80 protein-coding genes and 1 pseudogene (2 of these 81 running past the window's edge) are annotated in these 115,343 nt (G+C 39.0%); 64 read left to right on the forward strand and 17 right to left on the reverse strand.

The window, feature by feature from the left end:
• The 4 genes from NF867_RS15320 to NF867_RS15335 all read left to right on the forward strand — a co-directional run.
• Window positions 1–1,102, forward strand: partial view of a FecR family protein gene (locus tag NF867_RS15320; RefSeq protein ID WP_252589258.1) — the 3' portion only. The gene continues 50 nt to the left of window position 1, outside the view; only the last 1,102 of its 1,152 coding nucleotides appear in the window; its start codon lies off the left edge, out of view; it ends in the stop codon at window positions 1,100–1,102.
• Between the two features lie 273 nt (window positions 1,103–1,375).
• Window positions 1,376–4,876 (forward strand): SusC/RagA family TonB-linked outer membrane protein, encoded by a 3,501-nt coding sequence (locus NF867_RS15325; RefSeq protein WP_252589259.1) that lies wholly within the window; start codon window positions 1,376–1,378, stop codon window positions 4,874–4,876.
• A gap of 44 nt (window positions 4,877–4,920) precedes the next feature.
• On the forward strand, window positions 4,921–6,333 hold the full coding sequence (locus NF867_RS15330) for a RagB/SusD family nutrient uptake outer membrane protein (RefSeq protein WP_252589260.1): 1,413 nt from the start codon (window positions 4,921–4,923) through the stop codon (window positions 6,331–6,333).
• Window positions 6,334–6,352: 19 nt separating this feature from the next.
• Complete coding sequence (locus NF867_RS15335) at window positions 6,353–7,516, forward strand: TlpA disulfide reductase family protein (protein WP_252589261.1); 1,164 nt, start codon at window positions 6,353–6,355, stop codon at window positions 7,514–7,516.
• Window positions 7,517–8,142: 626 nt separating this feature from the next.
• Here NF867_RS15335 and NF867_RS15340 read toward each other — a convergent pair.
• Window positions 8,143–8,595, reverse strand: a complete 453-nt coding sequence (locus NF867_RS15340; protein WP_252589262.1) for an Lrp/AsnC family transcriptional regulator — start codon at window positions 8,593–8,595, stop codon at window positions 8,143–8,145.
• Window positions 8,596–8,732: 137 nt separating this feature from the next.
• Between NF867_RS15340 and rocD the strand changes: the two genes are divergently transcribed.
• Together rocD and NF867_RS15350 are read left to right on the forward strand one after the other, a co-directional pair.
• The gene (rocD, locus tag NF867_RS15345) at window positions 8,733–10,025 is read left to right on the forward strand and encodes an ornithine--oxo-acid transaminase (RefSeq protein WP_279640079.1); all 1,293 of its coding nucleotides are present in this window, start codon (window positions 8,733–8,735) and stop codon (window positions 10,023–10,025) included.
• Complete coding sequence (locus NF867_RS15350; protein WP_252589263.1) at window positions 9,994–10,959, forward strand: arginase; 966 nt, start codon at window positions 9,994–9,996, stop codon at window positions 10,957–10,959. Before rocD ends, NF867_RS15350 begins: the two co-directional genes overlap by 32 nt.
• A 236-nt stretch (window positions 10,960–11,195) precedes the next feature.
• Here NF867_RS15350 and NF867_RS15355 read toward each other — a convergent pair whose 3' ends face one another.
• Complete coding sequence (locus tag NF867_RS15355) at window positions 11,196–12,155, reverse strand: YheT family hydrolase (RefSeq protein WP_252589264.1); 960 nt, start codon at window positions 12,153–12,155, stop codon at window positions 11,196–11,198.
• 416 nt (window positions 12,156–12,571) lie between these two features.
• On the opposite strand from NF867_RS15355, the gene NF867_RS15360 reads away from it, so the two are divergent.
• The 17 genes and pseudogenes from NF867_RS15360 to NF867_RS18515 all read left to right on the forward strand — a co-directional run.
• A complete protein-coding gene (locus NF867_RS15360; RefSeq protein WP_252589265.1) occupies window positions 12,572–13,225 on the forward strand; it encodes a 1-acyl-sn-glycerol-3-phosphate acyltransferase in 654 nt (217 codons plus the stop codon).
• 231 nt (window positions 13,226–13,456) lie between these two features.
• A complete protein-coding gene (locus NF867_RS15365; protein WP_341870054.1) occupies window positions 13,457–13,639 on the forward strand; it encodes an ORF6N domain-containing protein in 183 nt (60 codons plus the stop codon).
• A gap of 361 nt (window positions 13,640–14,000) precedes the next feature.
• The gene (locus tag NF867_RS15370; protein ID WP_252589267.1) at window positions 14,001–16,811 is read left to right on the forward strand and encodes a sugar-binding domain-containing protein; all 2,811 of its coding nucleotides are present in this window, start codon (window positions 14,001–14,003) and stop codon (window positions 16,809–16,811) included.
• 134 nt (window positions 16,812–16,945) lie between these two features.
• On the forward strand, window positions 16,946–17,332 hold the full coding sequence (locus NF867_RS15375; protein WP_252589268.1) for a hypothetical protein: 387 nt from the start codon (window positions 16,946–16,948) through the stop codon (window positions 17,330–17,332).
• 153 nt (window positions 17,333–17,485) lie between these two features.
• The gene (locus tag NF867_RS15380) at window positions 17,486–20,377 is read left to right on the forward strand and encodes a triple tyrosine motif-containing protein (protein ID WP_252589269.1); all 2,892 of its coding nucleotides are present in this window, start codon (window positions 17,486–17,488) and stop codon (window positions 20,375–20,377) included.
• A 483-nt stretch (window positions 20,378–20,860) separates the two neighbouring features.
• Entirely contained in the window at window positions 20,861–23,902 is a 3,042-nt protein-coding gene (locus tag NF867_RS15385; protein WP_252589270.1) for a SusC/RagA family TonB-linked outer membrane protein, read from the forward strand.
• Between the two features lie 17 nt (window positions 23,903–23,919).
• Window positions 23,920–25,407: a RagB/SusD family nutrient uptake outer membrane protein gene (locus NF867_RS15390; protein ID WP_252589271.1), complete on the forward strand. Its 1,488-nt coding sequence runs from the start codon at window positions 23,920–23,922 to the stop codon at window positions 25,405–25,407.
• 18 nt (window positions 25,408–25,425) lie between these two features.
• The gene (locus tag NF867_RS15395; protein ID WP_252589272.1) at window positions 25,426–26,334 is read left to right on the forward strand and encodes a LamG domain-containing protein; all 909 of its coding nucleotides are present in this window, start codon (window positions 25,426–25,428) and stop codon (window positions 26,332–26,334) included.
• 15 nt (window positions 26,335–26,349) lie between these two features.
• Entirely contained in the window at window positions 26,350–28,020 is a 1,671-nt protein-coding gene (locus tag NF867_RS15400; RefSeq protein ID WP_252589273.1) for a glucoamylase family protein, read from the forward strand.
• A gap of 7 nt (window positions 28,021–28,027) precedes the next feature.
• Window positions 28,028–29,350, forward strand: a complete 1,323-nt coding sequence (locus NF867_RS15405) for a glucoamylase family protein (protein ID WP_252589274.1) — start codon at window positions 28,028–28,030, stop codon at window positions 29,348–29,350.
• 11 nt (window positions 29,351–29,361) lie between these two features.
• Window positions 29,362–31,119 carry a family 43 glycosylhydrolase gene (locus NF867_RS15410; RefSeq protein WP_252589275.1) on the forward strand — a complete coding sequence of 586 codons (1,758 nt, stop codon included), beginning with the start codon at window positions 29,362–29,364 and terminating at the stop codon, window positions 31,117–31,119.
• Between the two features lie 160 nt (window positions 31,120–31,279).
• Window positions 31,280–33,574, forward strand: coding sequence for a beta-glucosidase BglX (gene bglX / locus NF867_RS15415; RefSeq protein ID WP_252589276.1), 2,295 nt, complete (start codon window positions 31,280–31,282; stop codon window positions 33,572–33,574).
• Between the two features lie 256 nt (window positions 33,575–33,830).
• Window positions 33,831–34,289 (forward strand): SRPBCC family protein, encoded by a 459-nt coding sequence (locus tag NF867_RS15420; RefSeq protein ID WP_252589277.1) that lies wholly within the window; start codon window positions 33,831–33,833, stop codon window positions 34,287–34,289.
• Between the two features lie 8 nt (window positions 34,290–34,297).
• Window positions 34,298–34,744, forward strand: a complete 447-nt coding sequence (locus tag NF867_RS15425) for a GNAT family N-acetyltransferase (RefSeq protein WP_252589278.1) — start codon at window positions 34,298–34,300, stop codon at window positions 34,742–34,744.
• Between the two features lie 128 nt (window positions 34,745–34,872).
• Window positions 34,873–36,330 (forward strand): serine hydrolase domain-containing protein, encoded by a 1,458-nt coding sequence (locus tag NF867_RS15430; RefSeq protein WP_252589279.1) that lies wholly within the window; start codon window positions 34,873–34,875, stop codon window positions 36,328–36,330.
• A gap of 240 nt (window positions 36,331–36,570) precedes the next feature.
• Window positions 36,571–36,753 (forward strand): hypothetical protein, encoded by a 183-nt coding sequence (locus NF867_RS15435; protein WP_252589280.1) that lies wholly within the window; start codon window positions 36,571–36,573, stop codon window positions 36,751–36,753.
• 136 nt (window positions 36,754–36,889) lie between these two features.
• A pseudogene (locus tag NF867_RS18515) lies at window positions 36,890–37,051 on the forward strand (type II toxin-antitoxin system RelE/ParE family toxin); the annotation flags it as partial.
• 23 nt (window positions 37,052–37,074) lie between these two features.
• Here NF867_RS18515 and NF867_RS15440 read toward each other — a convergent pair.
• Complete coding sequence (locus NF867_RS15440; protein ID WP_252589281.1) at window positions 37,075–41,250, reverse strand: hybrid sensor histidine kinase/response regulator transcription factor; 4,176 nt, start codon at window positions 41,248–41,250, stop codon at window positions 37,075–37,077.
• Window positions 41,251–41,470: 220 nt separating this feature from the next.
• Here NF867_RS15440 and NF867_RS15445 point away from each other — a divergent pair, with 220 nt between their 5' ends.
• From NF867_RS15445 to NF867_RS15485, 9 genes are all read left to right on the forward strand, one after another.
• Complete coding sequence (locus NF867_RS15445; RefSeq protein WP_252589282.1) at window positions 41,471–44,452, forward strand: SusC/RagA family TonB-linked outer membrane protein; 2,982 nt, start codon at window positions 41,471–41,473, stop codon at window positions 44,450–44,452.
• An 11-nt stretch (window positions 44,453–44,463) separates the two neighbouring features.
• Window positions 44,464–46,059: a RagB/SusD family nutrient uptake outer membrane protein gene (locus tag NF867_RS15450; protein ID WP_252589283.1), complete on the forward strand. Its 1,596-nt coding sequence runs from the start codon at window positions 44,464–44,466 to the stop codon at window positions 46,057–46,059.
• 111 nt (window positions 46,060–46,170) lie between these two features.
• Window positions 46,171–47,223: a SusE domain-containing protein gene (locus tag NF867_RS15455; protein ID WP_252589284.1), complete on the forward strand. Its 1,053-nt coding sequence runs from the start codon at window positions 46,171–46,173 to the stop codon at window positions 47,221–47,223.
• Window positions 47,224–47,229: 6 nt separating this feature from the next.
• A complete protein-coding gene (locus tag NF867_RS15460; protein WP_252589285.1) occupies window positions 47,230–48,264 on the forward strand; it encodes a glycoside hydrolase family 53 protein in 1,035 nt (344 codons plus the stop codon).
• A 51-nt stretch (window positions 48,265–48,315) separates the two neighbouring features.
• Complete coding sequence (gene galA / locus NF867_RS15465; RefSeq protein WP_252589286.1) at window positions 48,316–50,766, forward strand: beta-galactosidase GalA; 2,451 nt, start codon at window positions 48,316–48,318, stop codon at window positions 50,764–50,766.
• Between the two features lie 271 nt (window positions 50,767–51,037).
• Entirely contained in the window at window positions 51,038–51,304 is a 267-nt protein-coding gene (locus NF867_RS15470) for a YciI family protein (RefSeq protein WP_252589287.1), read from the forward strand.
• Window positions 51,305–51,323: 19 nt separating this feature from the next.
• Window positions 51,324–51,890: a Crp/Fnr family transcriptional regulator gene (locus NF867_RS15475; protein WP_252589288.1), complete on the forward strand. Its 567-nt coding sequence runs from the start codon at window positions 51,324–51,326 to the stop codon at window positions 51,888–51,890.
• Between the two features lie 88 nt (window positions 51,891–51,978).
• Window positions 51,979–52,602, forward strand: a complete 624-nt coding sequence (locus NF867_RS15480) for an NAD(P)H-dependent oxidoreductase (protein ID WP_252589289.1) — start codon at window positions 51,979–51,981, stop codon at window positions 52,600–52,602.
• Window positions 52,602–53,357, forward strand: coding sequence for a type 1 glutamine amidotransferase domain-containing protein (locus tag NF867_RS15485; protein WP_252589290.1), 756 nt, complete (start codon window positions 52,602–52,604; stop codon window positions 53,355–53,357). The genes NF867_RS15480 and NF867_RS15485 overlap by 1 nt, the downstream gene beginning before the upstream one ends.
• Window positions 53,358–53,588: 231 nt before the next feature.
• On the opposite strand, the gene NF867_RS15490 is transcribed toward NF867_RS15485, so the two are convergent.
• The 4 genes from NF867_RS15490 to NF867_RS15505 form a co-directional block, all read right to left on the reverse strand.
• Entirely contained in the window at window positions 53,589–54,788 is a 1,200-nt protein-coding gene (locus NF867_RS15490) for an OmpA family protein (RefSeq protein ID WP_252589291.1), read from the reverse strand.
• A gap of 355 nt (window positions 54,789–55,143) precedes the next feature.
• Window positions 55,144–55,488 (reverse strand): hypothetical protein, encoded by a 345-nt coding sequence (locus NF867_RS15495; RefSeq protein WP_252589292.1) that lies wholly within the window; start codon window positions 55,486–55,488, stop codon window positions 55,144–55,146.
• A gap of 125 nt (window positions 55,489–55,613) precedes the next feature.
• Window positions 55,614–56,699 carry an alkaline phosphatase family protein gene (locus NF867_RS15500; RefSeq protein ID WP_252589293.1) on the reverse strand — a complete coding sequence of 362 codons (1,086 nt, stop codon included), beginning with the start codon at window positions 56,697–56,699 and terminating at the stop codon, window positions 55,614–55,616.
• 198 nt (window positions 56,700–56,897) lie between these two features.
• Entirely contained in the window at window positions 56,898–58,742 is a 1,845-nt protein-coding gene (locus NF867_RS15505; RefSeq protein WP_252589294.1) for an arylsulfatase, read from the reverse strand.
• 250 nt (window positions 58,743–58,992) lie between these two features.
• On the opposite strand from NF867_RS15505, the gene NF867_RS15510 reads away from it, so the two are divergent.
• The 10 genes from NF867_RS15510 (at window position 58,993) to NF867_RS15555 (ending at window position 77,560) form a co-directional block, all read left to right on the forward strand.
• Complete coding sequence (locus NF867_RS15510; protein WP_252589295.1) at window positions 58,993–60,264, forward strand: hypothetical protein; 1,272 nt, start codon at window positions 58,993–58,995, stop codon at window positions 60,262–60,264.
• 298 nt (window positions 60,265–60,562) lie between these two features.
• On the forward strand, window positions 60,563–61,861 hold the full coding sequence (locus tag NF867_RS15515) for an aminotransferase class V-fold PLP-dependent enzyme (protein WP_252589296.1): 1,299 nt from the start codon (window positions 60,563–60,565) through the stop codon (window positions 61,859–61,861).
• Window positions 61,862–62,281: 420 nt separating this feature from the next.
• A complete protein-coding gene (locus tag NF867_RS15520; protein ID WP_252589297.1) occupies window positions 62,282–65,314 on the forward strand; it encodes a SusC/RagA family TonB-linked outer membrane protein in 3,033 nt (1,010 codons plus the stop codon).
• A gap of 11 nt (window positions 65,315–65,325) precedes the next feature.
• On the forward strand, window positions 65,326–66,795 hold the full coding sequence (locus tag NF867_RS15525) for a SusD/RagB family nutrient-binding outer membrane lipoprotein (RefSeq protein ID WP_252589298.1): 1,470 nt from the start codon (window positions 65,326–65,328) through the stop codon (window positions 66,793–66,795).
• Window positions 66,796–66,813: 18 nt separating this feature from the next.
• Window positions 66,814–67,254 (forward strand): hypothetical protein, encoded by a 441-nt coding sequence (locus NF867_RS15530; protein ID WP_252589299.1) that lies wholly within the window; start codon window positions 66,814–66,816, stop codon window positions 67,252–67,254.
• A 245-nt stretch (window positions 67,255–67,499) separates the two neighbouring features.
• Window positions 67,500–69,356, forward strand: a complete 1,857-nt coding sequence (locus NF867_RS15535; RefSeq protein ID WP_252589300.1) for an outer membrane protein assembly factor BamB family protein — start codon at window positions 67,500–67,502, stop codon at window positions 69,354–69,356.
• A gap of 10 nt (window positions 69,357–69,366) precedes the next feature.
• Window positions 69,367–72,300: a serine hydrolase domain-containing protein gene (locus NF867_RS15540; protein WP_252589301.1), complete on the forward strand. Its 2,934-nt coding sequence runs from the start codon at window positions 69,367–69,369 to the stop codon at window positions 72,298–72,300.
• A 43-nt stretch (window positions 72,301–72,343) separates the two neighbouring features.
• A complete protein-coding gene (gene murQ, locus NF867_RS15545; RefSeq protein ID WP_252589302.1) occupies window positions 72,344–73,159 on the forward strand; it encodes an N-acetylmuramic acid 6-phosphate etherase in 816 nt (271 codons plus the stop codon).
• 30 nt (window positions 73,160–73,189) lie between these two features.
• The gene (locus NF867_RS15550) at window positions 73,190–74,701 is read left to right on the forward strand and encodes a sodium:solute symporter (RefSeq protein WP_252589303.1); all 1,512 of its coding nucleotides are present in this window, start codon (window positions 73,190–73,192) and stop codon (window positions 74,699–74,701) included.
• 30 nt (window positions 74,702–74,731) lie between these two features.
• Window positions 74,732–77,560 (forward strand): FAD-binding and (Fe-S)-binding domain-containing protein, encoded by a 2,829-nt coding sequence (locus NF867_RS15555; protein WP_252589304.1) that lies wholly within the window; start codon window positions 74,732–74,734, stop codon window positions 77,558–77,560.
• 102 nt (window positions 77,561–77,662) lie between these two features.
• Here the strand turns inward: NF867_RS15555 and NF867_RS15560 are convergent, their stop codons facing one another.
• Window positions 77,663–78,406 (reverse strand): DeoR/GlpR family DNA-binding transcription regulator, encoded by a 744-nt coding sequence (locus NF867_RS15560; RefSeq protein WP_252589305.1) that lies wholly within the window; start codon window positions 78,404–78,406, stop codon window positions 77,663–77,665.
• A 330-nt stretch (window positions 78,407–78,736) separates the two neighbouring features.
• Here NF867_RS15560 and NF867_RS15565 point away from each other — a divergent pair, with 330 nt between their 5' ends.
• From NF867_RS15565 to kdpA, 8 genes are all read left to right on the forward strand, one after another.
• Entirely contained in the window at window positions 78,737–80,254 is a 1,518-nt protein-coding gene (locus NF867_RS15565) for an L-lactate permease (protein ID WP_256471430.1), read from the forward strand.
• Window positions 80,255–80,273: 19 nt separating this feature from the next.
• Window positions 80,274–82,412, forward strand: coding sequence for an FAD-binding and (Fe-S)-binding domain-containing protein (locus NF867_RS15570; RefSeq protein WP_252589307.1), 2,139 nt, complete (start codon window positions 80,274–80,276; stop codon window positions 82,410–82,412).
• Window positions 82,413–82,483: 71 nt separating this feature from the next.
• On the forward strand, window positions 82,484–83,200 hold the full coding sequence (locus NF867_RS15575) for a heterodisulfide reductase-related iron-sulfur binding cluster (protein WP_252589308.1): 717 nt from the start codon (window positions 82,484–82,486) through the stop codon (window positions 83,198–83,200).
• Between the two features lie 239 nt (window positions 83,201–83,439).
• Window positions 83,440–83,994, forward strand: a complete 555-nt coding sequence (locus tag NF867_RS15580) for a fasciclin domain-containing protein (protein ID WP_252589309.1) — start codon at window positions 83,440–83,442, stop codon at window positions 83,992–83,994.
• A 253-nt stretch (window positions 83,995–84,247) separates the two neighbouring features.
• Window positions 84,248–85,585, forward strand: coding sequence for a sigma-54-dependent transcriptional regulator (locus NF867_RS15585; RefSeq protein ID WP_252589310.1), 1,338 nt, complete (start codon window positions 84,248–84,250; stop codon window positions 85,583–85,585).
• 74 nt (window positions 85,586–85,659) lie between these two features.
• Window positions 85,660–86,178: a hypothetical protein gene (locus NF867_RS15590; protein WP_252589311.1), complete on the forward strand. Its 519-nt coding sequence runs from the start codon at window positions 85,660–85,662 to the stop codon at window positions 86,176–86,178.
• A 271-nt stretch (window positions 86,179–86,449) separates the two neighbouring features.
• A complete protein-coding gene (locus NF867_RS18520; protein WP_380725625.1) occupies window positions 86,450–86,527 on the forward strand; it encodes a potassium-transporting ATPase subunit F in 78 nt (25 codons plus the stop codon).
• A gap of 181 nt (window positions 86,528–86,708) precedes the next feature.
• Window positions 86,709–88,424, forward strand: a complete 1,716-nt coding sequence (gene kdpA / locus NF867_RS15595) for a potassium-transporting ATPase subunit KdpA (protein WP_252589312.1) — start codon at window positions 86,709–86,711, stop codon at window positions 88,422–88,424.
• A 26-nt stretch (window positions 88,425–88,450) separates the two neighbouring features.
• Here kdpA and NF867_RS15600 read toward each other — a convergent pair whose 3' ends face one another.
• Window positions 88,451–88,813: a four helix bundle protein gene (locus tag NF867_RS15600; RefSeq protein WP_252589313.1), complete on the reverse strand. Its 363-nt coding sequence runs from the start codon at window positions 88,811–88,813 to the stop codon at window positions 88,451–88,453.
• Window positions 88,814–88,893: 80 nt separating this feature from the next.
• Between NF867_RS15600 and kdpB the strand changes: the two genes are divergently transcribed.
• The 6 genes from kdpB (at window position 88,894) to NF867_RS15630 (ending at window position 96,372) form a co-directional block, all read left to right on the forward strand.
• Window positions 88,894–90,933 (forward strand): potassium-transporting ATPase subunit KdpB, encoded by a 2,040-nt coding sequence (kdpB, locus tag NF867_RS15605; RefSeq protein ID WP_252589314.1) that lies wholly within the window; start codon window positions 88,894–88,896, stop codon window positions 90,931–90,933.
• A gap of 113 nt (window positions 90,934–91,046) precedes the next feature.
• A complete protein-coding gene (locus NF867_RS15610; RefSeq protein WP_252589315.1) occupies window positions 91,047–91,610 on the forward strand; it encodes a K(+)-transporting ATPase subunit C in 564 nt (187 codons plus the stop codon).
• A gap of 8 nt (window positions 91,611–91,618) precedes the next feature.
• The gene (locus NF867_RS15615; RefSeq protein ID WP_252589316.1) at window positions 91,619–92,689 is read left to right on the forward strand and encodes a porin; all 1,071 of its coding nucleotides are present in this window, start codon (window positions 91,619–91,621) and stop codon (window positions 92,687–92,689) included.
• 152 nt (window positions 92,690–92,841) lie between these two features.
• The gene (locus NF867_RS15620; protein WP_252589317.1) at window positions 92,842–93,966 is read left to right on the forward strand and encodes a sensor protein KdpD; all 1,125 of its coding nucleotides are present in this window, start codon (window positions 92,842–92,844) and stop codon (window positions 93,964–93,966) included.
• A gap of 2 nt (window positions 93,967–93,968) precedes the next feature.
• A complete protein-coding gene (locus NF867_RS15625; protein WP_252589318.1) occupies window positions 93,969–95,714 on the forward strand; it encodes an ATP-binding protein in 1,746 nt (581 codons plus the stop codon).
• Window positions 95,715–95,859: 145 nt separating this feature from the next.
• Window positions 95,860–96,372 (forward strand): DinB family protein, encoded by a 513-nt coding sequence (locus NF867_RS15630; RefSeq protein WP_252589319.1) that lies wholly within the window; start codon window positions 95,860–95,862, stop codon window positions 96,370–96,372.
• Window positions 96,373–96,834: 462 nt separating this feature from the next.
• Here NF867_RS15630 and NF867_RS15635 read toward each other — a convergent pair whose 3' ends face one another.
• Entirely contained in the window at window positions 96,835–97,050 is a 216-nt protein-coding gene (locus tag NF867_RS15635) for a hypothetical protein (protein WP_252589320.1), read from the reverse strand.
• A 133-nt stretch (window positions 97,051–97,183) separates the two neighbouring features.
• Between NF867_RS15635 and NF867_RS15640 the strand changes: the two genes are divergently transcribed.
• Genes NF867_RS15640 through NF867_RS15660 form a run of 5 tightly spaced genes read left to right on the forward strand, consistent with a single transcriptional unit; the run spans window position 97,184 to window position 105,732 of the window.
• On the forward strand, window positions 97,184–98,242 hold the full coding sequence (locus NF867_RS15640; protein WP_252589321.1) for a FecR family protein: 1,059 nt from the start codon (window positions 97,184–97,186) through the stop codon (window positions 98,240–98,242).
• Window positions 98,243–98,264: 22 nt separating this feature from the next.
• The gene (locus NF867_RS15645) at window positions 98,265–101,744 is read left to right on the forward strand and encodes a SusC/RagA family TonB-linked outer membrane protein (protein WP_252589322.1); all 3,480 of its coding nucleotides are present in this window, start codon (window positions 98,265–98,267) and stop codon (window positions 101,742–101,744) included.
• 29 nt (window positions 101,745–101,773) lie between these two features.
• Window positions 101,774–103,357: a SusD/RagB family nutrient-binding outer membrane lipoprotein gene (locus tag NF867_RS15650; RefSeq protein WP_252589323.1), complete on the forward strand. Its 1,584-nt coding sequence runs from the start codon at window positions 101,774–101,776 to the stop codon at window positions 103,355–103,357.
• 10 nt (window positions 103,358–103,367) lie between these two features.
• The gene (locus NF867_RS15655; protein WP_252589324.1) at window positions 103,368–104,378 is read left to right on the forward strand and encodes a glycosyl hydrolase family 18 protein; all 1,011 of its coding nucleotides are present in this window, start codon (window positions 103,368–103,370) and stop codon (window positions 104,376–104,378) included.
• 22 nt (window positions 104,379–104,400) lie between these two features.
• Complete coding sequence (locus NF867_RS15660) at window positions 104,401–105,732, forward strand: glycosyl hydrolase family 18 protein (protein WP_252589325.1); 1,332 nt, start codon at window positions 104,401–104,403, stop codon at window positions 105,730–105,732.
• 356 nt (window positions 105,733–106,088) lie between these two features.
• On the opposite strand, the gene NF867_RS15665 is transcribed toward NF867_RS15660, so the two are convergent.
• The 6 genes from NF867_RS15665 to NF867_RS15690 form a co-directional block, all read right to left on the reverse strand.
• The gene (locus NF867_RS15665) at window positions 106,089–106,229 is read right to left on the reverse strand and encodes a hypothetical protein (RefSeq protein ID WP_252589326.1); all 141 of its coding nucleotides are present in this window, start codon (window positions 106,227–106,229) and stop codon (window positions 106,089–106,091) included.
• Window positions 106,230–106,331: 102 nt separating this feature from the next.
• The gene (locus NF867_RS15670; RefSeq protein ID WP_252589327.1) at window positions 106,332–106,931 is read right to left on the reverse strand and encodes an RNA polymerase sigma factor; all 600 of its coding nucleotides are present in this window, start codon (window positions 106,929–106,931) and stop codon (window positions 106,332–106,334) included.
• Between the two features lie 151 nt (window positions 106,932–107,082).
• Window positions 107,083–107,412, reverse strand: a complete 330-nt coding sequence (locus tag NF867_RS15675) for a type II toxin-antitoxin system PemK/MazF family toxin (protein WP_252589328.1) — start codon at window positions 107,410–107,412, stop codon at window positions 107,083–107,085.
• Complete coding sequence (locus NF867_RS15680) at window positions 107,397–107,615, reverse strand: hypothetical protein (RefSeq protein ID WP_252589329.1); 219 nt, start codon at window positions 107,613–107,615, stop codon at window positions 107,397–107,399. Before NF867_RS15680 ends, NF867_RS15675 begins: the two co-directional genes overlap by 16 nt.
• Window positions 107,616–107,680: 65 nt before the next feature.
• Window positions 107,681–107,983, reverse strand: coding sequence for a hypothetical protein (locus NF867_RS15685; RefSeq protein WP_252589330.1), 303 nt, complete (start codon window positions 107,981–107,983; stop codon window positions 107,681–107,683).
• Between the two features lie 10 nt (window positions 107,984–107,993).
• The gene (locus NF867_RS15690; protein WP_252589331.1) at window positions 107,994–108,257 is read right to left on the reverse strand and encodes a helix-turn-helix domain-containing protein; all 264 of its coding nucleotides are present in this window, start codon (window positions 108,255–108,257) and stop codon (window positions 107,994–107,996) included.
• Window positions 108,258–108,341: 84 nt separating this feature from the next.
• On the opposite strand from NF867_RS15690, the gene dinB reads away from it, so the two are divergent.
• Complete coding sequence (dinB, locus tag NF867_RS15695; RefSeq protein ID WP_252589332.1) at window positions 108,342–109,487, forward strand: DNA polymerase IV; 1,146 nt, start codon at window positions 108,342–108,344, stop codon at window positions 109,485–109,487.
• 3 nt (window positions 109,488–109,490) lie between these two features.
• Window positions 109,491–112,430: a DNA polymerase III subunit alpha gene (locus NF867_RS15700; protein ID WP_252589333.1), complete on the forward strand. Its 2,940-nt coding sequence runs from the start codon at window positions 109,491–109,493 to the stop codon at window positions 112,428–112,430.
• 126 nt (window positions 112,431–112,556) lie between these two features.
• On the opposite strand, the gene NF867_RS15705 is transcribed toward NF867_RS15700, so the two are convergent.
• Window positions 112,557–113,612 carry a LacI family DNA-binding transcriptional regulator gene (locus NF867_RS15705; protein WP_252589334.1) on the reverse strand — a complete coding sequence of 352 codons (1,056 nt, stop codon included), beginning with the start codon at window positions 113,610–113,612 and terminating at the stop codon, window positions 112,557–112,559.
• A gap of 683 nt (window positions 113,613–114,295) precedes the next feature.
• Here NF867_RS15705 and NF867_RS15710 point away from each other — a divergent pair.
• A protein-coding gene (locus NF867_RS15710) for a M16 family metallopeptidase (RefSeq protein WP_252589335.1) crosses the window boundary here: on the forward strand, window positions 114,296–115,343 show its start. It continues 1,889 nt past the right edge of the window; the window shows 1,048 of its 2,937 coding nt (coding positions 1–1,048); it begins with the start codon at window positions 114,296–114,298; the stop codon falls past the right edge of the window.

The following is a 115,343-nucleotide window of genomic DNA, read 5'->3' on the forward strand; positions in this document are numbered from 1 at the left end:
TGCTTCAGCAGAAGAACAGATGCTGTTGGAACAATGGTACCATCATGAACAAGCCAATCAACGTCTTACGGAAGAAGAAGCATCATTTATTCTGTTGAAAGATGAAATATGGGAAGGCACCCTGGCAAAGGCAGGCTTGGAACCTGCGAATATAGAACATGCTTCAGGCACTAAAACTATCAGCCTTAAGAAATGGTTGGCAGCAGCGTGTATTGTTCTTCCTTTAATGATTGCCGGTGGCTATTTTCTGACCAGAAAATCAATTATTACTAAAAGCGATTTAGCGGCCAATAAAGAAAATACAATTGTTCCCGGTGGAAATAAAGCCATTCTAACCTTGGCTGATGGTTCATCTATTGTTTTGAACGACCGCAAGAACGGAGTAATAGCCAACCAGCAAAATGCTGTAATTACCAAAGACAGCGAGGGGAAAATCAGCTATGGTTCCAATGATGCACAAAGTGTTGCTGTGATCAATACCCTATCAACACCTAAAGGAGGAACCTATCAGGTGCGTTTACCTGACGGTACCCAGGTTTGGTTAAACGCTGCTACTAAATTAAGCTACCCATCTTCTTTTGCAGGAGCTAATCACCGTACAGTTGAACTTACAGGTGAGGCCTATTTTGAAGTAGCAAAAGATAAAACCCATCCCTTTATTGTAAAATCAGGAACTCAGGAAGTAGAGGTACTGGGCACGCACTTTAATGTTAATAGCTATACTGATGAAAGCGCTGTAAAAACCACGCTTCTGGAAGGTTCGGTAAAGGTAAGTGCCAATGGAAATGCACATCTGCTTAAACCTGGTCAGCAATCAGTTTTAACTGCTACTAATGCAGAAGTAATCACCGCTAACATTAAAGAAACAATGGCCTGGAAAAATGGCTATTTCCGCTTTAATGAAGAACGCATAGATGAAATAATGCTGAAGCTTAGCAGGTGGTATGATGTTGAAGTTAGTTACGCAGGGAAAATATCGGATGAACGTTTTAGCGGTAATATTTCGAGATACAAAAATATAAATGAGGTATTAGACATGTTAAGTTATTCTAATGCCGTGAAATTTAAAGTTGAAGGAAGGAGGGTTACGGTAATGGAATAATACTACGAATGAGTATAACTTTTTGTGAGTAATAAGTTAACCGTACCATACCTGAATCAATCTTTGAAACTGATGATATTAAAAAACCAGCCCGACGGCAATCGGACTGGTTATGTAAGGATGGTAATGGTTAATATAAGTATCAACTAACCATTTAATGCCGCGAATCTGGAAAATACAAGGCATATGGTATCAACCCTAACTGAACAAATGTACAAAATTTGCACCCAACTGCTGTGCGGTATCCGTTCACAGCACAAAACATGGAGAGTTATGAAGCTAACATTTTTGCTTTTACTCGCAGCGATAATGCAAGTCAGTGCAAGCACTTATGCACAGAAAATTACGTTATCTGCAAAAAATGCTGAGCTAGTTACTGTTTTTGATAAGATAAGCGATCAAACCGGTTATGATTTTGTCGTCACCAACTCAATTTTAAAAAGTGCCGGCAAAGTAACCCTCGACGTTAAAAACGTAGAGCTAAAAGAGGTATTGGAGCAGATCTTCAAAAACCAACCTTTTGAATTCAGCATTAGCAACAATACAGTACTTGTAAAAAAGAAACCCGCCCCACATGCGGTAACAATTGTAAGCCCGGTAGCTACCATTGATATAACCGGAAAAGTTACCGACGAAATTGGGCTTCCGCTTCCGGGGGCAGTTATCAGGGTAAAGGGAACCTCACTGCAAACCTCAGCCAACGCAAACGGTGAGTTTAACCTGCGCAATGTAGACGAAAATGCGATTTTAATTATCTCATTTTTAGGCTATAGGGCCAGAGAGTTAAAGGCCGCAAAAGACCTGGGTACTATTTCCCTGGCTATTGATCAAAATGTATTAAAGGAAGTATCGGTTTCTACAGGTTATCAAACCATTCCTAAAGAGCGTGTAACCGGGGCTTTTTCAAGTGTTCCGGCAAAAGAGCTGGAGCATCAGCGATTAAGCAATATAAACTCATTGCTTGAAGGCCGTGTTCCTGGCTATAATAATGGCGTGATCAGGGGAACTACCTCTATGAATGGCGTTACCACCCCTCTCTATGTGGTTGATGGCTTTCCGGTTGAGAATACCCGATATAGCGCATCAGGAAGCATTGAAGAAAACGTTCCGGGGTTAAACCTCGAGGATATAGAAACGATTACTGTCCTTAAAGATGCCGCTGCCGCATCAATTTATGGTGCCCGTGCAGCAAACGGAGTCGTGGTAATTGTTACCAAAAAAGGTAAAAAAGGAAAACCACAGGTTTCTTTCTCCAGCACCTTTACCATGTCGCCGTATAAGCTGTATACCAATAATATTACCAGCTCGGCTGATATTGTTGCACTGGAAAAAGAATGGGCTGCAAATAACCCAAATCTACAAGGTTCTGGAGCCGCTGATTACGCAAACTCCTTATTAGAAAATGCTGTTTATCCAAGTCAGGGTATAAACTCTTTACTCCGTTATTATTCAGGTAGTTTATCATCAACCGATCTGGATACAAAGCTCAATCAGTTAGCTGCAGGAGGTTATCAATACTATGATGATGTTAAAAACTACAGCAAACGTGATCCTTTTTATCAGCAGTATAACCTGAATATTCAGAACGCTACTGATAAAAATTCGCTTTACTCTTCAGTTACTTACCGCAACAACAAATTCGAAGATAAATACTCGGACAATGAATCATTGGGACTTAATCTTAAGAACACCACTTTCTTCAACAAATGGTTTACCCTTGAGTTAAGCAATTATTTCGATTATGGTAAAACTAACAGACAGTCTTATTCAACACTTTCACCGGGATATTCGTTTCAGGCTTATGACCGCCTGGTAAATGCTGATGGGAGTCATTTTACTTCTACGGCCGAATCGCGCTTAAGCGCTAACACCCTATCATTGATCAATGACTATAATTTGTATAGCATGGACATCAATGCCTTGGATGAGCAGCAGATGAACGTAAGTGGTACCAAAAGTTATAGCAATCGTTCATTCATTAAGCTAAAAGCAGACATTACAGAATGGTTGTCATTTAGTCCTACGTTCCAATACGAATTTGGTAACGATCGTTTGAGTCAGTTGTATGATAAAAACTCTTACTACGTAAGAAACAAAGTAAATGGTTTTGCCAGCTATTCTACTGATAAAGGTTTTAATTATAATATGCCCTATGGAAATATATTTGAGGATCAAAATCAATATACCTCATCTTATAACTTCCGTCAGCAATTTAACGTAGATAAAACCTTTGGTCAAAAGCATAATCTTACGGCTATTGTAGGTTCCGAAATAAGAAATGCCAAATTGGAGTATAAATCTGGAAATCTTTATAATTATGATCCTACGGTTTTGTCATTTGACTTGATTGACGCCAAACAACTGGCAAATGTTGATGGAGCAATATTGGGTGGCGAGTACTTTTCGTCGTCAGATATTGCTGTTCAGCGTGAAACCGTTAACCGCTTCGTGTCCTTGTATTCAAATGCAGGTTACTCTTATGACGACCGCTATTTAGCAACTGCAAGTATTCGTTGGGATCGCTCCAACCTTTGGGGTACCAATTCTAAATATCAAAATAAACCGCTTTGGTCTGTTGGAGCCGGATGGAACATCAATAGGGAAGCATTTTTTAATGCGAAATGGGTTGACCTGTTAAAACTGCGCGCTTCATATGGTATAAGCGGTAATATTGCCAAAGATGCAGCTCCATACATGACGGCATATTACTATGCGAATAATAACGTTGGAGGGTTGCAAGGATCAATTTCAGCCCGTCCAAATCCATTGCTTTCATGGGAAAAAACAGGTACTACCAATATTGGTCTTGATTATGGCTTTTTCGAAAATCGCCTTTCAGGCTCAATTGACCTGTATTATAAGAAAGGTGAAAACCTGTTAGCAAATACCATGGGAGTGCCTACAGAGGGTTTTGGTTATTCAACCTATTCAATTAACAATGGAGAAATGCAAAATAAAGGAGTTGAAGTTTCTTTATCAGCTGATATTATTCGGAAAAGTAACCTTCGTTGGAACACTACCCTGCAGTATGCACACAATAAAAACGAGGTTACCTATGTGAATGTTGAAGCGCCTGTATATTTTCTTCAACTGGATTACCCTGAGGCATATCCACGTATCGGAAATCCATATCAGGCAATTTACAGCTACCGTTGGGCCGGATTAAGCGAAGATGGACTTCCACAGGTGTATAATGAAAATGGAGAGAAAATGCTGTATTCTCCGGGTTCATTAGAGTCGATCGTTTATAGCGGTTCAACCGTTCCTACTTATTCGGGTTCATTTAACAACTTGCTGGAGTATAAGAATTTCACTTTTTCGTTTTTGCTGACATTTGAAGGCGGACATAAGATGAGAAACTCATTTCTGCCAATGTTAGGTAACGATTATAACAGCGCAATGTTTAGCTATGTTTCTCAAATAGGCCCGGTTAATAAAGACATCGTAAACAGATGGAAAAATCCGGGAGATGAAACCAAAACTAATGTGCCTAGAGCTGTTTTTGCTGAGGATCCGAATTATAGCAGTGACAGTTATGAGATCTATCGTAATGCCGATATCAATGTATTAGATGCTTCTAATATCCGTTTGCGTAACATTTCTTTGGCTTATACACTCCCTCAAAAGCTCACTAAAAAAGCCGCCCTATCTAATGTTCGCTTGCAGTTTAATGCCGAAAACCTCTTTACTATAGCCAAAAGTGAAACGGCTAAATACCTGTTAGATGGTTTCCGTTCTCCTAATTATGTATGGGGAGTTTACATGAACTTTTAAAGGCTATTAAAGGTTAGTTGAGAATCATTAAAATGAATCAAAAGATGAAAAAGAAACTATCAGTCACTATAAAAATTATGGCGGTGCTTATGGCAGCCTGCCTGAGCAGTTGTAATGATTTTTTGGATATTGTTCCTAAAGGTTCCAAAATACCCACTACGTTAGCTGATTTCGACGCCCTGTTGCGAGATGAGTACGGTAACCAGCGCACAGATATTACGCAAGCTGTACTCTTAATGAATGATAAGTTCGAATCGGCTTCAAACTTAAATTATTACCAGTTATACAACGCAAATTATAACTGGCAGGAAGATGCCGATCGTATTGCTTTTAATAATAGCGATGAAGGAACCTATTATAACAGTTATATGGCTATTTCAACCAGTAATCTGATTATTGAGCATGCCCCAGAAGCAACCGAAGCAACTGAAGATGATAAAAAGCAGTTGATTGCTCAGGCTAAATTTTTAAGAGCCACCAACTATTTCGTGCTCGCCAATTACTATGCTGATACGTACGAAGAGGGTAATGCTGAAAGTAAACTATCAATTCCCCTTATTACCAGTGCCGATATTGGAGCGCCGTATACACAGGTGAGTATTAAAGAAATTTACGCTTTTATACTTAAGGACATTGAAGAAGCTATTCCAGATTTAAGGGCTGCAGGAGCTACCATTTTACACGCAAATTTAGGAGCGGCATATGCGCTTTCGGCTCGTGTTCATTTGCAAATGGGGCAGTATGATCAGGCGCTGGCGGCAGCTAATCAAGCCTTAGCGCAAAATGATAAACTGTTCGACTGGACAGCTTTTTATAATCAATATAAAACACAAATAGAGCAGCCAAACGTTTACACCAATGCTCCCTCGCCAATGGGTTATGACTATGTTGAAAATTACAATTTCCGTCATGGTGTACGCAATTCGGCAGGAAACGAAACCAATATCAGAACCGATAGAGCTACCCATTTTGAACAAGGGGATGCTAAGTTCGCTTCTCGTTGGAAATTAAGAACCGTTGGGGCTGATACCTACTTCAAAAGCATTATCCGTGGTTATTTCAATTATGGAGGGATGACTACAACCGAGGTTTACTTAATCAAGGCCGAATGTCTGGCTCGTAAAGGAGATATTACCGATGCTATGAGCACCTTAAATACCGTGCGTAAAAAGCGTATTCTTTCTTCCTATTATGCTGATCTGACAGCCACAACCACACAAGAGGCGGTAAAACTAATTCAACGTACAAAAGGGAATGAACTTATTTTGGGCATTACGCCATTTGCTGATATGCGTCGATTGAATAAAGATCCTGATTATGCAAAAACCTTGAGTAAAACCGAGAATGGAAGCAACCTTTCGCTTTCTCCAACATCGCATATGTGGACCATGCCATTCCCACAAGGGGCTATTAAAAACCCTGGAAATGGAACCATCAAACAAAATGTAAACAAGTAAAATTTTAAAGCGATTGATTATGAAATTCAATATAAAAAGTGTTTGCCTGGCATTGATCATCTGCCTGTGCATTACAAATGTATTTGGACAACAAAAACCGTATACCATTACTGCCAGCATAAATGGATTACCGGATGGTACAAAAATGGAACTGATCCCCGGAGCCACACACAAAGATGAGAAGCCGGTGGCTGAAGCTGTAGTAGCACAAGGGAAGTTTGTTTTAAAAGGTACATTGGCAGAACCGCGCTTGTTTTATATAAAAACTGCAAACGCATATGGTGCTTATTCTATAATGGTGCAGGAGGGTAATATTACACTTAGCGGCAATGCTAAAATTTCTGGAAACGGAGAGAATCAATACTTTTCTTTTGAGAATATGGTGGTGAATGGCAGTGCTGCTCATACTCAGTTTCTGCAAAAAAGAGCACCGCGCGAGCGACTGGATTCTATTTATAATGCGAACGATAAGGCCAATAAAGACATTCAGGATAAATTAGAAGCTGCTCATAAGAGTAAAGATTCCGTTTTGGTGAAATCCTTGAAACAATCGGATGCCTATAAGCAATTGGAAGCCCGGGAAAGTGCTTTTTTTGATTTGGCAGGGAAGACCATCTCTAAAATAATCAGTGATAATAAAGAAACCTGGTGGGGACCCTTTTTCGCACTTGATCTTTACAGTTATTTCCGTCCGGATGATAAACCGATGTATTCAATGTTTTCCCAACAGGCAAAGGATAGTTATTACGGAAAAATACTGAAAGAGGAGCTTGATCCGGAAGGTTTTAAAGGAAAATCAGCTCCATTGCTGGATATAAAAGGGGAGGGAAATACGGATTTAGCTTCCTTGTTAAAAGGTCATAAATATGTGCTGGTCGATTTCTGGGCTTCATGGTGCAACCCGTGCCGAAAATCTATTCCGCATCTGAAAAAGGCTTATGCCGAATTAAACGATAAAGGTTTGCAAATTGTGAGTATTTCAATTGATAAAAAAGAGGCTGATTGGGTAAAAGCCCAAGGCGAAGAGCAATTGCCGTGGCCTAGCTTTTTAGATAAAGGAACCACCGCCAACGCCTGGAAAGTTAGGGCAATTCCAACTATGTTTTTGCTTGATTCAAAAGGTACAGTAGTTGGCGAAGGTTTGTCATTAGATGAACTATTGGCCAAAGTAAAAGCCGACTAAAAACTGTTTATTTTACTAAAAAACGAAAGACCATTTCATAACCTAAATCAATAACCAATGAGGGGGCCGCAATGCCTCCTTTTTTTGTTTTGAATGTGATTGTTTCTAAGGTGAAAGATTATTAAGGAAGTTTTATTAAAAACTGATTCGAGATAATTAATGCTATCCCTTTGTAATTGTTCAGTTATGGACGTTTTGCCCTCCTATGTAGGGCAGGTTGAACCGGGACTCAATTCCCCTTCATAACTCACCGCAAGGGCCTGAATTGGCCAAGGTTCCTTACGTGTATATTGAATTGTTTTGCTCATTTATTAAAAGATGAGCGGGATGCCATCCCGACTGAAAAAGTTCAATCATTTGAATGGTTGAGTTTTTTTGCTTTTCAATAGTATTGCATTTCCAAGTATCGCCTGATCCGATGGATCGAGATACACCATGCTTTTTTGTTGTGGGAAAATAAAAGTATGATAAAAGGTTGTCTCCTAAAGAAGGGACAGTCTCTTGTTTATTCAGGTGTCTTATGGAGGAAAAAATTTAGGTAAGCGATCTCTACGCATTCATTTTACTTTTGGAGACAGTCTACTTTATTTTATGCTGAAATGTTTATCGAACAACTGTGATTCTTTTTATAAAACAATGTTTCTTTTAAAAGCGCAGCCAAGCTCAATAATCGAATCCGTTTTGGCTACACCCCGAATGTTGTCAATTTTTTCATATAGTACTTGTCTCATATGTTCATGATTTCGCGCAACGATTTTCAGGTATAATGTATAAGTTCCTGTAATGTAGTAGCATTCCGTGACCTCTGGGATCTTTTTTAACTCTTCAATGATCCGATTTGAATCGTGATCTTTCTCTAGAGTTAAGCCTGTGAAAGCGCCCCAGTCATAGCCAATTTTCTTTTCATTTAATACAGGTTTAATACCGGTAAGGATACCCTGTTCAGTTAACCGCGATATTCTCTGATGAACCATTGTATTAGAGATTCCCAAAGCTGTTGCAATAGCTGAAAAAGCCATTCGACCGTCTACTTCGAGTTGTTTTAAAATCTTAATGTCGAATTCATCAATATTTTCCATTGTGAGTAGCAATTGTTTTTTTTGAAAGCAAAATAAGTTAAATTATCTTTTTTATTTACATTTTGAGTCAAATTATATTTTATTGAGTTGAATTAAAATAAAATAAAATTACCTTTGTTGTACCAAAGTCAAATAATATGATGGGAAATTTAACAAAAAAAAGCAATACGTTTATTACGAAAGAGGACAGATATGGAGCGCATAACTATCATCCTTTGCCGGTAGTTTTGGAAAAAGGGGAAGGTGTTTATGTTTGGGATGTAGAAGGAAAAAGATATTTTGATTTCCTTTCGGCTTACTCGGCCGTAAATCAAGGGCATTGTCATCCACGGATTATCAACGCACTAAAACAACAAGCAGATAAATTAACGCTTACTTCTCGTGCTTTTTATAGTGATAAGCTGGGCGATTTTGAAGAATTTATTTGTGAATTATTTGGTTATGACAAAGCTTTGATCATGAATTCCGGGGTTGAAGCTGTAGAAACAGCAATGAAACTTTGCAGAAAATGGGCTTATCAGGTAAAAGGAATTGCTTCTAGTCAGGCAAAAATTGTTTTTGCTAATGGCAACTTTCACGGCAGAACGATATCTGTGATTTCGGCTTCTAACGACGAAAGTGCAAGAAATGATTTTGGACCTTTTCTGCCTGGGATAGCTCATGTACCATATAACGATGTGGCCGCTTTTGAGAGTTTATTGAAAGCAGATAAGAATATTGCTGGTTTTATTGTAGAACCTATACAGGGAGAGGCGGGTGTTGTTGTACCAGACGACGATTATATTCCTCGTATAAAAGCTTTATGCAAAGAATATAATGTACTGCTTATTGCCGACGAAATTCAAACGGGTATTGCACGTACCGGGAGCATGCTTGCATCGTATGATATTAATTCTAAAGATAGAGCCAATCAGCCTGATATTTTGATATTGGGGAAAGCTATTTCAGGAGGTGTGTTGCCGGTGTCGGCAGTTTTAGCTAGTGACCAAATTATGCTGACTATTAAACCTGGCGAGCATGGGTCGACCTATGGAGGAAATCCTTTGGCCTGTGCTGTAGCAAAGGAAGGGTTGCAGGTTGTAATTGACGAAAAACTGGCTGAAAATGCTTTTAGATTGGGCGAATTATTTAGAGCTGGATTGAAAAATATTGCTCAAAGAACAAATATTATTCGTTTGGTGAGAGGAAAGGGGTTGTTGAATGCAATAGTAATAAACAGTGATGAAAATTCTGATCTGGCATGGGAAATCTGTATGAAATTTAAGGAGTATGGTTTATTAGCTAAACCTACTCATGGCAATAAGATTCGTTTGGCTCCTCCGTTAATCATTACAGAAGAGCAGATTATGGAAAGTTTAGCCATTATAGAAAAAACATTATTAGATCTTACTGTTGAGTATGAAACGATCAATCAGACTGATAAAAAATAGATCCGACATTGGTGCAGGAACACGTGGGGCTGATATGGGTATTGATGCTATTGAAGTTGCAGCTATTAATAAGGGGAGTGAATATTTTAACAATTTTCCTTTTACAGATGTAGAAACCCATAACGAAACGATTTATAACAAAGACAGAAACTCTTTTGCCAAAAGAATAGAGCATGTGTTTCAGCAGTGTAGGCGAGTTGCAACAACAGTTGAAAACACGCTATTGGATCAGTGTTTTCCTTTGGTGCTTTCTGGAGACCATTCTTCAGCATTAGGGACTATAAGTGGAATTAAAGCTGCATATCCGCAAAAAACACTAGGAATTATTTGGATTGATGCCCATGCCGATTTGCATTCACCTTATACTTCTCCTTCAGGAAACATCCACGGAATGCCATTGGCCGCCGCACTGTCCAATGATAACTTAGCATGTCAGATAAATAAAATTAAGAAGGAAACCTTGCTTTGCTGGAATAATCTGAAAACAATCGGTACGGAATTACCGAAACTCAAACCTGAACATTTAATCTATTTTGGTGTACGTGATACTGAAGAAGCCGAAGATATTTTGATTGAAAGTTTAGGTATAAAAAATTATAAGGTTGAAGAAATACGTTTTCGAGGTCTGGAAATCTGTGTAAACGAAGCATTGGAAAAGTTATCAGATTGTGAATTAATCTATATCTCCTTTGATGTTGATAGCATGGATTGTGATTTAATTTCATTTGGAACCGGCACACCTGTTGCCAAAGGATTCGATCAAAAGGAAATTGCTGCAATCATAGAAATAATTGTTAAATCCAAAAAAGTGGTATCGCTGGAGGTGGTTGAAGTTAATCCTTTACTAGACAATAAGGGAAATAAAATGGCTGAAACAGCCTTCGAAATCTTGGAACAAATTACTCCAATTATCGTTGAATCTGATAAAATGTAGTCTGATAAGTTTTACACAAACATAAGGTTCCTATACTGATCTTCATATTAATGTATGATGAGATAAGGGAACTTCCGCTTCTTCTTTCGGCAATTATGCCCCAGCTCGCGCGCGTTTGCAACGCGTGCGAAACATACGCTGGTGTTTGTAACACAAATAGCAACCCAAACAATAAAGCTCGAACCTAGGCTCGAGCTTTATTGCTTTTTTGTGTGCCTATTATGTGAGTAGATACATCAATAAGAATCATCTACAACTTCTTTAAGAAATTTCTCTAGCCTATTTGGCATCCAAGATTCGGTAGTAGAAATCGGAAATGCAGAATGACCTCCTCTTTTAGGCATATCAAGAAATATATTATCAGATGTTCTTGCCACATCGATAGGATAACAGCTGTCAGACAAAAATGGATCATTTTGGGCATTCACCACTAAAGTCGGTATACGGATCTTTTTTAGAGAATTTAAGCAACTACCCGCTGAATAGAAATCATTTAGCGATTTAAAGCCAGAAAATGGGGCGGTAAAATGTGCAGAGAATGCTTGTATAGACTTCATTTCATCCAGTGCATTTACATCGAATATACCGGGGTGGTAAACTTCCAGTTTGCGCACTTTATTTTTTAGTTTATGCAAAAATTTTCGAGCGTAGACGCGGTTAATTAATCGGTCTATTTTCTGCTCAGATTTATGTAAGTCGCAGGGGACAGAAAAGGCAACAATGGCTCGTAAGTTTGCGGGTATGCTGTGTCTCCCTGCAAAATTTAGTACCATGTTGCCGCCTAATGAAAATCCCACAAGTATAATTGAGTTGTAGTTCTTAGCGTATTTCATCACTACAGCCTCTACGTCCTTAGTAGATCCGCCATGATAAAGTACCGGTAAACGGTTCATTTCTCGTCCACAACTTCGTGCATGCATTGCCAGAATGTCCCATCCAAGTGCATTAAAATGTACCGCCATTTGTTGCACATAATGACTTCTGGAATTACCTTCTAGCCCATGGCAGAGAATCATTAGTCTATCATTACCACCACGAATCCAATCGAGCTCTAAGAAATCCCCATCTGGCAATTCTAGTTTTTCAGTTTGATAAAGTGTATTGTCTCGTTTTACTCCAAAAACCGGGGCTATAGTTTGCAGGTGCCCACTGAAAAGGTAAGCTGGAGGACGATAATAGGATTGTATGATTGGCATTCTTGCGTATATAATTTATAGTAGTTTTAGTTGAGATCAGTTCGTATATCAAATACGCATAAAGGAGCTTTACTATGTCGATGTAAAGTCAGAAGCATGCACCTAATCAGAATACTTTTATAAGGAATGGATTTGAATAGTTGTACATATTCATTAGTTGATATAGGAATAATGGCAAAGTTACAAACTCATCCGGTCTGAGCAAATGAGAGGCAAATCTTACTCTTTAAAAATTGTAATCGATGAAACCTTGAATTCCCTATTATATTCAGAAAACACAATGTGTGGTTTTTGACTTCGATTGCTGCTGATTTTTCCAGATGGCTTAAAAAAACTAATTTTACCAACATGGATATAGGCCATAAATTAGTGAAGAATTAACTGAAAGATTTGCCGATACGAGAGATTTAATACGGATGATTAAAGATACACCCAATAAAATTATAAAATGGTTTTCCACTAAAATCGCAGAGCCATGGGTTTTGCGTCATTTTGCTTCTATAAAGTTTATTGGTGAACTGAATGTAGAACAGGATCGTTCTTGCTTAATGTTAATGAATCATTATAGCTTTAATGATGGGGCAATTCTGCATCGTATTTGCCGTACGATTTTAAAAAAGGAATTAAAAGCGATGGTGATCGAGGCGCAGCTAAAAGCGTTTCCTATATTGAAATACGTAGGTTGTTTTTCAATAAACAAAAAGTCACGAAAAATGATTGAATCGTTAAATTATTCTGCTGAGTTGCTTCAAGATCCAACAATAATGTTAGGTATTTATCCCCAGGCAGGGTTATTTTCTATGCATTTAAACACAGTACATTTTGAAAGTGGACTAGATTATATTTTAAAACGCACTCATGCAATACCTTTCCAAATTTTTTTCGGCGTAACATTGCTTGACTACTTGGAGAACTTTAAACCGGTAGCTCGGGTATACTTAAAAGAATATAAGGGCGAACGTCAGGTAGATCAAATGGAAGAAGCCTACAACCAATTTTACTTCGAATGCAAACAGAAGCAACAACGGTTATTTAATCCACCTGAAAGAGTTATTGATAAGATAGGATAATTATATTGATCTTGCTATAAAGCAAGATAACCCAGCTCGCGCACGTTTGCAATGCGTGCGAAATACTGGTTAGTGGTTACAAAATAGCAACCTAAACAATAAAGCTCGAGCTGAAAAGACAGAACTCGGGACATATCATCCTTTATACTTCTTATTTACCTCGTATATATCTCGAGTATACGTCTACTTGAATTCGACTTTAGTAAGTAAATCCACTCGAGCTAGTTTGCTATGCGTGCGAAATACTGGTTAGTGTTTGTAATAAGAAATAGCAACCCAAATAATGAAAATTTTATGTTCCAACTTACCGAAAAAGAGGTGGAAGATATGGTATCGCAAAATGCGATACCATTAAAGCAAGTTTTGGGTGGAGCTTTACCTTATGCTTTCACAGAACATGAGCAGCAGCAATAGAGTTGGTCAAGGATAAAATGCGTCGAGTATGCGTCAAGTATACGTCTAGTATACGTCGAGTATGCGTCTAGTATACGTCGAGTATGATCCGACCTAGGGTAGATAGTTTGGTTACTTAGCGCGAAAAGCATATAGTTTCGCACAATGCTTTAACATTCAGTTTCCGGGTTAGCGGCCAATTTATTTTTTAGGGTATGTGTTGCTTAAACACCTCAGGCTAGGGCGAATAATTGTTGAGTTGCAAAAAAAAGCCCATTAAAGGTTAAAATATCATAAGGTAATATTCAGGCGGTGTATTAATTTGGACCTTTTGTAGTTTAAGCTAGCTGCAGCTTTCAATCTTTATAACAACATTTTGCTGATGAGATTCACTTTCGTATTACTTGCTCTTGTATTTTCCATTCACACCTCTTTTTCTCAGAATAAAAAAACAAACGATTCCCAAAGCTATCGTGAACGGATTGATTTAAGTGGCGAATGGCAATTTGCATTAGATACCGCCAATGCAGGCGTTAAGCAAAAGTGGTTTTCGAAAAACCTTCCTGAATCGATCAAGCTCCCACAAACTACTGATGAAGCTAAAAAAGGCTTTCTGAATAAAGACACCACCACCATGCATCTTAACCGGGTGTATTGTTATGAAGGCGCGTCTTGGTATCGGAAAAAAGTAACCATTCCTAAATCATTTGGAAGCAGGTATGTAGAACTGTTGTTGGAGCGAACCAAATCTTCGATGATCTGGGTGGATGATCAGCTAGTCGGAAATTCAACACTTCTTCAAACGGCACAACGGTTTGATGTGAGCAAATACCTCACACCCGGTGAGCATTTTATTACCATCCGCATTGATAACTCATTAAAACTGACTCCCTACGGAAACGTACATATTTACTCCGATGATACTCAAACCAACTGGAACGGTATTATTGGTAAGATATATTTAGAAGCTTCTTCCAAAACTCATATAACCAATCTTCAGGTTTTCCCTGATATTGAAAACAAAAGCTTTGCTATTAAGCTGGAAATAGATAATCCATCAGGTTTAAAAAATGCTACGGTTGATCTGTTAGTAGAGAAGCAAAAAGATGGAAAGGTTCAACACTTAAAAACAGTTAAGCAAACTAAAAAGCTTGATAAAACTATTGAGTTAAGCTATGATGTAAGTCAAAACTTTGATTTGTGGGATGAATATCAGCAACCGATCTATAAGCTAACAGCGATTGTTTCTACCGGAAAATCTAAAGATGCTCAATCGGTTAGTTTTGGTATGCGCAAGTTTGCTGTAAAAGGCACTCAGTTTGCCATAAATGACAGAACCACCTTTTTAAGAGGCAAACACGAAGCTTGTGTATTTCCATTAACCGGGCACCCGCCAATGGATGTGGAAGGCTGGTTAAGTGTTCTAAAAATAGCTAAGTCATACGGCATCAATCACTATCGTTTTCATTCCTATTGTCCGCCGGAAGCGGCTTTTACAGCAGCCGACCAGGTTGGTATTTATTTGCAGCCGGAACTTCCATTTTGGGGTGAGCTGAACACCGACTCGGTAGCCAATATGCTTCTTCAAGAAGGTAAAGCCATGCTGAAAAGTTACGCCAATCACCCTTCGTTTGTCATGTTTTCGCATGGAAATGAGTTAGGCGGTAACCTTGATAAAGTTCAAAAGAATATAGAAACCTTAAAAGCTTATGATGGTCGACCTTTATATACCGAAGGTTCAAATATTTACATTGGTTATCATGAGCCAGCGGCTATGTCTGATTTTTACTTAGGAGCAAGAACTCCTTCAAGCGGAGACACTGCCTTAACCCATATTCGTCTAACCCATGCTTTTGTTGATTCGCGTGATGGCGGAATTTTGAATACTCAACTTCCTTCAACAAAAGTGAATTTTGATTATGCGGTTTCTAAAATTAAGATTCCGATAGTAAGTCATGAAATAGGTCAGTATCAGATTTATCCTGATTTTAATGAAATCAAGAAATACACCGGTGTATTAGAAGCCCGAAATTTGATGGTTTTCAGAGATCGTTTGAAAAATGCCGGAATGCTGGATCAGGATATTGTTTTTCAAAAAGCATCAGGAGCATGGTCGGCATTGTGTTATAAAGCGGAAATGGAAGCTGCAATCAGAACCAAGGGAATGGGCGGTTTTCAATTGCTCGATCTGCAAGATTTCCCGGGACAGGGGACAGCCCTTGTGGGTATTCTGGATGCATTTATGGATAGTAAAAATGTAATCAGTAAACAAGACTGGCTTAGCTCATGCAATGATGCTGTATTATTGCTGGAGTTTCCGAAGTATTGTTATACCAATAAGGAAACGTTTAATGCTGATATAGTAGTTGCCAATTACTCAAATAAGTTAGTAAATGGCTTATGCTGGGAAGTTAAAAATAGCAGTGGTGTGGTGTTGAAAGAGGGGGCGCTGAATGATTTGAAAATTGATGTTGGTGGCTTAACTAATGCAGCGAATGTGAGTTTTCAGCTTTCGGAGATAACCAAGGCGGAAAAACTAACTATTAACTTGTCGGCAAATGATGGGCTTTATATTAATTCGTACCCTATTTGGGTTTACCCGGAATTAAAGACGACTCCTGTTTCTGAAAACGTGACCGTTGTTAATAGTTTAACTAATGAAACAATAACTAAGCTGAAAGCAGGGGGTAAAGTGTTATTGTTTCCGCAAACAGCTGATGTAAAGAAAAATAGTATTGCAGGCTTATTTCCGCCTGAATTTTGGAACTGGGGCATGTTTAAAGGAATAAGCGAATGGGCCAAGAAACCGGTTTCGCCAGGTACTTTGGGTATTTTAACCGATCCGCAGCATCCGATTTTTAATTCATTTCCAACAGATTCACATACCAACTGGCAATGGTTTTCGATTATAAAAGCCAGTAATGCGCTTATATTGGATGATTTAAGCAATAATTACAGTCCTATTGTTCAGGTGATTGATAACCTTGAGCGGAACCATAAATTAGGTTTGGTGTTCGAGTTTAAGGTTGGAGATGGAAAATTGTTGGTATGCATGTCGCAATTGCTTGAAATCAAGCAGCATCCGGAAGCTTTACAATTCTATCAATCGTTGATCAATTATATGAATTCAACTGATTTTAATCCTAAGTATCAAATTGAGCCTATAGAATTGAGTAAGTTGTTAAGAATTTAAAGAACAAAAACACTCATAAATTACAGCATACTTTGGGTTAAACAGTTTGGGTAGTCTTTAAAAATCAGTATCTTTTATCAACTATTTACAAATGGTAAAAATTAAATCTCTGTACTTTTAAACATTAAACAATTATGAAAAAAATTGCGCTCTTATTGATTATTGCACTTGCTAGTATTCAGGTTGCCAGTGCCCAAAAGAAATGGGACGACCTTTCAAAAGAAGAGAAAATCTCCAAAGCAAAGGCCTTTAGGGCTGATAATCAAAATTACTTGAAGACTACCTTGGGCATGACTGCAACCCAACTGACAGATATTGATAATGTAAATGCATGTTACCTGTCAACCCTTGATCGAATAGATCGTTACGGGAAAACCGATGAGGATAAAGAAAAATTAGCCGAATTTGCCACTGCTGCGCGTAGTGCTCAGCTCGACGCAATTATGGGAACGGAAAAACGCGATAAGTTTGTTGCCTATGTTCAGGAGAAATTAAAAAAAGCGGGTGTTAATTTGGAATAATTCCTTGTTTAATATGAAACTTGGGAAGCCCCTGCAAACCATTTGATTGCAGGGGTTTTGTGATTTTAAGTGCCATTGTCTTGTTGTTTACCGATTCAATTTCTTATTTTTCGGTATACCAATTTATCATCATATCTAACTGCTTTTAGAATTATGCTGCGAACCCTTCGTTGTACAAGTCTTTTCTTATTATCCCTCCTCATAAATCTTCATTCGGCTTATTCAACAACTATTAATGGCATTGGTGTTCCTTTTGTTGAGAACTACTCAAAAACAGTTTATCAGGCGGGAAATCAGAATTGGTCAGTTGCTAAAAGTAAAAGTGGTGTAATGTTTTATGGTAATTCCGAAGGGTTACTTAGTTATGACGGTCGTTATTGGCAGCTTTATAAAATGCCTAATAACGTGATTGTACGTAGTGTTGCCACAGACGGGAACAAGGTTTATGCAGGGGCTTTTGGTGAATTTGGTTATTGGGATTATAACGTACATGGAAAATTCAGCTATACTTCATTAATTTCACTTATTCCTAAAAGTCATCCGTTAAATGGAGAGGTTTGGAAAATTTATGTGGATGCAAGCAGAGTGATTTTTCAAACATTCGACTGTATCTACATTTATTCAAAAGGAAAGATAAGTGTGGTTGATGTAAAAGAACCTTATCTGTTTTTGCTGAAGGCGGGCAGCCGTTATTTTGCTCAAAAGCAAGCGAATGGCTTGTATGAGTTAAAAGGAAATGTCTTGGAGCTCATTAAGGGAACCGAGTCTATTGGCCATTCAGGGGTATTATCGGTACTGCCATTTAAAAATCAAATTTTAATTGGTACAGCTAAAAACGGTCTTTTTGTATACGATGGAACTGAAGTTAAACCCTGGATCACACAGGCTGATAATTTTCTCAAAACCTATCAGCTGAACAATGGTGTTGTGCTTTTTGATAAATATGTGGCCTATGGAACCATTCTAAACGGCATTGTGATCATTGATGAACGAGGAAATGTAATCCAACGAATCAATAAATCAAGCGGATTGCAAAATAATACGGTTTTGAGTCTGTTTACTGATGAAGCTCAGAATTTGTGGGCGGGATTGGATAACGGGATCGATCGTATTGAGCTAAACTCTTCACTATATTTTTATTTCGATAAGGCAGGACAATTTGGGACGGTTTATTCAAGTATCATCCATCAGAATAAAATTTACATAGGTACCAATCAAGGACTTTTTTACAGTAACTGGCCGGTGCAGGCCAATGTTTTCCATGCGTTCGATTTTAAATTCATCCCTAATTCGCAAGGTCAGGTTTGGGACTTGGCGCTTATTGATGGCAATTTATTTAGTGGGAGTAATGAAGGAACATTCTTGGTGAATAATGGCGCAATCCGTAGAATTTCATCAGTTAACGGCGGATGGGTAATTAAAAAGCTGAATGCTAATCCGAACGTTCTAATCCAGGGAAATTACACTGGATTAGCATTTTACCGGAAAGACGCGAACGGCAACTGGCAGTTTTCAAACCAACTAAAAGGATTCGGTGAACCTTCGAGGTTTATTGAACAAGATGCGCGTGGGCAATTATGGGTGAGCCATGCATACAAAGGCATTTATAAGGTTACCCTTTCGGCCGATTTGCAAACGGCTACTTCTGTAACGTATTATGATGGGAAAAAGGGGTTGCCAGGCAGCTATAATATAAACGTGTTTAACCTTGAAGGAAAAATTCTGTTCTCATCAGATAAAGGGTTTTTTATCTACGATGATATTTCGGATAAGTTTAAGCCTTATACTGAGTTAAATGAATTGTTAGGTTCGTTCGCATCATCTAACAGAGTTATTCCAGCAGAAGGAAAACGGTATTGGTTGGTCAATCATGGCAAGGTGGCTTTGGCCAACTTTGCCACACCTGGTAAAGTACTAATTGATTCGGTTAGGTTTAATATGCTTAGCGGACATATGGTGCAGTATTATGAGAATATCAACCGTATTAATGCATCACTTTATTTGATTAGTGTTGATGATGGCTTTGTGCTTTATAATGAGAGTAATGACAATGGTAAAGCCTCAAATCTGCCCAGCGTATTAATCCGTAAAATTGAAAACGCTACCGGTAAAAGCACAGTAATTGCTGAAACGGATAAGCATTCTTCGACCATTACTTTGCCCAATAATCAAAATAACATTCGCATCTCTTATGCCCTTCCATATTATCAGAAAGGAAACGTGCAATATCAGTATTTTCTAGAGGGGTATTCGGGTGAATGGTCTGAGTGGAGCGGACAATCCCAGAAAGAATTTACCAACCTACCACATGGAACCTACCATTTTAGGGTTAGGGCCCAGGTTATGGGAAGTTTTTTAACTCCAATTACTGAGCTAACCTTTGAGATTTCTCCACCTTGGTATGCAAGTATGTGGGCATGGTTGGTCTACCTGTTATTGTTTATAATAGCAGTGATCCGTTTCAGGAAACTCTACTATAAAAAGCTGGCTAAACATCAGCTCGAAATAGAAGAACAATTGCTGAAAGAACAAGAGGAGTTCCGCAAGCAGGAAGCCCTGGCCAACGAACGCAAAATTGCCCAGTTGCAGAAGGAACAGCTCGAAGCTGATTTGGCTGGAAAGAAACGTGAAATGGCCAATACCACCATGAATATCGTTTATAAGAACGAACTACTTGAAAAAATAAGGGATGAGATCCATAATCTGACCGACGCCACTGGTAATTTGCTATCCTATGATCAACTAAAGAAAATACAGAAAGTAATTGATGAAGGGATGAATGATGAACGTGATTGGAATGTTTTCGAGAATAGTTTCAATGAAGCCCAAGGAAACTTTTTCAAAAAACTAAAAGGCGCTCACCCTGATCTGGTGCCAAACGACCTTAAACTTTGTGCTTACCTGCGTATGAATATGAGTAGTAAGGAAATGGCCTCATTGCTCAATATTACTGTTCGTGGAGTTGAAATCAGACGCTACAGGCTGCGGAAAAAGCTGAATTTACCACATGATAAGAACCTTGCAGAGTATCTTATGGAGCAATAATTAATGCTAAAGGAACCAGAAACCAATCATGAAGCTTTATAGGTGAAAGCAGTGATTTCACCTGTTTTACCTCTCCGGGTTATAAAACTAAAGAAGAGACTATACTTAGCTTAATTGCTCAATATAAAGTTCCTGATTTAATGATTTGATACTATAGACTACGGAAAAAGCTGAATTTGCACATTGTAAGAACTTTGCGCAGTATCTCAAGGAGCAATAAACACTACATCATTACCTCTCATAATCTAATTGTAACTGCTACACTAACCTTATGTTTTTATTCTGACTGGATCGGCATAAAAAGCAACTCTACCGACTTGAAACAGCTAAAAATGGCTTCATTGATACTATAGAGGCTGTTTTTGTTTTTTGATGACGTATTAATGTAGAAGTACTTTATTATGTTTCATGCGAATCTTCTCTCAAATTAGTATAGCAATCAATCTATCAACTGATTTTAATTAACAACTGATTTAATCTATTATGAAAAGATTATTTACCCACTGCCTCTATGGGGTATTCCTATGTATTCTTTTCGCAGCAAGTGCATTTGCCCAAAATGCCTTTACGTTGCGTGGTAAAGTAACTGATGCAAAAGGTATTGGATTGCCCGCTGTTAGTGTTGCTGTTAAAGGAACAACAAAAGGAACCCAAACTGATCCTGAGGGAAACTTCTCTCTTCAGGTTAATACCGGAAATACACTTGTTTTTACCTACCTGGGATTCGAATCAAAAGAAATTGTGGTAAGCACTGCCACCACCTTAAACGTACAGCTTGTGGAAACAAGTACTGCGCTGGAACAAGTGGTAGTGGTTGGTTACGGTGTTCAAAAGAAACTGGATGTTACCGGTTCAGTAGCACAGGTAAAAGGGGCTGAGATTTCCAAACAATCGGTACCTAATGCGGTGAGCGCCTTGCAAGGTAAGGTTGCTGGTGTGCAAATAACCAATTCAGGCGTTGCCGGAACTTCACCACAGATTCGTATTCGTGGTTTGGGAACAGCTTACGGAGATGCTAACCCATTATACGTTGTGGATGGTGCCTGGTACAATGATATCGGCTTTTTAAATCCCAACGATATAGAATCTATGAACATCTTGAAAGATGCCTCTAGTGAAGCGATTTATGGTATCCGTGCTGCCAATGGGGTGGTACTTATTACCACTAAAAAAGGTAAAGGTGATACCCGCATATTTTACAACGGATATGTGGGTTTGCAAACGATTAATAACACCATTAAAATGGCCAATGCATCTCAGTATGCAACATTAATTAATGAGTTAAACAATGCGACAACTTTTCCAAATGTCAATGCTTATGGCAATGGTACCGATTGGATGGAGCAAGTTACCCGAACTTCATTTACTACCAACCAATATTTAACGTTTAGCGGAGGTTCTGAGAAAACCACTTATAACTATTCAGTTGGCTATTTTAGTCAGGGGGGGAATGTTGAAAAGAATCAGTACAGCCGTATTACAGGTCGTTTGCAGAATGACTTATTAGCAACCAAATGGCTAAAAGTAGGTTACAATGCCATCCTCGAAAGTCATAAATCTACAGATGTTCCAAATGATATCATCTACAAGGCAGTAACCGCAGCACCAGTAGTTCCAGTTTACTATGCCGATGGAACCTGGGGCGACCCTGCTGACTATCCGGTAGGAAATGTTCCTAATAATCCTGCTCTTCAGTTGGATGTATTTACGCAACAATCAAAGGGCAGAAGAATAACAGGAAGTGCATATGCAGAGATTTATCTAACAAAGGGCCTTACTTTCAAAAGCAATTTTGGTGGAGAGTATAGTGATGTTGATCGCAGAACTTATAATCCGGTTTATAATTTTAATGCGGAAACCAACACTCCTATACATACCCAGTATAATCAAATCAGCTTGTTGACCATTAATCAGGATGAGAATCAAAACTGGGTTTGGGAGAATACCCTAACATATGAAAAAACACTCGATCAGCATCGATTTACGGTTTTGGGGGGTATTTCTGCACAACGTTATAAGAACTATAATGTCGAAGGATCAGCTCGAAACGTGCCCAACAACACTTCCGGTGATTTATACTTGGCTTTAGGCGATAATGATACCCGAACGATCAAAGACGGGGGAGCTCTAGCTACGGCTCAATCTTATTTCGGACGTATTAACTATGCTTATAAAGATACTTATCTGCTAAATGCATCCCTCAGGGCCGATGGATCTTCAAAGTATCCTAGTGATAATCGTTGGGGATATTTTCCTTCGATTGGAGTTGGATGGGTAATTAGCCATGAGGACTTTATGAAAGATGTTACATGGGTTAACGATTTAAAATTTCGTGGAAGTTGGGGTGTTGTAGGTAATTCTTCAATACAGTCTGATATTTCAACCTTAACAGTTGATCAAAAGCCAGAGTTCACAGCTGTTTTTGGTGGCTTGCCTTATACCGGAGCAAATGTTACCTCCATCGTTCCTCCTACACTTCTATGGGAGCGTGGCGAAGGAACCGATATTGCTTTGGAAGGAGCCTTTCTCGACAATCGATTAACGGCTGAAATTGACTGGTACAACAGAACTACCACAAGGGCCATTTTTCCTATTCCTGTATTAACCTCCTTAGGAACCACCTCTTCTCAGGTAATTGGTAACCAAGCCGATATTCGAAACAGGGGTATGGAATTTAGTTTAGGATGGAAGGATGGAAACTCAACAGGTTTTACTTATTCGGTGAACGGAAACTTAAGCGTTAATAATAATAAGGTCACAAAAGTTGAATCTGGTAATAATCCTATTTATGCGGGCGGCGATGCCGCTACCGGTGGTCAATTGAGTAACCGATCAATGGTGGGTCAGCCTTTGGCTCAGTTCTATGGGCTAATAGTAGATGGGGTCTTCCAAACCGACACAGAGGTAGCAAGCTCGGCCCAGCCAGATGCCAGTCCAGGTGATTTTAGATACAGAGATGTTGATGGCAATGGGATAATTGATGCGCGTGATCGCCAGGTGCTCGGTAATCCTAATCCTAAATACATGTATGGTATAAATACCAGTTTCGCATATAAGGCATTTGATTTGGCTCTGGATTTTCAAGGGGTAGCAGGTGTTGAAATCTACAATGCCAACAAAGGTGTACGCTTTGGTTCTGAAAACTATAGTAAAGACTTCTACGATCACCGTTGGCATGGGGAGGGAACCTCTAATTCATATCCTTCTGCTAATGTGGGCGGAGGTCAAAATTATCTTCCAAACTCTTGGTATGTAGAAAGTGGTAGCTACTTCCGAATCAGGAATATTCAATTGGGCTACACGTTTCCAACCGAATTAACCTCAAAGTGGAAAATGCAAAAAGTGAGGTTGTATATCAATGCTCAAAACCCGATTACATTTTTTAGTTATACAGGTTTTAATCCCGAAGTGGGAACAGCCAAAGATGATGTGGGAGGTACCCCTAAAAACTTAAATACAGGTATTGATCGCGGGGCATATCCATTGTATGCCACCTACAATTTTGGCTTAAACGTTACATTTTAACATTAAAAACTAAGATCATGTACTTCGCAAATAATTCGATCATAACTACCAAAAACGTATTAGCCTTCATTTTGTCGGCAGGTATGGTTTTACAAAGTTGCAGTTCCAATTTTTTAGACGTTCCTCCACAGGCAAAAGAGCCTGCAGTAACCTTTTTTGTTTCAGAAGATGATGCCACCAAGGCTGTTAATTCTATTTATGCAAACCTGCGAGTTTGGAACCAGGTAGCTTTTGCAGCAATTGCGATAGAGAGTGTTCCTTCAGATGAGGCTGAAAAAGGCAGTAGCCCGGGTGATGCCACCTTTTTTAATAACTTTGATAATTTTACTTATACTGCAAGTGAAGGACAAATCCAGGATTTTTGGACCGGCCAGTATCAAAGTATTAACTTATGTAACCAGGTAATCGAAAATATTCCTCCCATTACGATGGATGAAAATTTAAAGACCCGTTACATTGCCGAGGCCAAATTTGTTCGCGCATACAACTATTTCAGGCTGGTACGCGCTTTTGGAGATGTGCCTTTACGATTAACATTGCCAAAAAGTTCTACAGAATTCAATATACCTCGTACCCCAAAAGAACAGGTTTGGGCAGCAATTGAACAAGATCTGACAGATGCGGCTGCGGTATTGCCAACAAGTTATCCATCTACTGATGTAGGCCGTGCAACAAAAGGAGCGGCTCTGGCATTACATGCAAAAGTGGCCATGTACCAAAAGAAATGGAATGATGTGCTGAACTATACCAATCAGGTAATGGCATTAGGGTATTCACTTTTCCCCAATTTCGAGCAATTGTTCAGAATAGCTAATGAAAATAATCCGGAATCGGTATTCGAAATCCAATGCCAAAGTTTACCAAATATTCAGGGCGCGTCGAACAGCCAGTACTCGCAAGTTCAAGGAGTGCGTGCTCAAAGCGGCGGAGGGTGGGGATTTAACGTTCCTACCGAAGCATTGGTAAATGCGTTTGAAGCTAACGATCCTCGCAGAGATGCCACGATAATTTTCAGGGGAGAAACCACTCCTGAAGGTGATGCTGTTGCGCCAACCGGCGATAATCCTCGATACAATCAAAAGTCTTACGTTCCGTTTACAGTACCTTTTAAACAAAACGAAGGCGAAGATCAGAATATCAGGGTTATTCGATTTGCAGAGGTTTTATTGATGAATGCAGAGGCTGCCAATGAGTTAGGGAATACAGCACAGGCATTACAATCATTGAATAGAGTTAGGTTGCGTGCACGGGGCGGAAATCCTAATATTCTGCCTGATGTGACAACTACGAATCAGGATCAGTTACGAACGGCAATCTATCATGAACGCCAGGTAGAATTAGCCATGGAATTCGATCGTTTCTTTGATGTGGTTCGGCAGGGACGAGGAGTTGCTGTATTAGGCTCAAAAGGTTTTAAAGCTGGAAAAAATGAGGTGATGCCAATTCCGCAGAATGAGATCGATAAAAGTGCAGGTACTTTAACCCAAAACGTTGGTTATAATTAATCATTCAAATCGAATTTTATGAAAAGACATATAGTAAAACAGGCCTTATACTTGATTGCAGGGGTTTTCATTTTAAGTGCATGTAATGACGATAGTACCGATTATAAACCTGAAAAGCCAATTGGAGGCTATAACAGTGTGCGCGAAATAGCTCCTGAGAGTTTGGTAGGTTATTGGGCCTTTGAAAATAGTTTAACTGACAGTGCCGGAAGTCTGCAAGCAGCTCCTACAAATGTTACCTATACCTCAGGTAAAAAAGGACAAGGATTCCAAGGTGCAGCAAATGGTTACGCAGTAATTAACAATGCTGGATCAGTACTTCCGGCTTTAACAAGTTATACTATCTCATTTTGGGCCTATACAGCGCAGGCCTCAAAAGCAACAGGGATTTTTACTTTAAACAATAGCAAAGATTTTTGGGGTAACCTTGATATTTACCTCGAACCCTATGCACCCAAAGGTGTGCCTAATGTGGATAGCCTTTTCTTTAAGATTCACATGAATAATGATAATGTGGTATGGAAGGGCCAGTTCACCGATACTAAATTTGGTGCAGCGGTAAATAAATGGGTGCATATTGCAGCTACATACGATGGAGATAAGTCTATTTACAATGTGTACATTAACGGGAAACAGATAGGCGTAAATACTGCCGGTAATCCACAGGGGACCAAAGGGCCTAAATTACATGGTGATGATCCTGCCACTCATGATATTCCGTACGGACTACTCAAATTTGTCAATGCTTCTAAAATTGCTTTTGGTGCCTTCCAATTCCAAACCAGCCCGAGTTTGAATGAAGGTGGCTCGCCTCAGGATTGGGCCACCAACTATTCGGGGGCGCTTGATGAATTCAGGATTTACAATAAGGCCCTGGCTGAATCGGATATCAACTCCATTTATAAACTGGAGTCATTAGGGCGTTAAGATCAGCCGAAGTAAATGATGAAGCAAAAGCTCATTTTGTTGTTTCTAATTGTGTTGATTGTGGGTTACTCTTGTGGCAATGGCGACGAGAGTAATCCTCCTCAACCACCTCCTTCATCATTCAATTTTACCGGACTAACAGTTAACGGCGTTAATAACGGGTTTAGTTATATGGGTGTAAATACCAGACCAATAGTAAAACTTTCGTTTTCAAAGCCGATTGCTCAGAATACGGCCACACAAGGAATTTTATTTAAAGATGCAGCAGGTAATGATGTGCCGTACACTATTGCTTTTGAAAATTCGAACAGCATACTTTCCATTCAGCCAAGCATGAACTTAAGTTATCTGACAAAATATGCTGTTGCAGCAACTAAAAACCTTACTGCCGAAGATCAGGGTAAACTTTTAACCCCGGTAGTGGTTGAGTTGTTAACAGCATACGATAGCAATGATAAGTTTCCTGCAATTACAGATGATGAGCTATTAACCCTTGTTCAAAAGCAAACGTTCAAGTATTTCTGGGACTTTGCCCATCCTACAAGCGGTTTGGCCCGCGAACGTAACACATCCGGTGATTTAGTAACTATTGGAGGTTCTGGTTTCGGTGCGATGTCTATTGTAGTAGGTGTTCAGCGAAATTTTATATCAAGGCAGGAAGCGTTAACCCGATTAACCAAAATGGTTGATTTTTTAACGACGAGTGGGCAAAAGTTTCATGGGGCATTCCCACATTGGATGAATGGTAATACCGGTTCTGTAATCCCTTTTAGTAATAAAGATGATGGTGCCGATTTGGTGGAAACCTCTTTGTTAATGCAGGGTTTGCTGGTAGCTCGGCAATATTTTGACGGCAATAGTGTTGAGGAGACGGCTTTGCGCAATAAGATAAATGTGCTTTGGAACGGTGTCGAATGGAGCTGGTTCAGAAAGAACAATGAGAATGTATTGTATTGGCACTGGAGCCCCAATTATGGTTGGGATATGAATATGAAGATAAAAGGCTGGAATGAATGTTTGATCACCTACGTTTTAGCGGCTTCGTCTCCAACTTATTCAGTTCCAAAGGTAGCTTATGATGAAGGGTGGGCCAGTAATGGTTCCATGAAAAATGGCACTTCATATTATCAAATTCCTTTGCCTCTTGGTCCAGCCTATGGAGGCCCCCTCTTTTTTGCACACTATTCGTTTTTGGGTTTAGATCCGAATGGATTAAAAGATGCTTACGCTGATTATCAAACCCAGGTGGTGAACCATACTAAAATCAATTATCAGTATTGTGTGACGAACCCGCTGAATAATTATGGTTATGGCTCATCGTGCTGGGGACTAACGGCAAGTGATATTCCTAATGGGTATACTGCAAGTTCACCAACGAATGATGTTGGTGTAATTGCTCCAACGGCTGCAGTTTCTTCTTTACCCTATACGCCAACCGAGTCAATGGCTGCCTTACACTTTTTTTATTATAAACTCGGAGATAAGCTATGGGGTAACTATGGGTTTTACGATTCGTTCAGTTTAAAGCAGGCATGGTTTTCAAATTCTTATTTGGCTATTGATCAAGGGCCAATGATCGTAATGATCGAAAACTATCGAAGTAAGCTGATCTGGAATCTGTTAATGAGTTGTCCGGAAGTGAAAACCGGTTTAGTTAACCTCGGCTTTCAAAGCCCTAAACTGTAAATGTCCTTTGAAAAAGCTACTCATATTATTGATCCTGTTCTCTTTTTCAACAGCCTACGCTCAAAAGAGCCAATCGAAAAGCACACAGCTAACCGACGATCAGCTGTTGGATAAAGTACAGCAACAAACCTTTAAATATTTTTGGGATTTTGCCCATCCGGTAAGCGGCATGGCTCGCGAGCGGAGTAATACTTCGTTTGATTACGGAGCCGAAGTGGTAACTACGGGAGGGACCGGTTTTGGTGTAATGGCTCTCATTGTAGCTACTGAAAGAGGATGGATTACTCGCGATACCGCTGCACAACATATGCTGAAAATGGTGAAGTTTTTAGCAAAGGCTAATTCATTTCATGGTGTTTTTCCGCATTGGATGAATGGCGAAACGGGCAAGGTTATTCCTTTCGGCCGTAAAGACGACGGAGCAGATTTAGTGGAGTCTTCTTTTCTATTCCAGGGCTTACTTTGTGTTCGTCAATATTTTAATGGTAATAACCCAATTGAGTCGGAGCTAAGAAACCGAATTAACTGGCTTTGGAGTGAAATAGAGTGGGATTGGTTTACCCGTGGAGGCGAAGAAGTGCTCTATTGGCACTGGAGCCCTAACAATGATTGGGCGATGAACTTTCCGCTGCGTGGATACAACGAAACACTCATTACCTATGTTTTGGCAGCTTCGGCCGATCGCTATCCGGTTTCGGCGGCGGTTTATCATCGGGGCTTTGCTCAAAGTAATTTTTTTAAGAACGGTAAAACCTTCTATAATATTAAGCTTCCTTTAGGTTTCGACTATGGTGGTCCCTTATTTTTTGCACACTACTCGTTTCTTGGCCTCGATCCTCGTGGTTTAAAAGATCAATACGCTGATTACTGGGAGCAGAATAAGAATCATACACTAATTAATCGGGCTTACTGTATTGCCAATCCGAAGAAATTTAAAGGCTATGGTGAAAACTGTTGGGGCTTAACCGCCAGCGATAATCATTTAGGATATGGTGCTCAATCGCCAACCGAAGATCTGGGCGTAATTACACCTACAGGGGCTTTGTCATCGTTTCCTTATACTCCCGAATATTCTATGAAAGCACTAAAGCATTTTTATTATGATTTAGGAGATAAAATTTGGGGTGACTACGGCTTTGTCGATTCGTTTAATGAAACCGAAAACTGGTATGCCAAGTCCTATCTGGCAATAGATGAGGGCCCAATAGTAGTGATGATTGAGAATTACCGTACCGGTTTGCTTTGGAAACTGTTTATGAGCTGTCCCGAAGTGCAACGAGGCCTTAAAAAACTGGGCTTCGAAAGTCCTGCATTAAAAACAACCAACTGAAAGCTAGAACTATGAACCGTATAAAAACATGCTTTTTACTGTTTTTGTTGTTACAAACAACGGGTGTTTCTCTGGCTCAGCAAAAGCAAAAAACCTATTGTAATCCATTGAACATTGATTACGGCTATACACCTATACCTAACTTTTCAGAAGCCGGCCGGCATAGGGCAACCGCTGATCCGGTAATAGTACGGTACAAAGGCGATTATTATTTGTTTTCAACCAATCAGTGGGGCTATTGGTGGAGCAACGATATGCTTCATTGGAATTTTATTTCTAAATCATTCCTTCGTCCCGAGCATAAAGTATATGATGATTTATGCGCACCTGCTGTTTGGGTACAGGGAGATACGTTGCTGGTTTTCGGATCAACTTACTCCTCAAATTTTCCAATATGGATGAGTACAAATCCCAAGGCAAATGAATGGAAGGAAGCGGTGCATAATTTCGAGATTGGAGGATGGGACCCCGATTTCTTTGTTGATGATGATCAAAAGCTGTACATGTACAATGGAAGCAGTAATCGTTACCCTATGTATGGTATAGAACTCAATCGTAAAACATTTCAACCTATTGGAACGCGTAAAGAAACGTATTTGCTCGAACCCTGGCGTTATGGTTGGCAGCGTTTCGGAGAATATTTGGATGATACTTTTTTAGATCCATTCATTGAAGGTTCATGGATGACCAAATATAATGGCAAATACTACCTGCAGTACGGTGCTCCGGGTACCGAGTTTAGCGGTTATGCTGATGGTGTAGTGGTGGGAACTGGTCCGCTAGGCCCTTTTACGCCTCAATCAATGCCGTTTAGCTATAAGCCCGGTGGTTTTGCCAGAGGAGCTGGTCATGGAGCAACTTTTCAGGATGCCTGGGATAATTACTGGCATGTTTCAACTATAGTGCTTTCTGTTAAAAATAATTTCGAGCGGCGCATAGGCATTTGGCCCGCAGGTTTTGATAAGGATGATATGATGTACATGGATGTCGCTTTCGGCGATTATCCAACTTATTTGCCAACAGGAAAAGCGGATCACCTTAAAAGCAGCTTTACAGGCTGGATGTTGCTGAATTGCAATAAGCCGGTAACAGTTTCTTCAACATTGGGTAGTTATTCGGCCAATTATGCGGTTGATGAAAATTTGAAGACTTATTGGAGCGCCAAAACTGCCAATAAAGGAGAATGGATTCAAACAGATTTGGGCGAGGTCTCAACTGTCAAAGCTATTCAAATAAACTATGGTGATCAGGATGTTGATTCTTCATTCCTAGGCAAAAAGCAGGGCTCTTATCATCAATATAAAATCTATCAATCGAAAGATGGAAAAAGCTGGAGTGTTTTGGTAGATAAGAGCACCAACAAAACGGATGTTCCTCATGATTATGTAGAACTGGAAAAGCCGGTTCAAACCAGGTTTCTCAAACTAGAAAATATACATATGCCAACGGGCAAGTTTGCTATCAGTGGTTTGCGCGTATTTGGCAATGGAAATGGTGCTAAGCCAAATCCGGTCAAAGGTTTTATTGTCCTGCGAACCGAAAAAGATAAACGTAGCGCCTGGCTGAAATGGCAACTGGTTGATAATGCGTATGCCTACAATGTTTACGTTGGAACTGCCCCTGACAAATTATACAACTGCATTATGGTGCACAATGCTAATGAGTATTATTTCAAGGGGATGGATAAAGAAATACCCTATTATTTCTGTATTGAAGCGATCAATGAAAATGGCGTTTCATCGCGAACGGCAGTAATGGAGGTTAAATAGGAGTTATGTGTTGGCGATTGATCTTCATAATTGTCACGGGGAGCGGAGTCGAAGCGGTTTTAGCAAGCATTCGACTTCGCTCAGGCGGACTTTTATTGATAACTAGTACAAATCGTACAATAGGTTAATGATTGATTTATTTATTAACGACTATCGATATATGAAAAAAACGATTGGTTTATTGATTGGGCTGAGCTTAGGCTGTTTATTAGCCAATGCTCAGCAAAAACAATCAGCTGATAAATCCAAAAGCATGGATGCTTTTATAACTAGTCTTATGTCGAAAATGACATTGGAAGAAAAAATAGGTCAGCTAAACCTTGTGACACCGGGTGGTGGAATTTTAACCGGAGCAGTGGTGAGCCAGGGTGTGGAAGAAAACATTGTTAAGGGCAATGTGGGAGGTATGTTTGGCATTATTGGTACCGAGAAGATTCGTAAAGCACAGGAACTGGCGGTGAATAAATCGCGGTTAAAAATTCCGATGCTGTTTGGCTCAGATGTTATCCACGGATATAAAACCACTTTCCCTATTCCTTTAGGTTTGTCGGCTTCCTGGAACCTTGATCTTATTGAAAAGAGTGCACAATTGGCTGGAAATGAAGCATCTGCAGATGGTTTGAACTGGGTGTTTTCTCCTATGGTTGATATTGCCCGCGATCCACGCTGGGGACGTATTGCTGAAAGTTCAGGAGAAGATCCATATTTGGGTGCATTAATTGCCAAAGCGATGGTTCGAGGGTATCAGGGAGACAATACTTATGCAGGTAATGATAAGTTAATGGCTTGTGTGAAGCATTTTGCTTTATATGGAGCTGCCGAAGCAGGCCGCGATTATAATGCGGTTGATATGAGTCATCAGAAGATGTATGAGTTCTATTTTCCTCCTTATAAAGCTGCGGTTGAAGCAGGAGTAGGATCAGTAATGTCATCGTTTAATGAGGTAGATGGTGTGCCTGCAACTGGTAACAAATGGCTTTTGACAGATGTGCTGCGCAAGCAATGGGGCTTTAAGGGCATGGTAACTTCTGATTATACTTCGGTTAACGAAATGATCCCGCATGGCATGGGTAATTTACAGGAAGTATCGGCGTTGGCGGTAAAAGCTGGAATGGATATGGATATGGTGGGAGAGGGCTTTCTTACCACTTTGAAAAAATCGGTTACTGAAGGTAAGGTTTCTGTTGCTGATATTGACCTTTCGTGCCGGCGTATTTTGGAGGCTAAATATAAATTGGGCCTCTTTACAAATCCTTTTAAGTTTATTGACGAACAACGGTCAGCAAAAGAAGTGTTAAATCCGGCTTTAAGAAACTTTGCCCGTGAAGCTGCCACTAAATCATTTGTACTATTAAAAAATAAGGATCAGGTGCTACCTCTTAAAAAGTCAGGAGCTATTGCGCTGATTGGTCCTTTGGCTGATAGTAAACGAAATATGCTGGGTACATGGGCTGTTTCTGGCGACTGGCAAACTTCTGTTTCTGTACTGGAAGGTTTAAAGAATGCAACAGGTAATAAGGCCAAGGTGTTGTATGCCAAAGGTGCTAATATTAGTAACGATACTGGGTTTGCTCATCGGGTAAATACTTTCGGGGTTGAAATTGAGATCGATAAACGCTCGCCTCAACAAATGCTCGACGAGGCATTGTCGATTGCTAAACAGGCCGATGTAATTGTGGCAGCCGTTGGTGAAGCCGCGGATATGAGCGGTGAAGCCGCCAGCAGAACTGCCATTGATATACCTGAAAGTCAGCGGGATCTATTAGCCGCATTGGTGAAAACAGGCAAACCTGTAGTGCTGGTTTTATTCAATGGCCGGCCGTTAACATTAGGTTGGGAAAACGAAAACGTAAATGCCATTTTGGATGTTTGGTTTGGGGGGCATGAGGCGGGTAATGCCATTGCCGATGTATTGTTTGGCGATTATAACCCTTCGGGTAGGCTCACAGCAACATTCCCTCGCAATGTGGGCCAAATTCCTATTTATTACAATCATAAGATCACCGGCCGTCCATATGACAATAACAATCGATTCACCTCTAAATATTTAGATCTACCTGATAATTCACCGCTTTATCCTTTTGGTTATGGATTGAGTTATACCACGTTCAGTTATGGCGATGTGAAAATTGATAAAGCAAGCATCAAAAAAGGGGAGTCGATAAAAGTGAAGGTGGATGTAAAGAATACTGGCAATTATGATGGGGTAGAAACCGTTCAGCTTTACGTCCAGGATTTGGTAGCATCCATTGCTCCGGTTTCAAAGAAATTAAAAGGATTTCAACAAATAAGTTTGAAAAAAGGGGAGAGTAAAACCGTTGAGTTTACTATCACTGAACAAGATTTACGGTTTTATAATGCCAACCTGCAATATGTTTCAGAGCCGGGAGAGTTTAAAGTTTTTGTTGGTGCTAACTCAAGAAATGTAAAAGAAGCACAGTTTAGTTTAAAATAATTGCTAAACGAAAGAACCTCAATTGCTCTCCCAGAGTAATTGGTTGATTAAATTGGTTGTAGGGGCTGCTCGAAAGGGTAGTCCCTTTTTTGTTAGAAAAGGCGACTTGATAATTCTATATGAAGCTGGAGTGAAATAATTAATTTAGTCGAGTATGAATATTTGTCTACATTGAAAATAAATGAACTCTTTTTACAATTATGAACAAAGTTCGATCCCGATACCTATCGGGATAATTTAAACAACTATTAATATTATGAAAAAGTTACAATTCAAAGTAAGCATCAATGCACCTGTAAGCAAGATCTATGATTTTATGCTTGGCATAAACAGTAAATCAACTTATGAGCAATGGACTTCTTTATTTAACCCGACATCGACTTATGAAGGAAGCTGGGACAAGGGAAGTAAAATTCTATTTATTGGAGTAGATGAGAATGGAGAAAAGGGAGGTATGGTTTCCAAGATAACTGAAAACATTCCCAACCGTTTTGTTTCGATTCAACATTATGGTCTTTTTAAAGCTGACAAGGAAATTACAGAAGGACCAGAAGTGGAAAAATGGGCAAACGGATTTGAAAACTATACCTTCGAAGAAATCAATGGAGCTACAACCGTTACTGTTGACCTAGATACCGCTGAAGATTTTTTGGATTATATGAACCAGACCTATCCGAAAGCACTCGATAAGTTGAAAGAAGTTTGTGAAAAATAACCTGATCCATGACCGAATTAACTATCTATAACAACGGATTTACTATTTCTACAGATAAACAAAAATTAGACATCGATTCCATTCATGAATTTTTATCTACCAAAGCCTATTGGTGTCTGAACATTCCCAAAGACAGGGTGCAACTTGCTATTGAAAATTCGTTGTGTTTTGGTGTTTATGAGGGTAATAAACAAATTGGGTTAGCGAGGGTTATTTCTGATTTTTCAACTATCGCATACTTGGGCGATGTATACATTTTAGAAGAATACCGGGGAAAACGATTGTCGAAATGGTTAATGGAAACCATAATGAATCATCCAAATTTGCAAGGTTTAAGAAGATGGATATTGCTTACAGGCGATGCACATGGACTTTATCGTCAATTCGGCTGGACTGATATTGCTGATCCAAGCAAATGGATGGAGTTGTACAATAAAAATGTTTATTCGAAATAGAAATGGCAAAGGTTGGTCCAAAACGGGCGACTTTGCAACACACGAAATATTGGTTAGCGTCTGTTAATTAAAATTCTCCTAACAATTGAGAATATTTGTAGTTTCGTAAAACAACCCTAACGATCTACATGAAACGATTTTTTATTCTGCTCTTTTTACACCTCATTTCCGCATCGAGTTACGCTCAAAATCTTACATCAGCAACACCTGAATCGCTGGGTATTTCATCGAAAGCCATTTTGAATTTTGTTGAAGCTGCAGAGAAACAGCGGCCAAACGAGCTGCATAGCTTTATGTTGGTTCGTCATGGTAAAGTGGCTGCGCAAGGCTGGTGGAATCCGTACAATCCGGAAAGTCCCCACATGCTATTTTCATTAAGTAAAAGTTTTACTTCTACAGCTATAGGCATGGCACAAGCCGAAGGATTATTAAGTATAAATGATCCCGTTATTTCATTTTTTCCTAATGAAACACCAAAAGATCCTTCAAAAAATTTAAAGGAAATGCGCATACGCGATTTGTTGAAGATGAGTACAGGCCATAAAGAAGACGCAACAGGTAGTATGCAAAAAGATACACTGAGCTGGGTTCGTGGATTTTTATCACAACCGGTAGAATTTAAACCGGGAACTCACTTTGTTTATAACAGTGCAGGTACGTTCATGCTATCAGCCATTATTCAAAAAGTTTCTGGAAAAAGCTTGCTTGAATATTTAACCCCGCGTCTTTTTGAGCCGCTTGGGATTGAGCATCCAACCTGGGAAAAATCACCGGAAGGAGTTGATATTGGTGGTTGGGGTTTAAAAGTACGCACCCAAGACATTGCCAATTTTGGGCAGCTCTATTTACAAAAAGGAATGTGGAATGGTAAACAACTTATTTCTGCAGCATGGGTTGTCGAAGCTACTTCATTCCAAGCTTCTAACGGCAGTAACCCTAATAGTGATTGGGATCAAGGCTACGGTTATCAGTTTTGGCGTTGTCGTCATAATTTGTACCGTGGTGATGGTGCTTTTGGTCAGTATTGTATTGTTTTCCCAGAGCAAGATGCTGTGCTTGCTATAACTTCGGGTACTAAAGATATGGGTGCCATTATGAATCTTGTTTGGGATCATTTATTACCCGCTTTGAAAGAATCGAGTTTGCCGGAGGACAAAGAGGCTCAAAATGCATTGCAGGCAAAATTGTGTAGACTATCCCTCTCAGTAGCAAAAGGCGAAGCCAGTTCACCAATCAGCAAATCTGTTTCTGAGAAGACATATACTATGGCTCCAAATCGAGAGCTCATTACAAGTATCAGGTTTAACCTAAAATCAAAAACACCATCTCTTACTATTTTCAAAGGTGACAAATCCTCTACCCTTTCATTGGGGTATAAGACTTTCGCAAAAGGAGACAACCTCCCAATGGAGTCATCTTATGCATGGACAGCACCAGATACCTTGGAAATTAAAACCTATGCTTATGAAACTCCTTTTAATTATACTTATACAATTGCCTTTAAAAAGGAGAAAGTTTTTATAACACAAATTACCAATGTGGGTAATGGTTCAGATTCCCCTTTGAAATTAGAAGGAGAAAAATAATACTCAATTCCGTCGTTCTTTGCGGTTTTACGATGTGAGATATGGAATACCCATGCAAACAGGAAAGACCCAATACCTTTCCATCAGGCAATGCTCGCTGCTGCGAGTACGCCAATCGAAATGGCATAAAATAGTGTAGAATATTTACCCAAACTCTTAGTGGAGTGTGATAGGGGCATAGGGATAGCTATTCATATTCGTTGTAAGTGCAAATTGTTATATTTGAGTAATTCATAGACTATGCTAACAAAAGATCAATTATTACAGACCATTAAGGACTTACCGGAAACGTTCTCATTTGACGATTTGTTGGACAGAATCCTACTGCTTCAAAAAATTGAAGTTGGCATGGAACAGTCTAATTCTCAACAAACTTTAACCACCGATCAGGCCAAAGAAAAACTTAAAAAATGGTTAAAGTAAACTGGACACTCCAGTCAATTCAAAATATTGAACATATTGCTGATTTTATTGCGCTAGATTCTCAGCGATATGCAGAGGTCCAGGTTCAGCGATTTTTTGATGCAGTTAAAATTCTTGAGATCCAGCCAAAGTCGGTCGAATTGTTCCTGAATTGAATGATCAAGCAATCAGAGAAATTATTCAAGGTAATTACCGAATTATTTATCGAATTGTTTCTGAAGATTTGATAGACATTATAACAGTAGACCATAGCAGACGACTTTTGTCAAATAATCCATCTTTCGTTTCGAAAGAGTAAAATGGGTTTGATATTATAAAAGTTTAGGCGGGTTTATGTGCCGTAATGTCTTGCAAAAACTGACTGGGCGTTTTTCCAAACTCTTTTTTAAAGGCTTTAGTGAAATACGATTGCGTTTGAATTCCAACACGATACATCACTTCAGCCATGCTCACTTCTTCATTGATCATTATTTCGGCAGCTCTCTTAAGCCTTATGGTCCGTATAAATTCAACGATTGATTGCCCGGTTATTCGTTTTAATAATTCGTAAAGTTTGGTCCGGCTCATGTTCAGTTCTTTGCATAAAAAATCAACATCAAGCTCCGTGTTAATCAATTGTGTTTCAATTACCTCAATAAGTTGGTCCAGGAATTCTTTATCATTCGAGTTTATTGATAATTCCTTTAATTCGGATTGATGACTACGAATGTGTCGTTGTTTCAGTTTTTCGGTTTGAGCAACAATATTGCGTAAAGTGAGCGATAACAGGTTAATGCTAACCGGCTTTGAGAAATAGAAGTCGGCACCCGATTCAGTTCCTTCAATGCGTGCATCCAACCCGGTTTTTGCCGTAAGTAAGATCAATGGAATGTGCTGTGTGCGCTCATTGTCTTTAACATGTTTACAAAACAAAATGCCATTCATTTCGGGCATCATCACATCACTAATGATCAGGTCGGGAAGTTGTTGTTCGAGATATGCTAATGCATCCAAGCCGTTTATAGCCGTTGTGATTTCATATTCATCTTTAAGGCTTTCCGAAAGGAACGTACGCAGTTCAGGATTATCATCAACGATCAACAGCTTTTTGTTTAAAGCAGTCGGTTTCTTTTCGGCATGGATGGAGGATGGCAGTGGCTCTTCCGATGCATAATCAGAATATATATACTCGTTGTCGAGGCTTTCGATATTTATATGATCGGGGTTTCCAAGCCAGAGCTCCTCTTGCTGAAAGTTTTCGGACCCCAATGGTAAGGCAATAATGATCTCTGTTCCTTTCTGGCGCTCGCTGTAAACGAATAATTCACCCTTGTGCATAAGTGTGAGTGTTTTGACAAAGGCCAGGCCAATGCCTGAACCAAGGTGAGAAGACGTAATTCGGAAATAGCGCTGAAACAAATGAGTAAGTGACTCTTCAGAGATACCAATACCGGTATCGGAAACCATTATATAAAAGTAGTTCTCAGCCTTAAAATCATTCTTTATGCTTAATTCGTTTTTAAACTTTGGAGAAATTTCTTCATGTGAGAAAAAGAGCTGCACTGTGACTTCGCCTCCTTCTGGAGTGTACTTAAATGCGTTGTTGATCAGATTGAGCAGTATTTTCTCCAAAATTTGCCTGTCGAAATAAATGTCATCAGCATAAGGAGTATTGATCAATTTAAAGGTTAATTGCTTTTGCTGTGCCCAGCTTTCAAATTCAGAAGTGATCTCTTCGAGCAAGATATTCATATTGCCAGGCATTACTTTTAGGCTGAGAGCGCCTGTTTCTGCTTTTCTAAAATCCATCAGCTCATTAATAAGATTCATTAATCGCTTGGCATTACGATAAATGGTTTGATGGGCATGAGCTGTAAAGGAGTCAGACTCCGCGTTCATCAGTTTTTCGAGTGGCCCTAAGATCAGCGTCAACGGAGTTCTGAATTCGTGCGAAATATTGGTGAAAAACTGCAGCTGCATTTGATGAATTTCTTCTTTCTTTTTCTGCTCCAGCTTTTTGTGGTTCTGAATCCTTTTTTGACGGTTATAGGCATAGACAGCAGCAATTATTCCGCAGGCAATAATAAGCTTGAACCACCAAGTGAGCCAAAATGGAGGGTTAATAACAATAGTAATTGCCCGTTCAGATGGGTTCCATAAACCATCATTATTAGCTGCTTTTACTCTGAAAGTATATGTTCCGGGGCTTAAATTGGTATAAGTAGCCTTACGATCCGCGCTTACATAATGCCAGTTTTTTTCAAAGCCATCCAATACATAAGCATACTGATTGTTGTCGGTGGCCACATAGTTAAGCGCTGCAAAGCCAAACGAAAGGCTTGATTGTTTATAGTTTAAAACAATTCGATCGGTTTGGGCAATGTCTTTCTTCAAAACCGATTGTTCATCATTTACCGTAATTGGTTGGTTAAATATTTGAAAATCAGTTATGTAAACAGGTGGTTTAAAGTGATTGCTTTGAATAGTTTTGGGATTGAAAACATTGAAACCGTTCACTCCTCCAAAGAAAAGGTCTCCGTTTTTTGCTTTTAATGCCGCATTGACTTCAAATTCGAGGTCCTGAAGACCATCGCTCGTATTGAATTTTTTGAGATCGAGATTGCTGGGGTTGAATTTTAAGAGTCCGTTATTGGTCGATATCCATAAATACCCTTCATTGTCTTGTCTTATTGCTTTAATAAACTCATGGTCAAGGCCCCCCTTAGTGGTATAAATCGCAAACCGATCGTTTTTTTTGTCATATTTAAATAGCCCTGCCTGACCAACCCATAGGTTGTTGTCGCGGTCGTTGAACAATACGCGTATATCAGGTTTCTTTGTGGCAGTATTAAAATAGTGTTTAATGGTGTTCGAGGTTGCATCAATGCGATTCAAACCGCCATCATCGGTTCCTACCCATAAATTTCCATCATTGTCTTCGTTTATGGCAACAACGTTATTGCCGCTTAATCTGGTAGTAGGAGCTGTTTGAAAGCCAAAACGGGTGAATTGCTGGGTTTCGGGATTGAATTTATTTAGACCGCCAAAATAGGTGGCCACCCATAATTGGCCATTACGGTCTTCGTAGATCTTTTGTACATAATCCGAACTTATCGAATTGGCATTTGCAGATGAGTGCTTGAATCGCTTAAAGCTGTTGGATTGAGTATTCATCAGGCTTAGTCCGCCTCCCCAGGTACCTATCCACAGCCGGTTTTTGCTGTCTTCTGTAATGTCTAGTACGGCATCGGCACCTAATGAATTCTCTGAAAAAGGATTGTATCTGAAATGCTGAAAACGGTTAGTTGATCGATCAAATCGGTTAAGTCCGCCACCATCAGTTCCTATCCAAATGTTGCCCTGATGGTCTTCACAAAAAGCTTTTACATTGTTGTAGCTCAGGCTAAAAGGGTTGGTTTCTTGTCGATAAAGGTTGAATTTTTGAGCTTGCGGACAATAAACATTTAGTCCACCGCGATGAGTACCGATCCAAAGATTGCCTTGTTTATCTTCAAAAAGCGCTGATACAGTTCGTTGCGAAAGGCTATTGCTGTTGCCAGTTTCATTGGTGAAGTTTTTGAAACCCTTGTTTTTACCAATCAACAAATTAAGTCCACCGTTGATAGTGCCTACCCATAAGGTTCCATTCTTAGTGGCCAGCAAGCTTTTAATCATGTTACTGCCCAAGCTATTCTTTAAACGATCGTTGTGCTCAAATTGTTGAATAGCCAGTGTTTTAGGGTTGAAAAGGAACAGACCCTTATCTTCAGTACCTAACCAAAGTTGCTTTTCTGGTGCATTTTGAATAAACTTTATATGAACAACGTTATTGGTTAAAACCTGGGTAAAGCTGTTGGTTGATTGATGGTATAGGTTTAATCCGGCATCGGTAGCCACCCACATATTGCCTGATTCGTCTTTGCAAATAGCGTTGATGGAATTACTGTTCAGACTACCTTTTTTATTTTTCTGATTATTGAGATGATGAAAATTGTTGGTGTTAGACCGGTAAATACTGATTCCACCATCATTGGTGCCGATCCAAAGCGATCCGTTTTTATCTTCCTGCATGCAGGTTATATAACTCCCCCCGATGCTTGAAGGATCTTTGGGATCGTGTTGAAATACAGTAAAGGTATTTGTTAAACTATTGTATTGATTCAGACCGTTGGTTGTGCCAACCCAGAGGGTTTTATTTTTATCAACGTATAAACATTTGATATAATTATCGCTTAAAGATCCAGACTTGTTAGACTCGTATCGGTAGGTTTTTATACTATAGCCATCGTATCGATTTAAACCATCACGGGTACCTATCCAAATAAATCCATCTCCGTCTTGTACAATCGCCTCAACGGTACTGTTCGTTAATCCTTGCTCATGGTTAATATGGTTGAATTTTAAGTCGGCCTGAGCTTTTAGTTGATTTGAACTTATCAGCAGCACACACAAAACAAAAAGATTGTTCAAACGATGGAACAACGAATTATTTGTTTTCTTTCTTAACCTTTTAATCATGCAAATAAATTATGCTAAATGAAATCAAATATGTGATGATAGGCTCAAATAAACGATTTAATTAGCTATAAATGACAATCAGTACCAAATAAAAGTTGATTTGAACAACACGGTCGAATCGTTATTCCTTAATGTTGCAATGTGGATTTAAGTGCTTTCGCTCATTCAACTGACAAGCCATTCTGCAGAAACAACCAATTTATTTATAAAACTGAATTACATGAAAAAACTTTACAAGATGAAGTATCTGTTGCTTCTGGTTTGTATGTTTTCTGTTTTGATCGCAAGTGCTCAAAACAAAAGTAACATCACCGGTAAGTTAACTGATGAAAGTGGGCAACCTTTGCCAGGTGCCTATATCGGTATTATGGGGAGTAGTGCCGGAACAAATTCAGATGTTGACGGTAACTATAAACTAACAGGAGTTCCAAACGGTACCATCACTCTGCAAGTTAAATTTATTGGCTTTAAGGAGTTGCAAAGAACCATTAAGCTTACGGGAGATTTTGTTGCCAATTTCACCTTGCAATCGGAGGCAACAGCCTTAACAGAAGTTGTGGTTATTGGTTACGGATCACAACAGAAAAAAGATCATACGGGAGCCATAACTACAGTAAATGCAAAGGATTTTCAAAAGGGAAGCATTACTACTCCTGAGCAGCTTATCGCTGGTAAAATTGCCGGTGTAAATGTGGTTTCCAATGGTGGGTCACCAGGTTCGGGCAGTGTAATTCGTGTCAGGGGAGGCGCGTCATTATCGGCTAGTAATGATCCTTTAATTGTAATTGATGGTGTTGCATTAAGCAATGATGTAATTGCCGGGGCGGCTAATCCATTGAACCTTATCAACCCAAATGATATTGCAACATTCACTGTTTTAAAGGATGCCGCAGCAACTGCGATCTACGGATCGAGAGCATCAAATGGGGTTATCTTAATTACCACTAAAAAGGGGGAAGACGGAAAACCTAAATTCAATTTTAGTACTCAAATTTCTGCATATACTGTTGGTAAAACATTGGATGTGCTAAGTTCGAAAGAGCTAGCAGACTATGTTAATGCCAATGGTAACGATGCACAAAAGGCCTTGTTGGGTGCTTCATCCACCAATTGGCAAGATCAGGTGTATCAAACCGCATTAGGTTCTGATAATAATTTAAGTGTTTCAGGAACCTGGAAAACGATGCCTTATCGTGTTTCTGGAGGATATTTAACTCAAAAGGGTGTGTTGGTAACCGATAAGTTAAACCGCTCAACTCTTTCATTAAACCTTAACCCAACGTTTTTTGATAAACACCTGAAAGTTGATTTGAACTTAAAAGGAGCGGTAAGTAATACCCGATTTGCCAACCAAGCGGCTATCGGTGCAGCAGCTTCGTTCGATCCTACACAATCGGTTACTGCTACAAACCAATATGGTAATTATTTTGAGTGGACAACCACAGCCAATAGTGTAACAGTCTTAAATCCGAACGCATCACGTAATCCTGTTAGTTTGGTTCAGATGAAAAATGATAATAGTAATGTGCAGCGGAGCTATGGCAACCTGCAGTTGGATTATCAGGTTCATTTTGTGCCGGGTTTAAGAGCTAACTTAAATTTGGGATATGACATTTCAAAAGGGGAGGGTACAGTGTATGTTCCGGCAGAAGCTGCCCAAAGTTATGCAGTGGGCGGTTTGGATAATCAGTACCAGCAGAAAGTGAATAATAAAGTTGGTGAGTTCTACCTGAATTATGCTAAAGATCTGAAGTCAATTAAAAGTACGATCAATGCAACGGCTGGTTATGGTTATTATGATTTCTTAACCACCAAGTATTTCTATGCAAGCCACAAGGCGAATGGTGATATTGTTAGTGGTTCTCAGCCGGCATTTCCGTTTGATAAACCTCAAGCTCGTTTAATATCATATTACGGCCGCTTTATCTATTCGTATGATTCGAAATATACCTTGGCTGGATCATTACGTACTGATGGTTCGAGTAAATACGCGCCTGAAAACAGATGGGGTCTTTTCCCTTCACTAGCGTTTACATGGCGCATTAACGAGGAAAACTTCCTTAAATCATCCAGATCAATCTCTGATTTGAAATTGCGCCTAAGCTACGGTAGTACCGGACAACAGGATGGAATTCCTTACTATTCTTATTTGCCTGTTTATTCATATAGCGTTGCGGCAGCAGCCTATCAGTTTGGTAACACTTTTTATCAAATGTCATCGCCTAACGCCTATGATTCGAGTATTAAGTGGGAGCAAACCGATACCTATAATGCCGGTTTTGATTACGGCTTTGCAGACAATCGCATTACCGGTGCTGTTGATGTTTATTTCAAGAAAACCAAAGACTTATTGAACAATATTCCAATTGCACCTGGATCGAACTTTACCAACGAAATAGTGACGAATGTGGGTAACGTGGAGAATAAAGGTATTGAGTTTAGTATTAACGCTGCGGCAATAAGAACTAAAACTACTAATTGGGATTTAGGCTTTAACATTACTTACAACAATAATAAGATCACCAACCTTACCGCCATAGACAACCCTGTTTATGCGGGGGCACCAACCGGAGCTATTACCGGCGGTACTGGGAATAAGATTCAGATTAACAGCGTTGGCTATCCAACTAATGCATTTTATGTGTACAAGCAGGTTTATGATCAGAACGGTAAACCGGTTGAAGGCTTGTATGAAGATTTGAACGGTGACGGGGTAGTTAACCAAGACGATCTGTATCGTTATAAATCATCAAATCCGAAAGTGTTACTTGGGTTTAACACACAGTTTACCTATAAAAAATGGGCAATAAGCACTACTCTTAGATCGAATATTGGCAATTACATGTATAACAACCTGGCAGCAGGTATTGGGGTGAAAAACAATATTTTAAATCCGGCAGGTTATTTAGGAAACAGTACCAGCGAGATCTTTAAATCAGGCTTTGTAAATAATCAGTACCAATCAGACTATTACCTGCAAAATGCATCCTTCTTACGTATGGATAATTTGGGCTTGAGCTATAATGCGGGTCATGTTTTTGGAAGCGATAAAAACACAAGCCTTCGAATTAATGCTAACTGCCAAAATGTATTTGTAGTTACCAAATACACAGGTCAGGATCCTGAAATATTCAGTGGAATTGATAATAATTTTTATCCACGTCCGAGAACATTTGTATTAGGTGTAAACCTTGATTTTTAATCAGCTAAACCATGAAGAGTACATATAAAAAAATAACGGGCTTACTATGCATCGGCTTAATTGGCCTTAGCTCGTGTTCAAACGATTTAAATTTAACGCCTACCAATGCAAATACCGCCAGCAGTGCCTATGCAACCCCACAAGGGTATAAACAGGTTTTGGCTAAGGTATATGGTAGCTATGCAGTAACTGGTAGTGAGGGCCCTGATGCAACTTCGGGAGACGTAAAAGGTATTGATCAGGGAACTTCTGATTTTACCCGCATGTTTTGGAATGCACAGGAGTTGAGTACAGAAGAGGCTGCCATTGTATGGAATGATCCGGGAGTGCAGGATTTTCATGTGATGAACTGGACCTCTGGTAACGTAATGTTGCTGGGCTTGTACAGTCGCAGTTTATACCAGATCACCGTTTGTAATGAGTTTATCAGGGAATCAACAGATGAAAAACTGGCCAGCAGAAACATTAGAGGTGCCGATGCTGATGAAATACGTCATTACCGCGCTGAAGCACGCTTTCTGAGAGCTTTCCAATATTGGGTATTGATGGATCTGTTTGGTAATCCTTCGTTTGTAACGGAGAATGACCCGATCGGTAAATTCACACCTCCGCAAATTAAAAGAGCCGACTTGTTCGCATATATCGAATCAGAGTTAAAGGAAATTGAGCCATTATTAAAGGCGCCAAAACAAAATGAATATGGCAGGGCCGATCAGTCAGCAGCATGGGCTTTACTGGCGCGCATGTATTTAAATGCTGAAGTGTATTTAGGTTCGGGTAAAGGTCGTTTTAACGATGCAGTAACCTATGCACAAAAAGTGATCGGTTCTTCTTATTCATTGAACTCAGCTTATAAAAACCTGTTTTTGGGTGATAATGACAAAAACAACCCGGAAACAATATTGGCTATTGCTTACGATGGGGTAAACTCTCAAAACTGGGGTGGTACCACTTATCTGATCAACGCCGCTGTTAGCGGAGCAATGAATCCTCCGTCTTTCGGTATTCCGAGCGGAGGCTGGTCGGGTATAAGAAGCACCAAGAATTTACCGTTGCTATTCCCTGATTATTCAGGTGCTACAGATAAGCGGGCAATGTTCTTTGGAAATAACATTGAAATGAATGATCTATTGACCTACACCGATGGTTTGGCAGTTGGCAAGTTCAGTAATATTACTTCAAGCAATCAAACACCTCCGTCGCCTAATGGACAATATACTTCCACTGATTTTCCGCTGTTCCGATTGGCCGAAATGTATTTGATCTATGCTGAGGCTGTTAAACGGGGTGCTTCAGAAGGCTCTGAGGCTACAGCTTTAAATTATTTAAACCAGCTGCGCACAAGGGCATTTGGTAATACGAGTGGAAATATTAGTTCATATAACCTGGATTTTGTCCTCGACGAGCGTGGACGTGAGTTATACTGGGAAGGCTTCCGCCGTTCGGATCTGATTCGCTATAACAAATTTACTTCTGATGCTTATGTATGGCCATGGAAAGGCGGTGCTAAGGACGGCAAAGGAGTGGAGGCATTCCGTGTATTGTATCCAATCCCCGCATCGGTGTTGGTTTCAAATCCGGCAATGGTTCAAAATACAGGTTATTAAGACATTTTTAAACTAAACTATAAAACCTCCGATTTGCGCTTAATCATATTAAGGTTGCTGATATAAGTAATAGGAGGAGGTTTTATAAGTTTTCAACTTAAAATTTTGAAAATGAAAGCATTATCAAAAATAACGTTGACGTTTATTGTATCCATGATGATGGTGGTAAGCGCCTGCGAAAAAGATGAAACAATCACTCAAACAACTTCCGGAACTGCTTCAACAATCAGTTCTTCGGCTAATACGGTTGTACTTGCTGTAGAAAACGCAGATAACGAAGCATTGAGCATAACCTGGAGTAACGCTGATTATGGCTTTAAAGCTGCTGTTAAGTATGTTGTGCAAATGGATAAAAAGGGAAATAACTTTGCTTCGCCAAAAGAATACAGTATTGATCCGGGTGTGTTGAAACATTCGTTTAAGGTGGCCGATCTGAATAATTCTCTTAATTTGATGGGCTTAACTCCTGGTGTGGCTGCAGTTCTTGAGGTAAGGGTAAAATCGACGGTGGCTTCAACTATTGCGCCTGTGTATTCAAATGTGACGGAGCTAACATTGACTCCGTATCCAATTATCATTGTTTATCCATCGGTAAATGTGCCAGGCGCCCAAAACGGTTGGAATGTGAAAACGGATAAGGTAGCCTCTGTTTACGACAATAAAATTTACGAGGGATATGTTAACTTCCCTGATCCATCGGCATTAACATTTAAGTATAATATTGGCGATGTTTGGTATGGCTGGGCAAGTAGCACCAATACCGATTCGTATGCCGGAGGAACTTTCAATACCACAGGTGGTAATTTATTTGTACCATCAGCAGGTTATTACCTGATGAAAGCCGACTTTAATGCCAATACATGGAGTGCTGAAAAAGTAACATTTGGAATTGTTGGCGATGCTGTGGCGGGCTGGGAAGCTGATACGGAAATGACCTATGACGCTACAGAAAAAGTGTGGAAGGTGACTGCCAATTTCAATGCTGGTCCGATGAAATTTAGAGCCAACCATAAATGGGATCTTAATTACGGGGATAATAAACCTGCTAATGGATTTTTAAAGGTAAATGGCGAAAATATTCAAGTACCTGTTGCCGGAAATTATACAGTTGTTTTAGATTTGAGTAACCCTGGAAATTATAGATTCTCCTTAACCAAAAACTAATAGTAGATGAAAGTGCTGAAAGTATTAAGCTGCATGCTGTTGATTTGTTCAACAGCATGCAGTAAAAGTGATCCGGATACACCTAAAAAGGAAGACCCGAAACTGCATTCCAATTTTGTAAAGGGAGCTGATGTGAGTTGGGTGACTGAAATGGAAGCTGCAGGGCTTAAGTTTTATAACAATGCAGGCACGCAACAAGATTTGTTTCAGGTTCTGAAAGACAAAGGCATGAATACTATTCGTTTGCGGGTGTGGGTTAATCCAACCGATGGCTGGTGCAATACCGATGATTTGGTGGCTAAAGCGATCAGGGCAAAGAACATGGGTTTCGGCATTTTGCTCGATTTTCATTACAGTGATTGGTGGGCCGACCCAGGGAAACAAACTAAACCGGCAGCTTGGGCCAGCCAGGATATTGCAGCGTTAAAAACATCGGTTTATGGTCATACGGTGGCGGTTATGACTGCACTTAAGAATAAAGGGATCACCCCGCAATGGGTACAAGTAGGTAACGAAACTAATGATGGTATGTTGTGGGAAGAAGGCCGTGCGTCAAAAAACATGAAAAACTTTGCCGATTTGATCCAATCGGGTTATACTGCCGTAAAAGCAGTAAGTAGTTCTTCAAAAGTAGTTGTGCACATTTCCAACGGTTACGATAATAGCCTGTTCAGATGGATATTTGATGGACTGAAAAATAATGGTGCGCAATGGGATGTAATAGGTATGTCTTTATATCCAACCGCCACCAACTGGTCCACTTTAAACAGCCAATGTCTTATCAATATGAACGACATGGTGGCTCGCTATGGTAAAGAGGTAATGGTGTGTGAAGTAGGAATGGAAGCCACTGATCCGGCGACTTGTAAAGCTTTTTTAGATGATATTATTCTGAAAACCAATTCTGTTAGTAATGGAAAGGGTCTTGGGGTACTCTACTGGGAGCCTGAATGTTATAACAGCTGGAAAGGATATAAACTGGGCGCTTTTGATACAAGCGGTAAGCCAACCGTTGCCATGGATGCATTTCTGGTTAAATAACTATTAGATCGACTTTTTTAAACTCATTGATTAATGCATCATATAAAAATTATGATAAAGTCATTTTTATGCCCTTTTTTATTCTCAGTGTTACTTTTTGCTGCCGGTTCGCAAGGTTTTGCCCAGGGAGTACGCGAGAAAATAAATTTCAATGAGGGCTGGAAATTCCATTTTGGAAACGCTAACGACCCAACTAAGGATTTCAATTATGGTATTGCCAACCTATTTGCCAAAAGTGGCAAGGCCGAGCGTACGGCCATAGAAAATAAGTTTGATGATGCAAACTGGCGTTCCTTGCAGTTACCCCATGATTGGGCTGTTGAATTGCCTTTTGTCAATACGGATAATATCGATGTGAAGGATCATGGATATAAACCTGTTGGGGGATTATTTCCGGAGACCAGCATTGGTTGGTATCGTAAGCATTTTAGTGTTAATGCAGCTGATTCTGGTAAACGTTTCGCAGTGCAATTCGACGGTATTTTCAGAGATGCCAAAGTTTGGATAAACGGGTATTATCTAGGAACCAATGAAAGTGGTTACGTTGGATTTACGAGGGATATTACTGATTACATCGACTTCCATCACGAAAACGTAATGGTGGTTCGTGTTGATGCAACTCAATATGAAGGATGGTTTTACGAGGGCGCGGGTATTTATCGCAACACATGGCTGCTGAAGTATAACAATGTACATTTTGCCGAAGATGGCGTTTTTGTACATAGCAAAGTGGAAGGCACGCAAGCCAACGTTTATGTAGAAAGCACGGTAAAGAATGAGGGTTTTTCTGAAAAAGAGTTTGCCGTTTTGGCGAATATTTTGGATAGAAACGGCAATACCATCGGTCAAACCTCTGAAAGTCACGTGGTGCTGCAAGCCGGTGAAAGCCGCACCGTTAAACAGGTTGTGGTGGTTTCATCGCCTAAATTATGGTCGATTGAACAACCTTATTTGTATAGGGTAGTTCCGGTAATAAAATCAGGAGACGAAATTATTGATAAACAAACCATTCTGTTTGGGATAAGAACCGTTGAGATTAAAGCAAATGGTGTTTTTCTAAATGGGAAGCACATTAAAATCAAAGGAACCAATAACCATCAGGATCATGCAGGCATTGGCTCTGCTTTACCTGATTACATGCAGTATTATCGTATTGGTTTATTAAAAGAGATGGGCTCCAATGCTTATAGGGCCAGTCATCATGCTCCTACACCCGAGTTGCTTGATGCTTGCGATAGCTTAGGAATGCTAGTGTTGGATGAGCAACGTTTATTGAATAGCAGTCCTGAATACATGGATCAGTTCGATCGTTTGATCAAAAAAGACAGAAATCATCCAAGTGTATTTTTGTGGTCGATAGGAAATGAAGAAGGGTATGCGCAAACCAATAGTTTTGGTAAACGGATCGCTCAAACATTACTTGCCCGCCAAAAAGAACTAGACCCAACCCGTACCAGTACCTATGCTGCTGATTTGGCCAATGTATTTACCGGAATTAATGAAGTGATACCGGTAAGGGGGTTTAACTACCGTCAATTTGCGGTAGCAGATTATCATAAGGCTCACCCTGATCAACCGCTTCTGGGAACTGAAATGGGTAGTACGGTAACCACCAGAGGTATTTACGAGAAAGATACTATTAACGCTTACGTTCCTGATCAGGATTTAACGGCTCCTTGGTGGGCTAGTCGGGCCGAAGAATGGTGGCCTTTGGCTGCAGAAAACGATTTTTGGCTGGGCGGTTTTATCTGGACAGGCTTTGATTATCGTGGAGAACCAACTCCTTATATCTGGCCAAATATCAGCTCTCACTTTGGTGTAATGGACGCATGCGGCTTCCCTAAAAATATTTATTACTACTATCAATCGTGGTGGCGTGATAAAGATGTGATCCATATTTCTCCGCATTGGAACTGGACCGGAAAAGAGAACCAGTTAATTAAAGTGTGGGTAAACAGCAACGCCAAACAGGTAGAACTGTTCTTAAACGGCAAATCGCTGGGCAAAAAAGAAATGCCGGCCAATAAACATTTAGAGTGGATGGTTACTTATAAACCGGGTACTCTAAAAGCCGTGGGTTATACCGCAGAGGGCAGAAAGATTGAAGCTATTAGAGAAACTACCGGCACTCCAACAGCATTGGTACTTACCCCATCAAAAACGGTTTTACTAGCCAACGGACAGGATGCTGTAGTAGTGAATGTTTCAGCCGTGGATAGTAAGGGAAGAGAAGTTGCCATAGCAAATAATCAAGTTCAGTTTAAACTGGATGGAGATGCCAAACTCATTGGTGTGGGTAATGGCGACCCGAGTAGCCACGAACCTGATACTTTTTTAAGTGGAAACTGGCAGCGCAAATTATTCAATGGCAAATGCCAGGTGATCATTCAAACGGGTAAAAGTGTGGGAACTGTTAAGTTAACCACCACTTCAGATGGCCTAAAAACAAATACGGTTACTTTTTCGGTTGCCGATGTAACTGAAAAAGGAATAAATCCATAAGAGCTTATAATAGAAGTAAATTGGAAATATCGGTTGTATAAAGGGAGACTGTCTTAAGGCGGTTTCCCTTTTTGCATTTAGTTAGACTTCCCACTTTAAAAAACTTATTTGTTATCCGAGGGGAAACAAATACCTCCTTTTAATACTTTGTATTGGTAATCTAACTCAAAGTCTGGATATTCGGTGGATTGCTGCAGTAATTCGTGCGGTTTCGAAGAAAAAGCAGTTCTAACTGTGGCAAGAATAGTCTTCTATTTAAAACTATACTAAAATGAAAGCAGTTGTAATTTATGAATTAGGTAATGTGGGCATGGAAAAGGTTATGGAGGTTTTTCCGCGGCATAAAGCCTTAATCGACGTGTTTGCAAATGACAAATTGGTTATTGCTATTGGTCCTTTTGCTAATCCGGCCGAAGGTGCAATGGGGGTATTTGTTGATAAAGCAAGTGCAGAAGAATTTATCAAGCAAGATCCGTTCATAGCAGAAGGGATAGTTCATAAAGTGACCATTAAAGAATGGAACGAAATATTATTATAAGGCGGAAGCAAACAATACAATGAGTGAAAAACTAAGACAGCATATTGAAAAGATCACACCGCTAACAGACATTGAGTTTGAGTATATTCTTTCGCATTTTGTGCCTAAAAAGTTGAAAAAGCACCAGTTTTTGGTTCAGGAAGGAGCTCCTGTTCAGTATGATTATTTTGTATTAAGTGGCCTTTTGAAAGCTTCCTACACCAACCCCGAAGATGGTAAAGAATATATTCTTCAGTTTGCCTGGGAAGATTGGTGGACTACCGACTATCAGGCATATTTTAATCAATCTAACGCGATTCTCTCATTAGACTGTATTGAAGAGACCGAAGTGCTGGCTCTCTCGCTCACCAACCGGGAAAAGATCTGCGCCGAGATGCATAAGATCGAGCACTTTTTCAGGCGAAAATCAAACAGTGGATATATTGCGCTGCAACGACGAATATTGTCATTACTCACCACCTCAGCGCAAGAACGCTACGAACAATTGCTGGCCTGTTACCCGGATCTAATCCAAAGAGTGCCCAAAACAATTATTGCTTCCTATTTGGGCGTTTCAAGAGAAACCCTGAGCCGATTTACCTATTAGTGTGACCTACATCACATAAAATCTGTGACCTACTTCCTTTACGACTTATGCCGGCTGGGGTACCTTTGTCTTAGTAATAAATGGATTTATGAAGAAAATATTTGTAATCAACGGCGGACAGGTGTTTGCACATTCAGGTGGTTTTTTAAACAAGCAAATAACAACTTGGGATGAAGAGTATTTTACGCCCGAAAATGGTTTTGAGCTAAGAATTACCGATATCAATCAGCCATATGATGCCCAACAAGAGGTTGATAATTTCGTATGGGCAGATATCATCGTTTATCATTTTCCGGTATGGTGGTTTTCATTGCCATCAGGTTTGAAAAAATACCTGGATGAAGTGTTGACTGCAGGGCATAGAAAAGGTTTGTATTACAGTGATGGCCGTAAAATGGATAACCCCGAAATAAATTATGGAACAGGGGGTTCACTACATGGCAAGCAATATATGGTTACCACCTCCTGGAACGCACCAGCAACAGCGTTTACTTTAGAAGGGGAGTTCTTTGGACAAAAATCGGTGGATGAGGGCGTTTTGTTTGGCTTTCATCGGATGAACGCTTTTTTGGCATTAACGCCTTTGAAGAGTATCCATTTTCATGATGTAGAAAAAAATATGAATGCTGAACGCTTGGATCAGTTTAAGCAAACTTATCTACAACATCTTACTGCTACTATTGCGCAAGAACTTTTAATAGTTGATCTATAATGAAAAATAAATCAATAATGGTGCTACTGGTTGCTGTTTCAATGGTAACCTTTAGCTATGGTCAAAACACAAAGACAAAAGCAATGAAAAAAATACTTTTTGTGGTAACGAGCCACGACAAAAAAGGAAATACAGGAGAATCGACAGGTTTTTACCTTTCAGAAGTTTCGCATCCTTGGGATGTGTTGGTTTCCGCCGGATATGAAATAGATTTTGTTAGTCCTAAAGGAGGTAAGGCGCCTGTTGATGGATTTAATTTGGAAGACCCTACCAATAAGAAATTTTGGGAGAACACGGCTTATCGAAATAAGATCGAAAATACAATGAAACCCTCTGAAGTGGACACCACGAAATACGAAGCAATCTTTTATGCAGGTGGACATGGTACTATGTGGGATTTGCCTGAAAACACAGAGATTGCTGAAATTGCTCGTAAAATATACGAGTCGAATGGATTGGTAAGCGCCGTTTGTCATGGGCCATCAGGTTTATTAAATATTAAATTGAGCAACGGCAAATATTTAGTAGATGGCAAGAAAATCAATGCCTTTACCAATGAAGAAGAAAATGCCGTGAAGTTGGAAAATGTAGTGCCTTTCTTATTAGAAACTAAACTAATAGAGCGTGGAGCAAAATTTGAAAAGTCGGGACTTTGGCAGGAACATGTAACCGTAGATCAGAGGGTAATAACCGGCCAAAACCCGCAATCAGCACATGCCGTGGGCGTAGCAATGCTTAACATATTACAACATTAATTCAGGTTGTTTTTTCTGTTACATCAGTAATTGAAAATGAAATAGAATCATAGCGTTAATAGAAAAGGAAACTGTCGTAAGATAGTTTCCTTTTGCTTTTTAAAGGTGATATAAGCAAGTTATTAAACTTCTTTCAACTCCTAAAATCAAGGCTGTCTATCAAGTTTTAATAAAAAAAGCCGCAGTTTATATACTGCGACTTACTTATAATTTAAAAAAAACAACCCTAAACTATTTCGGCAATTTGAGGAATTCAATTTGAAGATTGTCTCCTGTTAAGGTAACGGTGTCATTGGATGTTATCGGCCCTCTGCCTTCAGTTTGCAACCGGCTTTCACTAATCTTAAATTCAGTTATAAGGCTGTTTCTTATAGCTTCGGCCTTTCTTTTAGATAAATCTGCATCAGTGTTGTTAACATTGGCCGGGCCTATAATTTTAACTTTCACAGAAGGGTTTTCTTTCAGTTGTTGAGCAATTTCTTTCAAGGTCGAATATGATTCAGGTCTGATAAGATCTGTATCTGCATCAAATAAAACTCCGGAGGTTGTAAATTTTTCACCTAATATTAGTTTTTTGTGCACATCAGGTGTTCCTGCAGATAGTTTTATATTAGAAACATAAGCGAATTTGCTGTTGGCATTTGCCGATACCTTGAAATTAATGCAATTGATAAGTGATTTTGCATCCAGCAATTTAAACTCATCAATAACCTTTGTTTCATTTATATAAATTCGCAGTCGCTCTTTTTGTCTCCATATGGAAACCCTTATTTTCTCTCCTTGCGAGTTAAAATGAGTTTCAGATGAATTGGAAACACTGAGCAATTTTTTGCAGTCGTCGGCATAACACCAATTTTCGATGGATATAAAGCCTTCTCCACCACCCACCATTCTAAACTCGGCTCCATAGTTGGTTGGTTCAGTGTCTGTTGTTTTAGCGGCATTACCTAATTGTACATAAAACCCGCCTGTGTTTTTGCCGGCATTTAGGGCCAAATCAAATTCAAATGTGAAATTTTCGGGTAGGTCATTCACAATAAACTCGGGGCGATAAGTAGCATTCTGACCCATAGAAAGCCATTTGCCAGGTAGGTTATTGAGTGTTGTAATTTCACCCAGTCCATTGGTGTTCCATGTTTTAGGAAAGCTGCCAATTTCTGTCTGGCTAAAATCTTCATAAGCGATCAATTGTTCTCCTGTAATAAAATCGAACTTGGAATACGACTGAAATATAGAAACCGGAGGTGTATCGTTTGTATGGGGGGCTATATTTTGTGAGAGTATTGAATTCGGCCTTTTGTTAAGCTCCGTGATCTGTTGGTTGGTCTTGTCGTTTAACTTTTGAAGCGAATTGCCTGGATATTCATCGGTTTGTGCATAAGCACCAAAAGCTAACGCCAACAGTGCCCCTGTGAATAATGGTTTTTTCATGGTTTAATCGTAGTTGAGTCTGTTTAATTGTATAAATCGGTTTATAAGTTGAATGCTGATAATTATCATTTATCAGCCAACCAAATTGAATATCCTAACTGAAGGTTGAATTTCAAATAGCGGAGTTAAAAAAATGACTTTAAAGTAATTATTTGGGATTTTTTGACTCTAAATTCTCTTGTTTTCGTAAGTCTTTTCTCATTGTTGTAATGAGTTCGGCAGATGTTGTTGAAAGTATTAAATGAAGCGTCGTGTCTGGAAAGCTTTTTGATTGGTCAATCATATTCAAACAAAAGCCCCTGAAAAATGATTCGTCATTCTTCAGGGGCTTCCTTATTGAAAAGCTAAATTACAGCTACTTTAGTTCATAGTCGGCTTTAACTTCTGTTTTTCCATCTCCATCAGTATCATTGTCAATTTTTTCTGATACTAAAACACCATCTACGTAAATCTGACCTGTTAATCTACCTCCTGTTGATTTTGCATTCAGACTTAAGGGAGAACTTTCACTTACCATTACAGTAGTATCTTTAGTACCGGTAAAAGGTACTTTGAAAGCCTGAACAGTGCTTTTGAAATTAAATTTAACATCGGTAACTGAAGTGCCGGTTACTAAAAATCTAACTTTTTTTGCTGAATCATCTTTCTTACAGCTGGTAATTAATAAAAGGGCTGAAAATAATAGTACTACTGGCTTCATTGTTTTGATTTAGTTTAGGAAAATTATTAATAAAAAACTCTATTAATTATTGGTTAATAAATTTTCTGTAAACATCAATAATGAAGATGAAAAGAAAATGAAAAAGGGATTTATTTTATAAGTTCTTATTTTGTTAAAGAAGTGATTGGATTTCCGGTTGACTGGGTGCTCTTAAACTCAATGCCAAGCAAATGTGCCAAGGTTGCGGCCACCTGGTTTTGGAACAACTGACCATCCGATTTTATTTCACCTGTCGATAAAACATCAGGGCCAATCGCAGCAAGCCAAATCTGGTTGGCTCCTTCGATCTTTTTACTATGATGACGCCAATTTCCATCCTTTGCCTCGCCACGTCCGTGGTCGGCTGTAATAATCAAGGTGGTTTGATCTTTATAAAATGAGTCATGCTGAATAAAATTCCATAGGTCAGCCAGATACTGATCAATGTAATTTGCCGAACGGAGGTAGAAATCATAATGCCCTTCATGCGCCCATTCATCCGTTTCGCCATGCCCAATAAATAACACGCGCGGATGATGTTGAATCATGTATTCTTTAGCCAGGTAATGCGTGAAAACATCCAAACGTTCAGCACCAAAAGGATCGGGAACCTGCGTTTGCATTACATTTAACAGCTCGGTGCTTGCACTCAAATTACTGCCTTCAACTTTTTCATAACCTGCATTAACAGGAATTTTTGAGCGATCTCTGTTAATGATATAGGGGAAAACCTCCCATGAGCCAAAAGCCGCTACTTTTCCTTTAAATTCAGGCTTGTTATTTAAAAACTCAAGAACGGTTACATTAGGATTATTCTTTTTGTTGTTGGAATTTACAGCAGTGTCGGCATAACCGCAAAGTAGCTCGCTATACCCCGGATAAGAGAACCAATATGGATTGGTTACATCCACCTTGTTGTTCAAGTCACGGTTTCCATAAATCTGGCCTTGTTTAGCGATCGTACCCCATATAAAAGGCATCAGCATTTGACGACGTTCTTGCGCAGTTTCGGCCCAAAACTCCTTGGTTATACCTTTGGCATCCTGGGTGAACTCTTTGTTATTGATCAGCGATGAATCAGCTCCTCTGAACAATTCCTGCCAGCGATAGCCATCCAACGTAATAAGAATTACATTTTTAGTTTTAGGCTTTGTTTGAGCGAATGAGCAAAAAGTAAAAAGACATACAATGAGTAAGGGTAGTTTTTTCATATAAGATTTAGTTGGTGCTCTAAATTTATGGACGAATCTTTAATATCAAATAAAAACATTCATTAATAAGATGGTTGATAAAATAAAAAGGGCCCCTGAATATTCAGAGGCCCTATGAATCATTGTTTGTTATGCTGAGCGTAGAGGATGCGTTATGCGATGGTTTTTCAAAATGTCACGCTGAGTGAAACCGAAGCGTTATTTTTTAGGCGCAGTTTCAGTTTGCTGTTGCGATTGACTGTAAGCTTTAATTATTCTTTTTGTTACATCATCCCAGTTTACTAATGGGTAGATGTTGTATTGTACTGCTTGCTGATCAAACAAAGCTTTAAGCTCTTCCAATTTTTGAGGATACTTTTTAGCCAGATCAATACGTTCGTTAAAGTCCTCGTTCAGGTTATAAAGCTGCCAGGTATTATTGGTTTTATCAGCCACGCTAAAGTCATTCAATAAACCGTTGGTAATAGATGGTTTAAAGGCATAAGCTGCTTTCCAGCCATCTTTATACATACCTATAGAACCAAAAATGTAGTAGTATTGTGTAGTATGCTTCGAAATTGCTTTAGCATTGTCAAATGATTCATACAGTGATGAGCCGGTAATTGGATCTTGTTTGATTCCTTTGATTTCAGAAGGTGCTTTAATGCCGGTAATATCAAGTGTGGTCGGCAAAATATCGCTTACATGTGAATATTGATTGCGAATTCCTCCTTTTTCTTTGATTCCATTTGGATAAAACACAATTAAAGGATTATGTGTACCGCCTTCGCTGTGCGCATCTTGTTTCCAATACTTGAATGGTGTGTTCGCAGCCTGTGCCCATCCAAGTGGATAATTGGCCTCTGTTCCAGCAGGTAAACCTATATCATCAATTTTAGCGAGGTTATATTGGATGTTTTCAGCTTCTGTATATGGCTTGGCAAACAACTGACGGTCAATATCTCCATTAAGAGTGCCCTCTTTACTGGCACCGTTATCACCTAAAATTAAAACAATTACCGTGTTATCTAATTGTTTCGAAGCTTTAAGGTAATCTACTAAACGTTTGATCTCATGATCAGTATAAGTGAAATAACCTGCGTAAACCTCCATGAAACGGGTATAAAGTTTCTTTTCCTCGGCCGAAAGCGTGTTCCAAGCCTTAATATTAGGATTGCGTTCGGGTAATATGGCATTTTGCGGAATTACACCCAATTTTTTCTGATTGGCAAATACTCGTTCTCTGTAAACATCCCAACCTTCATCAAATTTGCCTTTGTATAAATCGCTCCATTCTTTTGACACTTGGTGAGGGGCGTGTGTAGCTCCTGGTGCGTAATACAAGAAGAACGGCTTGTCGGGAGCTGCAGCTTGTTGCCGTTGAAGATAAAACAAAGCTTTATCGGTTATGAGTTCGCTTAAATGTCTTCCATCTGGAGTGATTTTAGCGTTATCTTCTGCTAAGTCGGGTTTGTACTGGTCGGTTTGCGATCCTAGGAAACCATAAAAATGCTCAAAACCTTTTTCAGTTGGCCAATGGTCAAACGGGCCGGCACTATTGTTTTCTTCATCAGGTGTTAAACCATATTTACCAACTGCAAAAGTGTTATAGCCATTATCTTTTAGCACCTCTGCAATCGTTCCCGCAGTCGAGGGGATTCGACCATCCCATCCCGGGAAACCGGCAGAAAGTATCTGGTGGGCAAATCCTCCCATGTGTACCGCATGCTGGTTGCGGCCGGTTAACAGCGAGGCTCGGGTAGGGGCGCAGATGGCAGTTGTGTGGAAGTTAGTGAATCTTAATCCGTTATTAGCAAGACTGTCAATTGTTGGTGTATTAACCAATCCGCCAAAAGACGAGCTGGCGCCATAACCAACATCATCGAGTAAGATCCAAATAACATTTGGAGCCCCATTAGGTGCTTTGGGGGCTTGTGGCCAGCTTTCGGTTGATTCAGATACGGTTTTGCCGATCTTTCCCTTAAATTCCGGATTTGTTTGAGCCTGCGATTGCCAGGCTAGCAATAGGCTCAATGTTGTTAAGTAAATGTTTTTCTTTCTCATGGTGAGTTTGAATATGTTTTGCGTTAGTTACTGTACTAACAAACATAAGAAAATATTTCACATAAACTATAAAGTCTATAGAATTTATAGTTTATGTGAATTATGGAAACTAAAATCAATAACTAGGAAATTTAAAAACCATGAATATCTTTACCTGAAGATTCTGAAAAGGTATTTGGGAGATATATGGGGCATAGACAATCGCATGAATTTTTAGCAGTAATTATAAACAGATACGACACTATCAATAATGAAAAAATACTTAATGCATTTACCACTATCATATAATTTGAGATTTATTTTAATTATTCTATCAGTCTTCGTCTCAAGTTATTGTTGTATGTCCCAAAAACTTACAAATGAAGTAAGATTGAGCAAATGGTCTAGTGAGGCCTGTGATAATACATTTGATCCTTACCGTTTAAAAACCAGAGTAACGAATATTGAATATACCGATACAACTACCATTTTTACTGTTAACTTTTCCGACAACTGCTGTGCTACCTTTAAACCAGCTATTCGTTTTTATAATAATAAATTAGTGTTTCTCCCTTATGAGGAATATACTGGCGACTATTGCACCTGTAATTGTTGCTTTACAATCAGATATGAAGTTTTTGGGTTGAAAGAAAAGAAATATAGCTTGTACTTTAACGATAAGAAGATTGTGCTTTCAGATGATTTCTATGATACGGTAAAACCATCATTTCAGTATTATAACGGAAAAAAAATTAATAGCATTAATAAATACGGCTTTAAAGAAGGTTTATGGGTAACATTTTACAAAAATGGTCATGAAAAGGAAGTGAGTCTATATCCAGAACAATCAATGTATTTTGAACCAAAAACGATCTGGTCAAAAGGGTATCATCCTAATGGAAATCTATCTTTTTACGATAGAAATGATACGTCTGAGGCCTGGTTTGAAGATAAGGAGTTAAAGTATCAATTTATTGAATTTAAAGTCGATGATACTCTCTACACAAAGCTTTTAAAAAAGTTTGATAATAAGGTGGTTGAAACCGAATTCTTGCTAAAGGGTTATCAAACATTAAAGAATGGGTTGCAATCTGATTATGCAGAAGGTTGGCAAACTGAAACGATTTATAAAAGAAAATATTTCAAAAGTGGAAAACCACAGTCTATTTTAGGTGTGGATACTAGCTATACTTGGTTTGAAACAGGACAAGTTGAGTCAAAAAGATATAAGTCAGGTATGGTGAAATTTGACACTAAAGGACAAATAGTAGAGCAAGGATTTAACTGGGTGGAAAGAGTTCCTGAATTTTATATTGATTTGCAAAACAGTCTAGATGTTCTGTTCGATTCAAATAATACAATCAGGGAAATATCTTTAAACAGAGATGAAACCACACTTGGAGGGGTTACCGGTGGTAATCGTTATTACTGGAAGTGGGATGCAAAAAAGAATCTGATTGAATCACCTAAAAATTGGAATGAGGCATTGCCTTGGGAAAGATTCAATGAAATGCAAGTGTATTTCAAAAAGGATCGCGGCTAATTAAGATAGGGTATATTAATGTAGGCATTCTTTTCATGTAATGTCTGTACGGATTTTATCAGTATATAAAGATCAATTGTTTTCCCACTGGCAATCGTGCGTCTGAGCGTAGTCGAAGGCTTTGTACTAAAAACGCTTCGACTACGCTCTGTGTGATGACGTGGAAGTAGATTGAATAATGATTATTGAGTACTCTCTGGTCTCTGATTTTAATAGAATAAGTGCTAATGTTTGCGTTTAATTGCCTAAATTTCAAATACTTATTTTTTTCTGTTCAACCAATCAATCTACATTTATCATGCAACGACGAAGTTTTTTACAACTCACAGGACTGGCTCTTGGAGCAAGTGCTATTAATCCTGTCTTTGCCTTTGATACAATTAAAATCAATAGACCTGGTTTCAGTACCTGGGCCGATATCCGAAAACAGTTTTTATTAGAACCGGGTAAAGTGCATATGTCTCAAATGTTATTGGCGACTAATCCAACCGAAGTTCGAGAAGCTATTGATCAGCATCGGAAAATGCTGAATGAAAACCCGGTTGATTACTGGGAAAATAACTGGATCCAATTCGAAGAGAAAATGAGGCAAGCTGCAGCCAACTATATTGGTGCAGAAATAGGAGAGGTGGCATTAATGGGAAGCACTACAATGGGTTTGGGTACATTATACAGTGGTTTGAAGCTTAAGGAAGGTGACGAAATACTGACCACTGTTCACGATCATTTTTCTACGGAAAAGTCGATAGAATATGGTGTGATGAAGAATAAAGCTTCAGTACGAAAAATTACCCTGTACGAAAATCCGGCAACTGCAAATGCCGATGATATGGCAACTATTTTAGCAAAATCAATTCAACCTGCAACTCGTGTTGTTGCTGTTACCTGGGTGCATTCATGCACGGGAATGAAATTGCCGATCCGTAAACTTGCCGACGTTGTTAAAAAAGCAAACGAACAACGCTCAGCTTCAAACAGGATTTACTTCTGCGTTGACGGCGTGCATGGTTTTGGTGTAGAGAATGTAAGTATGAAGGATTTAGGCTGCGACTTTTTTGCTGCCAGTTGCCATAAATGGATTTTCGGTCCAAGAGGAACAGGGCTGCTGTTTGCTAAAAAAGATGCATGGGACATGTTGGTGCCAACAATTCCGTCGTTTGATAAGGCTTATCTAGAATGGTTGGGTTTAATGCCTAAAGAGGAACTGACTTTCGGTGATGTGTTTAATGTAGGAGGTTTCCATTCATTTGAAAACCGATGGGCTTTGGATAAGGCTTTTGATTTTCATAATACAATTGGCAAGGCAAAAGTAGAAGAGCGAACCCATCAATTAAATACAATGCTTAAAGAAGGGTTAAAGGAAATTAAGCATATTAAGCTGCATACCCCTGTTTCCGCGCAACTTTCATGCGGAATTAATTGCTTTGAGGTTGATGGACTAAAGCCAGATGAAGTGGTGAAGCGTTTGCACCAGAAGAATATAATTGCCACGTCATCGCCCTATCGGATCAGTTATGCCCGTTTAACGCCAAGTATTATTAATAGCGAGGATGATGTTAAGCGATGTTTAGCTGAACTTGAACGAATAAAAACCTAAGTAAAAAGAAACTTTTTTTCATTTAAGAGGGACAATCTGACTAATAGTGATCGTCCTTTTCTTTTGATTATACCCGCTGTATAAAACTGTTGATATTAATTTTTTTTAAAGACTATGATTGGCTTGCGATTGAATTTTAATATGCTGTTTTGTATTCGTTTTGTTGCGTTATTGCAATATTAGGCAGTATTTAAATAATGTTTCTGTATTAAAACTGCATAAAACTGCTTAAAATGCATTATTTTTAATCGTAACGAGTATGTTACATGCGTGTTTGTGCGTTTTTGTGAAATAATATTTTATGTTTGAATTGTCGGGGGATATATAATTTTTCCTCTGATAAGGTCGGGGAGAATGGTGCCAATAATTATGAAGTTAAATGTTGAACCAAAAATTACTTATCAATTCAAACAGTTTATTATGAAACAAAGACTACTCAATTTCTTACTCGTGGGATTGGTCTTTATGTCGCTGCAGGTTTTTGCACAGCAAAAGGAAGTAACAGGGACTGTTATTTCAGCAGAGGATAATCAGCCAATTCCGGGAGTTTCAGTGCTCATCAAAGGAACCGCTAAAGGGACTCAAACTGACGTTAATGGTTTTTACAAAATTAGTGTTGAACAAGGTCAAACACTTGTTTTTAATTTTGTAGGAACAAAAGAGGCTAGCGTTACTGTTGGCAGCTCATCTAAAATCAATGTTACATTACAATCTGATGCAAAAGCATTGGGTGAAGTAGTGGTAACAGCTTTAGGTCAGAAACAAAACAAACGATCACTGGCATATGCTGTGCAAGAGATTAAAGGTTCTGATCTGAACGATGGAAATCAAACCAATGCTCTTAACGCTTTAAAAGCTAAAGCTGCAGGTGTTCAGATTACAAGTTCAGGCGGTGCAGCAGGAGCAGGATCGCGCATCCAGATTCGTGGTGTAAACTCATTAAATCCAAGCGCAAACAACCAGCCTTTGTTTATCATTGATGGTGTTCCGGTTTCAAACGAAACGGATAACTTCGGTGGATCTTCAGGAGATAGCTTTCAGAACACTAACCGTTTTTCGGATATCAACCCTGATGATATTGAAAGCATGACCATTCTTAAAGGCCCTTCAGCATCTGTATTATATGGTTTACGTGCTGCAAACGGTGCAGTTGTAGTTACTACAAAATCAGGTAAAGCAGGTAAGGCAAGTATGAATTATAAAGTATCATACAGCTTTGATGATGTGACCAAAACTCCTCCAATTCAAACTCGGTATGGTAATGGTAATAATGGCATGTATACACCAAGTGTAAATACATGGGGCCCGCTTGTAAATGGCGCTCCAACATACAATCCGTATGATATGTATTTCCAAACTGGTCATCAATTACAAAATTCGTTCACAATGAGCGGAGGGTCAGAAAAAGCGACTTATTTTACCTCGATTTCGAATTCTTCACAAACAGGTGTTGCTCAAAACTCTGATTATGGCAAAACATCCATTCGTTTAGCAGGAACTTTACGTGCTTCTGATCAGGTTAAGTTTGACGCATCTGCGAATTATATTCGTTCGGGAGGTACTAATCCAAGAGTGGGGGTAAGCTCAGGAGCTATTTTCTACTTAATGAAGCATACCAATACTGTTGATCCAAGTGATTATCTAAATGCAGATGGAACTGAAAAAGTTTATAATGCTGCAATTAATAACCCGTTTTATTTTTCTGAAAACGCATTCTTAAATGATAATGTAAACCGGGTTATTGGAAATCTGGGAGTTGACTATTCTCCGTTAAAATGGTTATCGTTGAATTATAAAATTGGTTTGGATAACTATTCGGATTTCCGTCGAAACTATAATGAAACAGGTTTGTTAATTAGCTCTCTTGGTTCAATGGGCGAACAGCGTATAGGATATTCAGAGGTTAACTCTAATTTTATTGCTAAAGCCAACCAAAGATTAAGCGAAAACTGGAATGCAAACTTTTTGATTGGTCAGTCTTATACTAATATCAAAAGATCAAGCTTATCAACAAGTGGTAGCCAGGCAATTGTTCCAGGTTTAGAAAGTATTAACAACTATGTAGTTTATCAGTCTTCAAATTATCCAAGCGAAAAAAATATGATTGGTGTTTTTGGAGACGTGAAAGTTGACTACAAGAATCAGTTGTTCCTTAGCTTAACAGGAAGAAATGACTGGTCATCTACTTTGCCTAAGCAGAACAGATCATTCTTCTATCCTTCTGCAAGTGTAGCTTATGTATTTACTGAGCTTCCTTTCTTGAAAAATAATTCAATCTTAAGCTTCGGTAAATTCAGAGCATCGTACGCTGAGGTGGGTAAAGATGCTGACCCTTACCAAATTGGTGTATATTATTCAACCTTACAAGCATATAGTGGTGTAAGCGGTATTTACAGAAATACATCTTTAGGTTTCGAAAACCTAAAACCAGAAAGAACTAAAGGTATTGAGTTTGGTGGTGAGTTTAGATTCTTAAATGATCGAATTACTTTAGACGCCAACTACGCAATTGCAAATAGTATTGACCAAATCGTGCCAGTTCCGGTTAGTTACTCATCAGGTTATGATGTGTATGTAACCAATGCGGGTCAAATTAGAAATAAAACCCTTGAATTCGTTTTAAATGCAACGTTATTGAATAAAAGTGATTTCAAATGGGATTTGAACGCTAACTGGGCACAAACTAAAGGTCGTGTAATTTCAATGCCTCCGGGAGTGAATGAAATTATCTTTAACCCAGCAACACCTTGGAATAAGCAAATTATTAAAACAGGTGGTCGTCCTGGTGATTGGTATGGTTGGCCGTTAACTCGTGCTCAAAATGGCCAGTTATTAATTGGTGCTGATGGGTATCCAATTGTTCCTTCAAACTTAGATCAAAACACCTTAATTGGTAATGCTTACCCTGATTGGACTGGTGGTTTAGGTAGCTCATTGTCATACAAGGGCTTATCGTTCTCATTCTTGTTTAACTTCCGTAAAGGTGGTTTTGTGAATGATATTGTTAAATGGCAACGCTATACAACAGGTATTGGTGCTGAAACAGAGATGAGAAATACCATGGTTGTGTTTAAAGGGGTTGTGAATAAAGGAACAACTGAAAATCCAGTTTATGAGCAGAATACTAAACAGGTAATGATTGATCAGAACTTTTATAATGCAGCATTCCGCTACCGTTTATCGTCTGAAAACAATGGTTTCCAGGATGCCTCATGGATCAGATTGCAAAATGTTTCTTTAGGTTATAATTTACCTACAACTTGGTTGAACAAGACCTTTGTTAAATCTGCTTCTGTATCGGTTACAGCAAATAATTTATGGGTAACTACTCCGTTTGTTGGGTTTGATCCTGAGTCAAGTACTTATGGTGCAGGTTCTAACGCGGTAGGTTATGTTGGTACAGGTGTGCCTTCTACCAGAAATGTTTATGTTGCCTTTAATGTTAATTTCTAGTTAAGACTTATATGAAATCAAAATATATCAAACATTCATTGGTGGCACTTGGTTTGGGCATGGTTACGGCTTCATGTGGGAATCTTTTAGATATCAATGATGATCCGGCCAGACTAACCAGTAATCAAGTAACAATTTCAGGATTGCTGCCAACTGCAATTCAATACACCGCAAACTCATACTGGAATGTTGGACAGTATGGTAATTATTATCCTCAATACTTAGCTGGACATTCGGGTCAGGAAAAAAATATCGACTCGTATACTCCTTATGGTTTTGATAATATTTGGGAAACCTCTTACCTAAGAGCTATGCCTAATTTAAAAGAGCTTATTGATAGAGCTGAAGCTCAGGGAGCTCCACAGTATGCTGGTGTGGCCAAGGTTTTAATGGCACTTAATTTAATGCAATGCACTGATTTATGGGGAGATCTTCCTTATAGCGAAGCATTTAAAGGAAGCGCGGTGTTAATGCCAAAGTATGACAAGCAACAGGATATTTATGGTGTACATCTTAAAAATCTTTTGGATGAGGCTATTGCTGATTTAGATCAGGCACCTCCAGCTTCGGCAACTTTAAAGGTAGGGGCGAGCGATTTGATTTATGGTGGAACTATTGCAAAATGGAAAATGGCTGCTTACGCTGTTAGATCAAGATACTATTTGCATTTAGGTAAAAAGGATCCTGCTAATTATGCTAAAGCTGCTGCAGATGCTCAAAATGCATTTAATGATAGAACCGGAGCTGCTGACTTAGAATTAAAGTATCCTGCCGATCGAGTAATTACCTGGTCATGGTACAGCTATATTTTTAAAACAGCTGCGGCCAGCCGTTCTGCTCGTCCTTCTAAATATTTTGTTGATTTAATGAATGGGTCTGCAACAGGTGTTTATCCTGGTTTGGTTGATCCTCGTATCTCAAAATTAGTTGATAACGGTGGTGCTGCCACTTATGTTGGTCGTCCGGTGGGTGTTTTAGGTACTGATGCTGGTGCAGCTGCGGCTAATACTGATCTTACCGATAAAACTTTTTACGGTAAACAGTTTACTGTTACTCCTCTTATTTCATATGCTGAAGTTCAGTTTATCAAAGCCGAATCATTGTTTTCTACTGATAAAGCTGCATCATATGCTGCATTTTTAGAAGGCATCAAAAGCAGCATGTTAAAATTTGGAGTTGATAATGCATCGATTGATGCTTATGTGAACAACTCGTTAATTTCAAAAGGAGCAGCTAATTTGACAATTTCTGATATCATGCTTCAAAAGTACATTGCTTTATTCTTGCAAATGGAGACATGGACAGACATGAGAAGACATCAGTATGACCCAACTGTTTACGTTGGTTTAACTCAACCAGGGTTAAATCAGTTAGGAACTAGCTGGGTTCAAAGAGCTAAATATCCTGATAATGAGCCTGGAAGAAATGTGAATGTGCCTAAAGTGGGTAACCAGGCTGAGAAAATTTGGTTGTTTCAATAATTCATAAAGATTAAAGTGATGAAAAAGAACTTAAATAGACTATATCTTTTCTTAATTGCTGTTTCCTCAATTGCACTTGTTTCTTGTGAAAAAGATGCTGATCAATGGTTGCAGGATAATGTAACCGTGATAGGAAAGTATGCCAACATTGCAAAATTTAGCGCTCCAAGTGCTACCGCGGCTGCTGGTAGCAAAATAAAACTTGATTTAAGATACTGGTCTGAAGATCCGATAGATAAAATTAATTTAAAAGACTCTATTGGTACTGCAGCTAAGAAACAAGTCTTTACTACGGCTTATTCACCCGCTTATTCAGCTATTACGAAAACTGATTCGTTGATTATTGAATATACTGTACCTGCCGGTTTGGCACCAAAAACAGTTATTCTATTAGAAGCGGAAGTTGTTAATAAAAATACCCTAAAAAACACGTCAACCTTTAAGGTTACTGTTCAATAGAAATAACATTGTAACAAATGTTTCATATGCAAATGGAAATAAGGGGCCAGAAGGGCCCCTTTTGCTTACCCTTTCGTTAGGTCAAGTAAAAAAAACAATGTGCGTTTTTGTGCGTTTTTTAAATTAAAAAGTGCAAATATTTTGATTTTGTATTAGGTGTTTTGCAATTATTTTAAGATATTGCATACGGTTTAATAAAGATTTGCGGTTGTGTGCGGATTTGTAAAGATCATAGATTCTCAAAAATGAAAATTCGATTTACAGTTTTATTCCTCTTATTGCTTACTACTTTTGCGGGTAAAGCTCAAAATGTTATCAAGTTTGCCTTTGTTACCGATACGCATGTTGGTAATTCAACCGGAGCTGATGATTTGAGAAGAACGGTTCAGGATATCAATAATGATCCTTCCTTAGCTTTCGTAGTGCTTACCGGTGATATAACTGAATTTGGCGCCGATCAAGAACTTAAACTGGCCAAGCAAATACTCGACAGTTTAAATAAAAAATATTATGTGATTCCTGGTAATCACGATGCCAATTGGTCTGAGAGCGGTGCAAATACCTTCAGAACTGTTTTTGGCAATGAAACGTTCTCCTTTACCTATGGCAACTATTTCTTTGTTGCCACCAGTTCTGGTCCAAATATGCGAATGGGGCCTGGGCAAATTCCTAGAGAAAATATTGTATGGCTTGATTCAACATTGAAAGCAATGCCAGATCGTAATATGCCGGTAGTTTATTTGAACCATTATCCACAAAATAATGATCAAAATAACTGGTACGAAGCACTCGATCTATTAAAAAAGAGAAATGTGCAGGTAATACTGCATGGCCATGGTCATGCAAACAAAGAGTATACTTATGAGAATATTCCGGCAATTATGGGCCGTTCTAATTTAAGAGCTAAAGATTCAATTGGTGGATATAATATTGTCACTATTCAGAATAATAGAGCCGTTTTCGAGGTGAAAACACCTTTGACGACAGCAATTAAGAAATGGGCGGAAGTTTCATTGTTCAATCATCATTACGAAACAGATACCACACACTTTACTCGTCCGTCTTATGCCGTTAATAAACAGTATGCTAAGCTGAAAAAGACATGGGAATACCAGGATAACAGTGATGTAGGAGCCGGAAGTGCATTAATCGATGACTTGCTACTGAATGTTAATACGCAAGGTTTGATCTATGCCTTAAATAAAAAGAGTGGTAAAGTGGTTTGGAAAACAGGCACTAAAGGTAAGATCTATTCAACGCCAGCAGTGCAGGGAACTTATGCTGTGGTTGGTTCATCTAATCATCATATCTATTGCTTGAATACGCTAACTGGTAAAATTGTTTGGGATTTTCAGGCTGATAAAGCGGTATTAGGTTCTCCGGTAATAAAAGGAGATAACGTATTTATTGGAGCCTCGGATGGACACTTTAGAGCCTTGAATTTAAAAACAGGCAAATTGGTTTGGGATTTCGACCAGGTGAAAGGTTTTGTGGTAACTAAACCGCTTATCTATAATAATAAAATTTATTTCGGATGCTGGGCTAACGACTTTTATGCCTTGGATATTGAAACAGGGAAACTGGTTTGGAAATGGAATAATGGCACTACAAACAGAATGTTTTCACCTGCAGCCTGCTATCCTGCGGCAACAGCAAACCGCGTGTTTATAGTTGCTCCCGATCGCTATATGACTGCTTTTGATGCTAACTCAGGTGCAGTTATCTGGAGAAAGCAAATGAAAGATATCCGCGTTCGCGAATCGATGGGCTTGTCGGCTGATAGTTCGATGGTATACGCTAAAACAATGGAAGGTCAGTTGGTGGGCATTTCAACAAAAGCTGATTCTATGCAAGTTATATGGAAATCGAAACTTCAATTGCCTTATGAATTAGCACCTTCGGCAATTGTTGAACGAAACAATAAGGTTTATGTGCCATCTCATTCGGGTTTGGTAAGTACTATCGACAGAAACTCAGGAGAGGTAATTTGGCAATATAAAGTATCAAACTCATTGGTTAACACAGTTTTACCAATTGATAATAACAAAGTGATAGTGAGTACAATGGACGGTAAAATTGTTTGCCTTGAATACCGCAATTAATATTTTTGGTATGTATAAGAAATTGATATTAAGTTGGTTGGGCCAAAGCATGTTGGTCGGGCTTTTTGCAACTGCTGCTCAAGCGCAGCAGTTCTTACAGCCTTCCCCTGCAGCTGATCATTGGGCCGACAGTGTGATGAAAACCCTTAATAAAAAGCAAAAAATCGCTCAGTTATTGGTTTTACGTGCCTCAGAACGTAAAGGCAGCGAAGTGGTTTTCTATGAAGAAGAAATCTCAAAATACATAAAGAAATATAAAATTGGTTCGGTGTGCTTGTTTCAGGGAACCTCGCTGCAGCAGGCCGGATTTTTAAACAGACTTCAGGTTCTTTCAAAAGTACCTTTACTAGTATGTGTTGATGGGGAAACAGGTTTGGGTATGCGTTTTTCAGATGTGATGCCTTTCCCAGATATGTTAACTGTTGGTGCAACGCAAGATGCGGCCATTAGCTATAAAATTGGAAAAGCGATTGGTGAGCAATGTAAAAGAGCAGGGATTCAGGTAAACTACGCTCCGGTTGTTGATATCAATAATAACCCGCTTAACCCGGTGATCAATTTCCGTTCATTTGGCGAAGACAAGTACAAGGTTGCGCTTAACGGGGTAGAGCTAATGAAGGGTATGCAAGATCAGGGTGTAATGGCTTGTGCTAAACATTTTCCTGGTCATGGTGATGTGGCGGTTGATTCTCATTTGGATCTTCCGGTTATCAATAAGTCATTTGAGCAGTTAGATTCATTGGAATTATATCCATTTAAGCAAATGATCAGTGCAGGAGTAGGTAGTATGATGGTGGCGCATTTATCAATTCCTGCAATTGACAATACGCCCAATCAGCCAACTTCCTTATCTCCAAAAAACGTAACTGAACTACTTAGAAATAAGCTGGGTTTTAACGGACTTACTTTTACAGATGCGCTAGAAATGAAAGGTGTGGCTAAGTTTTATCCGCAAGGAAAAGCAGCTGTTCAATCATTATTGGCGGGCAATGATATGCTTTGTTTACCTGGCGACATCAAAAACGGTATTAAACTGATCCGTAAAGAAATCCGCAGAAAAAACCTTTCTAAGGATGCCGTAAATGAAAAAGTACGCAGGGTATTATTGGCGAAGTATAACCTTGGTTTAAATACCTTCACACAAATAGATACCACTTCTTTAAAAGCCGATTTAAATGTCAATGTAAATCCTTTGAAAAAGGAAGTGTATGAGAATGCAATTACCTTACTTAAGCAAACGGAAACATCTGCTATTCCTTTAGCTAAAGGGAAAAAGGTTGCTTTTGTGGGTATTGGCATAACTGAGGCTAATATTTTTGCCACCCAACTTAAAAACGAATACCAGGCTGATTGTTTCTATTTTGATTACAAAGCAGGAAAAGCTGATGTGGAAACAATTCTTCAAAAAGTACAATCTGGTTACGATGCAATTGTGATCGGGGTACACAAATACAAAAAATATCCTGCTAATAACTTCGGAATTAGTGATGCTGCCATCTCGTTGATCAATAAGCTTGATCAGGACCCCAAATCGGTGACCATTGCCTTTGGAAATCCATATGCAATCAAATTGTTTGAAAATGCTGCCAATCTTGTTGCAGCGTATGATGACGATAATTTAATGCAACAGGCAGCTATTGATTTTCTTACCGGAAAAATCTTGTCAAAAGGAAAATTGCCGGTTTCTATTTCTGCTCAATATCAATATGGAAGCGGGATAACAGGAGTGAAAAATAGTAAGGTTATCAGTGCTGATTCAGCTGCTTTAGATTCGAAGAAACTTTTAAAGATCGATTCAATCGCTAATAATGCAATTAAAAATGGAGCTACTCCGGGTTGTGTGGTATTGGTGGCTCGTAAAGGAAAAGTAGGTTTCTTAAAGGCTTATGGTTACACTAATTACGATAGTACACAAAAGGTTATTCCCGAAACAGTTTATGATTTGGCTTCGGTTACAAAAATTTCGGCCACTACTGTTTCAATAATGAAATTATACGAAGAGGGAAAATTGAATCTCGATGAAAAAATCGGTACCTACTTGCCTTGGGTAAGAGGTACCGACAAAGAGATCCTCACCGTTAGAAATATTTTACTACACCAAGCCGGTCTTGTAGCTTTTATTCCTTTTTATAAAGAAACACTTGACGCTTCGGGTAAACCAAAATCTGGTTTTTATGCTTCAGCTTCAGATGAACATCACAGTGTAAAAGTTGCTGATCATATGTACATGGATAAAAATTATATCGATACCATGTACAGTAAAATTCTGAAAAGCAAATTGGGAGAGCAGGGTAAATACATTTACAGTGATAACGATTTTATTTTCTTAGGGAAAATAGTTGAGCAAATCACTGGTAAAACCCTTGATGTCTATGCTCATGAAACCTTTTATGAGCCATTGCACATGGCCAGCACCACCTTCAAGCCTTTAGAACATATGTCGGTGGAAATGATCGCTCCAACCGAAAAAGAGAAAACCTTTAGGTTGCAACAAATCAGGGGCGATGTTCATGATCCGGGAGCAGCGATGTTTGGTGGAGTTGCCGGACATGCAGGCCTTTTTAGTAACGCATACGATTTATCACAATTATACCAACTATTACTAAATGGTGGAGAGCTGAACGGTCTCCGTTTATTAAAGCAATCCACCATTAGTTATTTCACTGCTTATAATAGTACCATTAGCAGAAGAGGTTTAGGCTTTGATAAACCTGAAAAGGATAATGCAACACGCCAAAGTCCATATCCGTGTAAGTATGCATCAGCAGAAACTTTTGGCCATACAGGTTTTACCGGCACTTGTGTATGGGTAGATCCTAAGTATGATCTGGTTTATATTTTCCTTTCGAACAGGGTTTGTCCTGATGGAGAAAACAATAAGTTATTAAAGATGAATGTGCGTTCTGATATTCAGGATGCTATCTATCAGTCGCTTATCAAATAGAGTTTTAAAAATTGATTATTAGAGTTTAAAAATAAAGTGCTCAATGGAAATTACGACAGAGAAAGATTCGAACTATAATCATTTGGAAACCATGTCTTTAAACGAGATTTTGGTAAACATTAACAATGAAGACAGAACGGTTCCGGATGCAGTGCAAAAGGCAATTCCACAAATTGAGAAGTTGGCAGCTATTATTGTACAGAAGATGAAAGCCGGAGGCCGATTGTTTTATATTGGCGCAGGCACCAGCGGACGTTTAGGTGTGTTAGACGCTTCTGAATGTCCACCAACATTTGGTGTGCCCGACAGTTGGGTAATTGGCATTATTGCCGGTGGCGATGTAGCCATTCGCAAAGCAGTTGAATTTGCCGAAGATAATGTTGATCAGGCCTGGCTCGATTTAAATAAGTACAACATAAACTCAAAGGACATTGTGGTTGGCATTGCTGCCTCTGGTACAACTCCTTATGTGATCGGCGGCTTACATGCTGCTAATCAAGTTGGCATTGCTACTGGTTGCATTGTGTGTAATTCAGGAAGCAAAGTGGCTGCTGAGGCTCAGTATCCTGTTGAAGTAGTGGTAGGGCCTGAATTTGTTACCGGTTCAACCCGTATGAAATCAGGAACAGCTCAAAAACTTGTACTGAATATGATTACCACTTCGGTAATGATTCAATTGGGCAGGGTAAAGGGAAATAAAATGGTCGACATGCAATTTACCAACCAGAAGCTGTACAAACGAGGTGTGAAGATTATTATGAAAGAAACCGGTATTGATGCCGAAACCGCTTCGCAACTTTTAGAGCAACATGGAAGTGTTAGAAAAGCCATTGAAAGTGCACAGGTAGCAGGTAAATAAGTTGTTTTTTAGATTGTCAATTAAACCAAAATGTCCCCAATAGTCCTTTTCTCGTTCTTAATAGGCTATTTTGTCCTGTTAATTGTAGTTTCTTTTGTTACCTCTAAAGGTTCATCTGATAATTCAAACTTCTTTATTGCCAACCGTAATTCTAAATGGTATTTCGTAGCCTTTGGAATGATTGGTACGGCTCTTTCAGGTGTGACATTCATATCGGTTCCGGGAGCTGTTCATAATAGTGGCTTCGGATATTTTCAGTTTGTACTGGGTAATGCGGTGGGCTTTGTGTTGATTTCTACAGTGCTGTTGCCTTTATATTACCGTATTAACCTTATTTCTATTTATACCTACCTCGAACAACGTTTTGGTTTTTGGAGTTATAAATCAGGGGCGATGATCTTTCTGGTTTCGCGTACTATTGGCTCTGCATTTCGTTTATACCTCGTGGTTATCGTTTTGCAACGTTTTATCTTTGATGCATGGCACGTACCATTCGGTGTTACCATCGCTATTTGTTTGCTGCTCATTTGGTCATATACCTTCAAGGGCGGCTTAAAAACCATCATTATTACTGATACGCTTCAAACGGTATTCTTACTTTCATCGGTACTGTTATCAATCTACTTTATAGCCAAAAGCCTTAATCTGGATGCTTTACAAACCTTTGAAGCAGTAAAACATAGCTCTTACTCTAAAATTTTCTTCTGGGAAGATTTTATGAGCAGTAAGAATCATTTCATTAAACAGTTTTTAGGTGGAATTTTTGTGACCATTGCAATGGTGGGTCTCGATCAGGATTTGATGCAAAAAAACCTTAGCTGCAAGAATATTGGTGAAGCGAAGAAGAACATGCTAACATTTACCGGGGTTTTTGTGGTGATGAATATCTTCTTTTTAAGTGTGGGAGCTTTGTTGTATCAGTTTGCAGCTTCTAATAACATCGATGTAGCTGCATTGGGTACTGCCGATCACCTATTCCCTGAAATAGCTTTAAACCATTTGAATGTTATACCTGCCATTATTTTTATGCTCGGCTTAACGGCTGCTACCTTTGCAACTACCGATTCGGCTTTAACGGCGCTCACTACTTCTTTTTGCGTTGATTTTCTGGGTTTTGCAAAGAACAAAGATCAGAATAATGCAAAATTGGTGATGGCAAGACATGCAGTACACATAGGTTTTTCAGTATTAATGCTGCTGGTGGTATTGGTTTTCAAAATAATTAATGACGAGTCAGTGGTAAATGCTATCTTCAAAGCCGCCGGTTACACCTACGGACCGCTTTTGGGATTGTTCTCCTTTGGAATGATCACAAAGCGTTTAGTAAATGATAAACTGGTTCCATTTATTTGTATCCTTTCTCCAGCATTGTCGTTTCTAGTTGATAAAAATGCAGTTGCTTGGTTTGGTTACACTATTGGTTTTGAACTGATCGTTATTAATGCACTGATAACTTATGTGCTTTTATTCGTTACAAGTAAAAGCGCTTCGGGACAATTATTTGAAGCACCCAAAGAAGTTGCTGAAAGAGTAATTGCTTAAATCTGCCATCGCCTGTACAGACATTTATCTATGGAAATCGGTCAACGATTAACTTCAATTTTACCTGCAAACAGAATTAAAACCCGTCTGATTGATTTGGTAGCTTATGCTGCCGATGCAGGATTTTACCATCTTCAGCCTAAAGCAGTAGTATTGCCGGTTTCGGAAAAGGAAATACAGGATCTGTTTGTGTTTTCACACGAGAATGCAATTCCTTTAACCTTTAGGACTGCAGGGACAAGCCTTTCGGGGCAATCAGTTACGGATGGTATTTTGGTTGATCTTAGCCAATTTTGGAATAAGATTATCGTAGAAGAGAATGGAGACAAAGTTCGTGTACAGCCCGGTATTACTGGGGCTTTGGTAAACGCTCATTTAAAAAAATACAAGAAGAAAATAGGGCCCGATCCATCGAGCATTAACTCAGCGATGATGGGTGGGATTCTTTCAAATAATTCAAGCGGAATGTGTTGCGGAGTGGTGAATAATTCATACCATACCACCAAATACATTCGCTTTATTTTGCCTAACGGTAAGGTGTTTTCTACGGAAAACCCTGAAGATTACAAACGGTTTCAACTTGAATGTGCTGCAGTTTATTATAAAATTGCCTCTTTACGAGAGCGGATTTTAAATAATGAAGAGCTACAGCAGCTGATCAGACGTAAATACAAAACAAAAAATACAGTGGGGTATTCAGTCAATTCGTTTATTGATTATGATGAACCGCTGGATATATTGGCCCATCTTTTAATTGGAGCCGAAGGAACTTTAGGGTTTATTTCGGAGGCAGTATTAAATACCATTGCTGATTATCCGATGAAAGCCACGGCGCTGATCTATTTTCCATCGATATATGATGCCTGCAGTGCCATTGTTCCATTAACAATTTCAGGAGCGGAAGCAGTAGAGCTGATGGATCGTGCTTCGTTGCGTTCTATTGAACACATTATGGGCGTTCCTGATCTCTTAAAGTCATTGCCGGAACAGGCGGCGGCTTTACTGGTCGAGTATCAAGGGAATACCGAAGAGGAGCTGCAGGCAAAAGTTCAGCAGTTTTTAAACCTTTCGTCAAACCTTAGTCTGGTTAATCAGCCACATTTCACGCGTGATGCTGCTGAGCAGGATTTCTTATGGAAACTTCGCAAAGGGATGTTCCCGGCGGTCGGAGCTGTACGGGCAAGTGGAACAACGGTAATATTAGAAGATGTTGCTTTTCCGGTTGAAAAACTGGGGGATGCCATCCTCGATCTTCAACAACTCTTTGCCAAATACAATTATCATAATGCCATCATTTTCGGACATGCTAAAGATGGTAACATACACTTCGTTGTTACCCAGGCATTTGATTCTGCCACGGAAATTGCCCGTTACGACAGTTTTTTGAATGAGGTTGTTGAGCTGGTGGTTAAAAAGTATGATGGAACTCTAAAGGCGGAGCACGGAACGGGCAGGAATATGGCTCCATTTGTAGAAACAGAATGGGGGATCGAGCTCTATACAATTATGAGAGAGCTGAAACTCATTATTGATCCACGTCAGTTATTAAACCCAGGAGTGATCATCAACGATGATAAAAAGGCTCATATTAAAAACCTGAAAGATCTTCCGCAGGTAGAAGAAGAGGTAGATAAATGTATTGAATGCGGATATTGTGAGCATAAATGCCCAAGCCGTAATCTAACATTAACTCCTCGTCAGCGTATTGTGGTTCGCCGTGAGTTGGCGGCTTTACAAAATAAAGGAGATAAAAAAGCGCATCAACAACTGCTTAGCCAGTATCAGTACGATGGAATGGATACTTGTGCGGTTGATGGGATGTGTGCAACTGCTTGTCCTGTTGATATTAATACCGGCATGTTAATTAAGCGCCTGCGCCGCGAAAATCATGGCGAATTTTCAAATAATGTCGCATTATGGGTGGCTAAAAAAATTGGCTTTGTAGCCCAAATTGTAGCACTTGGCCTGCGTGCCGGTGTTAGGTTGAACAAGGTATTCGGTGAAAATACAACAAGAAATATTACGGAATCGTTGAGGAAATTGGTTCCAGCCGTTCCTTTATGGTCAAACCAAATAGTGCCTGCTCCTGCATTTTCGCAGTTTATAACGCCTGATTTAAGAGAAAAGGAGCAATCGGTAAACGTAGTTTATTTCCCCACCTGCATTTCACGTGTAATGGGTGGTTCTGCTGATGGTAAGAAAAGTACAATTGAAACGATTATCAGTGTTTCCCAAAAAGCAGGTATAAATTTATTGATTCCAGATGGAGTTCAAAACTCTTGTTGTGGTCAGATATATTCATCAAAAGGTTTTTCCAAAGCTTACGAATACAATTCAAACCAAACCATTGAATTACTTTGGAAATGGACACTTGGCGGCAAATTGCCGGTGGTATTAGATATTACATCTTGTACACACACCTTGCATGACTGTCGCCCTGTGTTAACCGATGAGAATAAAAAACGATTCGACTCGATCAATATTCTGGATAGCATCGATTATATCGCTGATTACGTTCTTCCAAAAGTAGAAGTAAGGAATAAAAAGAACAATGTGGTGCTTCACCCGGTTTGTTCTACTTATAAAATGGGTATTGAAGGTAAATTCAGAAAAATTGCCGAGAAGTTATCCAATCAGGTGACAGTTCCTATGCATGTCGGATGTTGTGGTATGGCTGGGGATAGGGGATTTCTATTTCCGGAGTTAACCCATTCGGCAACAGCGCAAGAAGCAGGAGATGTAAAGGATGTTAAGTTCGAAGGTTATTTCTCATCGGCTAAAACCTGTGAGATGGCCATGTCAGATGCTGTTGGGAAAAATTATGAGTCGATTGTTTATTTAATAGATGAGTGTGTTTAAGAAAGAAATGAGAGAACGATAAATGGTTAAATTGTTTTATTGTTAGAACGAGTCCTTTCAATTTAACAATAAAACAATTTAGCAATTACTCTCTATTAACATCTAAATCACTTCAATATATTTATGATAGCCTAAAAGCGACTGGCTATTAGTGACTAAATCAGTGATCAGGTAATGAATTGCGTTTAATCCACAAACTTTCAGATTTTGAGTCGTTTCCAACTTTTCTCCAATGGTAACAATAGCAGTTTTGCGTGAAGCCTTTAACATGGCCTTTTTAACCTGTACTGCTTCCCAATCCGAATCAGTAATTCCGTTTTCCACTGAAAGACCATTCGTTCCCAAAAAGCACAGATCGACATTAATTTCAGATAACTGGTTAATTACCTGTGAACCAATACTGATGTGTGCGCTCGGTGAAAGCTGTCCTCCAATGAGGATTACATCACTATTGGTGTTTTCAACGAGCTCTAAAGCCACTAATGGACTAATGGTAAAAAAGGTACATTTCAGGTGCTTTGGAATTGCTCTGGCTATCTCAATCATTGTGGTGCCACCACCGGCTAAAACAACCATGCCGTCTTCAATTAAGCCTACAGCCTTTTTGGCAATGATTTTCTTGGCATCTTTTGCATAGGTTTCGCCATCTGCAAATGGGAAGTGAAACGATTTGGAAAGCGCTCCGCCATGAACCTTAATAATCTGGCCTAATTCAGAAAGTTCATTTAAGTCTCTTCTGATGGTATCTTCAGATACATTCAATAAACGGCTTAGGTCAGCCGACAGTACCTTATTGTGGAGGTTGATCTGCTTGATTATAAAATTTTGACGTTCTTCTTTGAGCATGAACTGTGTATATAGAAAGATGGCTTAAATATAAATTAAATTTGCTTTAATGCAGTTTTCTGCGGCTTTTAATTGCAGAATCCACTGATCTTTCAAAATAAAATCCTTTATAAAGCAAAAAGCCGCTGACTGATCAATCACCCGATTTTCTGGCTTAACGCTAGCTGTTGGAAGGAAAGCTAATGTTAACAGGTGTTGCGTGTAAATTATTGGTTATCAAAAAGATGTGTTTTATTAATTAACTGGAACGAAAAACAAGCAGTTCTAATTATCATTAATAAACGTTAAATTAACTATAGCAACGACCACGACAAACTCAACATACCACTTATGGATTATCTCACTATTTTTCTAGCCTTAATCCCGGTTTTAATGTTAATCGTTATGCTTGGATTTTTAAAAGTTCCTGGTGACAAAAGTGCTCTGATTGCTTTAATTACAACCGCAGCCCTTTCTCTTTTGGGATTTAAATTCTCTTTAGGGTCGATTGGCCTTTCCATTGTTTTTGGCGCATTAAAAGCACTATTTCCCATTATCTTAATCATTATTATGGCTATTTATAGTTATAATGTGTTGCTTTTTACAAAAAAAATGGATGTGCTAAAACATCAGTTTTCAAACATATCCTCAGATAAATGCATTCAGGTTTTATTGCTTACCTGGGGTTTTGGTGGATTATTGGAAGGGATGGCGGGTTTTGGCACTGCCGTTGCCATTCCTGCGGCCATTCTAATAGGATTGGGTTATAAACCGCTGTTTTCAGCACTGGTAAGTCTCCTTTCCAATAGTGTTCCCACTGCATTTGGAGCTGTTGGAGTTCCGGTTAAAGCTATTGCTGTTGAAATTGGGCATGCAAATCTTCAACAGTTGGGAAGCGAAGTGGTATTCCAGTTGATTCCTTTAATGTTGCTAATTCCTTTTATAATCGTATTCTTAACTGATTCGAGCTTAAAAGCATTGCCTAAAAACATATTCTTAAGTATAGTGGTAGGTGGAGTATCCATTGTGGTGCAATATTATTCCGTTATTTATATTGGTGTAGAAACTCCGGCTGTATTAGGTAGTATTGCCTCTATAATTGTGATTGTTATTTGGGGCAAATTAACAGCTCCCAAAAAAGATTCAGGCAATGATGCCGAAAGCATCAGCACACAGAAAATTATAAATGCATGGGCGGTTTATGGCTTAATTTTAATTTTAATTATAGGCACAAGTCCATTGTTTGGTCAGTTTAGAGCTTTTCTTCAGTCAATTAGTGCAACCCCTATCAACCTGACAATTAACAACTCCGTTAAAACAGTTAAAATATATTGGCTTACTGACGGTGGTTTTTTACTCTTTTTAGGCTCAGTAATTGGCGGACTACTCCAAGGAGCCTCCTTTGGTGATTTAATGAAAGAGCTTGGGAGAACCATCCTTAGTTTGAAGAAAACCTATATTACGGTTATATCTCTTATTGCATTATCTACCATTATGGATCTATCCGGAATGGTTGCCGTACTAGGATTGGCATTAGCCACTGCAACAGGTGCGTTTTACCCATTGTTTGCTCCTGCAATAGGTTGCTTAGGTGCATTTCTAACGGGCAGTGATACTTCATCTAATATTTTATTCGGAAAACTTCAAGCCAGCGTGGCACAGCAAATCGGTGAAAAACCCAGTTGGCTTGCTGCCGCAAATACAGTAGGAGCAACCGGTGGAAAAATTATATCACCGCAAAGTATCATCATTGCAACTTCTGCATGTCATCAACAAGGGAAAGAAGGGGATATTATGAAAAAAGCCCTACCTTACGCTATTTTTTACATTATAGTTGCCGGTTTAATGGTATACTTCTTCGGAAAATAATTTATAAAACATAAGCATTATGCTAGCTCCTGCATATCAGAAATTTAAAGAGGCAATATCCAATTTTATTGACTCCAAACGAATCCTGACCAGTTCTTTGCAAACGCTGGCTTACGGAACGGACGCCAGCTTTTACAGGCTCATTCCAAAAATTGTGGTTCTCGTGCGTAATGAGTCTGAAGTTATTGGGATTATTAAGGAAGCTAAGAAATTGGACATTGCGTTGACCTTCCGCGCAGCCGGAACCAGTTTATCCGGACAGGCTATTTCCGATTCAGTATTGGTTGTGGCTACTCATGGCTGGAAACGCTACGAGATTTTTTCTAATAATGAAAAGATCAAACTAGAGCCTGGGATTGTTGGGGCCTCAGCTAATAATATTCTGGCTCCACTAGGGTTAAAAATTGGCCCCGATCCGGCATCAATAGGCGCGGCAATGATTGGTGGGATCGTTGCCAATAATGCCAGTGGAATGTGTTGCGGCATTGCTCAAAACAGCTACCAAACAATCGCTGATATCAGAATCGTAATGAATGACGGAACAGTTTTGGATACCGCAGACGCCCAAAGTGTTCAGGCTTTTAAGAATTCAAATGCTGCGTTGATCAAAGAGATTGAAGCGATGAGAGATGAGATCAAAGGCAATGAAGCACTTTTCTATCGTATCAAAAATAAATTTAAAATAAAAAACACCACTGGCTACAGCATTAATGCATTGGTTGATTATGAAGACCCTATTGAAATCATTAAGCATTTAATGGTAGGCTCAGAGGGGACTTTGGCATTTATCTCAAACGTTACTCTAAATACTGTAACCGACGAAAAATACAAAGCATGTTCCCTGGTTATTTTTAACAGTATTTATGATGCCTGTAATGCTACCGCTTTATTAAAATCAAGTCCAGTTTCAGCCGTTGAATTATTGGATCGAAAATCTATTCGCTCGGTTGAACAGGATCCTCTTGCGCCAGCGTATTTCAAAACTTTGCCTGAATTAGCATGTGCTTTATTGATTGAGTGCCGTGATAATGATCAGGCTAATCTCAATCAAAAACAACGGCAAATTCGTTCCGCAATTGAGTCAATTCCTACTTTTTCGGAATATGAATTTACTAGTGACCCTGTACAATATAATTTTAACTGGGCTGCTCGCAAAGGCTTATTGCCTACTGTGGGTGCACTTAGGAAAAATGGAACAACAGTAATTATTGAAGACATTGCGTTTCCTCTTCCTAAGCTCGCAGACGCATGTATAGCCTTACAAGATCTATTTGCAAAATACCAATATGATGATGCCGTTTTGTTTGGACATGCACTGGAAGGTAATCTGCATTTTGTTTTCTCTCAGGATTTTTCAACGCAAACCGAAATTGACCGCTATGAAAACCTAATGATGGAATTGGCTGTTTTGGTGGTCGACCAATTTGATGGATCTTTAAAAGCAGAACACGGTACAGGGCGAAATATGGCGCCGTTTGTTGAAAAAGAGTGGGGGAATGAAGCCTATAGAATTATGAAACGCATTAAAATGATTTTCGACCCTAAGAGTAAAATCAATCCGGGCGTTTTAATTAATGGTGACCCCAAAGTGCATCTTAAAAACCTTAAACCGTTACCTGAAGCCGATTCCATCATCGATAAGTGCATGGAATGTGGGTTTTGTGAACCTCATTGCGTTTCTGAAGGGTTGACTCTATCGCCTCGTCAACGTATAGTAATAGCCCGTGAAATCAGCCGATTGGAAAGTACGAATGAAGATGCGCAAAGATTAGCCGAAATTAAAAAAGATGCAGTTTACCAAGTGGATCAAACTTGCGCTACTGATGGTCTTTGTGCATTGGCTTGTCCTGTGAAAATTGATACAGGCAAATATGTAAAACGGTGGCGGGCCGAAAGACTTGAAAACAGCGATAAAAAGACGGCTGCTTATATTGCCTCTCATATGGCTGAAACTACGGCTGTTCTGCGTGTCGGTTTAAAAATTGTAAAAGTATTTCATTCTATCCTTGGAACCTCTATCATGACAGCAATGTCGAAATTCGTTCATGTTATCACTTTTGGTAAAGTGCCTAAATGGATACCTGAAATGCCTAAAGGTGCTGTTAAAATAAATATAAAACCCGCAAAAATTAAACCCACTAACGGACATGAAGATTAATTAAGCATCCCGATAGTTATCGGGATTGATGGCCGATTAAAAACAAAACACTTTCAGAAAAAAGAACTAAGATGAATACAACAGCCGATTTAAAAGTAGTTTACTTTCCTTCTTGCATAAACAGAAGTATGGGGAAAAACAAGTTTCAGGATGCTGATGATCTGCAGCTAACGGAACTAACCCATAGGTTGCTTGTTCGAGCAGGGTTTTCTATAATTTATCCCGAATCTTTGGATGCTCATTGCTGTGGCATGCCTTTTTCCAGTAAGGGATTTGCAGAAGCTAATCATACTCAATCAAAGGCACTCGAAGCCGACCTGTTGAAAGTTTCAGAGAATGGAAAATATCCCATTTTATATGATATGAGTCCATGTTTTTATCATTCGAAAGAGGAATTCACGGCTCCTTTGAAAATCGTGGATCCTATCCAATTTATGCTGGACTTCGTTTTGCCGAATTTAACCATCAAGAAAAAGAAAAGTACTGTAACTGTATTCCCGGTTTGTTCGGTTAAAAAAATTGGAAAAATGGAACAGCTTGTTTTATTGTCAAAATGGTGTGCTGAAAAGGTTACCGTTATCGAAAGTAATTGTTGTGGTTTTGCAGGAGACAGGGGTTTTCTCGTTCCTGAGCTAAATGATTATGGATTACGAAACTTAAAAGATCAAATCCCGGCAAACTGTAACGAAGGCTATTCAACCAGCAGAACTTGTGAAATCGGTTTGGAAAAATCGAGCGGAATTAATTTCAGATCTATTTTTTACCTGATTGATGAAGTAACCCGTTAATAGTTGAGGAGACAACGATTTGCACCTTGTTCGTGCCTTATGATAAAGGTGTAATAGCGACTATACATCTTCCTTGTATCGTTATTTATATTTTTTCCTTTGTTTAGCAATTGTTGATTCGGCTTTTTGTATATGCCCGTTCTTTTCCCCAAAATTCTCGTAGTCAAATATCAAAACATGATGTAAATCATAAGCTGTTAGTAACTATTAAGATAGTTTTGGGGAAAACTAATTTTACAATGAAAAAAACTTTCTTATTAATTGCTATTTCTGCGGGCATGATCGCCTGCGATGCTCCCCAAAAACAAGCTGGAAACAATATGGAAAGCACTGCTCCAACCGAATCGGTTGGGCAATCGGGGGTAATTGATAATACCTCGAATCCTAATATTGTGCAAACGGCAGTAAAAAGCAAAGATCACACTACGCTGGTTGCGGCTGTTAAGGCTGCCGGATTGGTGGATGCATTGAGCAATGCCGGGCCATTTACCGTTTTTGCTCCTACAAATGCTGCTTTTGATGAGTTGCCTAAAGGTACAGTTGACGAATTGTTGAAGCCTGAAAAGAAAAATGATTTAAGCAATATTCTTGAGTATCATACTTATGTTGGTTCTTTAAGTACTACAATACTGCAGGACGGACAACAGTTTGAAGAGGTAAATGGACAAAAAATAAAAATCAGCAAAAAAGGAGATAAGATCATGGTAAATGATGCCGAAATATTGGCTACTATCCCCACTTCAAATGGTATCATTCACGTAATCAACAAAGTATTGCTGCCACCAGCCAAATAATAAATTGGATTAATCACCCATTCTGTAGTTAAAATAAACTTTTCATCATCAGGCCTTTCCGGATTTCGGAATGGCTTTTTTTAATATGGACAAGCGTCGGCCTGTCGTTTTTATAACCTATTCGAGAGAATTTAAGGTGTTTTACGAACGCTTTTGCCTTCAACCGTCAACCATACCGTACTGTTTTTTAACTAATCAAAAAATTAGAACAAAAACAGTTTATTTTTGATTTTACTGTTTATACTAAATACTGATGTCTGACAAAACCATTTTAATTATTGATGATGAAGATAAACTCAGAGGATTATTATCCCGTATACTTCAATTGGAAGGCTATAAAATCTTAGAAGCATCAACAGGAAAGTCAGCATTGAAAGTTTTGGAAAACGAAAAGGTTCAAGTGATCTTAAGTGATGTTAAACTACCGGATGCAAATGGGGTGGAGCTGACATCACAAATTAAGACTAGTTACCCCTCAACAGAAATCATCGTGCTTACTGCATATGGTACTATTCAGGATGGTGTAAAAGCTATTAAGTATGGGGCCTTTGATTATATAACAAAAGGCGATGATAACGACAAGATCATTCCGTTAGTGAGCAAAGCCATGGATAAGGCCATATTACAGCAAAGGGTTGAGTATTTGGAGAGGAAAGTAAATGCTAGATTCGGATTTGATTTTATCATTGGTCGATCAAAAGCCATACTTAATGTGGTGGAGTTGGCAAAAAAGGTAGCAAAAACAGATACTACCGTTTTGCTATTGGGAGAAACAGGGACCGGTAAGGAAGTGTTTGCGCAGGCTATCCATTATGAAAGTCATCGGAGACAAAAACCTTTCGTAGCTATCAATTGCAGTGCTTTTTCTAAAGAAATATTAGAAAGCGAACTGTTTGGGCATAAAGCAGGTGCATTTACCGGTGCCATAAAGGATAAAAAAGGCTTGTTTGAAGAGGCTGACGGAGGTACCATCTTTCTGGATGAAATTGGAGAAATGAACCCGGATCTTCAGGCAAAACTGCTAAGGGTTCTTGAATCGGGTACTTTTATTAAAGTTGGTGATACGCAAACTAAGCAAGTAAACGTCAGAATAATTGCAGCTACTAATCGCGATTTGAAAAAGGAAACGGATGAAGGGAATTTTCGACTTGATCTTTTTTACCGCCTTTCTGTTTTTCAAATTGTTCTGCCTCCTTTAAGGGAAAGAATGGAAGATATCGTTTTACTTTCCAGGTATTACCTTGAGGAATTCTCAGCCAAGGTCAATCGTCGTATTCAGTCCTTTGATAAGGCGTTTCTCAAAAAACTAGAATCTCATCCTTGGAAAGGCAATATTCGTGAACTAAAAAATGTATTGGAAAGAGCTGTGATATTATGCGATACTGATACGTTAACAGTCGATCTGCTTCCTTTTGAAATGCAGTTTGAAGAAGATGATCAAATGACTTCGACATTTGACCTTCAGACCGTTGAGAAGAATCACATCCGTAAAGTTTTGCTTTATACCAAAGGAAACAAAACTGAAACCGCTCACTTACTAAATATTGGTTTAACTACCCTTTACCGGAAAATGGAGGAGTATAAAATTTAACGGACTCTGTTTTTATTAAAAAGTTTTATTTGGCCTGATTGGTGCAATTATTAATTGAACCAATACAGAATAAAATGAAAATCAAGTCAAAACTAATGCTGGGGTTATGGGTCCTATTTCTGTTAATCCTGTTAATGGGCCTATCGGCTAACATGTATATTTATAAAATGGGTAAGGACTCGAAGTCAATACTCAAGGATAACTACATTTCTATTAAATATGCTAAAGAAATGCTGCAGCAGCTTGACCAAATGAGTAACGCTGAAAAAGCCCAGCAAGCAGCTTCTGTTTTTGAAAAAACGTTAAAACAGGAAGAAAGTAATATCACTGAACCAGGTGAAAAGGAAACCGTAGCACTACTGCGCACTGATTTTGAGCGTTATCGACAAAATCCGGCTTCACCGCAATTAGTAAATGCAATACGTGCAAAGATTTACAAGATTACCGAAGTGAATATGAATGCTTTGGAACGAAGAAATTTGGCAGTTCAAAATAATGTTGAAAGAGCTGTTGTATATGTTTCATTGTTATTGGCAGTATGCATTTTAACCAGTTTTAGCATTATATTCAATATTCCTGAAAACATGAAATAGCAGAAGGATATATTATCATTTTGAAAAAGACCTTTCCATTTTGGAAGGGTCTTTTTTTGTGGCCAGCTTCCTGAAAAAAAATAATCTCCTCAATATCAATATTAAACAGCCTTTCTTTTTTTAAGAATGAAAATGGAATGTCTTTGGTCTTTCAGTTGGCAAATAAATTTTAAAACAATGTTAAATATAATTCTTCCTGGAGCCGGCCTCATTTGCTTTTGGCTCTTTTTCAAGACCATTGATTATTTCGAAAACATTTAAAACTGTAAAAATGATCCCATTATTCATCTTATCCATCGCTGTATTTATTTACATGATTTATGTATTGCTAAAACCGGAGAAATTCTAGTAAATGGCGATAAGTAAATTATAGTAAATGGTGATAAGTAAATTGTAAATAGATAATCTCAACTTCACTATTCACAATTCGGGTGATAGGTAAATAGCAAATAGTTTATCTCAGTTCCATTATTCACCATTCACCATTTACTGTTTTCGCCATTCACCGATAACTATTCACAATTAAAACAATGAAAACAGAAATTATAGGCATAATCAGTACTTACGCACTCACAGTGATCCTTGCCATTCCTTTAGCCAAGTACATAGCGAAAGTTTTTAAAGGAGAAAATACCTGGTCAGATTTTATGCGTCCAATAGAACGCTTGTTCTTCAAACTTTCGGGTATAAATCCAAACCAGGAAATGAACTGGAAACAATTTCTCAAAGCCATGCTGACGATTAACATGGTATGGTTTGTTTTAGGTTTTTTGCTCCTACTTTTTCAAGGAGGTTTACCATTAAACCCTGATGGTAACCCAAATCAAAGTCCTGACCTTGCTTTTAATACCATCATCAGTTTTATGGTAAACTGCGACTTGCAGCATTACTCCGGTGAAACTGGAGTGACTTATTTGACGCAGTTGTTTGTGATTTGCAATCTTATGTTTTTGAGTGCAGCAACGGGTATTTCCGCTTTAGTTGCATTAATGAATGCCTTGAAAGCTAAAACAACTAATAACTTGGGCAACTTTTGGGATATTTTTGTTAAAGCAAATACCCGTATTTTATTGCCACTATGCGTTGTGGTTGCCACAATTTTGATTTTCAATGGCACCCCTGCAAGTTACACAGGTAAAGATTCAATTGTAACTCTGCAAGGTGATAGCGTGCATGTGTCACGAGGGCCTGCGGCAGGAATGATCGCTATAAAACATATTGGCACTAATGGTGGTGGTTGGTTTGGAGCTAACTCGGCTCATCCTCTTGAAAACCCAAATTACCTTACTAATGTAGTTCAGCTTATTGCACAGGTATTAATTCCGATAGCAATGATTTTTGCTTTTGGTTACTACATTAATCGCAAAAAACTATCCTATGTGATTTATGGAATAATGACCATTGGAATGTTATGCCTGGTTATTCCAACCATTATTTCCGAAATCAATGGAAGCCCTGCCATTGAAAAACTAGGAGTTGCACAGCCTACTGGAGCCATGGAAGGTAAAGAAGTACGCTTCGGTCCGGCCATGTCGGGTTATTGGAGTACGGTTACTACCATAATTTCAACAGGATCAGTTAACTCCATGCATGATAGCGCTATGCCAATGTCGGGCATGATGCAGATGCTGGGGATGATGATCAATTCTTTTTATGGAGGATGTGGTGTTGGTATCTTGAATTACTTTATCTATATCATTATTGCTGTATTCATTTCGGGATTGATGGTAGGGCGAACTCCTGAATTTATGGGGCATAAGGTAGAAGCCCGTGAGGTGAAAATTGCCGCTTTAATTACCTTACTAAGCCCGTTGTTGATTCTTGCCGGAACGGCATTAGCATCTTATACACTGGTAAATTATCCGGAAGCAACATGGGCAATAAAACCTGCTAGCTGGCTCAATAACCCTGGTTATCATGGTTTCTCTGAAATGCTGTACGAGTATACTTCTTCTAATGCAAACAACGGCTCCGGCTTTGAAGGTTTGGGTGACAATAATATTTTTTGGAACATAAGTACAGGGTTTGTTCTGATTCTTGGCCGTTTCTTGCCAATCATCGGTCCTGTTGCCATTGCAGGTTTGCTAGCTAATAAAAAGCACATTCCTGAATCAGCAGGCACATTAAAATATGATTCATTGACTTTCGGTGTAATGACGATGGCTGTGATTATCATCATTAACGCCTTGTCATACTTCCCTGCCCTGGCATTAGGTCCAATTGCAGAATATTTGAGTCTTAAGTAAATAGTTAACAGTGAATGGTGAATAGTCTAAATATTTTGTTTCACACTATTAATCAGGCCCATGAGCATTTTGGTAATAGATTCTAGTTCAGCATACACTCTAGTGAATTGTTCTTTGTCTTTAATGAATTCTAATTCATCAGATAATAAAATCAAAGTATCCAATTCGCTTAACGAACCCGAAGCGATGTACAGAAACTGGACAAACTCCTTTTTGGTTTGCCGTGCAGCTCCTTCTGATATGTTTACTGGAACTGAAACTGCTGCTCGTCTTATTTGTGAAATGATTCCAAATTTTTCTTCGGATGGGAAAGATGATGTTAAACGATATAAATCAACTACAAGACGAAAACTGCGTCTCCATACTTCTAACTTTTGATGTGGTTTCATAGATAATGTAAAGGTTGATACTAATTGAATATAAGGAAAAACTATTCACCATTCACTAAAACACCATTCACCAAATTAACATGAAAAGACAACGTAAAGCCCAATTGTTTGAAAGCAGCTCGGTAAAGGAAGCTTTGAAACAGTCATTTATAAAATTGAATCCACGTATCATGGTCAAAAATCCGGTAATGTTTACCGTCGAACTTGGTACAGTGGTTATGCTGATCGTAACGATTTTTGCAGCATTTTCTGCAGACAAAACACAAGGATCGGTTGTTTACAACTTTATCGTATTTCTGATCCTGTTTGTCACGGTACTGTTTGCCAATTTTGCTGAAGCCATTGCTGAAGCACGAGGTAAAGCTCAAGCCGAATCATTGCGAAAAACCCGTGAAGAAACACCTGCGAAACGTATGATTTCTGAAAATGGAAGAGTTGAAACGGTGAGTTCATCTTTCCTTCGTAAAGGCGATATATTTATTTGTGAGCCAGGAGATATAATTCCTACTGACGGTGAAATTATTGAAGGTTTAGCAACAATCGATGAATCAGCAATAACCGGAGAATCGGCTCCTGTAATTCGTGAAGCTGGTGGTGATAAATCATCGGTTACTGGAGGAACAAAGGTGCTTTCAGATAGAATTAAAGTAGAAGTTACCACACAACCAGGTGAATCATTTTTGGATAAAATGATTGCTTTGGTTGAAGGTGCTTCACGTCAGAAAACCCCTAATGAAATTGCCCTGACTATTTTATTGGCGAGCTTTACTTTGGTGTTCATCATCGTTTGTGTAACCTTAAAGCTGTTTGCTGATTATGCGAACACTCCAATTACCATTGCCGCATTCATATCATTGTTTGTTTGCTTGATCCCAACTACGATTGGTGGGTTACTATCGGCAATCGGTATTGCAGGTATGGATCGGGCATTACGTGCTAACGTTATTGCCAAATCAGGTAAAGCGGTTGAAACTGCAGGTGATATCGACGTTTTACTGCTCGACAAAACAGGAACAATCACTATCGGTAATCGTAAAGCAACAGCCTTTTGGCCTGCCAAGGGTGAAGATGAAAAAGCAATGATTGAATGCAGTGTGCTTAGTTCATTAGCCGATGAAACCCCGGAAGGTAAATCAATTGTTGAATTGGCTGGACTCAATGGTGCTGTTTCAAAGCATGTGGAAAACGCTGAATACATCAAGTTTACTGCCGAAACCCGTAGTAGCGGGGTGAATCTGGCTGATGGTCGCAGAATCCGCAAAGGTGCTTTTGATTCGATCAGAAACATTGTAACTGCTGCCGGAAACGACGTTCCTTTTGAAGTTGAGGACCGGGTTAAAACAATCGCCTCAAATGGTGGCACACCCTTAGTTGTTTGCAAAAACGAGCAAGTGATGGGCGTAATCGAATTACAGGATATTATTAAACCAGGTATCTCTGAACGCTTTGACCGCCTACGTAAAATGGGAATCAAAACTGTAATGGTTACAGGAGACAATCCGCTTACCGCAAAATACATTGCCGAAAAAGCTGGTGTTGATGATTTTATTGCCGAAGCTAAACCGGAAGATAAGATGCTTTATATTAAAAAAGAGCAGGCGGAAGGTAAACTGGTAGCCATGATGGGTGATGGTACCAACGATGCCCCTGCACTAGCACAGGCCGATGTGGGTGTGGCTATGAATAGCGGCACCCAAGCAGCAAAAGAAGCCGGCAACATGGTGGATTTGGATAATGATCCAACGAAACTGATTGAAGTTGTTGAAATTGGGAAACAATTGCTAATGACTCGTGGTACCTTAACCACATTCTCCATTGCTAATGATGTAGCAAAGTATTTTGCCATCGTACCAGCTTTGTTTATGGCTTCTATACCTGCCTTACAAAGTTTGAACATTATGAAACTGACAAGCCCTGAATCGGCAATTCTTTCAGCAATCATCTTTAACGCTATTATTATTCCAATGCTGATTCCTTTGGCATTGAAAGGAGTGGCTTATAAACCCATCGGAGCAAGTGCTTTGTTACGCAGAAATCTATTGATTTATGGCTTAGGCGGAATCGTGGTGCCATTTATCGGCATTAAGCTGATTGATGTAGTAATAACAATGTTTTTATAAAATAAGTGAATAGTGAATAGTAAATAGTAAATAGTGAGAAGCAAATAGATAGCTGACTGAACTAATAACTATTAAACATTCACCGTTCACTATTCACCATTAACTAAATTAAAATGAAAAAATATCTTCTTCCATCTATAAAATTGACCATTGTTCTTACAGTGGTATTAGCCGGATTATATCCACTTGCATTAGCAGGATTGGCCAAATTTGCTCCAGGTAATGGCGATGGAGTTAAAGTAACCCTGAACGGTAAAGTGGTAGGTTATGCAAACGTAGGTCAAAAGTTCACTGAAGATAAATACTTCTGGGGCCGACCTTCGGCTGTAGATTATAACGCAGCCGGTTCTGCAGGGTCAAATAAGGGCCCGTCAAATCCGGATTACCTAAAAGTAGTGCAAGGCCGTATTGATACATTTTTGGTTCATAACCCAACGGTTAAAAAGCATGAAATTCCTGCTGAATTGGTAACTGCTTCGGGTAGTGGTTTAGATCCCCATATTTCTCCAAAAGCTGCTGAAATTCAAATTGCCCGGATTGCTAAGGTGCGTGGTATTGAAGAGTCTGAATTGAAAAATTTAGTAATTCAATACACTGAAAAACCTTTGTTGGGATTTATGGGGCCTGAAAAAATAAATGTACTTAAACTAAATGTGGCTTTAGATCAGCTTAAATAATGAAACAAATGAAAAGAACACTAACTGTCATAGCTTCATTTATATCGTTTAATGCTGTTGCTCAAGACGAAAAATCACAAATATCATTTGGCGGATATTTAGAAACTTATTACAGCTATGACTTTAATAAACCAGTTGATGGTAATAAACCTTCATTTATCTATAGCCACAATCGCCACAATGAAGTAAATGTCAATCTAGCTCTTCTTAAAGTATCATATGTTAATGAACGTATACGGGCAAATCTTGCGCTGATGGCGGGTACTTATTCAAATGCAAATCTTGCCGCAGAAAACGGAGTGCTAAAAAATGTTTATGAAGCCAGTGCCGGTTTCAAGCTATCCAAAACAAAGAATTTATGGGTAGATGCAGGAATCTTTGGTTCACACATTGGTTTTGAAAGCGCCATTTCCAAAGATTGCTGGACCTTGACAAGAAGTTTGTTAGCAGATAATACTCCTTACTATGAAGCAGGTGCAAAGCTTACCTACAATTCTGATAATAGTAAGTGGATGTTGTGTGCTTTGCTTTTAAATGGCTGGCAGCGAATTACCCGGGTTTCTGGCAACTCAACATTAGGCGTAGGAACACAAGTTGCCTATAAACCATCCGAAAAATTAACTCTAAACTGGAGCACCTTTATAGGGAATGATAAGCCGGATTCTGTAAAACAAATGCGTTACTACAATAATTTCTATGGAATTGTACAACTTACCAATAAGTTGGGCGTAACTGTCGGATTTGATTATGGTATTGAACAAAAATCAAAAGGCTCAACCCAATACAATAATTGGTACAGTCCGGTATTTATAGCCCGATATGCCTTTAGCGATAAATTTGCAATGGCAGGTCGGGTTGAATATTACCACGATGAAAATGGAGTGATTATAGTCACGGATACCGAGAATGGTTTTAAAACTTTAGGATATTCAGTGAACTTTGATTATTTACCGATAACCAATGTGGCAATTCGATGGGAAGGCAGATTATTAGAAAGTAAAGACAAAATATTTACAAGAGATGAAAGGGCAGTGAATCAGGATGCTTTTGTGACGACTTCTATTGCTATCGCATTTTAGTTATGAATAGTAAATAGTGGATAGTTAATAGTGAATAGAATGTTTTTAGACTTTCTTATCTTTTGATTTTCTTAGTTTTTACCACTTACTATTCACTATTTGTCAATTTACTATTCACTATTTACCAGTTTACTGTTCATTAAATTTGAATTATGCCTGAAAAGGATCAAACGACTCACAATTTTTTAAACCTTATTCGTCAGCCTAACAGAGGCAAGTTTAAGATATACATTGGTATGAGTGCGGGTGTAGGGAAAACTTATCGGATGCTCCAGGAAGCTCATGCTCTTTTAAAAAGTGGAATTGAGGTTAAAATTGGGTACGTCGAAACGCATAGGCGAGCTGAAACTGAAGCTTTATTACAAGGATTGCCAATTGTTCCTCGTCGTAAACTGTTTTACAAGGGAAAGGAGCTGGAGGAAATGGATCTTCAGGCCATTCTTAATCTCCACCCCGAAGTAGTTATTGTGGATGAACTGGCTCATTCAAACATAGAGGGAAGCAAAAACCCAAAACGTTGGCAAGATGTGGTGGATATTTTAAACGCAGGGATCAATGTAATTAGTGCTGTAAATATTCAGCATTTGGAAAGTTTGAATGAGGATGTTGAAAAGATCACAACAATTTCTATTACTGAACGGATACCAGACAGTATGCTGTTAATGGCCGACGAGGTAGTGAATATTGATCTGACAGCTGAAGAATTGGTAACTCGCTTACGGGAAGGTAAAATTTATGAAAAAGCTAAAATTGAAACCGCTCTTGGTAATTTTTTTCAATCAGATAAAATCCTTCAGTTACGCGAATTGGCGCTTAAGGAAGTTGCAAACCAGGTAACACGTAAAGTGGAAACGGAAGTGCCTAAGAATATCAAGTTGCGCAAAGAAGTGTTTCTGGCTTGTATTAGCACCAATGATAAATCGGCTAAAAATATCATTCGAAAAACGGCACGTTTGGCGGCTTATTACCGTTCTACCTGGATGGTATTGTATGTACAACGTTCTGTAGAAAGTGTTGATCGGATTAAATTGGATGCTCAACGACATTTAATTAATAATTTCAAGCTGGCTACTGAATTAGGTGCTGAAGTGATACGGGAAAAAAATGATGACAGGGTTGAAGCCATGATAGCTGTTTGTACCCGATTTGAGGTTACCACCATTTGTATGGGAAAACCACATTTTAACTTTTTTGCGCGATTGACGGGTAATTCTTTTTTTAATCGCCTTATGAAACATATTTCCGAAAAGGATATTGATGTAGTAATTCTGTCTTAACGATGAAACTGATCAACAAATTACGCCTTGGCCTAGGCCTTTTATTTTTCTTCATGCTGCTGGTGTATGGGCTTTCAGCCTATTACCTCCGGAAGTTATCTAAAGAATCAGAATTGATACTTAAGAATAACTACGAAACACTGGAGTTTTCAAAAAACATGATGAAGATTCTGGATCTTTCTGGAGGGATGCTGACGAAGGAAGATGCTTTTAATTTTGAATACAATCTGAAAAAACAGGAAACCAATGTAACCGAGTTAGGTGAAGGAGAATTTACAAAAGAAATTAGAACTGGGTTTGAATCATTGAAAAAAGCTACAGGCAACGAAACAAAAGCTTCAATTAAAGCGGATGTAGAGAAAAGTCTTTATGCAATTATGGATCTAAACATGGAGGCTATTGTTAAGAAGAATAGTATTGCAAGTGAAACTGCGAGGAAAGCGGCTATCTATGTCACTTTAATTAGCTCTTTTTTCTTTCTGGTTGCCTTCAGTTTCATCGTGAATTTCCCCGGGTACATAGCAAATCCAATTAGCGAACTAACGTTTAAAATTAAAGAGATAGCAAATAAGCGATATGATCAACGGTTAAGTTTTTCAAGAAACGATGAATTTGGTGATCTGGCACAGGCATTTAATACCATGGCCTCCAAATTAAATGAGTATGAGCATAGTAATCTGGCGAAAATACTGTTTGAAAAAAGCCGTATCGAAACGATTATTAATAGTATGCAGGATGCGATTATCGGTTTTGATGAAAACAATACAATTCTGTTTGCCAATCCGGTTGCGCTTACTCTTTTAGGTCTGAAGGATCAGGATGTAGTTGGGAAATATGCCCCTGATGTTGCACTTAGAAATGATTTGCTGCGAAATTTATTAAAGGCTGGAAATTCTGAAGATCTGAAGATCTTCGCTGAAAATAAGGAGAGCTATTTTTCCAAAGAGACTTTTCAGGTAACCTCGGAAACAGAAGGCGGCGAACCTAAAATTATTGGCCAGGTGATTTCTTTGAAAAATATTACCAAGTTTCATGAGCTCAACGAAGCTAAAACCAATTTCATAGCCACTATTTCTCATGAGTTAAAAACACCGATTTCGGCCATAAAAATGAGTTTGAAACTGCTGGAAGATAATCGTGTTGGTATAATGAATGAGGAGCAAAAAGATTTAGTGAATCATATTAAAGAAGATACCAGTCGTTTATTAAAAATAACAGGAGAACTGCTCGATCTTTCGCAGGTTGAAACGGGAAACATTCAATTGAATTTCCAAACGATTAAACCAGTTGATATTGTGAATTATGCGTTGGAGGCGGTCCAAGTCCCAGCTTCGCTAAAAGGAGTTACTATTGATCTTAAGCTTGAAGATAAGCTTCCCGAAGTTTGCGCCGATACGGAAAAAACAGCCTGGGTTTTGGTTAACTTTCTTACCAATGCCATCCGTTACAGTCCTGAAAGGTCTACTGTAAATTTGAAGTTGGTGAGGAAAAACGATGCTGTTGAATTTTCTGTAAAAGATTTAGGAAAAGGCATTGATGCGCAATACTTGGAAAAAATTTTCGACCGTTATTTTCAAGTACCCAGTGATTTAAACTCGAAAGGAGGAACAGGCCTTGGTTTAGCCATCTCCAAGGATTTTATTCAAGCCCAACATGGTCAAATTTGGGCGGAGAGCGAACCGGGAATGGGTAGTACTTTTCATTTTACATTGCCGGTAATGAAAATTCCTAAGGAAGGAATCATTTAAATATTATGTTGTTATTGCTGATGTAGTAGGTAATCTTTTCCTCTGTCGTATTCAGCCCCTTTGTTGTCCTGTTTGCACCTTTTCAATAAAACTTAATGCATGTATCTTTAATGTATTATTTGAAACAACCTGTAAATAATTAACTATGGAAACCCTGACAATAAAGGACAGCAGAGTGTATGCGCTTATCACTTTACATGATATGCATACAAAGTTTTATCACAGTGTTCTTGTGGATATTTCTGAAGAGGATGCTCATAATCGTTTAAATACAAAGGCCAATCATGTTGCCTGGTTAGCAGGAAGTTTGGTGAATGAACGATATGAATTGGCTAAGTTACTTGCTCCGGGCTCCACTGAACAGATAAGGAAAACAGCTTCTTATGAACTATTTAAAGATCATAAAGGTATTCAAGAAAATACTGCATATCCAGCACTGGCTGACTATAAAAAAGATTGGGATGCGATCAGTCCTGTTTTGAAAAATTTGCTTGAGAATATAAGCACAGAGAAACTTGATAGCTTATTTGAGATGCCGGAAATGAGCATGCCTTATTATGATCTGATCACCTTCATGACTCATCGCGAATCTTATTGTATTGGTCAAATAGCTTTGTGGCGTCGACTGTTGGGGTATGAAGCAATGAAGTATATGTAAGGATTAGCAAAAAGGAACCCTAATAATAAACCAGCCGCGAGGTTGTTAATTTAATTTAAGAGGCCTTTCCGGAACTCGAAAGGGCCTTTTTGTATTAGAATCAGGGTTGGATTTTGATATGAAGTAGATCATTCAGATCGCTTAGGGATAAAAATTTAATGTCATATGTGTGGTGAGTGCCTTCCATCCCGATAGCTGTCGGGAGGCGGACCGAATGTTCATCCCGGTTCAACCGGGATCCAATTAGTCTACTAGCTTTCAGCATATCGCATTTTAATTATTTCAGTTTCTGGGTTAGCGACCTTTTATTTTTTCGGGCTTGTGCTGCTTAGGGATTGAGAGAGGAAAAATAAGTCCCGATAGTAATCGGGACGTTCCAGAAACGGGGCCAAGCCGGCTCTGGAGGCGAATGATTGCCGAAAGGTTTTACATGAAAATATTTTGTGATAGTAAACAATACTACTACCTCTTTTTAAGCCGGTCGATCTTTTCGCCAATAAGTTGAACGTTTTCGGCCGTTAATTCTTCCTTCGCATTTTCTTCCAGCATCCAGCCTCCGTTTTCCCAACGTATAAAACCGATATACTGATTGTCGCGTGTAATACGGTAAAGGTTCTTTTGAGTCGATCGGGCCTTGTAAATTTTATTCCCTACAAAAGGAATCTGGTATTCATCCATGCCATCAAAACTATCATAATTAAATTGAAATTAAACACGGTTGAGCTTCAATAGTTCTACTTAAAAAAATATTTTAAAAATAATTGGTAAAAATTGAAAGGTACTTACACTAATAGCTAAACAGGTTTTAGTAATGGAGTATTCAACCTATAGTGTAGAAGATCTTTTAACAGATGAGAGTTTTATTAACTACTGTGAAGGCAAATCAGAAGCTGATACAGCGTTATGGACTGCTATTGAAAATGAAATGCCCGAATTGTCGCCAAAAATAGCAGAGGCAAAAAGGTTGTATTCGATGTTAGCGGTAACAAACAAAGCCGAAAAGGAACAGGCTTTATTGCGTTTGAAACGTAAAATTGAATCAATTGAAGAAGCGTCAAATCTGGAAACAGAAATAACAATTCCTTCGATTAAACGCCGGATTGCATGGTACTCCGTTGCAGCTGCAGTTTTAGTATTGTTGGGAGTGTTTGCCGTTTTGCAAACGAAGGAGTCTTCACCTTATCTGATTTCAGTTCAGAATAATTTCAGCGATTTTAAAGTTGTTGCCAGTACTAAATCAAATGAGCGTAAATCCATTGTTTTGCCTGACGGAAGTAAAGTCGTTCTAAATGGATTAACGACACTTAAAATAGCCAATGCTTACAATAAAGAGGATCGTGTTTTACTGTTAAATGGTGAAGCCTTTTTTGAGGTAAGCCACGACAAAAGCAGGCCATTTGTTGTAATTGCTAATAAAACTACCACTACTGCTTTAGGAACTTCCTTTAAAATAAAAAATTACACATCTACCCATGATTGCTCAATCATGCTTCAAACCGGTAAGGTAAGAGTTGAGTCGTTTGCCAAAGAAAATAAAATACAGCGTACACAATTACTACCCGGTGAGCAGGTTTCCTTACCATCAGCCAGCGCCGAATTGCTTAAATCGAAGTTTAATAACAATGAAATTGATAACTGGCTTCAGCGCAAGTTGGTGTTTTCAAAAGCTAGTCTTAATGAAATCAAGGCTAAGCTAAATGCTATTTATCATGTGGAGATAACGGTTGAAAATACTCCTGAAAATAAAGTGGCCTTTACCGGCGAGTTTAAGAATGAGTCGCTTGAGCAGGTGTTAGATGCTATCGGTTTTTCCAATCATTTCATCTATACTATCTCTAATAATCAAGTCAACCTAAAATTTGAAAAATAATAACTAACCTAACTTTTATACTATGCAAAAAGCTTTACTGTATTATCGGTTCTATGGGCTTAAAAAGCGATTGTTCTTATTGATCGTTTTTTTACTGTCTCTTCCCGGATTTGCCCAGTCGAAGGAAGCTTTGTATTCTTTTAAATGGAAAGCAACCCCGGTGCAGCAGGTGTTTCAACAGATTGAACAAGAATCTGGTTTACGATTTTCATACAATCCGCTGGATATTGATCTGAGTAGAAAACTTGATTTAGAAATATCTAATCAGCGAATTGAAAAGATATTATCTATTGTTTCAGAAAAGATAGATATCAAATGCCTGATAAAAGGGGAGATCGTAATGGTTCAGGCCTTAAAGAAAGAGCCGTTTGTTTTAAAAGGGCTGGTAGTTGATAATAAGCAGGTGCCACTTTCGGGTGTTCCGATTTATAATGCTACTTCGAAAAAAGGAACCTCAACAGATGCTTCCGGAAAGTTTAGTATTTCGGCAGAAAACGGTGATCAGATCATTTTTAAATTTATCGGCTTTGTTTCGCAAACGATTACCGCCAATGCCACTCAAAATAATATTACCGTTGTTTTATTAGACGATGTAAAAAAACTGGATGAAACGGTGGTAACGGCTTTAGGTATTAAGCGCGAACAAAAGGCTTTATCCTATGCGTATTCTGAGGTTCAGGGCAATGAACTTAAAAAAGCACGAGAAACCAATGTTATTAACTCACTTGCTGGTCGTGTGCCGGGTTTAGTGGTGAATAGCACCGCCGGTGGACCTGCCGGTTCATCAAGGGTGATCATCAGGGGTAATACATCTATCACCGGGAATAATCAACCTTTATATGTGGTGGATGGGATGCCTATTGATAACTCCAACTACGGTCAGGTAGGAAGTGATAAGTTTTCGGGTGGCGTAGATATGGGTGACGCAATTTCGGCGATTAACCCTGATGATATTGATAAGATAAGCGTATTAAAAGGTCCTTCTGCTTCGGCGCTTTATGGTAGCCGCGCGGCAAATGGGGTTATTTTAATTACCACCAAAAAGGGAAGCGCCAGTAAAGAACTGGGGGTTGAGTTCAATAGTTCTTCAACCTTCGAAAATCAGCTAACCAGTTTTGATGGCTATCAATATCAATACGGACAAGGAACAAAACAGAACATTGCTCAAGACGCTAGTCAGGCACGTACCACCTTGTTCTCTAACTTCGGTCCTCGATTAGATGCCAGTCTGTCCGCTCCTTCGTTCGATGGTGTTAACCGTCCCTATGCGCTGGTAAAAGATAATATCAGCGGATTTTTCAGAACCGGCTCCACATTTACCAATACCATTTCATTAACCAATTCAGCTGAAAAATCATCCTTCAGGTTTTCAGCTTCTAACCTTACCAACAATGATATTGTTCCGGGCAGCGAAATGAAGCGCAACTCTTTCACATTTAATGGCAACTCGCAATTCGGATCGAAGTTAAACCTCGAAGCAAGAGCTTTTTACATGAATGAGAAGGTTACTAACCGTCCGGCAATGGCCGATGATCCAAGTAACATCGGGAACAGCTTTGTGGGCTTGGCTAACAACGTTGATCAGGCTCAATTTTCTACTGGATATAAAGATGAGTTAGGAAACTATGTTGATTGGGGAGGTGGACAGTATCGCATTAATCCGTATTGGGTAATTAACGAAATGGAGAACACCACCAAGAAAGATCGCATTTTAGGAGCTTTACAAGCGAACTATACATTCACCAAATGGTTGAGCTTACAAGGTCGTGCTTCAACCGACATCACTTTCCTTGATTACGGTAAATATAGTCCTAAAACCACCCCTGGTGCTCTTTCGGGCCGCTTAGATAAAAGAGATCAGCGCTATTCAACTACTGAAGCCGATCTATTATTATCGTTCCAACATCAGGTTACTAAAGATATTAACCTATCGGCTCGTTTAGGTGGTAGTTTATCGCGTATAAACAGCTATGGAACCACCACCGTGTATAGCAATATGACGATGACCGATGTGGTGAGCGGAAATAGTTTTGCTGAAGATTTTCCGGTAGAAGTTCCATATGAAAAGAATACTAATTCATTTTATTTGGTGGCAAGTGGTGCCTACAAAAACTTCCTTTATCTTGATGCAACAGTAAGAAGAGATGCTTCTTCAACATTGCCGGAGGATAATAACACGTATTATTACCCATCGGTTGGAGCAAGTTTCGTGTTCACTGATGCCTTTAAGTTGAATAACAATATCATCTCATTCGGTAAAGTAAGAGCTTCTGCAGCCGAAGTAGGTAATGATACCGATCCATACCAACTGGATCTATATTACTCACTCAACCCAATAACCATTAATGGTAATTCGGGAGGAGGTATTTCATCAAGTGTTCTGCCTAACAAAGATCTTAAACCTACCCGTACCCGTTCATATGAATTTGGTACTGAACTTAAGTTCTTGAAAAATAGGCTTGGCGTTGATTTTACTTATTATAATTCTGAATCAAGAGATCAGATCAACAGGGTTCCGGCTCCAATTTCATCCGGATTTACCTACCAGATTATCAATGCCGGTGTAATTTCAAACAAAGGGGTGGAGTTATTATTAACCGGTAAGCCAGTTGTTTCCAAAAACTTTAACTGGGATATAGGTTTCAACTTTGCCCGTAACGTAAACAATGTTGAATCATTAGCTGAAGGCGTTCCGTTTTTAACACTTTCGGATGCCCGCTGGATGGGTGTTTCGGTAGTTGCTATGCCGGGCGTTCCATACGGTTCTATTCTGGCTTATGATTATCAAAAAGATCCTTCCGGCAATATTATTCTCGATCCTGTAACCCTTACACCTGCTACAAGCAATGAACGTCATTTGGTGGGTAAAGGTGCATTTAGCTGGACAGGTGGTTTGATCAACACCTTTAACTATAAAAACTTTGCGCTAAACGCCGTAGTTGATATTAAGCAAGGCGCTGATTTGTTTTCAATGACCAATCTTTTTGCAGCTATCCGTGGTAGTTTATCTTCTACATTGGAAGGTCGTGCCGAATGGATTGAATCGGAAGAAAAACGAATGTCGGCAGGGAAGACCCCGGACGAATGGAAAGCGATGGGCAATGTGAAAGGGTATGTGCCAAAAGGTGTGGTACAAACCGGTACCGATTCGAACGGAAATCCAGTTTATTCACAAAATACGCAAGCCGTTGATCCTTCGGTTTACTGGGGACAAATTTATACCGATGGAAACGGTGTTGCCCGTCCATACATTTATGATGCTACCTATGTTAAAATGCGCGAACTGTCGCTCAGTTATTCATTACCAGCATCACTTTTATCAAAATGGAAAGTTAAATCATTAGCAGTTGCGTTGGTAAGCCGAAACCCATTCATTATTTATAAGAATGTTCCGAACGTTGATCCGGACTCGAATTATAATAATGGGAACGGACAAGGCTTTGAGTATGGTTCTTTGCCGTCTCGCCGCAGCTGGGGTATTAACCTTAATCTTAGATTTTAATCATGGCTTTTCATCTTAATAACAATAAAATGAAACGATATAAAGGAAAACTGTTTATGATAGCACTCTTGTCGTTGCTGTCGACTTCCTGTAACGATTTTGGAGATCTGAATACCGATCCTACCAAATCAGCCAATCTCGATGCCTCGAAGCAACTGACCTTGGTGCAGGTTCGTTTTTCAGGCGATTTAGAAGTAAATGAAAAATTGGCCGGTGTAATGACCATGCCGCTAGTTCAGCAAATAGGTGGTATTTGGTTAAATCGTTATGGGCAAATGTATATAAAGAGTAAGCCCTATTTAACCTCGCTTTGGGATTTTACCTATGGAAATGATGTGTTGAATATTGTTGACGCGGTTGAACGGACCAAAAACGATCCTACGCAAAGCAACCTGAACGCGGTATGTCGTATTATGAAGGTGTACGAGTTTGCTCGTATGACCGACCTATATGGCGATATTCCATATTTTCAGGCTGGTAAAGCCTATTCAGAAGGAATTGTAAGACCTGAATATACTGCTCAGGAGCAGATTTATGACGATTTCTTTAAAGAGCTTTCGGAAGCCTCGACTCAGTTAGATGTTTCTAAGGATCCTGTGTCGGGCGATTTATTTTACAATGGAAATATTGGTGCCTGGAAAAAATTTGCCAACTCGTTGCATTTGCGCCTGGCCATGCGCCTGGTGAAAATAAATCCAACAAAAGCAAAAGCGGAGGCCGAAGCAGCATTCAATGCCGGTTTGTTTACCAGCAATGCCGACATCTGTATGCTAAAGCATGAGAACGTGCAAAACGATTATGTTGATTATCGTGGTAATGGCGTTTCTGTGGCTTTCAATCAGTCAGAAGTTATTCCTCGTGTTTGTAATACATTTATTGAAAAACTGCGCAATACGAACGATCCTCGTTTAAAATACCTGGTTAAATACTATCTCGATATTCCTTATAAGCCTTTTGACAGAACTGATGTTACCGAACAGGTGGTAGCTAAAATCGGTTACCAGGGTGTGGCCAAAGGAAGTTATATCTGGGACGACTGGATGAGCGGGATTGATATTGAAGTTCCTGGTCGTGGTACGGTAACGCTTACCAATAATGAGCAAAAAGCTCAGCTGGATATCAGTATGATCAGGAATAATGCACCTTTTCTGCATTTAACGTATGCCGAAGTTGAGTTTTTACTGGCTGATGCTGCCAAACGTTTTAGTGTTAACTGGGGTGGAGATGCCGAATCGCATTACAAAAAAGGTATTGCAGCTGCTATGAGTCAGTTAAGCCTGTATCCCGGTGGTCCTGTTATTCCAGCAAGTGAGATCAATACATTCGTTCAGGGAAATGGTTTTGTTCCGGGCAGAGAGCTCGAGCAGATCAACACACAGTTATGGATCGCTTTGTTAATGAACGGTCCGGAGGCCTATGCTAACTGGAGACGATCAGGCTATCCGGTGTTAACACCTGCACATAACCCTGATTCGGAAGAAACAGCGATACCTCGTCGATTTGAATATCCACTTACCGAGCAAGAGCAAAATGCAACTAACTATAATAAGGCTGTTCAGGCTTTGGGCGGTTCCGACAGTTGGTTGAAAAATGTTTGGTGGGACAAGCAATAATGATTTTGAAATGAAAGTAAGTAAGTTAATTGTCTGTCTTTTTGGGGTGTTAAGCGTTTTGGCAAGCTGTAAAAAATCAGAGGCCAATCCGCAGCCACCGGTAAAGGATCCTGAAAATAAATTCAGAATTGTCGGCTATTTATTCAATTCCGGCGGCCTTTCACAAGAATCAGCGAGTGTTGATTTCAGCAAGATTACTCATCTGAACATTGCATTTATCAACCCTGATGCTAATGGTAATTTAACTGTTAGTGCCGATTTGGATCAGGTAATTGCTAGAGCGCATGTAAGCAATGTGAAAGTGTTGTTTTCTTTCGGTGGAGGAGATCCTCCTGCGCATTTGAAAGATCTGGTTAAGGAAGATAAGCGGGCTGCATTTATTGAAAAACTGGTTGACTTAGCCGTTAAGCATAATTTCGACGGTATTGATGTTGACCTTGAAGGCGATTTTATCGACAGTAATTATGAAGCTTTTATCCTTGCGCTTGATGCTCGTGTAAAAGCCAATAATAAGTTACTTACTGCTGCGGTAGCATCATGGAATCATTACAACATTTCCGATAAAGCACTTGCCCGATTCGATTTTATTAATGTAATGTCGTATGATAAAACGGGCCCTTGGAATAAAGCGAACCCAGGGCAGCATGCTCCTTACTCAATGGCCGTGGATGATATTCAGTTGTGGAATGTGACTCGTAAAGTTCCCGCCGAAAAAATCAGTTTAGGACTTCCATTTTATGGTTACTGCTTTGGAACTGATTTGCCCGATTACATGACCTATAAAGACATTGTCTCAACTTATCCTGGATCTGAAAACGCAGACCAAGTGGATGTACCAGCTAAAGGAACGGTGTATTACAATGGAATCCCAACCATTAAAAGTAAGGTTACACTTGCCTTTGAAAAACAATTGGGGGGGGTAATGATCTGGCAGTTGCTGCAAGATGCTAACGATTCAAAATCATTGTTGAAAGCCATTAATGAGGTGGTTGATTTGCATAATAATTTAAGTAACAAGTGATTACTCTTAAAATTTACTTGAAATGAAAAGACTTTTATATTTTCTAATTCCTGTTTTGCTGTTTGCCCTGGTAAGCGGTTGCGATAAGGAATACAAAGGGGTGGATGATGAACCTATTTACCCTCGCATCTTTGATAATAAAGGGGTATTCAGAACACCTTCCCGCATTATTTCCGAAGGTGAATCAGCTATTTACAACGGAATTACCTACTCTCCGGCAAGTGACATAAATGTTAGTTGGTTGGTGAATGACGAACAGGTTTCTACAGATACAGCCTATACATTCACACCTACTGAAGGTGGGGAGTACACCATTGTATTGAAGGTGACAACTCCTAATGGCGATACAACCAGTCGTACTTCGAAAGTATTGGTAAATCCAACTAATTACACCTTCAAGCCATATACGAATATTGCAATGTCGTACTTGTCTGAAAATGGCAAGGCTGCTGATGTAAATTGGGATGCTATAACTCATTTGGCCTTTAAATGTGCTCGTGTACTACCTGAAGGTACGTTGGATGTTTCAAACGGGGAGGTGAATCAAACCGCTGATGAAATTGTTGCCCGTGCCCACATTAATGGTGTTCCGGTGTTATTGGGAGTGAGTGGACGTTTATCGGGCATTGATGGCTGGGCCTTATACGGAAGCAATGATTTTGGCTCGGTAATTACCGATGCCGCCAAAATGCCTGCATTGGTTACAGCAATTAAAAATTATGTGACCAATAAGCGTATGGATGGCGTTGATATTATGATGACGGATATAAATGGAGTGGATGTGGATGGAAACCTTGCTGCTACCGCTAAGTTCTTAAACGCTTTGCGCGCTGAACTGCCTGCGACTGCAATTATTACGGTAACGGTTGCGGCTGGTTGGCAACATTGGAGCTATCCTGATCTTTCAGCTGCTAGTTGGGTGAATGTGCATGCCTTTGAAGATGGTTTGACCGTTGGTCCGGGTGCACCACGAGGGCAAGCATCGAGCTATGATTACATGGTTTCATGCGCCAATATCTGGAAGAATTTCCACCTGCCAGCCAGTAAAATTGTGATTGGAATACCGGCTTTTGGTTTACTGTACAATGCAATTGACGCAAATGGCAATAACGAAAGCTGGGGTTCTTACGGTTACACACCTTTCAAAGAAATTGTAAGGCAAGATCCAACTGCTTATACCAAGGAGTTTATTGATGTTGCATTTGGGATTTATTATAACGGAGGTCCTTTGATTGACAAAAAGACCGAGTTTATCAAGAGTCAAGGGTTTAAAGGGGCGTATTTATGGGGAGGAGATTATGATGCCACAGCGAATAACTCGTTAATGGTAACTATACATAAAACATTAAAATAACCTCGATTTATTAATAAGCCATTGTTTAATTGAAACGCCATGTTGTGGCCTTCAGTTAACAAAAGGGTTAGTTGTTAATGTGCCGGCAGCGTAAGCTTTACTTAGAGAGTATCGTTTACGTGGTCCGGCATTTTTTATTTGAAAAGCGTTAAATGTATTTATATGTGATTAATCTTTAATGCTTAATGTGAGTTTTTAAGTGGTTTTGGACGATCGATGTCTATTCAAAAAAAGAATATAGCGACAACACTCTTTTTTGTTTACAATCTCTTAGATAAAAGTAACTCCGTAGGAGTTTAATATTAATAGCTAAAGTTTAAATTGAATAGAATCCTGAAAGCTCCGTAGGAGCGAAATTATTTAATCCATTCAAATAGATATTTTGCATCATAATCAATCTTATATTTCTCTAACATTTCGATATATTCTTCCTTGAATGATTTTTTTGAATGATGTTCTTCCTGGTTATTGATATAATTAATTACTGCACTTGTCATGTCAAAACTTTTTGCTGTTCGTGATTTCAAATCCTGAATTCTTTACTATCGGATTTTATATCTGAAAGAGCAATGTGTTGATCAGAAGAGTCTGTTGAGGAATTAGGGTAATTGTATTCTGAATAAAATCATGATTGATGAAACAAGCGTTTCACGTAATGTTTTAATGGCGTTGTGAAGCGTGTTATAAACGGTTCGTTCAGAAAGGGAAGTGATCTGGGCAATTTCCTGAAAAGAAACTCCTTCGAAATAACGAAGCTGGATAATTTGCTTTTGACGCGGTGATAGTTTCTCTAAGGCCTGTAAAAGTTTCTGTTTCTTATGCTCATTCGTTTGGTTGTTCACTAAGATCGTTTCGTATGAATTTTGGACAAGCAGGCGTTCGTCAATGTTTTCTATGGAGATTGAGGGGTCGCAATTTTGCCTGAATTTATCATTGTAGGCTTTATAGATAATGCGTTTGTAAATGGTAAAAATGTATTGCTGGATGTTGGTTACTTCAGAGAGTTTATCGCGCATTTGCCATAACTCAATAAATAAATTCTGAATACTTTCTTTAATGAGCTCCTGATCTTTATAAAGCGACAAGCCAAAACGATATAAGTCGTCGTGAAATATATCGAAACACTCATAAAGACCCTGTCTTTCTCCCTCTACAAGCAAACTCCAATTTTTCTTAATTCTAGTTTGTTTGGAACTCATTCAAATAAACAATGTTACATTCAGCGTATTAAAGTATAAATAAAAATTAATTTTTAGTAAAGTCAGTGTTATTATGTTGAAAATAATATGCGTAAGGAAGAAGGTAGGGGGCAAAGAATGGTATTCTAGACTTGGCTTGAGTTTAAACTGATTACTTAATTATATCATGAATAATGCTTATTACATTTTGCATTTTCACGTTTGAAATCATGCCGGCTTTTCTGATAATGATATTTTTATCTGCGGTAAAAATACGGTTTGGTCGTATGTATGAATCAAATGGTAGCGAACCACTAATAAAATCAGTTTGGGTTAAAGTTAGTGAGAATGAATCGTCAGAATGTTGAGATGTTATCTGGCATAAAATAATGTCATCCCCTGGCAGGTCTGCCAAAACCAAAGCTGGGCAGCGTTTGGAGTTTGATAAATCGGAAAATGGAAAGGGCAAAACAACAACTTCTCCTCTTATAAACTTTCCCATGCTTTTTCCTCTTCAGCAATTAACCAATCTTTGGCCAAAACTTTTTCGCTTGCGACATGAGTAACAGGAATATCTGTTATTGCAGACTCTTCAATAGTTTCATCAACTACAAAAGCAATAATTTCTATTTTTTTGCCAATATAGTTTTTGGGTACATGTATTGAAACCTCCTGATTGTCTGGTGTTACAATGGTGCGTATCATATATTTAATCAATTAAAGTAAATGTATCACCACAACCGATAAATAAACATTTTGTTCTCATTATTTTAAAAATCTACCTTAATTACCTGGTAAGAAACCCCTTCCACAGCTTCCTTTGCCAGTTGTTCCAATTCAAAACTTTCAATTGGGTATACTTTGCCATTGTTGCTGTACCAGCTGGTATGAGCTATAATTGAAGTTTTCAGGTTTTCTTCAAATGAGGGTTGCAATAAATAGATGGCTTGGTTGCCATTTTCAATCTGATTGAACCATGGTATAAAAAGCGCCTGCTCTTGAATGCTTTTGTACCCGTTTAATTTAAGTGCTGCTAATGCCTCAGGTGTAAACACCGCTAAATGATCTGTCATTTCCATTGAACTATGAGGTAATCTTCTTTTTAATTTTCTCAGCTTCCAATAACTCTCTAAACGGCAACTCATGATAGGTCGCCAAATTTGTTCGCAATAAGGTGTCGGTGCTAAGTCCGAAATAGTCAGCAACTGTTACCAGCAACTCAAGTGGTGGCTTGGCAATGTTGTGCTCATAGCTATTAATAACGGCTCGCGAAACATTTAATTGCTCAGCTAATTCAGTTTGGCTTTTTTTTACCCTCTTTCTCAGCCATTTGATGTTTGAACCCACATAGATCATTTGATATTTTCAATTTTTATTACTAATTTATTTAGCAAATATTGATAAAAAATTTATCAAAGACAAGAAATATTTATGATCAGGAATATTGTGCATTTAGACCTCGATTCGTTTTTCGTATCGGTTGAGCAGTTGCGAAACAGTAAACTGATAGGAAAACCGGTACTAATTGGCGGAACGTCTGATAGGGGAGTAGTGGCTTCATGCAGTTATGAGGCGCGCAAGTTTGGGGTGAGTTCGGCAATGCCAATGCGTATGGCCAAAATGTTATGTCCTGACGCGATTATCGTGAAAGGAGATATGGAAGAATACTCCCGTCGCTCGCTCGAGGTAACCGAAATAATCACCAGCAGAGCCCCGGTGGTTGAAAAAGCATCTATTGATGAACATTACCTCGATATTACCGGAATGGATAAGTTCTTTGGATGCAATGTTTGGGCGCATGAACTACGCGAGTTGATTATTAAAGAAACCGGCTTGCCTATTTCCTTCGGATTGTCAGTAAATAAAACGGTGGCCAAAGTGGCTACAGGAGAGGCAAAGCCCAACGGAGAAAAATATGTGGAATTGCCTTCGGTGAATTCATTTCTGAATCCGCTGTCTATAAAAAAAATACCAGGCGTTGGCGGTAAAACTTATCAGTTATTACGCAGTATGGGTATCGAAAAAATTCATACGCTGGCTCATATTGCTCCTGAGCAAATGTACCGGGTACTGGGTGAAAACGGCATCACCATATGGCAAAAAGCAAATGGAGTCGACGAAACGCCTGTTATTCCCTATGAAGAACGAAAATCGATTAGCACAGAAACTACATTCGACAAAGACACCACCAATGTTGATTACCTCAATCAATTGCTGCAAGCCATGGTGATGGAGCTTACTTTTAAATTGCGCAAGGAAAAACGATTGACTTCCTGCGTTACCGTTAAACTACGCTATTCAAACTTTGATACTGAAACCAAGCAAGTGCGTATTCCTTATACCGCGCTCGACCGGCCCCTCATCGATGTTACCCGTGAACTTTTTAATAAACTCTACTCGCGACGAATGCTCGTTCGTTTAATTGGAGTGCGGTTCTCACACTTGGTTTCAGGGTTTGAACAGATCAATTTGTTTACAGAGTCAGTTGAGCAATATAATTTGTATCAGGCCATGGATAAAATCAGAAGGCGGTTTGGGGAAAAGGCTATTACCATAGCAGGAGTGCTTAAACAATAAATCATGTACTTGAATTGTCATAGTTGGTATAGTTTGCGATATGGCACTTTAGCCATCGAACGCTTGATTGAATTGGCAAAAGCAAACCATGTCGAATGTTTAACGCTTACCGATATCAATAATTCTACAGGGAGTTGGGAGTTTGTTAAAGAATGTACAGAAGCGGCCATTAAGCCACTGGTGGGGATAGAATTCAGGCGTGAAGGGCAATTGCTTTACATCGGAATTGCCCGAAACAATGAAGGTTTTAGGGAATTGAATGAGTTTCTAACCCGATATAATCTTTCCAAAACAGCATTGCCCGATCAGCCTGATGAATTTGCCAATGTCTATGTCGTTTATCCGTTTAACAGTCAACTTGAGCATTCATTAAAAGATAATGAATTTATTGGCGTGCGATCAACAGAGTTGAACAGGTTGTTTGGCCGACCGCTTCAGTATTTGCGCGATAAATTGGTGGTATTGCATCCTGTTACTTTTGAAAACAAGCAAGGCCGATTTTTGCATGCACATTTACGGGCTATCGACTTTAATACATTATTCAGCAAACTTCAGAAAGAGGATGTGGCTTTGGAGGGCGAATACATGTTGCCGGTGAATGAATTGAGAAAACAGTTTGAAGCGTATCCGTTTATTCTTGAAAATACAAAAAAGCTAATGGACTCATGTGCGGTGGAGTTTGATCTTAAGGAATCAAAGAATAAGAAGCTGTTTACAGAAAGTGCATATCAAGATAAGGAGCTGCTAAGAAAACACGCTTACGAAGGCATGCAATATAGGTATGGAAATAATAATCAACAGGCCAAAGATCGTATCGAAAAAGAGCTGACAATTATCAATAATCAGGGGTTTGCCGCGTATTTTTTGATCACGCATGATATGATCAGTTATACCCGGAGCAGGGGTTTTTATCATGTAGGCAGAGGTTCGGGAGCTAACAGTATTGTAGCTTATTGCATGCAAATTACAGACGTTGACCCACTGGACCTTGATCTATATTTCGAACGGTTTTTAAATCCCAAGCGTTCAGTTCCGCCTGATTTTGATATTGACTATTCCTGGAATCAGCGTGATGCGGTGCATGAGTATCTTTTTACTAAATATGGAAAAGAGCATACCGCGTTATTGGGAACCATGTCGACTTTTCAGCGAAGTGCCTCTATACGTGAGCTGGGTAAAGTTTATGGTTTGCCCAAAGAAGAAATTGATGAGTTCGCGGATTTTCCGCAGAAAGTTTGGAATCGGAATGACCTCACAAAAAAAATAAAACGCTTGGCCGATGCGATGCATAACATGCCCAATCAGCGCTCAATACATGCAGGAGGTGTACTTATCTCAGAGAAACCGCTAACTTATTATACCGCGCTCGATTTGCCCCCAAAAGGTTTGCCAACTGTGCAGTGGGATATGTACGCGGCCGAAACCATCAATTTTGAAAAGTATGATATCCTTAGTCAACGGGGCATTGGTCATATAAAAGAAGCCGTTGATATTGTCAGGCAAAACAGGGGGATAAACATTGATATCCACGACATTCCCAAACTGAAAAACGATCCGGTGGTACGGCAACAGCTTAAAACCGGCGATTCCATTGGCTGTTTTTACATTGAAAGTCCGGCTATGCGTGGTTTGTTGAAAAAGCTGCATTGTGATGATTACCTGACTTTGGTAGCCGCGAGTTCCATTATTCGGCCGGGAGTGGCCAAATCAGGGATGATGCGTCAGTATATTCAACGTTATCATCATCCTGAAAAAATTGAATACCTACATCCTGTGATGAAAGAGCAGTTGGAAGAAACCTATGGTGTAATGGTTTACCAGGAAGATGTATTGAAAGTGTGTCATCATTATGCGGGTTTGAATCTGGCTGATGCTGATGTGTTGCGCAGGGCCATGAGTGGTAAGTATCGTTCAAAAGCGGAGTTTGAGCGTATTGTACAGCGTTTTTTTGAAGGCAGTAAAGAGCTTAACAGGCCGGAAGCAATTACCAATGAGGTATGGCGGCAAGTGGAGTCATTTGCCGGTTATAGTTTTTCTAAAGCTCATTCGGCTTCTTATGCGGTAGAAAGCTTTCAGAGTTTATACCTGAAAACCTATTATCCCAAAGAATTTATGGTGGCTGTCATTAATAATTTCGGTGGATTTTATCGTACATGGGTGTATGTGCATGAGGCCCTAAAGGCTGGTTGCGTAATTCTAAATCCTTGTGTAAATGAAAGTAATCTTTATACCTGTATCAAAGGCGCTGATGTATACTTGGGGTTTATTCATATAGCCAATCTTGAAAGCAGCTTTTCATCAACAATAATAAATGAACGGCAAACCGGTGGTCCATATCTCGATTTGGAAGATTTTGTGCATCGTACTCAAATTACCATCGAGCAGGTATTATTATTAATCAGGCTGAATGCCTTCAGGTTTACCGGTAAAACCAAAAAGGAGCTTTTGTGGGAAGTGTATAATTATTTGGGGCATCAGAAAGTGAAAAAAGAGGAGGTAAAGTTGTTTAATCCTCCGGCTAAAAAATATAACCTGCCCGAATTAGAGCATTCGATTTTGGAAGATGCTTTTGATGAAATAGAACTGCTTGGGTTTCCGGTGAGTGTGGATCATTTCACAATGCTTCAAACCCGCTACCGGGGAGATGTTTTTACCAAAGACTTAGTACAACATGTCGGCCGAACGGTAAAGATGGTGGGTAACTTTGTTGCCTATAAGCCTGTGAAAACTGTAAAAGGCGAGATGATGTATTTCGGTACCTTTTTCGATGTGAATGGAGATTTTTTTGATACCACTCACTTTCCGAACACCACTCCCGAAATGCCTTTCAGGGGAGGAGGTTGTTATTTAATATTAGGAAAAGTGGTGGAAGAGTTTGGGTTTCCCAGTCTTGAGATCGAGAAGTTTGCCAAGCTGCCAACTGTTAAAGATCCCAGGTATTAATCAGTGTGCAGTCGACAGTTAGGAGTTCCAGTCTGTAGTCTGCAATTGTTTAACATCAGCGGTCGCTAGTCAGCAGTCGACTAAATATTGAATACTGCCGACTGAGTACAGCCGACTGGGTACTGTTTACTGCGTACTGGATATTGGCGACTGATTAATGAATACCGTCAATCCGCTAGACTCTCTTTCAACCAGCAGTGGCTCCAGCACAATTTGCTCGGGAATACTGGTGTAAAAGTTCTGGCTCTTATGCAATTTTAAAAATAAGCGAGCTACTTCTTCTCCCATAAGCACACTTTGTTGATCGATAGTACTCAACGAAGGAGAGATGTAAGCGCCAAACGCTTCGTTGGCAAAGCCGATTACCTTAACTTGTTCGGGTACGTTAACTCCATGTGACTTTAATTGTTGCATTACCCCTAAAGCAGTATAATCCTCAAAGGCAAATACGCCGTCAAATGCTTCATTAGTGTTATATAACTGTTCAATACAGCGTCGGCCAAGCTCAATGGATGGTTTCCCGTAAAAAATCAAGTCTTCATTAATAGGTAGGTTATAGTGATTCAACGCATCTTTATAACCTTGTAAACGCTCCCTGAAGCTTTTTACATCGAGGTTGGCTGAAATATGTACAATGTTTTTGCAGTTATGCTTAATTAAATGTTCGGCAGCTAAAAAGCCTCCACGATAATCGTCGATACGAACAGTAGGAACGCCTAGCTCTTCAACCGCACGATCGAACAGCAGGAGGGGAATGTCATTTTTCTTGATGTCTTCATAATGACTAAAGTCGGTGGTTTCCATAGCTACCGAAGCGAAGATACCCTCTACCCGCGATTGCATAAACGTTTCAATGCCCTTTGTTTCATGTGAAAACGATTCGCCCGATTGGTAAAGTAAAATGCTGTAGCCGTTTTCGTTCATCACTTTTTCAATCCCTAAAATTGTTGAGTTGAAGAAGTTAGCAGCCAGGTTAGGTACCATTACTCCGATAACATTCGATCGGCCTGAGCGCAATGACGAAGCAACTTTGTTTTGTTGGTAGTTTAGTTTTTTTGCGACTTCTCTAACGGCTTCTTTGGTAGCCACACTTATTGCCGGATGATCATTCAATGCACGAGCAACGGTAGAAAAAGTAACGTTCAGCTCTCTGGCAATATCGTGAATAGTGACTTTTTTCAATAGTATTAAGCTTAGAATTTAAAAAAAATTAAAAAAGTTACAGAGAGTAAAAATGCGTAAAAAATACACTAAGGGTTAATTAAACTAAGTTTTTTAAAAAGATCAGCTTCTAAAGTGTATTGATTTCGCAATAAAATTATAGAAAAATTTTGTTTTCAAAAATTTAAGAGTAATTTTACGCCAACGTTGGCATAGCAATTAAGTTCATGACCACCAACATCTTCAGATCGGAGTAAGAATAAAAAGATGAAGAAGATGATTTTGAAATAGAAGTTTTTTAAATAAACATAAAAAAACACACTAGCCGGATCCCCTCCACCTAGTGTACGGGTAGAACAAGATTTACTGGCTGTTTTTCGGTTCTACCACAAAATGTATAACTGGCTGTTATATATCTTATTAAATTAAAACCTGCGAAGATGTCGCAGGTTTTTTTGTTTTAGGGCTGTTTAAACTAGCAATGCAGAAAAAAAAGAGACTTCTTTAAAAGCAACCTCTAGTTATTTTATCTTTGAAAGTTGATCTATTCTCTAAATATGATAAATCATTTATTGCCAGTGATTTTATTCGGATAACATTCCTGTATGTTATTTTTTACCTATTGTAACCAAAATAATATTCTAAATAATCAAGAGTAAATCTAAATTTGGCTCAATTTAACTTACTAGCCAAAATTGTATATTATGAAAATTAGAGCATTGCTGCTTTTGGTGGCATTTGCCCTTTCATTTCAATTTGCCTATTCTCAAGGCAAATATGAATGGAAACAGGCATCATCCGGGGGTTACTCGTATAAATACGTAACCAATGACCCAATGCAAACACGCTTTTACACCCTAAAAAATGGTTTATGTGTAATATTAAGCGTTAATCACAAAGAACCTAGCATTACCACTAAAATTGCCGTTAGAGCCGGTAGTAATTCCGATCCTAAAGATCACACAGGTTTAGCTCATTATCTTGAGCATTTATTATTTAAGGGTACCGATAAGTATGGAACTTTGAACTGGGCCAAAGAAAAGCCATTGATCGATAGCATCGAAAATCTTTACGAAACCTATAACTCTACAACTGATGTTGAAAAACGTAAAGAGATTTATAAGCAAATTGATAAAGTTTCGGGTGTGGCTTCAACCTTTGCCATTGCCAATGAGTATGACAAATTGATGTCGGCAATGGGAGCACAGGGTACAAACGCACATACAGCAGTTGAAGAGACTGTTTATGAAGAGCAAATTCCTACCAATGCTTTAGATAAATTTTTAACCGTACAGGCAGAACGATTCCGTTACCCTGTTTTTCGTATTTTTCATACCGAGTTAGAAGCTGTTTATGAAGAGAAAAATCGTGGCTTGGATAACGATGGAAGAAAAATGTACGAGGCCATGCAATATTATTTATTTCCAACCCATAATTACGGCCAGCAATCAACGATCGGTACTATTGAACACTTAAAAAATCCCTCTCTAAAAGCTATCCGCAAATTTTATGATCAATACTATGTTCCAAATAACATGGCTATTATTATGAGCGGTGACTTTAATGCTGATGAAGTAGTAAAAAAGGTAGACGAGCGTTTTGCTTACATGCAAAACAAACCGGTTGAAAACTATAAAGCGGCTCCAGAAGCTCCGATTGCAGCACCAATTGTTAAGGATATCTATGGCCCTAGCGCAGAGAATATGCGTATTTGCTACCGTACTCCGGCCGAAGGCTCTAACGAAGCTCTAA

The sequence above is a fragment of the Solitalea agri genome (assembly GCF_023914155.1).
Taxonomy (GTDB): domain Bacteria; phylum Bacteroidota; class Bacteroidia; order Sphingobacteriales; family Sphingobacteriaceae; genus Solitalea; species Solitalea agri.

Excerpts from the sequence above, each read along its gene's own strand:
- NF867_RS15325 (WP_252589259.1), top strand. The coding sequence starts at position 1,376 with ATGAAGCTAACATTTTTGCTTTTACTCGCAGCGATAATGCAAGTCAGT.
- NF867_RS15330 (WP_252589260.1), top strand. The coding sequence starts at position 4,921 with ATGAAAAAGAAACTATCAGTCACTATAAAAATTATGGCGGTGCTTATG.
- NF867_RS15335 (WP_252589261.1), top strand. The coding sequence starts at position 6,353 with ATGAAATTCAATATAAAAAGTGTTTGCCTGGCATTGATCATCTGCCTG.
- NF867_RS15340 (WP_252589262.1), bottom strand. The coding sequence starts at position 8,595 with ATGGAAAATATTGATGAATTCGACATTAAGATTTTAAAACAACTCGAA.
- rocD (WP_279640079.1), top strand. The coding sequence starts at position 8,733 with ATGATGGGAAATTTAACAAAAAAAAGCAATACGTTTATTACGAAAGAG.
- NF867_RS15350 (WP_252589263.1), top strand. The coding sequence starts at position 9,994 with ATGAAACGATCAATCAGACTGATAAAAAATAGATCCGACATTGGTGCA.
- NF867_RS15355 (WP_252589264.1), bottom strand. The coding sequence starts at position 12,155 with ATGCCAATCATACAATCCTATTATCGTCCTCCAGCTTACCTTTTCAGT.
- NF867_RS15360 (WP_252589265.1), top strand. The coding sequence starts at position 12,572 with ATGATTAAAGATACACCCAATAAAATTATAAAATGGTTTTCCACTAAA.
- NF867_RS15365 (WP_341870054.1), top strand. The coding sequence starts at position 13,457 with ATGCGTGCGAAATACTGGTTAGTGTTTGTAATAAGAAATAGCAACCCA.
- NF867_RS15370 (WP_252589267.1), top strand. The coding sequence starts at position 14,001 with ATGAGATTCACTTTCGTATTACTTGCTCTTGTATTTTCCATTCACACC.
- NF867_RS15375 (WP_252589268.1), top strand. The coding sequence starts at position 16,946 with ATGAAAAAAATTGCGCTCTTATTGATTATTGCACTTGCTAGTATTCAG.
- NF867_RS15380 (WP_252589269.1), top strand. The coding sequence starts at position 17,486 with ATGCTGCGAACCCTTCGTTGTACAAGTCTTTTCTTATTATCCCTCCTC.
- NF867_RS15385 (WP_252589270.1), top strand. The coding sequence starts at position 20,861 with ATGAAAAGATTATTTACCCACTGCCTCTATGGGGTATTCCTATGTATT.
- NF867_RS15390 (WP_252589271.1), top strand. The coding sequence starts at position 23,920 with ATGTACTTCGCAAATAATTCGATCATAACTACCAAAAACGTATTAGCC.
- NF867_RS15395 (WP_252589272.1), top strand. The coding sequence starts at position 25,426 with ATGAAAAGACATATAGTAAAACAGGCCTTATACTTGATTGCAGGGGTT.
- NF867_RS15400 (WP_252589273.1), top strand. The coding sequence starts at position 26,350 with ATGATGAAGCAAAAGCTCATTTTGTTGTTTCTAATTGTGTTGATTGTG.
- NF867_RS15410 (WP_252589275.1), top strand. The coding sequence starts at position 29,362 with ATGAACCGTATAAAAACATGCTTTTTACTGTTTTTGTTGTTACAAACA.
- bglX (WP_252589276.1), top strand. The coding sequence starts at position 31,280 with ATGAAAAAAACGATTGGTTTATTGATTGGGCTGAGCTTAGGCTGTTTA.
- NF867_RS15420 (WP_252589277.1), top strand. The coding sequence starts at position 33,831 with ATGAAAAAGTTACAATTCAAAGTAAGCATCAATGCACCTGTAAGCAAG.
- NF867_RS15425 (WP_252589278.1), top strand. The coding sequence starts at position 34,298 with ATGACCGAATTAACTATCTATAACAACGGATTTACTATTTCTACAGAT.
- NF867_RS15430 (WP_252589279.1), top strand. The coding sequence starts at position 34,873 with ATGAAACGATTTTTTATTCTGCTCTTTTTACACCTCATTTCCGCATCG.
- NF867_RS15435 (WP_252589280.1), top strand. The coding sequence starts at position 36,571 with ATGCTAACAAAAGATCAATTATTACAGACCATTAAGGACTTACCGGAA.
- NF867_RS15440 (WP_252589281.1), bottom strand. The coding sequence starts at position 41,250 with ATGATTAAAAGGTTAAGAAAGAAAACAAATAATTCGTTGTTCCATCGT.
- NF867_RS15445 (WP_252589282.1), top strand. The coding sequence starts at position 41,471 with ATGAAAAAACTTTACAAGATGAAGTATCTGTTGCTTCTGGTTTGTATG.
- NF867_RS15450 (WP_252589283.1), top strand. The coding sequence starts at position 44,464 with ATGAAGAGTACATATAAAAAAATAACGGGCTTACTATGCATCGGCTTA.
- NF867_RS15455 (WP_252589284.1), top strand. The coding sequence starts at position 46,171 with ATGAAAGCATTATCAAAAATAACGTTGACGTTTATTGTATCCATGATG.
- NF867_RS15460 (WP_252589285.1), top strand. The coding sequence starts at position 47,230 with ATGAAAGTGCTGAAAGTATTAAGCTGCATGCTGTTGATTTGTTCAACA.
- galA (WP_252589286.1), top strand. The coding sequence starts at position 48,316 with ATGATAAAGTCATTTTTATGCCCTTTTTTATTCTCAGTGTTACTTTTT.
- NF867_RS15470 (WP_252589287.1), top strand. The coding sequence starts at position 51,038 with ATGAAAGCAGTTGTAATTTATGAATTAGGTAATGTGGGCATGGAAAAG.
- NF867_RS15475 (WP_252589288.1), top strand. The coding sequence starts at position 51,324 with ATGAGTGAAAAACTAAGACAGCATATTGAAAAGATCACACCGCTAACA.
- NF867_RS15480 (WP_252589289.1), top strand. The coding sequence starts at position 51,979 with ATGAAGAAAATATTTGTAATCAACGGCGGACAGGTGTTTGCACATTCA.
- NF867_RS15485 (WP_252589290.1), top strand. The coding sequence starts at position 52,602 with ATGAAAAATAAATCAATAATGGTGCTACTGGTTGCTGTTTCAATGGTA.
- NF867_RS15490 (WP_252589291.1), bottom strand. The coding sequence starts at position 54,788 with ATGAAAAAACCATTATTCACAGGGGCACTGTTGGCGTTAGCTTTTGGT.
- NF867_RS15495 (WP_252589292.1), bottom strand. The coding sequence starts at position 55,488 with ATGAAGCCAGTAGTACTATTATTTTCAGCCCTTTTATTAATTACCAGC.
- NF867_RS15500 (WP_252589293.1), bottom strand. The coding sequence starts at position 56,699 with ATGAAAAAACTACCCTTACTCATTGTATGTCTTTTTACTTTTTGCTCA.
- NF867_RS15505 (WP_252589294.1), bottom strand. The coding sequence starts at position 58,742 with ATGAGAAAGAAAAACATTTACTTAACAACATTGAGCCTATTGCTAGCC.
- NF867_RS15510 (WP_252589295.1), top strand. The coding sequence starts at position 58,993 with ATGAAAAAATACTTAATGCATTTACCACTATCATATAATTTGAGATTT.
- NF867_RS15515 (WP_252589296.1), top strand. The coding sequence starts at position 60,563 with ATGCAACGACGAAGTTTTTTACAACTCACAGGACTGGCTCTTGGAGCA.
- NF867_RS15520 (WP_252589297.1), top strand. The coding sequence starts at position 62,282 with ATGAAACAAAGACTACTCAATTTCTTACTCGTGGGATTGGTCTTTATG.
- NF867_RS15525 (WP_252589298.1), top strand. The coding sequence starts at position 65,326 with ATGAAATCAAAATATATCAAACATTCATTGGTGGCACTTGGTTTGGGC.
- NF867_RS15530 (WP_252589299.1), top strand. The coding sequence starts at position 66,814 with ATGAAAAAGAACTTAAATAGACTATATCTTTTCTTAATTGCTGTTTCC.
- NF867_RS15535 (WP_252589300.1), top strand. The coding sequence starts at position 67,500 with ATGAAAATTCGATTTACAGTTTTATTCCTCTTATTGCTTACTACTTTT.
- NF867_RS15540 (WP_252589301.1), top strand. The coding sequence starts at position 69,367 with ATGTATAAGAAATTGATATTAAGTTGGTTGGGCCAAAGCATGTTGGTC.
- murQ (WP_252589302.1), top strand. The coding sequence starts at position 72,344 with ATGGAAATTACGACAGAGAAAGATTCGAACTATAATCATTTGGAAACC.
- NF867_RS15550 (WP_252589303.1), top strand. The coding sequence starts at position 73,190 with ATGTCCCCAATAGTCCTTTTCTCGTTCTTAATAGGCTATTTTGTCCTG.
- NF867_RS15555 (WP_252589304.1), top strand. The coding sequence starts at position 74,732 with ATGGAAATCGGTCAACGATTAACTTCAATTTTACCTGCAAACAGAATT.
- NF867_RS15560 (WP_252589305.1), bottom strand. The coding sequence starts at position 78,406 with ATGCTCAAAGAAGAACGTCAAAATTTTATAATCAAGCAGATCAACCTC.
- NF867_RS15565 (WP_256471430.1), top strand. The coding sequence starts at position 78,737 with ATGGATTATCTCACTATTTTTCTAGCCTTAATCCCGGTTTTAATGTTA.
- NF867_RS15570 (WP_252589307.1), top strand. The coding sequence starts at position 80,274 with ATGCTAGCTCCTGCATATCAGAAATTTAAAGAGGCAATATCCAATTTT.
- NF867_RS15575 (WP_252589308.1), top strand. The coding sequence starts at position 82,484 with ATGAATACAACAGCCGATTTAAAAGTAGTTTACTTTCCTTCTTGCATA.
- NF867_RS15580 (WP_252589309.1), top strand. The coding sequence starts at position 83,440 with ATGAAAAAAACTTTCTTATTAATTGCTATTTCTGCGGGCATGATCGCC.
- NF867_RS15585 (WP_252589310.1), top strand. The coding sequence starts at position 84,248 with ATGTCTGACAAAACCATTTTAATTATTGATGATGAAGATAAACTCAGA.
- NF867_RS15590 (WP_252589311.1), top strand. The coding sequence starts at position 85,660 with ATGAAAATCAAGTCAAAACTAATGCTGGGGTTATGGGTCCTATTTCTG.
- NF867_RS18520 (WP_380725625.1), top strand. The coding sequence starts at position 86,450 with ATGATCCCATTATTCATCTTATCCATCGCTGTATTTATTTACATGATT.
- kdpA (WP_252589312.1), top strand. The coding sequence starts at position 86,709 with ATGAAAACAGAAATTATAGGCATAATCAGTACTTACGCACTCACAGTG.
- NF867_RS15600 (WP_252589313.1), bottom strand. The coding sequence starts at position 88,813 with ATGAAACCACATCAAAAGTTAGAAGTATGGAGACGCAGTTTTCGTCTT.
- kdpB (WP_252589314.1), top strand. The coding sequence starts at position 88,894 with ATGAAAAGACAACGTAAAGCCCAATTGTTTGAAAGCAGCTCGGTAAAG.
- NF867_RS15610 (WP_252589315.1), top strand. The coding sequence starts at position 91,047 with ATGAAAAAATATCTTCTTCCATCTATAAAATTGACCATTGTTCTTACA.
- NF867_RS15615 (WP_252589316.1), top strand. The coding sequence starts at position 91,619 with ATGAAAAGAACACTAACTGTCATAGCTTCATTTATATCGTTTAATGCT.
- NF867_RS15620 (WP_252589317.1), top strand. The coding sequence starts at position 92,842 with ATGCCTGAAAAGGATCAAACGACTCACAATTTTTTAAACCTTATTCGT.
- NF867_RS15625 (WP_252589318.1), top strand. The coding sequence starts at position 93,969 with ATGAAACTGATCAACAAATTACGCCTTGGCCTAGGCCTTTTATTTTTC.
- NF867_RS15630 (WP_252589319.1), top strand. The coding sequence starts at position 95,860 with ATGGAAACCCTGACAATAAAGGACAGCAGAGTGTATGCGCTTATCACT.
- NF867_RS15635 (WP_252589320.1), bottom strand. The coding sequence starts at position 97,050 with ATGGATGAATACCAGATTCCTTTTGTAGGGAATAAAATTTACAAGGCC.
- NF867_RS15640 (WP_252589321.1), top strand. The coding sequence starts at position 97,184 with ATGGAGTATTCAACCTATAGTGTAGAAGATCTTTTAACAGATGAGAGT.
- NF867_RS15645 (WP_252589322.1), top strand. The coding sequence starts at position 98,265 with ATGCAAAAAGCTTTACTGTATTATCGGTTCTATGGGCTTAAAAAGCGA.
- NF867_RS15650 (WP_252589323.1), top strand. The coding sequence starts at position 101,774 with ATGAAACGATATAAAGGAAAACTGTTTATGATAGCACTCTTGTCGTTG.
- NF867_RS15655 (WP_252589324.1), top strand. The coding sequence starts at position 103,368 with ATGAAAGTAAGTAAGTTAATTGTCTGTCTTTTTGGGGTGTTAAGCGTT.
- NF867_RS15660 (WP_252589325.1), top strand. The coding sequence starts at position 104,401 with ATGAAAAGACTTTTATATTTTCTAATTCCTGTTTTGCTGTTTGCCCTG.
- NF867_RS15665 (WP_252589326.1), bottom strand. The coding sequence starts at position 106,229 with ATGACAAGTGCAGTAATTAATTATATCAATAACCAGGAAGAACATCAT.
- NF867_RS15670 (WP_252589327.1), bottom strand. The coding sequence starts at position 106,931 with ATGAGTTCCAAACAAACTAGAATTAAGAAAAATTGGAGTTTGCTTGTA.
- NF867_RS15675 (WP_252589328.1), bottom strand. The coding sequence starts at position 107,412 with ATGGGAAAGTTTATAAGAGGAGAAGTTGTTGTTTTGCCCTTTCCATTT.
- NF867_RS15680 (WP_252589329.1), bottom strand. The coding sequence starts at position 107,615 with ATGATACGCACCATTGTAACACCAGACAATCAGGAGGTTTCAATACAT.
- NF867_RS15685 (WP_252589330.1), bottom strand. The coding sequence starts at position 107,983 with ATGACAGATCATTTAGCGGTGTTTACACCTGAGGCATTAGCAGCACTT.
- dinB (WP_252589332.1), top strand. The coding sequence starts at position 108,342 with ATGATCAGGAATATTGTGCATTTAGACCTCGATTCGTTTTTCGTATCG.
- NF867_RS15700 (WP_252589333.1), top strand. The coding sequence starts at position 109,491 with ATGTACTTGAATTGTCATAGTTGGTATAGTTTGCGATATGGCACTTTA.